Here is a 114,018-nt window from a genome sequence, read left to right on the forward strand (position 1 = left end):
CCGCCGAGGTCGAGCGTGCGGCGGCCCGCGAGGCCGCGGTGGCGGCGCGGACCCAGATCGTCGAGCAGGCCGAGAAGATCGCGGCGACGGACCCGTCCCGCATCCAGTGGCGCCCCGCCGGCGAGCAGCTGCGCACCCTGCTGGACCAGTGGAAGGAGGCGCAGCGCTCGGGGCCGCGCCTCGACCGGCCGACGGAGGAGTCGCTCTGGAAGCGGTTCAGCCACGCCCGCACCACGTTCGACCGCGAGCGTCGCCACTTCTTCGCCGAGCTCGAGACGCGCAACGCATCGGCGAAGAGCGTCAAGGAGAGCCTCGTCGCCGAGGCCGAGCGACTGCAGTCCAGCACCGACTGGGGTGCGACCGCGGGTGTCTTCCGCGACCTCATGGCGCAGTGGAAGGCCGCCGGACGCGCCAGCCGGGCTGACGACGACGCCCTGTGGGTCCGGTTCCGCGCCGCGCAGGACGCGTTCTTCGCGGCCCGCGACGCGCAGTCGGCCGCGACCGACGAGGAGTTCCGGGCGAACCTCGAGGTCAAGGAGGCCCTGCTGGTCGAGGCCGAGGCGCTCGTCCCCGTGACGGACCTGGCCGCGGCCAAGGCGGCGCTGCACAAGATCCAGGACCGGTGGGAGGCAGCCGGCAAGGTGCCTCGCGGCGACGTCCAGCGCGTCGAGGGACGTCTGCGGGCGGTGGAGACCGCCGTGCGTGACTCCGACCAGGCCCAGTGGCGCCGCAGCAACCCCGAGACGCGTGCGCGCGCCGAGGGTGCCGCAGCCCAGCTCGAGCAGGCGATCGCGGGGCTCGAGGCGGACCTCGACCGCGCCAAGTCGGCGGGCGACACGCGCCGGATCGCCGACGCCCAGGCGGCGCTCGACGCCCGCCGCGCGTGGCTCGAGCAGGTGCAGCGCGCCGCGCAGGACGCCCGCGGCTGACCGGTTCCGTCCGGCTCGTCCAGGCCCTCGCCCCTCGGGGCGGGGGCCTGCGTCGTCCACAGATCGGCACGACGCCGACCCGCCGACAGCGCCGCCGTCCATGCTGGCCAAGTGAGCACCGGTCTGGACGCCTATCACGCCACCACGCCGGCGCTCCCCCGGACCGTGAGTCGCGACGACGTCGGCGCGGCCGCGTGGTTCGGCCTGCTGCGCGACGGCGTGGTGCGCATCGTCTGGGGCGAGGTCGCCATCGCTGCCGACCTCGTCGACACCCCGGAGCTGCGCGCCCTCGCGGTGGCGTCCCTGGTGCCCGCGCGCGGCGTGCTCGGCCGGCGGACCGCCACCTGGGTGCACACCGGGTGCTTCCCGCCGGACCGGGTCGAGGTGCTCGTCCGCGCGGGCGGCCGGCGGACGGACCCACACCCGGCCCGGATCGCCGCCGAGGCCGTGCTCGCCCCGGTCGACGTGGTGCGGGTCGGCGGGCTGCGCGCGACGTCGGTCCAGCGCACCGGGATCGACGTCGCCCGGATGCTCCCGCCCGACGACGCCCTGCCTCTGTTGCGCGCGCTGCAGGACGTCGGGCTCGACCCCGAGCGGGCGCGGGAGCACCTCGCCAGCCTGCGGGGGTACCGCGGGATCCGTCAGGCGGACGCCACCCTGCGGTCCCTGGAGCTCAGGCGCGGATGACCGGTTCCTCGGCGGCCTTCGCCCCCGTGATCCGGTAGACGTCGAACACGCCCTCCACCTTGCGGACCGCCGCGAGCACGGACGCGAGGTGGTTCGGCTCGGCCATCTCGAACACGAACCGCGACAACGCGACGCGGTCCCGAGACGTGGAGACCGACGCCGAGAGGATGTTGACGTGCGAGTCGGACAGCACGCGCGTGACGTCGGAAAGGAGGCGGCTGCGGTCCAGCGCCTCGACCTGGATCTGGACGAGGAACAGCGAGGTGCTGTTGTGGCTCCAGGAGACGTCCACCATGCGCTCGGGCTCCGAACGCAGGCTCTGGACGTTGATGCAGTCGCTGCGGTGCACGCTCACGCCGGCGCCGCGGGTCACGAAGCCGACGATGTCGTCGCCCGGCACCGGCGTGCAGCACTTCGCGAGCTTGACCCAGATGTCGTCCACGCCCTTGACCACGACGCCCGGGTCGCCCGTGCGCACCCGGCGCTGGGTCTGACCGGGTCGGGCGACCTCGGCGAGGTCCTCCTCGGCCGCCGGCTCGCCGCCCATCGACTGCACGAGCCGCTGCACGACCGTCGCCGCGGAGACCTGGCCCTCGCCGATCGCGGCGTAGAGCGCGGAGACGTCCGCGTACCGCATCTCGTTGGCCAGGGCTACCAGGGACTCGTGGGACAGCAGGCGCTGGATCGGCAGGTTCTGCTTGCGCATCGCCTTGGCGATGGCGTCCTTGCCGTGCTCGATCGCCTCTTCGCGGCGCTCCTTGGAGAACCACTGGCGGATCTTGTTCCGCGCGCGCGGGCTCTTGACGAAGCCCAGCCAGTCGCGCGACGGGCCCGCGGTCTCGGACTTGGACGTGAAGACGTCGACCACGTCGCCGTTCTCCAGCGACGAGTCGAGGGGCACGAGCCGGCCGTTGACGCGGGCGCCCATGGTCCGGTGCCCGACCTCGGTGTGCACGGCGTACGCGAAGTCGACCGGGGTGGAACCCGACGGCAGCCCGATCACGTCGCCCTTCGGCGTGAACACGTACACCTCGGAGCCGGCGATCTCGAACCGCAGGGAGTCCAGGAACTCGCTCGGGTCGGCCGTCTCCTTCTGCCAGTCGACCAGCTGCCGGAGCCACTGCATGTCGTTGCCGGCAGTGTCCGGGTCGGCCGAGCTGCCGTTCTTCGCGCTCTCCTTGTACTTCCAGTGCGCGGCGACGCCGTACTCCGCCCGACGGTGCATGTCGTGGGTGCGGATCTGGATCTCGACGGGCTTGCCGCCGGGGCCGATCACGGTGGTGTGCAGCGACTGATAGAGGTTGAACTTGGGCATCGCGATGTAGTCCTTGAACCGGCCCGGCACCGGGTTCCACCGCGCGTGCAGCGCACCCAGCGCCGCATAGCAGTCCCGCACCGAGTCGACCAGGACGCGCACCCCGACGAGGTCGTAGATGTCCGCGAAGTCGCGGCCGCGCACGATCATCTTCTGGTAGATCGAGTAGTAGTGCTTCGGCCGGCCGGTCACGGTCGCCCGGATCTTGGCCTTGCCGAGGTCGGTGCCGACCTGCTCGCGCACGGTCGCCAGGTACTCCTCGCGCGCCGGTGCACGCTCGGCCACCAGGTGCACGATCTCGTCGTAGACCTTGGGGTAGAGCGTCGCGAACGAGAGGTCCTCGAGCTCCCACTTGATCGTGTTCATGCCGAGGCGGTGGGCCAGCGGGGCGTAGATCTCGAGCGTCTCGCGGGCCTTCTTCTCGGCCGACGCCGCGGCGACGAACTTCCAGGTCCGGGCGTTGTGCAGCCGGTCCGCGAGCTTGATCACCAGGACGCGGATGTCGCGGGACATCGCGACGACCATCTTGCGCACGGTCTCGGCCTGGGCCGCGTCGCCGTAGGTCACCTTGTCCAGCTTGGTGACGCCGTCGACGAGCATCGCGATCTCGGGGCCGAACTCGCGGCGCAGCTGGTCGAGCGAGTAGTCGGTGTCCTCGACGGTGTCGTGGAGGAGCGCGGCCGCCAGGGTGGACGGCGTCATGCCCAGCTCGGCGAGGATCGTGGCGACCGCGACCGGGTGCGTGATGTACGGGTCGCCGCTCTTGCGCAGCTGGCCGCGGTGCGCCTTCTCGGCGACGACGTACGCCTGCTCGACGACGGCCAGGTCGGCCTTCGGGTGGTTGGTGCGCGCCGCCTGCAGCACCGGCTCGATCGCCGGGAACGCGGCACCGCTGCGCGCGCCGAACCTGCCCAGACGCGAACGCATGCGGCTCGACGGTGAGTCGCTCTGCGTCGCCGGGGCACCGGTCTCGGGCGTGCGGACGTCTTCGCTCATCACACCCCCTCCCACGGTCGAGGCGACAGTCTACGACCGCGCAGGCGGTGGGACGGTCACAGTGCCGCGGCGGCGGCCCTGGTCAGGGCACCGCGACGAGGACGTCGATCGGGTGGCCCGCCAGCTGGTCGCGGCCGCGGAGCGCCTCGAGCTCGACCAGGAACGACAGCCCGACGACCTCGGCACCGCAGCGCTGCAGCAGCGCGACCGTGGCCGCCGCCGTCCCGCCGGTGGCCAGCACGTCGTCGATCACGAGCACGCGCGAGCCCGCCGGGACGGTGTCCGGGTGGATCTCGATCGTCGCCGTGCCGTACTCGAGCTCGTAGGACTGCGCGGCCGTCGGCCCCGGGAGCTTGCCCGCCTTGCGCACGGGGAGAACCCCGGCGCCGAGCGCGACCGCCACGGGGGCGGCCAGCAGGAACCCGCGGGCCTCCATGCCGGCGACGAGGTCGACGGGCCCGTCGACGCGGCCGGCGATCTCGGCGATCACGTCGGCGAAGGCCGCGGCGTCGGCGAGCAGCGGGGTGATGTCGCGGAAGAGCACGCCGGGCTGCGGGTAGTCGGGGACCAGACGCACCAGCTGGTCGATGCGGCGGAGCACGTCCGCACGCGCGGCGGGGACCCCCGTGGGAGTCCCCGCCGCGCCGAACGGATCGGTCATCGCTTGCGCTTCGGCTGCGCCGCGACGCCCTGGTGCGAACCCGGCTTGAGGGCGCCCACCGTCACGTGCACGGGGCCGACGTCCTGGGGCTCGACCTCGCCGCCGGCGACGCGTGCGGCCCGGGCAGCCAGGACCTTGCGGGTGTGGTCGCGCAGCGCGGGCTCGCGGTTGCGGAGCACGACCTCGAACGGCGTGGCGAGGAAGATCGACGAGAAGGTGCCGATCAGCATGCCGACGAAGAGCGCCAGCGCGATGTCGCGCAGCGTCCCCGGGCCGAGGACGAACGTGCCGACGAACAGGATCGCGCTCACGGGCAGCAGGGCGACCACCGAGGTGTTGATCGACCGCACGAGCGTCTGGTTGATCGCGAGGTTGGCCTTCTCGGCGTACGTGAACCGAGACTGGTCCAGCGTGTCCGCGGTGTTCTCGCGCACCTTGTCGAACACCACGACGGTGTCGTAGATCGAGTACCCGAGGATCGTCAGGAAGCCGATGACCGTCGCCGGCGTGACCTCCCAGCCCACCGCCGCGTACACGCCCACCGTGATGATGAGGTCGTGGAAGAGCGCGATCAGCGCGGCCACGGCCATCCGCCAGTTGCGGAAGTAGATCGTCATCACGATGGTCACGAAGACGAGGAACACCAGGATGCCGGTGATGGCCTTCTGCGAGATATCCTTGCCCCACGACGGCCCGATGAACGAGCTGGTGACGTTGGTGCCCTCCGGCACGTCGAAGGCCGTCGCGAGCGACGCCTTGACCTTCTCGACCTGGTCGTTGGTGAGCGTCGAGGTCTGGATGCGCAGCCCGTCGGCGCCGATCGTGGTGACCTTCGGCTGCTCGTCCGGCGCGATCACCAGGACGGTGTCGATCGCGAGCTGCTGGCTGTCGTCGGCCACGCCGGAGACGACGAACTCGGACCCGCCCCGGAACTCGATGCCGGGGTTGAGGCCCGGCTTGATGAGGAAGATCGCCGACAGGATCACGAGGACGGTCGAGATCGTGAACCAGATCTTGCGTCGACCGACGATGTCGTACGACCGCCGGCCCGTGTACAGGTCGTTGCCCCACTGGGCGAATCCGGCGGCCATCAGTGATCGTTCCCCTCGGTGCGCCCGGACTCGGGCTCGGACTCGGTGACCGGTGCGTCGGCGGGAGCGTCGACCACGGCGGCCTTCTGCTCAGCCGCCTTCGCCGCTGCACGGCGCTCGGCGATCGTCTGCCCGCCCGCGCCGCCGCCGACGGCGACCGGCACGCGAGGCGTGGGCTCGGCGTCGACCGGTGCGTCCTCGACGCCGGCGTCCGCGACGTCTGCATCCTCGGAGGTCCGGGGGCCCGTGACGACGCGGCCACGGCCGACGTAGCGCGAGCCCTCGACACCGAGCCGGCGTGGGTCGAGGCCGGACAGCCGGTGACCCTGACCGAAGAACTTGGTGCGCGCGAGCAGCTGCATCACCGGGTGCGTGAACATGAAGACCACGAGCACGTCGATGAGCGTGGTGAGCCCGAGGGTGAACGCGAAACCACGCACGCCACCGACGGCGAGCAGGTAGAGCACGATCGCCGCGAGGAAGTTCACGGCGTCGGACGCCAGGATGGTGCGGCGCGCACGCTCCCAGCCTCGGTCGACGGCCGCGACGAGGGTGCGGCCCTCGCGCAGCTCGTCACGGATGCGCTCGAAGTACACGATGAACGAGTCCGCGGTGATACCGATCGCCACGATGAGTCCCGCGACACCGGGCAGCGAGAGCCGGAAGCCCTGCGTCCAGGAGAGCAGCGTGATCACGCCGTAGACGAGGATGCCCGCGACCACGAGCGACGAGACCGTGACCAGGCCCAGCGCGCGGTACTGGAGCATCGAGTAGAGGACGACCAGGGCCAGGCCGATGAGACCGGCGATGAGGCCCTTCTGCAGCTGCTCGGAACCGAGCGTCGCGGAGATCTGCTCCTCGCTCTGCACCTCGAACGTCAGCGGCAGCGAACCGAAGTTCAGCTGGTTGGCCAGGCTCGCCGCGCTCTCGCGCGTGAACGTGCCCGAGATCTCGGCCTTGCCGTCCGCGATGATGACGCCGGAGGCGAGGCTGGGGGCCGAGATGACGAGACCGTCCAGGACCATCGCGAACTGGTTCTGGGGCGGCGTCGAGGCCAGGCCCTGCAGGCGGGTGGTCACGTCGGTGAACTGCGTCGTGCCCTCGTTGTCGAAGACGATGTTCACGACCCACTCGTTGCCCTGACCGCCGCTGGGCAGCTGGTTCAGGCCCGAGCTCGCCGTGGAGATCCGCGCGCCGGCGATCTCGATCGGACCAAGGATGTACTTCGCGCTGCCGTCCTGGCTGCACGTGACGAAGGCCTTGTCTGGGTCCCCGTTGACCCCACCGGTGAGGTTGTCGGGGTCGGTGCAGTCGAGGGCGTCGAACTCCGCCTGGACCGCCGGGGTGATGTAGTACGCCGCGTCGCTCGGGCTGTCGGGCGCTGCCTTGGTGGGCACGTCCGACGGCGCCTCGGCCGACGCGCTCGGCGTCGGCGTGGGCTCCGCAGCCGCCCCGTCGGTACCTGCCGCCGACGCGGTCGGGGTCGGCGTCGCCGTCGACGTGTCGGTGGGCGTCGGGTTGCCGATGGCGAGCACGGGCCGGAACGACATGACCGCCGACGTCCGGACGAGCTTGAGCGTCTCCTCGCTCGGGTGGCCCGGCAGGGCGACGACGATGTTGCCGCCGCTCTGGCTGGTGATCTCAGCCTCGGCCACGCCCGACGAGTCGACGCGCTGACGGATGACGTCGATCGCCTGCGCGGTCGTCTCCGAGGTGATCTTCTCCCCGTTCTCCGCGACCGGGGTGAGGATGATCTGCGTGCCACCCTCGAGGTCGAGCGCGAGGTTCGGGGTCCACGACGCGGTGGACCACTTGACGCCTGCGGCGATGGCGCCGAAGAGCGCAAGGATGATGACGCCGAGCACGATGAGCGTGCGGACAGGCCTCTGGCGGCGTGTAGGAGGAGCCAACGGAGTTCTTCTCTCGTGCGCGCACCGAACCGCGAAGGCAGCCGGTGGGGTCAAGGTCCGGGCGTCGTCACCCGGACCAAACGGTCTACTTGGTGTCCGGGTCCCCGTCCTTGCGGGCGGGCGGCAGCGAGGACAGGTCGTCCGGGACGTCGATCACGTCGTCGTCCGCGCGGCTGATGCGGTCGGCATCGGACACCGCGACGTCGTCCACCTGGTCGTCGATGTCGCTGTCGTCGTCGGCGTCGTCGATCTCCTGGACGTCGTCGATGACGGGTTCGATCTTCTTGGCGATCGCGGCGCGGATCCAGCGCGTCTGGGTGCCCGGCGCCGACTCCAGCGTGATGACGTCGTCCTCGACGGCCACGACGGTGCCCAGCAGACCCGACGCCGTCATGACCTCGTCACCGGCGACGAGGTTGTTGCGGAACTCCGAAGCCGTGCGCTGCTGCTTGCGCGTGCGGTTCGACATGAGCCACAGGGCGCCGAGGGCGACGGCAAGGATGACGAGGAAGGAAGGATCCACGGCTGAAAGGCTCCGATCGGGGTGGTGTGTCCGCCGCAGTCTAGGCGCAGCGGCTCGCCGCTCCAACGCACGGAGCCCGATGAGGGTTCCGAGATCTGCGCAGTGAGGACCGGCTCAGCCGAACAGTGTGCCCGATCCGTGAGGCATCTCGAGACCGAGGTGCGCCCAGGCGGCCGGCAGCGCCACCCGACCGCGTGCCGTCCGCCCGATCAGACCCTCCCGCACGAGGAACGGCTCGGCCACGGTCTCCACGGTCTCCGCCTCCTCGGCGACGGCGACGGCGAGCGTGGTGAGGCCCACCGGGCCACCCCCGAACCGGGTGCACAGCGCGGTCAGGACCGCACGGTCCAACCGGTCCAGACCGAGCTGGTCGACCTCGTAGACCTCCAGCGCCGCGCGCGCGGCCGCCAGGCTGAGCGTGCCGTCACCGCGCACCTCGGCCCAGTCCCGCACGCGCCGGAGCAGCCGGTTCGCGATGCGCGGCGTGCCCCGCGAGCGGGACGCGATCTCCGCGGCGGCGGTGTGGTCGAGCGGCACGCCGAGCAGCCCGGCGGAGCGGACGAGCACCTGCTCGAGCTCGTCGGCGGAGTAGAAGTCCAGGTGTGCCGTGAAGCCGAACCGGTCGCGCAACGGCGCGGGCAGCAGTCCCGCGCGCGTGGTGGCGCCGACCACCGTGAACGGCGGCAGGGTCAGCGGGATCGCGCTGGCGCCCGCTCCCTTGCCGACGATCACGTCGACCCGGAAGTCCTCCATCGCCATGTAGAGGAGCTCCTCGGCCGGCCGCGCGATCCGGTGGATCTCGTCCAGGAAGAGCACCTCGCCGTCCTCGAGCGAGGACAGGACGGCCGCGAGGTCGCCCGCGTGCTGGATGGCCGGCCCGCTCGTGACCCGCAGCGACGCCCCCATCTCGGCCGCGATGATCATGGCGAGCGTCGTCTTGCCCAGCCCTGGCGGGCCCGACAGCAGCACGTGGTCGGGTGCCCGGCCGCGGCCGCGTGCGGCGTCGAGCACGAGCGACAGCTGGTCGCGCACGACACGCTGCCCGACGAACTCGTCGAGCTTGCGCGGTCGCAGCGCGGCCTCGGCCGCACGTTCGAGGTCGTCGGCGCCGGACCGGACCAGGGACTCCGCGGCGAACCGCTCGGTCACCAGCTCCTCGCGCTCGTCAGCCACGTCCACCACCCAGCGTCCGCAGCGCAGCCCGCAGGACGCCCGCGACCTCGTCGGCGGCGACCGGCCCCTCGGTGCCCTCGAGCACAGTCGACACGGCGTCGCCCGCCGCCCGGGCGTTCCAGCCGAGTCCGACGAGCGCCTCCACCACCTGGTCGCGGCGGTCGCCGCCGAACACGGCGGCGGCGGGGGCGGACACGTTGGCGGGGGCGCCGATGCGGTCCTTGAGCTCGAGGACGATGCGCTGCGCGCCCTTGAGCCCGATGCCGGGCACGCGCTGGAGCGCCTTGACGTCCTCGTCGACCACCGCGCGGCGCAACCCGTCGGGGGTGTGCACGGCCAGCATGGCCAGGGCGAGCCGAGGACCGACGCCGCTCACGGTCTGCACGATCTCGAAGATCTCGCGCTCGTCGGTGTCGGCGAACCCGAACAGGGTCAGCGCGTCCTCGCGGACGAGCAGCGACGTCGCCAGCTGCGCGGTCGACCCGACGCGCAGGCCAGCGAGGGTCGCGGGAGTCGCGTGCACCAGCAGGCCCACTCCCCCGACCTCGACCACCGCCGCGTCGAGCCGGACCGCCTGCACCGTGCCGTGGACCGACGCGATCACCGGTCACCCTCCTTGGGTCGAGAACTGAAGCCGGGAACACTCTGGCACACCGAGGCGAACAGGTGTACGAAGACACGCGGTCAGCCGCGACGACGCGCCGCCTGCTCGGCGGTGGCCCAGGCGCGCTGCGCGGCGGTGAGCGAGCCGGGCGCGCGCTGGGGCGCGCCGAGGGCGCCGGCGGGTCGCCAGAGGTGGCACACGGCCAGGGCGAGCGCGTCGGCGGCGTCGGCAGGTCGGGGCAGCTCCTCGAGCCGCAGGAGCCGCTGCACCATCGTCTGCACCTGGGCCTTGTCCGCCCGCCCGTTGCCGGTGACGGCGGCCTTGACCTCGCTGGGCGTGTGCAGCGCGACGGGGATCCGGCGCCGCGCGGCGGCGACCATCGCGATCCCGGCCACCTGCGCGGTGCCCATCACCGTGCGCAGGTTGTGCTGCGCGAACACGCGCTCCACGGCGACGGCGTCGGGCGCGTGCTCCTCGAGCCACTCCTCGATCTGACGCTCGATCGAGAGCAGGCGCTGGTCCACGTCCCACAGCGCGTCGGACGTCGCCACGCCGACCGCGACCATGGCCAGGCCGCGGGACGGGAGCCCGTCGACGACGCCGAGGCCGCACCTGGTCAGGCCGGGGTCGACTCCGAGGACGCGCACGCCGTCATGGTCGCAGCCGATCGGGGACCAACCTGGGAGGGCGCGCCCGGGACGACGAAGGGGCCCGACCGCAGCGCGGCCGGGCCCCTCCGAGAGTGGTGCTCGGTCGTCTCGTTCGCGGTCGGACCGAACCTGCGCTTCGCTGCGGCCGAGTGACGCTCCGCGCCCCTCGACCTCCGCTGCGCTCCGGCTCAGTCCTCCGGTTCGCGGTCGGACCGAGCCTGCGCTTCGCTGCGGCCGAGTGACGCTCCGCGCCCCTCGACCTCCGCTGCGCTCCGGCTCAGTCCTCCTCGAGCTCCGCCATGACCTCGTCCGAGGCGTCGAAGTTCGCGTAGACGTTCTGCACGTCGTCGGAGTCCTCGAGGGCGTCGATGAGGCGCAGGATCTTGCGCGCACCCTCGGCGTCGACCTCGATCTGCGTGGCGGGCCAGAACACGACGTCCGCGGAGTCGTATTCGATGCCGGCGTTCTGCAGCGCCGTGCGCACGGGCACCAGGTCGGTCGCCTCGGAGAGCACCTCGAAGGCCTCACCGAGGTCGTTGACCTCCTCGCCACCCGCGTCGAGCACGGCCTCCACGACGGCGTCCTCGTCGGTGCCCTCCTTGGGCACGATGACGACGCCCTTGCGCGAGAACAGGTAGGAGACCGAGCCCGGGTCGGCCATCTGGCCGCCGTTGCGCGTGAACGCGACACGCACGTCCGACGCGGCACGGTTGCGGTTGTCGGTGAGGCACTCGACCAGCACCGCGACCCCGCCCGAGCCGTAGCCCTCGTACATGATCGTCGTGTAGTCGGCGCCGCCGGCTTCCTGGCCGGACCCGCGCTTGACCGCACGGTTGATGTTGTCGATCGGGACCGAGTTCTTCTTGGCCTTCTGGACCGCGTCGAAGAGCGTGGGGTTGCCCGCGAGGTCACCGCCGCCGGTGCGCGCGGCGACCTCGATGTTCTTGATGAGCTTCGCGAAGAGCTTGCTCCGCTTGGCGTCGACCACGGCCTTCTTGTGCTTGGTGGTGGCCCACTTGGAGTGACCCGACATCGCTTCGCTACCCCTTCGTCTCCCGCGCGCCCCTGCAGCCGGCTCCGACGCCGGTCGTCACAGGGTGTCGCGGACGATCTCTACGAACAGTTGATGCACCCGGGTGTCTCCGGTGACCTCCGGGTGGAAGGAGGTCACGAGCAACGGCCCCTGGCGCACCGCAACGATCCTACCGGCGGCGGGACCGGACTCCACCCGGCCCAGCACCGTGGCGGCCGGACCGACCTCCTCGACCCACGGCGCCCGGATGAACACGGCATGCACCGGGCCGTCGATGCCGTCGATCGCCAGGTCCGTCTCGAACGACTCCACCTGGCGCCCGAACGCGTTGCGTCGCACGGTGACGTCGACTCCGCCGAGGGTCTGCTGCCCCTCGATCCCACCGAGCACGCGGTCGGCCAGCAGGATCATCCCGGCGCACGACCCGTAGGCCGGCATCCCGGCGCGCAGCCGGTCCTGGACCGGCCCGAACAGTTCGAACGCGCGCAGCAGCTTGTCGATGGTGGTCGACTCGCCGCCGGGGATCACCAGGGCGTCGACCGCGTCGAGCTCACGCTGCCGACGCACCGGCACGGCCTGCGCACCCACGGACGTGAGGGCGCGCACGTGCTCGCGCACGTCTCCCTGCAGGGCGAGGACTCCGACGGTCACGGTCACGACGGGCGAGTCTAGGCGTCGCCCGGGCCGGGCCGACGACGCGCCCGGCTGGCGGATCGCGAGCCGACCGTGCCGTCGTAGGCTCGCGGACCGTGACCTTCGACCAGCTCGACGCCCAGGCCGCGGCCCTCGACGCCGCCCACGCCGCCACGGACCTGCGCGACCGCTTCCTGCTCCCGCCCGGCGTCGTCTACCTCGACGGCAACTCGCTCGGTGCGCTGCCGGTGGGCGTGCCAGAGGCGGTCGCGACGGTGGTGCGGCAGGAGTGGGGCCACGACCTGATCGCGTCCTGGAACGCCCACGGCTGGTGGGACGCACCTGTCCGGGTGGGTGACGCGATCGGGCGGCTGATCGGCGCGGCACCGGGCCAGGTCGTGGTCGGCGACTCCACGAGCGTGCGCCTGCACCAGTCGCTGCACGCCGCCGCGGCGCTGCGCACGGGTCGTTCGGTCGTGCTCACGGAGCCCGGCTCGTTCCCCACCGACCAGTACGTCATCGCCGGCGTCGCGGCGCAGGTCGGGTGGCGGGTCGAGCACGCTGTCCCGGCCGAGATTCCCGGCCGCCTCGGCCCCGACGTCGCGGTCGTCGTCCTGTCCCACGTCGACTACCGGACCGGGGACCTGCTCGACCTGCCCGGCATCACGGCGGCGGCTCATGCGGCTGGTGCGCTGGTGGTGTGGGACCTCTGCCACTCCGCGGGTGCCGTGCCGGTCGGGCTCGACGAGCACGGCGTCGACCTGGCCGTCGGCTGCGGCTACAAGTACCTCAACGGCGGCCCGGGTGCTCCGGCGTTCGGCTACGTCGCCGCGCGGCACCAGGACGCGTTCGTCAACGTGCTGCCCGGCTGGCACGGGCACGCCCAGCCGTTCGCGATGATCGACGAGTACGAGCCCGCCCCCGGGATCGAACGGGCACGGATCGGGACCCCGCCGCTGCTGTCCCTGCTCGCGCTGGAGGCGGCCCTGCACGCGTTCGACGACGTCGCGATCGAGGACGTCCGCGCCCGGTCCTCGTCCCTCACCCGGTTCTTGCGCGACGCGATCACCGCGGTGCTGCCGGACGCCGAGTTCGCGTCGCCCGAGGCCGACGACCGACGCGGCTCCCAGGTCGCGGTCCGGCACCCCGACGCCTACGGCATCGTCCAGGCGCTGGTCGCGCGCGGCGTCGTCGGCGACTTCCGCATGCCCGACATCGTCCGCCTCGGCGTCGCCGCGCCGTACCTCACGCACGCCGACCTCGTCACGGCCGTCCGCGCGCTGCGCGACGTGCTGGACCGCGACGAGCACCTCGACCCGGCCTGGACGACGCGGAACGCCGTCACCTGACCTACTCGCGCGCGAGGCCCAGGTGCCGCGTCACGCCGTCCCACGCGGGCAGCAGGCCGCGCACGAGCTCGACCAGCGACTCGGGGAACACCTCGATCTCGACCCGGTCCAGGTCGTCGAGCGACCACCACCGGAGCTCGTCGATGACGTCGTGCTCCAGCTCGGTCCAACCGGCGCGGTCGACGGCCTCGAACGACGCCGCGGGCACGCGCGCAAGGTAGAGGATCTCGTCCTGCCGGCAGTGCTCGAGGAAGAAGTCGAAGATGGCCGAGCGCGTGAACACCGGGCCTTCCAGCTGCGCGGCATCGAGCACGATGCCGGTCTCCTCGCGCACCTCGCGCAGCGCCGCCGACAGGGCGTCCTCGCCGTCGTCGATGCCGCCGCCCACCGTGAACCACCAGCTGCGCTCGGGCTGGTCGACGTCGTGCCCGCGGATCAGCAGCACGCGGTCGTCCTCGTCGAGCAGGATCACCCGCGCGGCCTCACGGAACAACAGCCCGTCGTCGCCGCGCCGCCACTCGGGACCCAGACCGTGCACCGGTCCGCCCCCGTCCGCACCCGACCGGGGAGAGACGGCGGAGGCCGCGGACTGATCGTCCGCGGCCTCCACCACTGCGTCGTCCTGCGTCACCAGCCGCGCTCGGCCAGGCGGTGCGGCTCCGGGACGTCCTCGACGTTGATGCCGACCATGGCCTCACCGAGGCCGCGCGACACCTTGGCGATGACGTCCGGGTCGTCGAAGAACGTGGTCGCCTTGACGATCGCGGCGGCGCGCTCGGCCGGGTTGCCCGACTTGAAGATGCCGGAGCCGACGAACACGCCCTCGGCACCCAGCTGCATCATCATCGCGGCGTCGGCCGGGGTGGCGATGCCGCCCGCGGTGAACAGCACCACGGGGAGCTTGCCCAGCTGGGCGACCTCCTTGACCAGGTCGTACGGCGCCTGGAGCTCCTTGGCGGCGACGAACAGCTCGTCCTCCGGCAGCGAGGTCAGGCGGCGGATCTGGTCGCGCAGCGTGCGCATGTGGGTGGTCGCGTTGGAGACGTCGCCCGTGCCGGCCTCACCCTTGGAGCGGATCATGGCCGCGCCCTCGGTGATGCGGCGCAGGGCCTCGCCCAGGTTGGTGGCGCCGCAGACGAAGGGAACCGTGAAGCCCCACTTGTCGATGTGGTGCGCGTAGTCCGCGGGGGTGAGCACCTCGGACTCGTCGATGTAGTCGACGCCGAGCGACTGCAGCACCTGCGCCTCGACGAAGTGGCCGATGCGGGCCTTCGCCATGACGGGGATGGAGACGGCCTCGATGATGCCGTCGATGAGGTCGGGGTCGCTCATGCGCGCGACGCCGCCCTGGGCGCGGATGTCGGCGGGGACCCGCTCGAGAGCCATCACGGCGACGGCTCCGGCGTCCTCGGCGATCTTCGCCTGGTCGGCGGTGACGACGTCCATGATGACGCCGCCCTTGAGCATCTCGGCCATCCCCCGCTTCACGCGGGCGGTGCCGATGACGCCGGCGTGCGTCGCGGTGGTGGGCTGGCTGTTCTCGCTGGTCACGTCGAGCCTCGCAGATCGTGGTGCGGTCGGGGTACGGCCGCCACGTGGGGGGTCGGCGGCCTGATCGGGCAATCGTAGTCCGTCGACGACGAGCTCCCTGGCGCGTCTCAGCGGGGCGGCGGGGTCTGGACGGGACCGCTGCGAGCACCGGGCCGACCCAGAGTCTCGGGCCAGGCGTCGTCGAGCTCGAGGCTCTGCGGCTCGGGTGCGTGACCGGAGAGACGCAGCATCCGCACGAGCGGGCCGCGGCGCGCGCGGCGGGTCTGCACGACGGCCTCGTTGAAGAACCGCCGGGCCAGCTGTACCCGGTACCAGGACGACGCGAGGAGGTCCACCAGCTCGTTGCCGGCGGGGTCGGCTCGCAGCGCGGCGACCTCGTCCGGGTCGTCGAGGGCCTCCCGCAGCGTGGCCGACAGCTCGCTCTCGATCCCGCCGCGGTCCACGGCCAGCAGCGCCTCGCCCCCGGGTGGCACGTCGTCGGGACCCACCAGCGCGAGGAGGTCCGCAGGCAGCTCGCTCGTGCCGGTCGACAGCGCCGCCCACGCGGCCTCGCCCACCAGCACGGAGCTCACCGGGTCGAGCAGCCCGGACGTGGCCAGCTCGGCCGCGACGGTCGCCCGCCGGACCAGCTGCGCGTCGAGCACCGCGCGGGACGAGTTGACCTTGCGGTGCAGCCGGTCCAGCCGGGACGCGGCCACCCACACCCACCACAGCGCGAGGGCGACGAGGATCGTCACGTAGACGGTGATCTCGGACCATCTCATCGGGACTCACCCCGCCCGCGACGCAGCTCGAGCAGGCGCGCTCCCCGCACGGAGGAGGGGTCCTCGCCGACGGGAGCATGCCGCCCCGCCACGACCATCTCGTACACCGCGAGCACCTGGTCCGTGACGGTCGCCCAGTCGTACTGGCGGACGACGTCGAGGGCGTGGGCCGATACCCGGGCGCGCAGCTCGGGGTCCCGCAGCACCCGCACGAGCGTCTGTGCGAGGTCCGCGCTGTCGCCGGTGCGGAACAGGACGCCGGCCTCGCCGTCGTCGAGCACGCGCGAGAACGCCCCGAGGTCGCTCGCGACGACCGTGGCGCCTGCGCTCATCGCCTCGACGAGCACGATCCCGAAGCTCTCGCCCCCGGTCTGCGGGCCGCAGTACACGTCGACGGACGCGAGCAGCCCGGCCTTCTCGTCGTCGGTGATGCCGCCGAGGAACTCGACGGCCGCGGCGGCGTCCTCGCCGAGCAGCTCGCGGACCTCGTCGGGACCCGTCTCCCCCCGGCCGGCCACGAGGAAGCGCACGCCAGGGATCTCGGCCAGGACGCGCGGCACGGCCTCGAGCAGCACCGGCAGACCCTTGCGCGCCTCGTCCAGCCGCCCGAGGAAGGCGATCGTGGGCCGCTCGGGCGTCCCGGTCCAGCGCGGGTCGGGCTGCGCCGCCGCGAAGTCGTCGACGTAGACGCCGTTGGGGATCACGACCGCGTCGCCGCCCATGTGCTCGACGAGCGTGCGGCGGGCGTCCTCCGAGACGGCGATCCGGGCCGAGATCTTCTCCAGGGACTGCCGCACCAGCGGGTAGGCCATCTGGAGGGGTCGCGACCGGATCAGGGCCGTGTGGAACGTCGCCACGATGGGCCCGTCGGCGATCCACAGCGCGAGCATTCCCAGGCTCGGCGTGACCGGCTCGTGCAGGTGCAGGACGTCGAACTCCCCCGCGGCGAGCCACCGGCGCACCCGGTTGGCGGTCACCGGCCCGAACGTCATGCGCGCGACGGCCCCGTTGTAGCGGACCGGGATCGCCCGACCGGCGGCCGTCATGTACGGCGGGATCGGCGTGTCGTCGTCGGCGGGGACCAGGACCGACACCTCGTGCCCGCGGGCGATGAGCGCCTCGGCCAGGTCGCGGACGTGGAACTGCACGCCGCCGGGGACGTCGTACGAGTACGGGCAGACGATGCCGACCCGCAGGGTGCGCTCGAGGCGCCGCGGGCTCATCCCCCACCCGCGATCGTCGCGGCGTAGCGCGCCGGGTCCAGGTCCTCGACGAACACCTTCTGCAGCATGTGCCAGTCTTGCGGCCGCTGTCGGACGCCGGCGGCGAACTCGTCGACCCAGGCCTGCGTCATCACCCGCACCTGGTCGGCTCGCGGCACGCCCGCCGGGATCTCGATGGCCTTGTTGAACTGGATGACGATCCCCCACGGGGAGCCTGCGGCACGCCGCGCGGCGCCGCGGAGGCGTTCGTAGTAGATGACGGTCGTCACCAGCGGCGCACCGGTCGAGATCGAGAGGGCGGCCGGGCCGGCGGCGACGCGGGCGCGGTGCCCGAACAGGTCGACCTCGATCCCCTTCGCGGTGAGGTCGCGGTCGGCGAGCAGCGGCAGCAGTCCCGCACCCGCGCGAGCCGCGCGCACGAGGCCGCGAAAGACGTCACCGTCGCCGGTCAGCGCGAAGATCGTGATCCCGATGCTGTTCCGGAACGCGACGAACTCCTGGAACAGCTCCTCGGGCTCGAGCCGCTCCGCCACGGTGGTGACAGGCGCGACCGCGCGGGCCGCCCAGGCTCCCGCGAGGTCCCAGTTGCCGGTGTGCCCGAGAGCCAGCACGACGGCCTGGTCCCGGTCGGTGTGGACACGGAGGTTCTCCGTGCCGACGGCCCGCACGCGGGCGTCGACCGGGTCCAGAGGCATCGTGGCCAGGGCGAACGCCTCACAGAAGTACCGCATGTACGAGCGCATCCCGGCGCGGCTGAGCCGTCGCAGCGCCCGCGCGTCGAGCTCGGGCCGCACGCGCTGCAGGTTGCGCTCGAGCTGACGCACGCCGCCGCCGTGCCGGAGCCAGGCGATGTCGGCCGCGGCGTCGCCGGCCGTCCGCAGCACGGAGCCGGGCAGCCTGCCGGCTACCTTCCACGCGACCGAGTATGCCCGCGCGACGTCCAGCTTCACTCGGTCACCCGCATGGCCTGGGCGTGGACCTTGCTCATCCTCTGCACGATCGTGACGGCCGACGCCAGGGCGAGCAGGCCGAGCACGACCGTGAGCACGACGGTCGGCGCGCCGACGCCGACGGCGAAGGTGGCGACGAGCACGAGCGCGAGCCGGTCCGCGCGCTCGGCGATGCCGCCCGACGCGGTCATGCCGAGGCCCTCTGCCCGGGCGCGGGCGTAGGGCACGATCGAGCCGAGCACGAGGCAGGCGAGCGCGAGCACCGCGGAGAGGCGGTCGTCGCCGCCGGCGGTGAACCAGAGCACTAGCCCGGCAAAGATCGCACCGTCGCCGAAGCGGTCCAGGGTCGAGTCGAGGAACGCGCCCCACGGCCCGGACCGACCGGCCTGGCGTGCCATGACGCCATCGAGCGAGTCCGTGAGCACGAACACCGCGATGACCAGCGTGCCCAGCAGGAGGTGACCGGTGGGGAACGCCCAGAGCGCGGTGACGACCACGACGAGCGTGCCGGCGATGGTGACCGCGTCCGGCGAGACCCCGGCGCGCAGGAGCGCCCGGGCGATGGGCGTGAAGAAGCGCGTCATGGCACCGCGCAGTCCGTTCAGCACGTGCCGATCATCCCTTCGCCGGGGCGGGCCAGGCTGCTGCGAGGCGCGCCCGCGTGTCGCCCAGGAGCTCGGGCAGCGCCCGGCTGCGAGCGATGATCGGCAGGAAGTTCGAGTCCCCGCCCCACCGCGGCACCACGTGCTGGTGCAGGTGCGCCGCGATGCCCGCGCCGGCCACGTCGCCCTGGTTCATGCCCAGGTTGAACCCCTGGGGCGCGGACACCTCCCGCACCACGCGCATCGCCGTGCGCGTGAGCTCGGCAACCTCGGCCACCTCGGGCTCCGTCAGGTCTGTGTAGTCGGCGACGTGCCGGTACGGGCAGACCAGCAGGTGCCCCGAGTTGTAGGGGTAGATGTTGAGCACCACGTAGGCGACCTCGCCGCGCGCGACGATGAGGCCGTCCTCGTCGCTCAGCGTCGGGATCCGGCAGAACGGGCAGCCGTCGCCCGCCTCGCGGTCGACGGGCTTGTCCTGCCCGCCGATGTACGCCATCCGGTGCGGTGTCCAGAGTCGCTCGAAGCCGTCCGGCACGCCGGCGAGCTGGTCAGCGGGTACTACCTCGTCGGTCACCCGTCAGACCTGCACGCGATCGCGCACCGCCGACACGATCCGTTCGATCGCCTCCGCCACGGGGACGCCGTTGTCCTGGCGCCCGTCGCGGTAGCGGAACGACACGGCCCCGGCCTCGGCGTCCTCGCCACCGGCGATGAGCACGAACGGGATCTTCTGCGTGCTCGCGTTGCGGATCTTCTTGCCGAAGCGGTCGTCGGACCGGTCCACCTCCGCGCGGATCCCCTGCGCCCGCAGCTGCGCGACGACGTCGTCGAGGTACCCCTCGAACGGCTCGGCCACCGGCACCGCCAGCACCTGCACGGGCGCGAGCCATGCCGGGAACGCGCCGCCGTAGTGCTCGGTCAGCACGGCGAAGAACCGCTCGACCGAGCCGAACAGCGCGCGGTGGATCATCACCGGGCGCTGACGGCTGCCGTCGGGCGCCGTGTACTCGAGCTCGAACCGCTCGGGCAGGTTGAAGTCGAGCTGGATGGTGGACATCTGCCAGGTGCGACCCAGCGCGTCCTTGACCTGCACCGAGATCTTCGGGCCGTAGAACGCAGCGCCACCGGGGTCGGGCACCAGGTCGAGCCCGGAAGCCTCGGCGACCTGCCGCAGCGTCTCGGTCGCCTCGTCCCAGACCTCGTCGGAACCCACGAACTTGTCCGGGTTCTTGGTCGACAGCTCGAGGTAGTAGTCGTCGAGGCCGTAGTCCTTGAGCAGGTCCAGGACGAACTTCAGCGTCGTGGTGAGCTCGTCCGCCATCTGCTCGCGGGTGCAGTAGATGTGCGCGTCGTCCTGGGTGAAGCCGCGGGCGCGGGTCATGCCGTGCACGACGCCCGACTTCTCGTACCGGTAGACGGTGCCGAACTCGAACAACCGCAGCGGCAGCTCCCGGTACGAGCGCCCGCGCGCCGCGAAGATCAGGTTGTGCATCGGGCAGTTCATCGGCTTCAGGTAGTACTGCTGCCCCGCCTTGCGCACGTGCCCCTCGGCGTCGCGCTCCTCGTCGAGGGTCATCGGGGGGTACATCCCCTCCGAGTACCAGTCGAGGTGCCCCGAGATCTCGTACAGCTTGCTCTTGGTGATGTGCGGGGTGTTGACGAACTCGTACCCGCCCTGCACGTGCCGCAGCCGGCTGTAGTGCTCCATCTCCATGCGGATGACGCCGCCCTTGGGGTGGAACACGGCGAGGCMCGAGCCGATCTCGTCCGGGAAGGAGAAGAGGTCGAGCTCGGTACCGAGCCGCCGGTGGTCGCGACGCTCGGCCTCGGCGATGCGCTCGAGGTAGGCGCGCAGCTCGTCCTTGGTCGGCCACGCGGTGCCGTACACGCGCTGCAGCTGCGGGTTCTTCTCCGACCCGCGCCAGTACGCCGCCGCCGACCGGGTCAGCTGGAAGCCATTGCCCAGCAGGCGAGTGCTCGGGATGTGCGGACCGCGGCACAGGTCTTGCCAGACGACCTGCTCGGTCTCGCGGCCGGCTCCACGGACGTTCTGGTAGATGCTCAGCCCGCCGAGGCCCACCTCGACAGAGGCGCCGTCGGCCGCCGTCGGGTCGCCCTTGAGGCCGATGAGCTCGAGCTTGTACGGCTCGTCGCGCAGCTCCTTGCGGGCCTCCTCCTCGGTGACGTCCCACCGACGGAAGGTCTGGCCCTCCTTGACGATCCGGCCCATGACCTTCTCGATGGCCTTGAGGTCCTCCGGGGTGAACGGGGTGTCGACGTCGAAGTCGTAGTAGAAGCCGTCGGTGATCGGCGGCCCGATGCCCAGCCTCGCGGACGGGTTGACCTCCTGCACCGCCTGAGCCAGCACATGAGCCGCCGAGTGCCGCAGCACCGCCAGACCGTCGGGATCGTCGAGGGTCACGGCCTCGACGACCGCCCCGTCGGCCAGCGGCAGGTGCAGGTCGCGCAGCTCGCCGTCCACGCGGGCGACGACGACGTCTCGCCGGGAGGAGTACAGGTCGGTACCCGTCGTCCCCGGCTCCACCGTGGTCGCGATCCCGTCGACGGTGAGGGTGATGAGCTCGGGCACCGGTACAGCCTCCTTCGTGGCCGCTCGCCCTAGCGGCGAGCCCCTCGATGCTACCGGCGGGCCTACCGCCCCCCGGACCTGAAAAGGAACGGCAGGAGGGGCCGGCCCACTGGGCCGACCCCTCCTGATCGAGTGGGCGATACCGGACTCGAACCGATGACCTCCTCGGTGTGAACGAGGCGCTCTACCAACTGAGCCAATCGCCCGTCGTCCGCCGGTGCCGTCAACCGCGACACGCCGAGGCGTCGAGGATGACGTTCACCCGCGGGTGACATCGAGAGGATGCTACCCGGGTCGACGCGAGAATCCGAAACTGGAGCACTGCAGGTCACCGCGATGGAGTCAAGGGCTGGACCGTCACCAAGTTGGGTGCTGCCACCCGGGCGGGCCCGTTCGGTGGCGCGTCCCTCCGGGTGAACTCGCGCCATCTACCGGTCCAATCGGGCATCTGGCCTGCCATGATGGGACCTCCAGCCCTTGCGAACAGGAGGACCCGATGACCAACTCGACTTACGACGTCGTCGAGGTCGTCGCCATGCAGCTCATCGGATCTGACGCCAGCGTCATCCCGGTGAGCGCCGAGTTCTCCTTCCGGACCTCCGATCCTTACACGGTGCGCGCGGTGTTCACAGGCCCGCACACCATGTCGACGTGGCTGATCGGCCGCGAGCTCCTCTCGCTGGGGATGCACGCGACGGCCGATGCTCCTGCGGGGACCGGTGACGTGCAGGTGTGGCGTGACGAAGACCCCGACTACACCCTGGTGTCTCTCAGTGGAGTCGAGGGCAGCGCGCTCCTCGCCGCGCCCACCGAGCCGATCGAGCGGTTCCTCGCCGGGACCGAGGCGCTCGTGCCCCTGGGCACCGAGAGCGACCGCATGGAGAGCGAGATCACGGCGCTGATCGCCGCGCTCCTCACCGCCTGACCGTTCCTGACCTCGACCGGCCCCGCCCGCTGGCGGGGCCGGTCGTCGCATGTCCGGGCCGGCTCAGGGGTCGAGGTCGTCCGCCAGCCGGGCTTGGAACAGGCGCTGCGCCTCCAGCGAGATCGGCCCGGCCGCGACGGCGGACCCGTCGAGGCTGACCACCGGCGAGACGTTGCGGATCGAGCCGCTCATCATCAGGTGCGTCGTCCCGTCGCCCACCGCGTCGAGGACGTCGTACCGCAGCTCTCCCGGCGCGCCCTCCCGCACCGGCAGGCCGGCGGCCGCCGCCCACTCGAGCAGGAGCTCGCGGGTGATGCCCGCCAGGCAGCCGCTCGACAGCGGCGGCGTCACCAGCTCGCCCGCGCGCTCGACGAAGACGTTGGACGCCGTGCCCTCGCACAGGTCGCCCACCGTGTTGGCGAGCACCGCCTCGTCGGCGCCCTGGCGGTAGGCCTCGGACACGGCGACGACGTTCTCCGCGTACGACGTGGTCTTCAGGCCGGCGACCGACGAGCGCTCGTTGCGGACCCACGGCACGCGGACCACTCGCGAGACCTCCGACCGCACCCCGGGTCCCGCCAGCACCAGGACGGTCTGGTGCTGGTCCTCGGGGGCGAAGCGGTGGGAGCCCAGCGGACCGGCCCCGCCGGTCAAGGTGATGCGCAGGCGTCCCGTGTCGGGACCGGCGGCGGCCAGGACGGCCGCGACGCCGTCCCGGACCAGGTCCAGGTCCGGCTCGCCCAGCCCGATGCCGAGCGCGGACCGCCTCAGCCGGCGCAGGTGGCGGGTGAGCGCGAACGCCGTCCCGTCGTACACCGCGCAGGTCTCGAAGACGCCGTCACCGACGGTCACGCCGTGGTCGACGCCGGACAGGAGGAGGTCGTCCGGGCCGTAGAGACGACCGTTCGACCAGATCACGACACCCATCGGGTCAGTCTGTCATCGCCACGGGACCCCTGCCGGAGGCCAGACCGACGAGTCGGCGAGCCTTGAGCTCGGTCTCGGCCCACTCCCCCTCGGGGTCGCTCCCCCAGGTGATGCCGGCACCGGTGCCGAACCGCAGGACGTCGTCGGACCACCAGAACGTCCGGATGCCGACGGCCAGCTCGGCGCGCACGGAGCCGTCGGTGCCGACCTCGATCCAGCCGACCGCCCCGCAGTACGGCCCGCGTGGGACCGTCTCCAGCGCGGCGATGATCTCCAGCGCCGACGACTTCGGGGCACCCGACACCGAGCCCGGCGGATAGGTGGCGTCGAGCAGCCGCCCCCACAGGTCCTTGGCGTGCGCCACCTCGTCGTCGAGCACGCCCTGCACCGTGCTCACCAGGTGGACCAGCCCGGGGTGATGTTCCTCACCCAGCAGCGTCGTGACCTCGACGGTGCCCGGGACGCAGACCCTCTGGAGGTCGTTGCGGACCAGGTCGGTGATCATGACGTTCTCCGCGCGGTCCTTCTCGGTCAGCTCGTCCGACGTGGCCGCCGTCCCCTTGATCGGCCCCGACGACACCGCGCCGCCCTCGACGCGCAGGAAGAGCTCCGGCGAGGCGGTCACCACCCACACCTCGCCGGGCACCTGCACGCCCCCGGAGAACGGTGCGGGGTTGCCCGCATCGAGCACCGCGCCGAGCGCGCGCGCCACGGGTTCGCCGCCGTGCGCGGGCAGCGGCGCGCTCAGCACCCGGCAGAGATTCGCCTGGTAGACGTCGCCTTCCTCGATGTGGTCACGCACGCGTCCGACCGCCGCGACGTACTCCGCACGGTCCAGGGACGACACCCAGCTCGTCGGGTCCGGGCCAAACCACCCGTGGTCGACAGCGCCCGTGGAACGGCTGATCTCCGCGAAGCGCCAGGCGCGCACCCCGCCCTCGAAGTCCCCCACGACCGCCCACCAACCGGGCCGCGCGAGCCGCTCGGGCTGCGCGCGCACGTCGACGACCTCGACCACGCCGGACGCCTCGACGCCCGCGAACCACGCGACGCCCCGGGGACTGACGGTCGGCTCGGGCACCCGCACACGCTATCCATCGGTGCCCCGACACCCGCCGATCCGCGCGATCATCCGCCTGCCGGGAGCCAGTTGGACTCTCGCCGAGATCGTCAGTTAGAGTTCGGGACGCACACGGAACACCGGTGAAAGCCGGGGGGACGTGCTGTGCGGACGTGGCTCAGTGGTAGAGCATCACCTTGCCAAGGTGAGGGTCGCGGGTTCGAATCCCGTCGTCCGCTCGGAGGCAGACATCCTGATCGGCGTACCGAGCCGCTCTGGACTGCGGTCTCAGGGTGGAGTGGCCGAGAGGCGAGGCAGCGGCCTGCAAAGCCGTATACGTGGGTTCGAATCCCATCTCCACCTCGTAGCACCGAAGTAACACCTCACGCTTGACCCGGCTTCATCACCGGGCGATTGGCGCAGCGGTAGCGCGCTTCCCTGACACGGAAGAGGTCACTGGTTCGATCCCAGTATCGCCCACCACATCACCGCAGATCACAGCCCCGGAAGCCACTCGGCTCCGGGGCTGTTCTGTCGTCGGCATAGTGCGCAACCGCTCACGCCGTACGCGCACCTGCCCGTCAGCCCCCGTACCGGCCGCCGCATGGACGTCGCGCTGTACATCCGCCTGGCCACAGACCTGGTCGGCCTGCATCCAAAAGCCTCCCCCGTGCGGAAGAACTGTGGACGGGTGCTCAAGCACCCACCAACAGAAGGGATGTCCGATGAAGCGCATTCTCGCCGCGGGGGCCATCGCAGCTCTCGCCCTGCTCGGCACCGCAGCCAGCGCCTCCGCCGCTCCCGCCGAGGCCGCCTGCTTCGGCCAGGTACACAAGACCGTCAACACGGTCGGCGTGGCCGGGTTCAACAACGTCGGGGAGCTCGTTCAGGCCGTCGGTGGCGGCACGATGAAGAACGCCACCGCCAAGTCGTTCTGCTAGTCAGTTCGTCCTTCCTCAGCAACACAGGCGGCGGCTCGGATGTCGCATCCKAGCCGCCCAAGGCTCCGTCATGGTCCGACGCCGACCATCGAGCTGATCGCCCGCGGCGCCGGCACAGCTCCGAAGCGTCGTCCGGACATGTGAGGTCCGGTTGGCACCATCTGCTCAACGGAGCAAGGACCGCACCCAGTTGGCTACACCCTCGATCGTCCGCAGCCCCCTCGAGCCCACTGTGGGGCCGTCCCCGTGGCGCTCGAGGCGTTCAGCGAGCCGGTGGGCGAGTGACGCCACGAGAGGCAGCAGGAGCACGCCGACAAGGAAGAGCCTGATTCTGCGGAAGAGGAATATCCACACGGTGACCTCCCACCGCCGGCGCGCGTCTGCGCATCAGACGGATCAGGGGTTCGGCGCCCGCTGCACGACGCCGTGGTCCATCGTGGGCGTCCGCACGCCGCGCCGCACGTCGGCGCGCACCGCCAAAAGCCCACCGCGCGTTCCGCCGCCCGACGAGCGGGTCGATCTGGTCCCGGGCGGGTAGCTCGAGCTCCACCAGGCCTGCACGGCCGAGGTCGAGCGTCCCTTCGTGTGGCCAGCGGGTCCCAGCCGAGTCGCTCGTCGGAGGGCCTGACCGCTGTGGCCGAGCCACTTGGACGCCTGACCTGCACGTTTCGTCCCGTGGAGCCGCGCGATGGCAGACTTGCACCCTTTCCGACGAATAGGCGGAGTGTGAGCGGTCAGCCGGGTGCGTCCAACCCAGTCTTCGTCGACCCCTCCGGACGTCGGGGCCGGACGGTTCGGTGGATCACGTGGGCGCTCGGTTCGCTCGTCGCCGCGTACGCGTTGCTGGTGGTGGTGGCGCTGGTGGTGCCCGTAGGGATGAACCGCCTCGCCGTCCCCGGTCTGGGTCCGCTGCTCCCCGGGCCGGTGGCTCCCGCGCTGGCCGGCCCGACGGACGACGACACCCCTCTCGCACCCGTCACGCCGTCGCCGACAGCCACGGCGAGCCCGTCGKCGGAAGCGTCGGCGTCGGCCCCCGCGCCCCGGGTCGTGGTCGCGACCCCTAGCCCCGCCGCTCCCCCTGCCGCCGTACCGGCAGCCGATCCGGCGCCCGCACCCGCGGCGACACCCACCGTGCCCGACGCTCCCGGCTCGTCGGGCACTGCACCCGGACGGACCGACGACCGGCCGGGCAACGCACCGACCGCGAAGCCTGAGCCCGCGTCGACCCACGCCGCGACGCCGACCGCCCGTCCGACCAAGGGCTGACGCCCGTGCTGGACCAGAGCACGAGCATGTCCTCGTCGCCTGCGCGCCCGCGCCGGCGCCGGGCCCACGTCCAGTACGTGACCCGCCGCCCCGCCGCGGCGCACTGGGTGCTGCTGGTGGCGGTGCTCGCTGCGCTGCTGCTCGCGCTCGGGCTCCAGACGCTCTCCTCGAGCGTCGGGACCGCGGGGACGGCGACGACGGCGCCGCGGGTCGCGGTGCGGACGCCGACCGGCGGTCCGGTTCTCGTCGCCGACGACGCCGGGCTCGTCGGGGTGCCCATGCAGGAGCGGACGGTCGCGCTCACGTTCGACGACGGTCCGGACCGCCGCTGGACACCCCAGATCCTCGACATCCTCGCTCGCGAGCACGTCCCGGCCACGTTCTTCGTCGTCGGGTCGCACGCGGTCGCGGAGCCTGAGCTGCTCCGCCAGGTGGTCGCCGCCGGCCACGAGCTGGGCGAGCACACCTGGTCGCATGCCGACCTCTCGACCGTGCCCGCCTGGCGGGCCAACCTCGAGCTCTCCCTCGGTCAGCTCGGCCTCGCCGGCGAGGCGGGTGTCAGCACCTCGCTCCTGCGCCCGCCCTACTCGTCGTCACCGCAGGACCTCGACGCTGCCGAGCTGCAAGCCGTCCAGCGGGCCGCCGACGCCGGCTACCTCGTGGTGCTCGCCGACCGGGACACCAAGGACTGGAGTCGGCCGGGCGTGGCGCAGATCGTCGCCGACGGCTCCCCCACAGGGACCGAGGGCCAGATCGTCCTGCTGCACGACGGCGGCGGGGACCGGTCCGAGACGGTGGCGGCCCTCCCCGACCTCATCGAGCACTACCGCGCGGCCGGCTACCGCTTCACGACCGTCTCCGACGGGCTCGGCCTCACCGCCGGCGCGACTCGTCCCGCCGAGGCGATCCCCGCGCTGCAGGGGCACGTGCTCGACGTGGCCGTGCGCGCTTCCGGTTGGCTGGTGACAGCGGTGAGCTGGGCGGTGCTCGGGTTCGGGATCCTGTCGCTCCTGCGGACCGTCCTGGTCGTGGGCCTCGCACCCTGGCACGTCCGGGTGTCCGCGCGTCGGGTCGCCGGTGAGCCGTGGCTGCCGCCCGTGTCCGTCCTGGTCCCCGCCTACAACGAGTCCGTCGGGATCGAGCGGGCGGTCCGCTCGCTGGTCGCCTCCGACTACCCCGACCTCGAGGTAGTCGTGATCGACGACGGGTCCACCGACGGCACCGGCGACGTCGTCGAGCGCCTCGGCCTGCCCGGCGTCCGGCTGGTCCGGCAGGCCAACGGCGGCAAGGCCGCGGCCCTGCGGACGGGCACCCGCGAGGCATCGCACGACGTCCTGGTCATGCTCGACGGGGACACCGTGTTCGAGCCCGACACCATCCGCCTGCTCATCCAGCCATTGCGCGACCCCGCGGTCGGCGCGGTCAGCGGCAACACCAAGGTGGGCAACCGGAGCGGCCTGCTGGGACGCTGGCAGCACCTCGAGTACGTCAGCGGCTTCAACCTCGACCGCCGCCTGCAGGACATGCTCGGGTGCATCACCACGGTGCCGGGCGCGGCGGGAGCGTTCCGCCGGCGGGCCGTCGAGGCAGCCGGCGGGCTCAGCTCGGAGACGCTTGCCGAGGACACCGACATCACGATGGGAGTGTTGCGCGCCGGCTACCAGGTGGTGCACGAGGAGCGCGCGCGTGCCTGGACCGAGGCGCCGAGCAGGGTCAACGACCTGTGGCGCCAGCGCTACCGCTGGAGCTACGGGACGATGCAGTGCATCTGGAAGCACCGCGGCGCCGTGCGGGACTCCACCAGCGGCGGGCGGCGGCTGGGGCTCGTCGGTATCCCGTACATGCTGCTCTTCCAGGTGCTCCTGCCGTTGCTGGCACCCGCGATCGACCTGTTCGCGCTCTACGGGCTCTTCACCGGCAACGCCCGCGAGGTGCTGACGGTGTGGGTCGCGTTCGCCCTGCTCCAGCTGGCGACCACCGGCTATGCGCTGCGTCTCGACCGGGAGAGCCTCAAGCCGCTCTGGAGCTTGCCGCTGCAGCAGGTCTTCTACCGCCAGCTGATCTACCTGGTCGTCATCCAGTCCATCGCCAGCGCCATCGCCGGAGCGCGCCTGCCCTGGCACAAGCTGCACCGTTCCGGCGACGTGGTCGTGCGCGCCTGACGCCTCCGGGTCGAGGGGTGTGCTCACGACGTCCGGGCGAACCCTGCCCAGAACCTGACGGAACACGCACCGATGCTCCTGGACCGACGGAGCGGACGCGGTGGCGGAACTACCTCACGTGAGCCCCTCGCGCGCGACGTACCAGGCAGCCACCTGGGAACGCGACCTGAAGCCGAGACGCCACCGGATGCGTTCCACGTGCGACTCGGCGGACCGCTCGGTGATCCCGAGGCGCGACGCCAGCTCGCGGTTCGTGAGGCCCTCGGCCACCAGCGCCGCGACCTCCGTCTGGCGCGGGGTGAGGCCGGTGGGCACGGCGCGCCGTAGCCGGGGTAGGCCGAGGAAACGCCGCACGTGCTCGACCACCGCCTCCGCGTCGCCCAGTGCGGGGAGGTGCGACCTGCCCTCGAGCTCGACCAGCTGGGCGCCCGGGATCGCGTCAGCGAGCGTCCTGCTCTGGCCGACAGGTGCCGCACGGTCTCCCCGCCGGTGCAGCACCAGCGTCGGCGCGGAGATCCGCGGAAGGGCGGGTAGAACGTCCAGGTCGTAGGCCAGGCCGAGGAGGGCGACCGCCGTCTCGGCCGAGGAGGCGGCACGCTGGTACTGGGCCAGCACCCGACGGGTCCCGGCATCGGCGTCAGGAGCGAAGATGTCGGTGAGCAGGTCCGAGCCGAGCCCCCAGTGGGTGGCGAGCAGCCCCAGCACATGGCGCCGGCTGTCGTCGTCCCCGATGGCGGCGCCGGTCGCCCAGCCGCCGTACAGGACGAGCTTGGAGACCGTCTCGGGTCGTTCCGAGGCCCACTGCGCAGCCACCGGCGCTCCCAGCGACCAGCCGAACAGGTCGAACCTCGTGGCGCCGAGGTCCGTGGTCACCGCACGGATCGTGGCCAGCTCGAGCGCCATCGTCCGGGGGCCCTCATAGGGATCGGAGAGCCCACAGCCCGGGCGGTCGTAGCGCACGAGCGTCCGACCCGAGGAGAGTGCCTCGTGGAACATGCGCTCGGCCGGGATCGACCAGCCGAGCTCGAGGTGGCTCAGCCAGCCCGGCACCACCACCAGCAGCGGACCGGTGCCGGTCAGCGCGTAGGCCACCTTTCCGCCATCGTCCAGGTGCGCCGTCCCCCAGCGCTGCTCACGCACAGCCACGACACCAGTGAACAGCAACGCCGGTACGGCCGGTCGTCGGCCTGCATCACGGCGCCTCGATGACCGCCATCGTGCACCGTGAGATGCACACGAGCCTGTCGTTGTCGTCGACGATCCGGACCTCCCAGACCTGGCTGCGACGGCCCAACGCGATCGGCCGGGCAGTGCCGGTGACCCAGCCCGAGGTCACCGGCCGAAGGTGGTTGGCGTTGATCTCCATGCCGACGCACGCCTTGCCGGGGTCGGCGACGAAGGTGGCCGCACAACTGACCAAGGTCTCGGCAAGCAGCACCGATGCGCCGCCGTGCAGGATCCCGAATGGCTGGCGCGTTCGGCTGTCGACCGGCATCCGACCGGTCAGGTAGTTCGCGCCGAGCTCGGTGAGCTCGATGCCGAGGTGGCCTATCGCACTGCCTGCGCTCGTCTCGTTCGCCGTGCTCAGGTCGGGACTTCCGTGCCAGATCGCGGCGCTCGTCGGACGTGCACGTGCGGGAAGGCTTTGGACTCCCGATGCCGGATGGCCGGGGAGCCCGTCGTCCGGGCGAGTGAGCGGCACGTCGAGGTGTGATTCACGGGTTCGGGGCATGCTCTCGATGCTGTCGGCTCCACGGCACCGAGTCAGCCGTAGAACTACCGCATGTGGTGGGGACGTGAGCCGGCCAGCGGGCGACGGGACCCTGCCGTCACGACGGACTCATGTACCCATCGGCGGCCAGCACCGCAACGTCACGATCGATGCGGACGCGGACGGAATGCAATGACCATCGCAGCGCCCAGGAGCAGCGCGGCCACCGCGAGAACACCGACCGCCAGTAAGCCGGCGCCGTTCGCACCGGTCGCCGCCAGCGTCTGCTCGTCGGCCAAGACCGCGCCGCCGGGCACCGGCACGACAGGCCCGACGGGCGACGGAGGCGTCGGTTGCGGCGTCGGCGGCAACGATTCGTACACGTTGGTCACGGTGCAGGTCACGTCGTCGTCGCCCGGCATCGTGAGGACGTCGTCGAGCAGCGTCCCGCCGTCGCACTGCCAGCCCTCGCTGCGGTACCCCGCGGGCCCGATCGACTCCGCCAGCTGGTAGTCGCCCGGCACGACGAACGCCGCGGTGACGGCCGGCGTCCCCGAGATGCCACTGACCCGGGACGCGCTGCCGACGGCCGACAGCGTCCAGTCCGCCCCGGTGGCGGCGCCGCCGTCCACCACTTTCACGAGGGTCAGGAGCGACCCGTGCCACTCGTTGGTAACGGTGCAGGTGAGCTCGTCGTTCGCCGCGACCAAGACCTGGTTGCCGGTGACGGGGTGGCCAGGGCCGCAGTCCCACCTGACCTGCGTGTAGCCCTGGTCGGCGGTCGGGGTGAGGGCGACCTCGTCGAGAGTCACGACGCCGGGGTCGACGACGCCCGTCGCCTCAGGCGTCCCCGAGACGCCCGAGAACTCGCCGAACGACCCGCTGGCCGCGAGCGTCCAGTCGGCCGGGGCGGCCGGTCCCCCGTCGACGACCTTGGCGAGCGTGACCTGGGCGAGGGACCACCGGTTGCGCGCGGTGCAGGTCACGTCGTCGCCGAGGTCCAACACCACTTCCCCGGAGACCGACACGGTGAGCTGCTCCCCCGTGGCCTGGAAGCAGGTCCACCCGTCCATGGCGTAGTTCGGTGGACCGCTCTCGGCCAGCCCGAAGGTTCCGACGTGCACCGGCACGTCCGTCACCGTCGGCGCGCCGCTCCGGCCGACGAGCAGGTCGTCGGTCCCGATCCCGATCAGCTCCCACGCGTCGGGCGTCGCCTGGCCGCCGCCGGAGTTGTCGACGCTCTTGCGCAGCGTGAGGATCGGCGCCTGCGCGGTGTTTCGGATGGTGCACACCACGTCCTCGGAGAACGGGGACCCGTCCGGCGCTGTCTCCGGGATCGTCACCACACCGGGGGCCCGCTGCACGATGGCGCCCCCGGCAAGGCACGTCCACTCCGACGCGTCGTAGCCGGGCGTCCTCGCCGGCGACTCGGTGAGCGCGTATGCGCCGGGCACCACGGGTGCGAGCGTCACCGAGGGGTCGCCCGTCGAACCCGACAGCGAGACCGGACCATCTGCCCGCAGAAGCCACGCCGACGCCGGGACCGTGCCACCGGCCGAGTTGTCGACGATCTTCACGAGTGTCAGGTGCGGTTGCGTCGCGGTGTTCACGATGGTGCACGTGACGTTCTGCCCTTCGGTCACCGTGACGACCGACGAGACCACCGTTGCGGGCCCGCAGTCCCACGCGGAGGGCGAGTACCCCGCGACGACCGACTCCGACAACGAGAAGTCACCCGGCGGCACCGTCACCGACGTCACGTCCGCTGTCCCGCTGCGCCCCTGCACAGTCGCGTCGGCTGACTGCGCCGTGAGGATCCAGGCCGCCGGCGACACCGAGCTGCCCTGGACCTCCTTGACGAGCGTCAGGAACCCACCCGTCCAGTGGTTGGTCACCGTGCAGGTCACATCCGCATCCTCGGGGATCGCCACGACGTCGCCCACGGCCGTCGCCCCCTGGCAGGACCACGACCCCGGCACGTACCCGGCGACCGGACCCTCGGAGAGCGACCACGTCTGACCCGTCTCGATGGGGACCTGCGTCACGCCCGGTGAGCCCGACGTACCGCTGACGACGACCCCATTCGTGCTCTCCGCCCGCAGGGTGAAGTCCGCCGGCTGGGCCGGCCCGCCGTCCACCTGCTTGACCAGCGTGAGGCTGGCCTGGTCGATGGTGTTGGTGACGGTGCAGATGATGTCGGAGCCGGACCCGACCACGACGGAGGCCGGCGCCACGCCACCGGTCGTGCAGCTCCACGTCGACGCGGTGTAGTTGCCCGGTCCCGTCTCTCCCAGCGCGTACGTCCCCGCCGGGACGGCGACGTGCGTGACTGCGGGATCGCCGTGCGGTCCCGACAGCGCTGCCCCTCCGGGTCCCGCAGCAGTCAGGGTCCACGCGGTCGGGGACAACGTGCCTCCGACGACGGTCTTCGCCAGGGTGAGGTACCCGCCGGTCCAGGTGTTCGTGATGCGGCAGGTCGGGTCTCCGTCTCCGTCGGTCAGCGTGAGAACGGCGCCCACGAGGGTGCCCGACGAGCACGTCCAGCTACCGGCGCCGTACCCCGCGTTCGCGGCCGGGTTCAGCGGGCGCTCGGACAGCGTGTAGGCGCCTGGGCCCACGGGCACGGCGGTGACCGTGGGCGAACCGGAAGGCCCGACCACGGTGCCGCCCGGCCCGACGGCGCTCAGCTCGAAGTCCGCTGGCTGCGCTGGCCCGCCGACGACGTCCTTGGCGAGCGTGAGGAGGTGCGGCGCCGCTTGCTCGCGCGTGTTCGTGATGGTGCAGGTGACGTCCTGGCCCAAGGCCACCACGACCGTCGTCCCGGACCCGGACGGCTGCTGTCCGCCGACGCACTTCCACGTGCTCGGCACGTACCCGGCGGGACCGCCGGACTCGGAGAGGGTGTACTGCCCGATCTGCACCTGCCTTCGCACGCCGTCCGTGCCGGAGAAGCTCGTCGGCCCCTGCGCTTGCAGCTGCCAGCTCGATGGCGCCGCCGGTCCGCCCACCACGGTCTTGCGCAGCGTCAGGAACGAACTCTGGGCCCGGTTCTGAACCGTGCACGTCACCGACCCGCCGGCGGGAACAGTCACCACCGGGGTCGGTGAGGTGAACGTCCCTGCCGCGCCGCAGTTCCAGTCGACGAACGCGTAGCCGTCCACCCCGCCCGACTCGCTGATGGTGTAGGCGCCTGCGGGCACGACCCTCTGCTGGACTCCGTTGAGCCCGTTCCCCGTGAATGTGTACTGGGGGTCCTCGGTGTTGACCGCGGTCATGATCCACAGCTCGCGGCGACCCTCGCCCGACCCCGTGTCGAGGTTCTCGATGCGCTTGAAGAGCGACAGCGTGCCCGTCACGTTGGGATCCACCGCGGCCGCCGATGTGGCGCCGACGGCCGCGAGCACCCCAACGACGGCGACGACCAGCCCCACGGCGGCCGGACGCAGGAACTGACGCACGAGTGTTCCGATCATGACCGCCGCCTCGTCGGCACGAAGCAGTCCGTCTCGACATTCCAGGACAAATCACAGGTCAACGCAACCGTAGCGGCGTCGCCGGCCGCCGCGGTGCTGGGCTGGGAGCGCGGGTCGACGGAAAAGTGCGGACTGAATGCAGCACCGCCGCTCCTGGCGGGCCGGGGATGGAAGTCGTCTCCTGTGTTGGTTGAGTGCGTGTGACGACAAACTCTGATCGCGGGGCCCCACCAGCGGCGGGCGGCGGCTCGGACTGGCTTGGCCGCCTACGCGCTGCGCCTCGACCGCAAGAGCCTCAAGCCGCTCTGGAGTCTGCCGCTCCAGCAGGTGTTCTACCGCCAGCTCATCTACCTGGTCGTCATCCAGTCCATCGCCAGCGCCGTCGCCGGAGCGCGTCTGCCCTGGCACAAGCTGCACCGTTCCGGCGACGTGGTCGTGCGCGCCTGATCCCGCTGTCGACTTCCCGCGCTGCCAGGAGCGAGGGGTCTCAGCGGTCGACGGTCGGGACGAACGTGGCGGTGGTGACCATGTGCTGGAGCTCGGCGCGCTCCTGCGGGCTGACGCCCGGCATGGCCCAGGCGTCGAAGACGACGCGCTGCCCGTCGACGTCGACGACCCACAGCATGTCGACCTGCCCGGCACCCTGCTGCCAGCGGCCGGGCCAGCTGAAGAACTTCCCCCCAGGGCAGGCGTCGACGTCGATGTCGTCCGGCACGGAGAGCTCGACATAGAACCCGTCGTAGCCGCCGATGGTCACCGGGACGGGGGTGGTGCCGTCGCGCATCGGCTGTGCGGCCAGGGCGTCGGCGAGGTCGGCCGCCGTGGGTCCGACTTTGAGAGTGCGCCGAATCGCGTCGCACGGGTGGGAGTAGACGCTGTAGATCTCCCAGATCCGCAGCATCCTGCGGTCGGCGTCGTTGCCTGTGCCCACCTCTACTCCGGCGGCGTCCTCCGTGGCGGCGTAGCCCGCGGGCACCGACACCACGGGCAGCGTCGTCGGCCAACGGAGGGTGTCCATCACGGGGAACACATAGGAGCCCGGCTCCAGCGGCGTCTCACCGTCGTCCATCGGCAACGTCCAGAACGTGGTGGTCGGGCTCGGCTCTGCCGGTGCCGTCGCCTTCGGGAAGAGCTGTCCGACGACGACGGCGAGCACGGCGAGGGCGGCCACGCTCCCGACTGCCGCGGCTGCACCCGCCACACGGGCGCGCCGACGACGGCGGATGCGGCTGACGATCTGGTCCGCACGATCGACGAGCGGGTTCGGAGGGACGACGTCCCGCTCCCGGCGCAGCAGCTCCTCGAGGTTCATGTCACTCCTCCTCTCCGACGGGTGTGAGGCTCATGGCGAGCTTCGCGTTGGCGTCGTGCAGGTGACGCTTGACCGCGCCGGGCGAGACGCCGAGGTCCTCGGCGATCTGCGGCACGGTGAGGTCGGCGTAGAAGCGGAGCACCACGCACGCCCGCTGGCGCGGCGGCAGCGCGGCGAGCGCGGAGTCGAGGTCCAGGTGCTCCGGGCTCGCCAGGTCAGGCCCGGCCGCTGAGTCCTGGGCACCCAGGAGGTGTCGCACGGCTGCCCAGCGCCGTCGTCGGCGATACCCGTCGAGGTAGAGGTTGAGGACCGTCCGACGCACGTAAGCCTCGACGTGCTCCAGCGCGGCGAAGTCGCCGGGGCCACTCCCCTGCGGCCGACGCGTCGTCGTGAAGACCCGCACCAGCGCGTCCTGGACGAGGTCCTCGGCCTCGCGCCGGTCCCCGCACAGCAGCGTGGCGTAGTGCACCAGTGCGCCGCCGCGGTTGCGCACCAGGTCCGTGAGGACCGGCTCCCAACGGTTCATCCCGGCCCCCTTTCCGGTGCGTAGGCCGTCACAGAGGTAGACGAACCGCCGCGGGGAAACGTTGAGTGGCCGCCGAGATCTGGTGGTCTTGGTCTACTCCTGTCGGGCGCCAACCGGGATTCCCACGGGGTTCCTCTCTTCCAGGCGGTCACGACGATGACCCCTCGCCTCTGGTGGACTGCGCCCGGGAGACCCGCGCTACCGTGGACGACATGCTTGGGCCCGCCCGGCGCATCCTGATCTCGGGCGCCAGCGTCGCGGGCCCGGTCGCCGCGTACTGGCTCGATCGGCACGGCTTCGATGTGACGGTCGTCGAGCGGATGCCGCTGGCCAGGGTGCGAACCAGCGGCCACGCGGTGGACCTGTTCGGGCCGGCGATGGATGTGGCCGAATGGACGGGCGTGCTCGCCGCGGTGGTCGACGCCCGCACCCGCACCGAGGTCGTGTCGTTCCAGCGTCACGGCGGCCGGGAGCTCGCCATCCCGATGGGCCACCTCGTCGCGGGGATCTCAGGGCGGCATGTCGAGATCATGCGCGGCGAGCTGGCGAGCATCCTGTACGAAGCGACGCGAGAGCGCGTGCACTACCTGTTCGAGGACTCCGTCCGATCGATTCACGAGGATCCCGACGGCGTCGACGTGTGGTTCGAGCACTCGGCCGCCGACCGGTTCGACCTCGTGATCGGCGCCGACGGGCTGCACTCGATCGTCCGCCGCCTCGTGTTCGGGCCCGAGGAGAAGTTCCGTCGATTCCTCGGCGGCTATCTCGCCTTCGCGGCGATGCCCAACTATCTCGACCTGCACGGCCGCATGATCGTCTGGAACGCGCCGGGCCGGGTCGCGGCGATCTACCCGGTCCACGGGACGAAATCGGCCCGAGGGGGGTTCCTGTTCCGGCGGGACGACGAGCTCGAGCTCGATCACCGCGACGTCGACGGGCAGAAGCGGGCGCTGCACCAGATCTATGCCCGCGATGGCTGGGAGGTCCCGCGGATGCTGGCCGAGATGGATGCCGCCGAGGACTTCTACTTCGACTCGATCTCCCAAATCGTGATGGACCGCTGGACGACGGGCCGGGTCGCACTCGTGGGCGACGCCGGMTACTCCCCGGGCCCGGCCGTCGGCGGCGGCACCAGCGTCGCCGTCGTCGGCGCCTACGTCCTCGCCCAGGAGCTGGCCCGAGCCCAGGGAGACGACGAAGCAGGGCTCCGTGCCTACGAGGACCGCGTGCGCGAGCTCGCCGTGAAGGCCCGCGCCATCGGGCCGACGATCATGTCCACCCTGATCCCCCGGACCACCATCGCGGTCCGCCTCCTGCCGGAGCTCATCCGTCTGGTGGCACGGATGCCACCGACCGTGCAGCGCCGGCTGTTCCAGCTGCAGGCGACGCCGGCCCGGGCGCTGGACTCCATCAGCCTCACCCGCTCGACCCCTGTGTAGATCCGGACCTGGCCGACCCTCACAACGTCATTCCCCCGGTGACGTCCAAGGTCGTGCCGGTCACCCACGACGCATCGTCGGACGCGAGGTACGCGATCGCCGCGGCGACGTCGGCCGGCTGCCCGATCCGGCCGAACGGTACCTGCGCCGCGACTCCCGCGAGGGCGTCGGCCGGCATGCGCGAGCGCAGCTTCGCGGTCTCGACGATCGAGGGTGCGACGCAGTTCACCCGGATTCCCGCGGACGCGTACTCCTTGGCGAGGTGCTCGGTGAGCATCACGACGCCGGCATTCGCCGCCGCGTAGGCCGCGTTCGCCCGGGACGGCCGCCGTCCCGCGGTCGACGCCACCGTGACGATGACGCCTCGGCCGGAGGCGAGCATGCCCGGCAGGACCGCGTGCACCGTGAGGAACACCGACGTCAGGTCAGTCTCGATCACCGCACGCCAGCGCGCCGGGTCGAGCTCCGCCGTGGCGGAGGGCGCGCCGTCACCGCCCGCGAGCGGCACCAGGACGTCGACCGAGCCGGGCAGCGCGGCCACGACGTCAGCGAGCATCTCCGCGTCTCGGACGTCGGCCACGTGCGCCTGTGCCGTGCCGCCGGCGGCCTCGATCTCGGCGACGAGCCCGTCGAGCGCCTCCCGGTTGCGGCCGACGACGCCGACCGACGCCCCGCCGGCGGCCAGGACGCGGCTGACCTCCGCGCCGATCGACCCCGACGCACCGGTCACGAGCGCGACCCGACCGCTCCACTCCTTCGTTGACGGCATGGACTCATTCAACGCCGACGATGTCACCGTGACGATGCCGTGGCCCGCGACGTCGCGCCGGCACCTCGTATCGACCGGGGCCTGCGAAGCTGCTCGGGGACCCTCACCCGCTCGCCCGCGGGTGACCTTGTCGCGACGACGAGCCCGATGGCCGCCACCGCCACGACCAGCGCGGCCGGCACGGGCAGCGCTGCGGTCCCCGCCCGGTCGACGACGACGCTGCCGAGCGCGGCCCCCACGGCGATCCCGCCGTTGAAGACCACGGGGATGACAGTGCCGGCGGCGCTCCGGTGCTCGGGCCCGGCGACCCGCATGATGAGGGTCTGGGCGAGCGGTGGCAGCGTGCCGGAGGTGAGGCCCCACACGACGAGCACCACCAGCCCGGCCACCGGGCGACCACCGACGACGACGAGGGCGAGCAGCGACACCGCGACCAGGGCGGTTGCCCCGACGAGCACCGCAGCAGTCCTCCGGTCGCCCACCCGCCCCACGAGCGCGAGCCCGACCGCCGAGGACTCCCCGAACACGAGCAGCGCGCCGCTGACGCCCCCGGGCAGCCCGGCGGCCGCGTCGGCCACGAGCCGGGTGATGAACGTGAACGCGGCGAAGTGTCCGACGAGCACGAGTCCGACGAGACCCGCCACCACGAGCACCGGACGCAGCTGCCCAGGTGCCGCGGCGGGTTCGTCGTGCGACCCTGCCGTCCTCGACACATCCGCCGTGCTCGTCGTGACGACCGTCCGCACGAGGACCGCCGCCACCACACCGAGCAGCGCGAGCACCCCGAACGCCACCCGCCAGTCCCACCCGCGGGCGACGAGGCTGGCCAGCGGCACGCCGACGACGGTGCCGAGGGTCGCCCCGCCGAGCACCACCGACACGGCCGTGCCCAGGTGCCGCGACGGCGCGATGTCGGCGGTGTGCGCGTTGACGGTCGCCCACAGCAGCCCGCACACGGCGGCGCCCAGCAGCCGTCCGGCCACGGCGACCTCGTAGGTGGGGGCAGCGGCCGTGAGCGCGGACGCCGCGGCGAACACCACGAGCGCACCGGCGACGACCGTGCGCCTGTCCCACCGGCGGGTGAGCCGGACCAGCGGGAACGTCGCGAGGACGACGGTCGCGGCCCACAGGGAGACGAGCAGGCCGGTGCGTGCCTGAGTGACGCCGAGGTCGGCACTCATCTGCGGCAGGACCGCCGTGGGAAGCATCTCCCCGGTGACCATGACGAACGTCGCGCCACCGAGGACGACGAGGCTCGGCCACGGCAGCCCGGTGCGGATGCCGGCCGGTGGGGTCCGGGTGAAGTCCATGTCGTCGACGCTAGACTTTGACATCAGTGTGAAGGTCAAGCGGATCGGAGGACCATCGTGAAGATCGGTGAGCTGTCCCGCCGAACGGGCGTCTCCACCCGGCTGCTGCGGTACTACGAGGAGCAGGCGCTCATCGCCCCGGCCCGCACCACCAACACGTACCGGACGTACGACGAGCGCGACGTCGCGCGCGTCGGGCAGGTGGTCGGCCTCGTGCGTGCGGGCGTGCCGACCCGGCTGGCCAAGGTGCTGCTCGACCTCGAGGACACCCAGGCCGAGGACCTCGCCGCCTCCTGCCCCCGGCAGGTCGCCGAGATGCTCGCCGACGAACTGACGGGGCTCGACGAGCGGATCGCCTGCCTGACGAAGAGCCGCCAGACGCTGAGCGACTACCTGCAGCGGACCGAGTACGCGGCGACCATCCTGGAGGCCGCACGCGCGCGTGGCCGGTTCGCGGAGCCTGCCGCCGACCCCGTCTCTTAGGCCGACTCGCGCGACGGGGTCTAGCCCTCCTTCTGCGCCTTGACGTCGTACTTGAAGTGGATCCCAGCGTCCAACGAGCCATCCGGCTTTTGCGGCTTGTACTCGAGGTCGACCTTCACGAAGGTGAGCACGACGGCCTCCATCGTGGTGTCCTCCTCGGCACTGGCGCTCATGGAGACGCTCATCACCCGGACGTCGGTCATCTTGATGATGAGGTACTCCTGCTGGCTGGCGCCCGCCTTGCGGACCGTGATCGTGGCATCCGCGATGTGCTGCCCCGTGGCACACGCCTTCATCAGCAGCGGCGACGCCTTGTCGATGTGATGCGTGAAGGTCACGTCGTGGAAGCTGGCCTTGCCGACGCCGCCGCCTCCTGGGTGGCCCGCGGGTCCCGACTGGGACACGCCCCACGACCACGACAGGACCTCGATCTCGTCCTTGTGCCTGGCATCCCGCGACTCACCCTTGATCGCGCCGATGCGGGCGAACATCGACGTGGCCATGACACCGTCCAAACCTTCGGGTGTGTTCGCGAACGACCCCCAAGGTCGTCCTGTCGGTGGCCGGTGTCAACCATCGTTGAGCTGACTGCGCGAAGGTCGCGATTCACCACGGCCACCTTGTGAGGGGACGCCCGACCAGGCGAGGAGCTCGACGTGGGCGTGATGGCTGACCTGAGATTCAGGGTGGATGTCTCACGGGGACTCGCGCGCTCGTGACCTCGAGCGGTAGGCATGATCGTGCGCGAGAGCTCGGTCCCCGTCGACGGCGGCCGCCTGCACGTCCGGGAGACCGGCAGCGGGCAGCCGGTCGTCCTCGTGCACGGCGGGCCCGACTTCGACGACGAGTACCTGCTCCCGGAGATGTGGCGGCTCGGCGACCGGTTCCGGGTCATCACCTATGCGCAGCGTGGGCGGGGTCGCTCGTTCGACGGCAGCGACCCCGGGCGGGTGACGATGGCGTCGGAGGTCGAGGACCTCGATCGCGTCCGAGCCTCGGCCGGTCTCGCGTCGACGGCCGTCGTCGGACACTCCTGGGGTGGGCTGCTGGCGCTCGAGTACGCGCTCGCGCACCCGGACCGTGTCTCCCATCTCGTACAGATGAACACGGCCCCGGTCTCGCACGAAGACGCCAAGGCTTTCCGGCTCGAGCTGGGTCGGCAGCGCACGGGCGAGCAGCTCCGGCGGATGGCTGAGCTCCGCGCCTCGCCGGCGTTCAGAGCCGGCGACATCGCCACCGAGGCCGAGTACTACCGCCTGCACTTCGCCCCGGCCGTTCGCGACCCCGCGCTGCTCGACACCGTCGTCCGCCGACTCCGGACCACGTTCTCGCCCCACGCCGTGGTCGCGGCGCGCGTGATCGAGGAGCAGCTGTACGCGGACACGTGGTCCCGGCCCGACTACGACCTCGTCCCGCTGCTCGGTGATCTCGACGTCCCCGTGCTCGTCCTCCACGGCGACGACGACTTCGTCCCGCTCGCCGTCGTGCGTCGGATCGCCGACGCGATCCCGCACGCGCGTCTCGCCGTCCTACCGGGCGGCCACTTCACCTACCTCGAGCAGCCCGACCGCGTGCTCGACGAGATCGCCGACTTCCTGACCCTCGGCAGACCCGCCCGGGAGCCTCCCCCGTCGTGACCTGCCGAGGGTCGACGCGACGTCAACGCCAGAGCTCGGCGAGCTGCCCGGCCAGGGCTCGGCCTTGCTCGTACCCGGCTCGCGCGGCGGGCGGCCGCAGCGACGGATCCATCGCACTGGCGCCGAACATGTGCTCGGAGCTGCTGTCCGGGAAGACCGTCTCGACCCTGCAGCCGCCTGCGCGCAGCGCCTCGACCTGCGCCGCGAGATGCACACCCCACTCCGGCGGATACATCGACCTGCCGCCCAGTGGTGACAGCACCAGCACCCGGCCGTATCCGGCTGCCAGGTCAGCGTTCTCGGCGTTGGACCGGTAGCCGCCGTCGATGTACTGGCTGCCGCCGATGCTGTACGTGGAGCCACCGCCGGACGTGCTCGCGGCGACGGCGTCCACCAGGTCGACCCTGCTGTGGCGGTCGAAGACGATCGGTTCACCGGTATGGGCATCGACCGCCGTGATGAGCATCGTTCGTTCCGGCCAGCGCAGAGCGGGGAGCCGGGCGGCGACGACGGCGCGCCACCGTGCCTGCGCGGAGCCGTCCGACGCCGCATCCCTCTCGAGCGCCGCCGCACCCATCCTGCGGCGCATGTCCGCCGCATCCTCGGAGGCGGCGATGATCTGCCTGAACCGCTCCAGGTGGTCGGCCACCGGTCCCGTGGCACGTCCCCTGGCGGGCCCGACCGGAGCGGTCCCGTGCTGGGGGGCCGCGGCAAGGGTGGCGGCGAGGAGCTCGGTCGGGGTCGCGCCGGCCGTCTGGGCGGCGGCCGTCGCGCCGGCTGAGGTGCCGATGGTCAGGTCGGCCGTGGTCACGTCGAGCCCGGCATCGAACAGGCCGGCGATGACGCCGATCAGCCACGCGTTGCCGGTCGATCCACCGCCACCGAGGACCAACGCTCGCTCGCCCGTGGCGGGCACCCGCCCGGTGGCGTCGATCTGCGGCTGATCCTGGTCGGAGGCGGTCGTCGACACGGAGTGTGACGAGGGTGTGGTGTTCATGGGAGTCGCCTTTCGCGAAGTGCCTGGCGGGCGGCTCCCGATGGCGACCAGCTCAGTCGCGCGATCGTGGACCGCAGGGAGCGCCCAGTGCGGATACTGCGTTCACGGGTCTCACCTCCCAACGACGGGTCACGATGGTCGGGACGCTACACAGCAGTGACGAGAGTTCGCAATCGACTTCACGCCCACTGCCGTGAACCCCCGTCGGCTCCCGCGACGGGGCGGGCGCCAGGCTCCGCCCGCCCCACGACGGGACCGCTGTCGAAGGTCGCAGCCTCGTGAACCGGTCACGCGGTCCGGACAAGCTAGCCGTTTACGCGCTCCGGGTGGCCGGGCACCTGGACCGCCGCTGGGAACCGGCGTTCGGCGGTCTCACCCACGAGAGCGACGGGACGACGACCCTGGTCGGCGAAGCGACTCGCGACGTGCTCGGCGATCATGATCGTGGGCACATGGGTGTTGGCCGACGGGATGTCGGGCATCACCGACGCGTCGACCACCCACAGACCGGCCACGCCGTGGACTTGCCCGCTCGCGTCGACGACCGCACCCTGCGCGGCGTCGGGCCCCATCGCGCAGGTGCCGACGGGGTGGTGGTACGTCCAGACGGCCCGCGGGATCCACGACCGCAGCGCAGCTCGATCACCCGGCCGGACGTCGTGGCCGGGCCTCAGCTCGGCCCCGCCGGAGAGGCGGGCGACGGCTCCCTGCCGGCAGGCGTCCCACGCGCGCACGAACCCCTCGGCGAGCCGGTCGAGATCCGTGGGCTCGCGGAAGTACCCGAGGTCGATGAGCGGGGCCGTCGTGGGGTCGTCGTCGACCAGTCGGATGCTGCCCCGCGAGCGCGGCTTGAGCAGTGCGGTCCCGACGAAGAACGCCGCAGCCCCGCCGTCGAGGTAGGGCCCACCGACCATGTGCTGCAGGTCGGGCGGACCGGTCGCGTCCGCGCCGTCGGTCCGGGCCGTGGCGGCGACCTGGAAGACCGGGACCGGGTCGACGGGTCCGGGGTGGCGCAGGTCGACGGAGACGACCGGGTGGTCTGCGAGGTTCGCGCCGACCCCGGGAAGGTCGACCCGCGGCCGGACACCCACAGCCTCGAGCTGCTCAGCCGGACCGATCCCGGACCGTAGGAGCAGCACCGGGCTGCCGTAGGCGCCACCGCAGAGCACGACCCGGTCGGCGTGGACGACCTCCCCCGACAGCAGCCGGACCCCCACGACCCGATCGCCCTCGAGGAGCAGGTCGCGCACCTCGACGCCGCAGGTGACGGTGAGGTTCGCCCGCTCCCCGTCGCGCGGCAGGTACGCGATCGCCGTGCTGACCCGGCTCCCGTCCAGACAGTTCGTCGGAATCCGACCGACGCCGACGGCTCCCGGGGCGTTGAGGTCCGAGACCTGTGCGCAGCCGAGGTCCCGCAGCGCCTCCTCTCCGGCCCTCGCGACGTCGGTCAGCTCGGCGTCGGAGTACCGGCGGATCGGCAGCGGCCCCCTGTCCCCGTGCCAGGACTCCGGGCCGTGGTCCGCGTCGGTCTCCAGCCGGATGAAGTCGGGGAGCACGTCGGCGAACGACCATCCCGGGTTGCCGGCCCGCGCCCAGGCGTCGTAGTCGCCGGGGTGACCCCGCAGGGCGAAGGTGGCGTTGGTCGACGAGCACCCTCCCAGCAGCCGCCCGCGCGGCAGTGGTCGTGCCGCGCCGTCCGGGCCGGGCACCTCGGTGTAGCCCCAGTCGTGCTGCATGGTCGCCCGGCGACCGTCACGGACGTCGTCGGGAGGGTTCACCCGATGGTCGGGGCCGGCCTCGAGCAGCAGCACCCGCCGCGACGGGTCTTCGCTCAGGCGGGCGGCGAGCACGCAGCCGGCAGCGCCGCCACCGACGACGACCACGTCCCAGCCCGCCGACATGACGGCTCACGCCGCTGCCATCGAAGCGGGAAGGACGTTCTGGTTGAACCGGAACATGTTCCCCGGATCGTGCCGGAGCTTGACGTCGGACAGGCGCTCGTAGGTCTGCGGCGGGTAGCAGGCTCGGGCTCGGGCAGGCTCTCCCTCACCGGTGAAGTTGACGTACATCGCCCCACTGCCGAACGGTGCCATCGCGTCGCGCGTCGCCCTGGCCCAGTCCACCAGCGGCGCCGACTCGGCCGCCACCGAGGTCCGTGCGAGGCAGTTGATCACGAACGGTGCGCGCCGTTCGGCGAACGCCGTCGCGTCCGTCGGGACCCGTCCGACCGCTCCGCCGAGCTGGTGGACATGCAGCTCGCAGAGGGCGGGCGGTCCGGCGGCACGCCTGTGCGCGTCCGCGTACAGCTCCACCGCGGCGTCGGGGAGCTCGTCGAGGAACGCGGAGGTGAAGTAGTTCGAGGCGCCTCGGGTCCACAGCGGGTCGACGAGCTGCTGGAGGTCGACGTAGTGGATCGGGCCCAGCAGGTCGGCGATCGGGTCGCCGAGGGTCCGCAGCGGCCGCAGGACCTCCTCACCCACGTCGGCAGCGCCTGTCCAGCACGCGACCACCGCGGCGACCTTGGTGCCGTGGACGTCGGCGGGCAGCATCGGCAGCGGCGGCGCGGAGGTGAGGTTGACCAGGGAGGTGAGGCCGTCCGGCGTCCCGGCGACGGCGTCCCGCCAGCCGGCGAGGACCTGAGCGGCTTGGTCGCCGGGGTAGAAGACGACGCCGCCCAGGACGACGGGCCCGACCGGGTGCATGGCCAGCTCCATCGAGGTGACCACGCCGAAGTTGCCCCCGCCGCCGCGCAGGGCCCAGTAGAGGTCGACGTTCTCCTCCGAGCTGGCCCGCAGCACCCGGCCGTCGGCTGTCACCACCTCCGCGGACACGAGGTTGTCGCAGGTCAGGCCGTACTTGCGGGCCAGGTGTCCGATGCCCCCGCCGAGGGCGAAGCCGCCGACGCCGGTGGACGAGACCAGACCACCGGTCGTTGCCAGTCCGTGCACCTGGCTCTCCCGGTCGACGTGCTTCCACACGGCGCCGCCCTGGACCCGGGCCGTTCGTGACACCGGGTCGACGTGCACCGCGTGCATCGGGCCCAGGTCGAGGACCAGCCCGCCGTCGCACGTGGAGAAGCCGGCCACGCTGTGCCCGCCGGCGCGGACCGCGACGGGCAGCCCCTCGCTGCTGGCGAAGCGCACGGCGGCGACGACGTCCGCGACGCCGGCGCAGCGCACGACGGCGGCCGGGCGCCGGTCGATGATGTGGTTCCAGACGTGTCGCGCCTCGTCGTAGTCGCGATCTGTCGGGGCGACCATCGCGCCCTCGAGGTCGTCGCGGAACTCAGCGAGCGTCGCCTCGCCGATCGACTGGATGCTCATCTCTGCTACCTCCCGGGTCGTCAGGCTGGATCACGGCGATCCTCGCTCGTGCCCCCTGAGCAACGGCTTTGCACGACCGATCCGGCCGCCGAGCCGGCCCACCACGGCGAGTCCGCGCCGCTCGCCGATCTCGTCGAACACGGCGTGCGCGGCGTCGAGCTCGGCCGCGGCGCCCTCGGTGTCGCCGAGGCGAAGTCGCAGTCCGGCCAGGAGTGCGTGCTCCCACCCCACGGAGCGGTACGTGGACGGGACGGCCGCGAGCGACAAGGCCCGCTCGACGGCGTCGGCGGCGCGGTCGAGCTGCCCGGAGAGGACCTCGACCGCGGCGAGGTTGTCCAGTGCTCCGGATCGACCGGGGAGGTCGCCGGATCCCTCCAGCAGCCGCCAGGCCTCGCCGGCCAGGGAGCGCGCTCGCGACGCTCTCCCGAGAGCGGCCTCGGAGACGGCGAGGCCGGTCAGTGCGATCGCGGTGCCGCGCTGGTCCTGGATGCCGGCACGCAGGTCGACCGCGGACGTGAAGCACCCGCGACTCGATTCCGGGTCGCCCATCTCCCGCAGGAGGTGGCCACGCTGGACCTGGACGTGGGCCTGGCCCGCCCTGTCATCGAGAGCACGGAAGGTCCGCCCGGCCCGGTCGAGTGCGGCCGTTGCTGCTGCGTACCGCGCGTCCATGCGCTCGGCCGCTGCCAGCGTGGACCACACGTATCCCGTCGCCTGCGCCACGCCGACTCGTCGCCCGGCGAGCATGGTCTCCTCGAAGACCGGGAAGTGCAGACTCCTCGCGTGCCCCACGGAGAACGCCAACGAGCACACGGGGAAGAACGGCGGGGCGTCGTGGGGCATCCGGTCCAAGAGGGTCACGGCCTGCAGGCCGGTGGCGAGCGCGGCCTCGATGTCGCCCCGGCTGAGGTCGAGCAGGGAGCGCAGGTGATGGTGCGCGGCCGACGCACCGGGAGACGCCGCCACCAGGGGATCCGCTGCTGCGACGACCCGATCGGTGCGCGACCAGTCGCCGGCCAGCATCGTCAGCAGCGCCTCCTGCTGGAAGGTCTCGGCGGCGCGATCCGGATCGGCAAGTCCCCGGCCGATCGCCGCGATCTCGGCGCCGAGGTCGGCGGCGAGCGCCGCGCGCCCGAGCCGGACCTCGAAGACGGCCATCGCGAACAGTCCGCGCGCCCGGAGATCGCCTCGGGTGGTCGACACATCCAGCGCGCGGGACAGCCACCGACGCCCCTCGGCGTGCATGCCGCGCGCCAGCAGGAGGCGCCACGCGGCGAGTACCGCTTCCAGAGCGCCGTCAGGGTTCTCGTGCAGAGCGGTTTCCAGCGCCACGCGCAGGTTCTCCAGCTCGAGCGCGAACCACGCGTCCGGCTCGCGGGCGATCGGCCCGTTGCGCTCGGCGTCCAGCACCGCTGCGCGCCGGACGTACCACAGCGCATGGACGCGCATCAGCTCCGCGGCCTCGCCGGCATCGGCCAGGCGCCGGGCGGCATACTGCCGGACCACCTCGAGGAGCCGGAAGCGAGCCTCGGCTGCGGGACTCGTGTCTGCGACCACGAGCGACTTGTCGACCAAGCCGGCGAGGACGTCGCGGACCTCCCGCGACAGGCCACCGGCACAGGCATCTTCCGCGGCGACGAGGCTGAATCCGCCGGCGAAGACTGACAGCCGGCGCAGGAGGACCTGCTCGTCCGGCTCGAGCAGGTCGTGGCTCCAGTCGAGCGTCGCCTCGAGGGTGACCTGGCGGTCCGGCGCACGTCGTGTCCTGCCGGTGAGGGTCGTCAGGGCGTCGTCGAGCAGCCCGGCGATCTCTGCCGGGGCGAGGTGGGCGGCGCGCGCGGCGGCGAACTCCAACGCCAGCGGGATGCCGTCCAGGCGACGACAGATGCGAGCCACGGCTGTCGCGTTCGACGCGTCCAGACGAAACTGCGGCGCCACCTCGACGGCCCGCCGCACGAAGAGCTGGACCGACTCGTGCTGGGCCGTCGCCGCCGGGTCGACCGCCCGTCCGGCGTCGGGAAGACCCAGCGAAGGGACGCGCCAGACCACCTCGCCGGGGAGGTGCAGAGGCTCGCGGCTCGTCGCCAGGACGAGGAGCCCCGTGCTGCGCGCGAGCATCGCCTCGACCAGCACGGCGGTGGCGTCGAGCACGTGCTCGCAGTTGTCGAGGACCACGGACAGTCGCCGCTCAGCCACGAGGTCGGCGACCGCGGCGGGACGGACGGCCGCGTCGAGCGAGGTCAGTCCGAGAGCGGCCGCGACGGTCGACGTCACGTGGGCGCCGTCCCTCAGGCCGGAGAGGTCGGCGAACCACACGCCGTCCGGGAAGGCCGGCGAGGTCGTCAGCTGGCGGGCCAGCTCGACGGTCAGTCGAGTCTTGCCCACCCCGCCCGGGCCGCTCAGGGTGAGCAGCCGGGTCCGGTCCACCAGCGCGTGCAGCTCGGCCAGCTCCCGGTGGCGACCCACGAACGTGGTCGCGGCGACCGGGAGGTTGGTGGCGGCTCGGTGGGCGAGCGGGACCTGCCCGGCGAGCACCCGCCGCTGCAGCTCGACGGTCGCCGGCTCGGGAGACGATCCGTACCGGTCCTCCAGCGTCGACCGCAGCGACTCGTAGGCCTCGATCGCGTCCCAGTGCCGACCGGTCGCGTCGAGAGCCCGGATCAGGGTCCGCTGACGCCTCTCGTCCGTGGCGTGAGCGGCGGCCGAGGCCTGGAGCAGACGGACCGCCTCCTCTGCCCGGCCCGCGTCGACCAGGGCCTCGGCCAGGACGCCCTCGACTGCTGCGCGGAGCCGGTCGAGCCGGCGTCGGGGCTCGTCGGCCCAGTCCTCGAACCGGTCCTCCGGCAGGAGGTCAGCGCCGAAGCGGTCGAGCACCGCCTGGCAGTCCTCCGCCCGACCGGACTCCAGCGCCGCACGCGCCGCTGCCTCGAAGTCCTGGACGTCGGTCTGCACGGCCCCGACGCGGCCGAGCGTGAGGATGTCGTCGTGCAGGCGCAGCAGCTCGGGGCTGCCCCCGGCCGACCCGAGGGCGCGCCGCGCCGCGTGCAGCGCCTGGTGAAGGTTGTTGGCCGCCGCCGCCCGGTCGAGACCCGGCCAGAGCGTCTCGGTCACCACGTCCCGATGGATCCGGTGCCCCTCGGCGAGCGCCAGCAGCTTGACCAGCGACTTGGCCCGGTGCAACCGCCACGAGTCCAGGACCGGTTGGTCTCCGACGCGGACGTCGAAGCCCCCCAGCAGATTCACCCGGAGGGGCACCGTGCTTCCGGGCGCGTCCGCCCTCATTCGTGCAGTGTGCTGCACGGGATGCGTCGGCAACAGACCTCCGGTGATCACCGACGCCGATCGCCCGAGGAGCGTGCCACGATGCCCCGGTGACACGCAGCCAGAAGCCGAGCGGCCTCACCGACGTCCGCGAGACCCCACGCGCCAGGCACGGCACCCGGACCGCTCTGACGCTCGGGGCGTTGGGGGTGGTCTTCGGGGACATCGGCACGAGCCCGCTGTACGCGCTCCAGACGGTCTTCAGCATCGACCACAACTCTGTCCTGCCGACGCCCGGCGACGTGTACGGCGTGATCTCGATGGTGTTCTGGTCCATCGCCGTCATCGTGTCGGTGAAGTACGTCACGCTGGTCATGCGGGCCGACAACGACGGCGAGGGCGGCATCCTCGCGCTGGTCGCGCTGCTGCGCGAGAAGCTCGCGGACCGGCGTCGGCTCGCGGTGGCCATGGTACTGGGCATGTTCGGTGCGGCGCTGTTCTACGGCGACAGCGTGATCACGCCGGCGATCTCGGTCATGTCGGCGTTCGAGGGCGTCGTTGTCGCCAACCCGTCCTTCGAGCGGCTCGTGCTGCCTGCCTCTGTCGCGGTCCTCACGGTGTTGTTCGTCGTTCAGCGGCACGGCACCGAGGTGGTCGGACGGGCGTTCGGACCCGTGATGGCACTCTGGTTCGTCGTCCTGGCCGCCCTGGGTGTGCCGCACATCGCCCAGAACCCGGCGATCCTGCGCGCACTGTCCCCGACCTACGCGATCACCTTCGTCGTCGAGCACCCGTTCATCGCGTTCATCGCCATGGGCGCCGTCGTGCTGACGATCACCGGAGCGGAGGCGCTCTACGCCGACATGGGCCACTTCGGGGCCGCGCCGATCCGGATGGGCTGGTACGCCGTCGTCTTCCCGGCCCTGACGCTGAACTACCTCGGGCAGGGAGCGATGATCCTGGACGACCCCGGCACGATCGACAACCCGTTCTTCCACCTCGCACCGTCCTGGGCGACCCTGCCGCTGGTCGCGCTGGCGACCCTGGCGACCGTGATCGCGTCGCAGGCCGTCATCTCCGGGGCGTACTCGGTCTCCCGGCAGGCCGTCCGCCTCGGCCTGCTCCCGCGACTGTCGGTACGGCAGACGTCACGCCACGCCGGCGGGCAGATCTACGTCCCGGCGATCAACTGGATCCTGTTCCTCGGCGTGCTCGTCCTGATCCTGGCGTTCCGCAGCTCGAGCCGGCTGGCCACCGCCTACGGCCTGGCCGTCACCGGGACGCTGCTGCTGACCAGCCTGCTGTTCCTGCTGCTCGCGAAGCGGGTGTGGCACTGGGCGATGTGGAAGGTCGTCGCGTACGGGGTCGTCGTCCTCGGCCTGGAGGTCGTCTTCCTCGCGGCCAACATCACCAAGATCGTCAGCGGCGGCTGGCTCCCCCTGCTCATCGCGGCGATCGTGGTGACGCTCATGACGACGTGGCGCGCGGGTGCCGAGCGGCTCCTCGCCCGGCGCAGCGAGCTGGAGGGGCCGCTCGACGGCTTCGTGGCGATGATCCGAGACAGCGGTATCCCGCGGGTGCCCGGACTGGCCGTGTTCCCCCACCCGAACAAGCTGACGGCTCCGCTCGCGCTCCGCTCGCACGTCGCGTTCAACCGCGTCCTGCACGAGCAGGTCGTCATCGTGCAGATCGTCAACGAGAACGTCCCGCACATCCGGCACGTCGACCGCGTCGTCGTCGACGACCTCGGCTACGCCGACGACGGCATCGTGCACGTCTGCGTGCGCGTCGGGTTCAACGACAGCCAGGACATCCCGCGGGGTCTGGCGCTGGCGGTCGGCCAGAGTCCCGAGCTCTCGTTCGACGTCGACGACGCGCACTACTTCCTGTCGGTCCTCACCGTGCACGTCGGCGGAGTCCCCCATCGGCGGGGCTGGCGTGCGCGGCTCTTCGTCTGGATGTCGCGCAACGCGGCGAGCCGCGCCGAGGCGTTCCACCTGCCACCCGAGCGGACCGTGATCATGGGCGCCAACGTCGACCTGTAGCCCGCGAGGCTCCCACCGCCCGACGCCCGGGCGGTGGGACCTCGGCCGGTGGCGTCAGAGAGCGCGCGCCACGCCCCCGCGCCAGACGGTGCGCAGCGCCAACGTGTCGGCGATGTCGGTGGTCGGGTCCCCGTCGACCAGCAGCAGGTCCGCGCGCAGGCCGGGGGCGATCCGGCCGCGGTCGTCGAGCCCGAACCGGCGCGCGGGCACCGAGGTGGCGGCCCGCAGCGCCTCCACCGGGGTGAGGCCGGCGCGGACGAGGAGCTGCAGCTCGTGGTGCACGCTCGCCCCGTGGGCGACGCCCCCCAGGTACGGGACGGGCACGGAGGCGTCCGAGCCGACCAGCAGGTCGACGCCCGCGCGGTGCAGCGCGGCGACGGTGGCGAGGACGTCGTCGAGGTTGCCCGCGGGGTACCGGGCGATGCTCGACCTCAGGGCGGCGAGCCAGGCCGGGTCCAGGCGTGAGGAGACCCGCGGGTCCGCGGCGAACGCCTCGCCGGTGAGCCCCATCATCGACGCGTCGAGCACGATGCAGGGCACGACGAACGCGTTCGCGGCGGCCAGGGCGGCGACGACCTCGGGAGTGTGCGGTCGGTCCATGAACACGTGGGTCAGCCCGTCAACGCCCGCCTGGACGGCGGACATCGTGGCGTCGACAGTCAGCGCGTGCGCGACGACGATCCGGTCGAGGCGGTGCGCCTCGGCGACGGCCGCGTCCACGGTCGCCTGGTCGAGGCACGGGAGGCCGGGGTGCCCTTCGACGGTCCCGTCGTCGATCATCACCTTGATGTAGTCCGATCCGGCCTCGACCAGCCGCGGGATCCAGGCGACGGCTTCCTCGGGTGTCGTCACGAACGGCATGACCGGGGCGGGTCCGTCGCCGCGCGGCGGGCCGCCGGGGCGCTCGCCGGCGGGGAACAGCTCGGACGGGTGCCCGCCCGGGGGCGTGAGGGCGAAGCCCGACGAACGCACGTCGGCGAGGCCGGGGTCGGCCCCGACCCGCCGCTGCGCGTCGCCGGTCATGGCACCCTGCATCTCGAGCTCCGTCGTGACGCCGAACCGCAGGGCCTGGGCGAGCGCCGGTGCGGACGTGTGGACGTGCGCGTCGATGAGGCCGGGCACCAGGGTGGCACCGCGGGCGTCCACCACGTCGGCCTGCGACGGGACGGGGCCGCCGACGTCGACGATGCGGTCGTCCTCGAGGGTGACGGTGGTCGCGTCGAGCACGTGCTGGCCGTCGAAGACCCGGGCGTGGGTGATGCTGGTGATCAAGGAAGCCTCCTCAGTAGATGCATGACGATATGCACATATGTGCGTGAACGCAAGTATCGCGCTATCGTCGTGCCATGGAGACCGACCGAGAAGCCGAGAAGCCGACGGAGCTGGACCTCTGGGACGAGGACCACCTCCTGGACGAGGTGGGAGCCGCGTTCTCCCGGCTGCGCCGACGGACCACCCAGGTCAGCGTCGACCCGGCGCCGAGCCGCAAGGATCTCAACCGCAACCTCGTGCTCAACATCGTCGACGAGGCGTCCGACGAGATGACCGTCGGCGGCCTCGCGGAGCAGCTGGGCATCGACCCCTCGGCCGCCAGCAGGGCCGTCTCCGACTGCATCGCGGCGGGCCTGCTCGAGCGCCGCGCCTCCCAGCTCGACGGCCGGCGCACGGTCCTGTCGATCACCGCCGAGGGCGACGCCCTGCGCGCGCGATTCCGGCGCCAGCAGCGGGCGGCGTTCGTGCAGATCACCGGTGACTGGTCCGACGACGACCGCCTCACGTTCGCCCGACTGCTCGTGCGGTACGACCGGGCGACAGCCCGCCTGACCGACTGACGCACCCCGAGTTCAACCGACGTCGAGCAACTGCTGGCCGATCGGCCACCGATGCATCGCGAGCGGACAGCGCGCCGGCGTGACCCAACGCACAGCGACACACAACTTGCAGTCGTGCAATAATGCAGTCATGCAAACAACCGAGATGGGGCTTCGCGAGCGCAAGCGCGTCGAGACCCGGCACCGCATCGCGGACGCCGCGCTCGACCTGACGCTCGAGCACGGCCTCGAGGGCGCCACCGTCGAGGCCATCAGCGCCGCGGCCGGCGTGTCCCCGCGCACGTTCTTCAACTACTTCGACTCGAAGGACGACGCGGTGCTCAATGCGCCCGACGCGCGGGAGATCGACCGGATGGTCGCTGCCGTCGTGGCGACCGGCGAGAGCCTGAGCCTGCGCGAGGTCGCCGTGCGCTTCTTCGTCGAGCAGATCCGCTCGAGCTTGCAGGCGGGAGCGCATCGCGACGAGCGGCGTGCGCTGCTCCGTCGCCACCCCCACCTGTTCGCCGCGGCGTTCCGCCAGCTCGGGGACACCCAGGAGGCGTTCGCCGCCGCCCTGGTCCAGATCGCCGCCGCCCGCGCGGTCGGCACGGACCAGGACACGGCGTGGGCAGATGTCGCCGTCACCGCCGCGGCCGTCGCCGTGCGTGGCGCCATGAAAGAGGCGGCCGCAGCGCCGGAGCCCGCCACCGCAGACCAGATCGAGGAGCGCGCGAACGCGCTCCTGACCACAGCATGGGAGAACCTCACGTGACCACGACCACCGCGGCAGCCGAACGGGCGCCGCAGACCCCCTCGCAGCCGGCGAGCGGGACGTCCCACAAGGGCGTCCTGCTGGTGTTCGCCGGCCTGCTCATCGCGATGCTGCTGGCGTCGCTCGACCAGATGATCTTCTCGACCGCACTGCCGACGATCGTCGGTGAGCTGCACGGCGTCGAGCACATGGTGTGGATCACGACGGCCTACATCCTGGCCTCCACCATCGTCATGCCCGTCTACGGCAAGCTCGGCGACCTCGTCGGCCGCAAGTGGCTGTTCGTCAGCGCGATCGGCATCTTCCTCGTCGGCTCCGTGATCGGCGGCCTCTCGCACTCCATGGGCAGCCTCATCGTGGGCCGCGCGGTCCAGGGCCTCGGCGGCGGCGGGCTCATGATCCTGGCGCTGGCGATCATCGCCGACGTCGTGCCCGCCCGTGAGCGCGGCCGGTACAGCGGGATCATGGGCGCGGTGTTCGCCGTGTCCTCGGTCGCCGGTCCCCTGCTCGGCGGCTTCTTCACCGAGGGCCCCGGCTGGCGCTGGGCGTTCTGGATGAACGTGCCGCTCGGCATCCTGGCGATCGTCTCGGCCATCAAGTTCATCCACCTGCCGAAGCGCGTCCAGGTCAAGCCTCGCCTGGACTACGCGGGCATGGTCCTCATCGCCATCGCGAGCACCTGCATCGTGCTGACCACCACCTGGGCCGGCTCCACGTACGACTGGGCATCGCCGCAGATCATCGGCCTGATCGCCGGTGCGATCGTGGCCGCAGTCGCCTTCGTGTACGTCGAGAGCCGCGCCGCCGAGCCGATCATGCCGCTCGCCCTGTTCCGCAACCGGAACTTCAACGTCGCCACCCTCGGCGGGCTGCTGACCGGCATCTCGATGTTCGGCGCGATGGCGTTCCTGCCGACGTACCTGCAGATGGTCACCGGTTCGAGCGCCACCGAGGCCGGACTGCTGATGGTCCCGATGATGCTCGGCATGCTGCTGACGTCCGTGATCACCGGCATCGCGATCTCGCGCACCGGGAAGTACAAGTGGTACCCGGTCGTGGGCATGTCGTTCGTCGCCGTGGGCCTGCTGCTGCTCTCCACGATGACTCCCGGCCTGGCCGTCTGGGTCATCTGCGCGTACACCGCGATCATGGGCGTGGGGCTCGGCATGACCATGCAGAACCTCGTGCTCGTCGTGCAGAACTCGTTCTCGATGAAGGTCGTCGGCACGGCGACGTCGTCGAACAACTACTTCCGCCAGATCGGCGCGTCCGTCGGTTCCGCCGTCGTGGGGTCGCTGTTCGCGACGAACCTCGCCCACCTGCTGACCCAGCGCCTCCCAGCCTCCGGGGCGGGCGACACGGGCAGCTTCACGCCGGACCTGGTGCACAACCTGCCCGACCAGGTGCGCGAGATCATCGTCGGCGCCTACAACGACGCCCTCACGCCGGTGTTCCTCTACATGGTTCCGCTCGCGATCCTCGCCGCCGTCGTGCTCGTGTTCATCAAGCACAAGCCGCTGGCCACGTCGATCGACCTCGAGGTCGAGCCGGTGGCCGTCGACGACGCGACGTCCGGTGCACTGGGCACCGATGCTGAGCTCGACGACGAGATCGACGCCCTCACCCGCGAGGCGCGGTACGCCGAGCTGGCGACCACCTCGTCCTGAGTCTGGAGAACGGCCCCGCACCGCCGGCATCGGCGGAGCGGGGCCGTTCGGCTGTCCCCCGGTCGATGATCAGTGCGGGGCCCGGTAGAAGTTCCGCTCCCACCGATGACGCCGGATCACCGCGCGCTGCGTGTCCGTCAGCCGGCGACCGTCGCTCGTGGCGGCGTTGCGCTCGACGTTGCGCACGGTGCGCATGCCCGCGATCACCGTGGACACGGCGGGGTGGTCGAGGACGTAGCGCAGGGCGGTGTCGGGCAGCTCGTCGGCTGCGATGCCCAGGTCGCCGACGAGAGCGGCGACGTGCCGCTCGACCTGCGCCGGTCGGTCCCCTCCGAAGAAGGTGGTGCGGAAGTCGCCCTCGGGGAACGTCGACCCCGCCGTGATGCGCCCGGTCAGTCCGCCCTCGTCGAGGGCGACGCGCACGATGACGCCGACGCCGTGCTCGGCACACGCGGGCAGCAGGTGCGCCTCCGGCTGCTGGTGCCAGGCGTTGTAGATGACCTGCACCGTGTCGACCGTGCCGCTGCGCACGAGCTCGAGCGCGTTCTCGGGCTCGTAGTCGTTGATCGAGACGCCGAAGAAGCGGATCTTGCCCTCCTGGCGCAGGTCGGCGATCGTCTCGAGCCAGTCCCCCTTGCCGACCCACTCGTCGCTCCAGACGTGGAGCTGCAGGACGTCGAACGCCTCGAGGCCGGACGCGGCGAGGCTGGTCTCGAGGCTCCGGCGGATGTGGCCGCCGGGGAACGTCTCGTCCGGGTGCAGGCCGTCGGGTGCCGGCCAGACCCCGTTCTTGGGCGGGACCTTGGTGGCGACGAGCACGTCCGGGTGGTCCCGCAGGACGCTGCCGACGATGCGCTCGCTCTCGCCGTAGCCGCGCGCGGTGTCGACGAAGGTGACGCCGAGCTCGATGGCGCGGTGCAGCGCCGCCACGGACTCGTCCTCGCGTGCGCCGACCCACCCGGTGGCGCCGATCCCCCACGCTCCGTAGCCGATCTCGGACACGGTCAGGCCGGTACGCCCCAGCTGGCGATGCTCCATCTGCGAACTCCTCTGTCTCGTTGTCTCAGGCGTCCCGGGCGAGGTGACGCCGGAGGAAGTCGTCCACGATGCCGAGCACCTCGTCCTGCCAGAACGGCGGGCCGCCGTGGTCGGCACCCCGGAGCTGATACAGCTCGACCGGCCCGCCGGCCTCGACCAGCGCGTCGTGGAGCAGCACGCTCTGGCCGAACGGCACGTACCTGTCCCTGCTGCCGTGCACGATCAGCACGGGAGGCAGGCCCCGCCGAGGTGCCAGGTGGTTCATGAGGATCGTCGGCTCGACCAGATCGGGCCGTCGCAGCACGTCGTGCCCGCCGATGAGCAGGCCCTCGGGGCTGGTCGGCTCGATGTGGTCCTGGACGGACGGCTCCTCGTGCATGCGCGAGATGTCGGTCGGCCCGTAGTAGTCGACGACGCACCGCACGCCCCGCGACTCGTCGTCGACCGGCTCGTCCGAGTACTCCTGCTCCCCGTCCGTCAGGGCGGTGAGCACGGCCGTGTGCGCCCCCGACGAGTCGCCCCACAGAGCCACCCGGTCGGGGTCGACGTGGAACTGCTCCGCGCGCCCGCGCAGGATGCGGAGCGCTGTGCGCGCGTCACGGACCTGGGCCGGGAAGGGTGCCAGCGTGGACGGCCGGTACTCGACGATCGCGACGACGTAGCCGCGCGCGGCGAACGCGGCGAGGGCCGGGAGCGACTGGCCGAGCGCCTGGTCCTTCCAGGCCGACCCCTGCACGAAGACGACCAGCGGGAACCTCGGACCGGGGCCAGCTCCGGTCGGGTCCTCCCGCATCGGCGGCACGACGACCTGCAGGTGCAGCGCACGCCCGGACTTGCGGGCGTACTCCACCCCGAGCACCGCCAAGCCGTGCCTCGGCGTGTGGTCGGCCGCCAGCACAGTCATCCCCTCGCTGCGCCTGGTGCTCTCGGGGAAGTCGGCTGCCCAGACCGACCTCGCCTCCACGAGCGAGGCACCGTCGGGTGCGTTCGTCATGTCTTCTCCGTCTCCCGAGGACCGGGGCTCGCTCAACCGCCCCTGCCGGTCGAGGCCGGCCTTGAGCATGGCAGTGGCGGCCCAGTGGTGCGGCCGGTCGCAGACGGTCGTCGCTCCGTGCGCGGTTCAGTCGTTCCAGGTGAACCGGACGTCGAGGTTCAGGAACGTGGGCGGCCCGTCGCACAGGGCCGCCATCTGAGCCGCGAACGCATCCGTCTCGGGACGGGCCGAGTTCTCCATCGCCGCCTCGTAGGAGTCGAACTCGACGATGTTGAGGTAGCGGCCCGGGTCGTCCCGATCGGCGGTCACCACCGCCCGGACCACCGCCGTGCCGCCCTGCGCCGCCCGGGCTTCCCGGTACGCGTCGCCCAACGCCTGGACCTCGTCGAGCCGCGAGGTCCGGAAGTCGATGATCTGCACGAACCGTGTCATGACGCACCTCCGTTCCTGCACAGAGTCCTCCGGCGCCGAACCCGGCGCCACCCTTGCCCTGGGCTGGTCACGCGTATAGCGTGCTGGTTGTGCGTATAGCGCGGGAGAGCGACCTGACCGCCCGGGCCCGGATCCGGGACGCGGCCATCGAGTGCTTCGCCCAGGAAGGCTTCGGAGCCTCGTTCCGGACGATCTCTGCGCGAGCCGGCGTCTCCCCGGGACTCATCACGCACCACTTCGGGCCCAAGGAGGCCCTGCGCGAGGAGTGCGATGTCGAGGTCCTGCGCCGGTACCTCGAGATCAAGACCGACGCCGTCGACCGCCCGAGCGCCCACCTGCTCGACGGCCTCACCAACCCCGGGGCGTCGCCGACCGTGGTCGTCTACCTGCTGCGCGCCATCCACGCAGGCGGCCCGGCCGCGCGCAAGTTCCTCGACCGCCTCATGGACGACGCGCGCATCGTCATGAAGCAGAGCGTCGAGAGCGGCCTCGCGCGACCGTCACGGGACGAAGAGGCGCGGCTGCGGTACCTGACGTATCAGACGATGGGCGCGATGCTCGTGCGGTTCCTCACGACCGAGCACGCGACGCCGGAGGAGTTCGTCGCGTCGATGCGGGCGGCGGACGACGAGTTCATCCTGCCGATCCTCGAGGTCGGCACCGAGGGCTTCCTCGCGGACCGGTCCCTGCTCGACGACTACCTGCAGTACCTCTGGGAGCCGCCGGACCGTCAGGACGCCACCCCGTCCTGACCCTCCCCGAAGGAAGAAGCACGCTCATGACCAGCATCGACAACGCCATCGAGGTCGAGGGGCTCACCAAGAGCTTCGGCCGGGTGCACGCTCTGCGCGGGCTCGACCTGACCGTCCCGACCGGCCAGGTGACGGGCTTCCTCGGCCCCAACGGCGCCGGCAAGTCGACGACCATCCGCATCCTGCTCGGCCTGCTGCGGGCCGACGGCGGCCGGGCGACCGTCCTCGGGGGCGACCCCTGGGCCGACGCGGTCGGCCTGCACCGGTCCATCGCCTACGTGCCGGGCGACGTGAACCTGTGGCCAAACCTCACCGGCGGTGAGGCGATCGACATCCTGGTGCGGCTCTCGGCACCGCTGGAGCCCGCCCGCAAGCACGCCATGCTCGAGCGCTTCGAGCTCGACCCGACCAAGAAGGCCCGCGCCTACTCCAAGGGCAACCGCCAGAAGGTCGCGCTGGTCGCGGCGCTCGCCTCCCGGGCCGAGCTCCTCGTGCTCGACGAGCCGACGTCCGGCCTGGACCCCCTCATGGAGGCGGCCTTCACCGACTCGATCCGCGAGGTGAAGGCCGAGGGCCGGTCGGTGCTGCTCTCGAGCCACATCTTCGCGGAGGTCGAGAGGCTCGCCGACCGGGTGACGATCATCCGCGACGGCGTGACGGTCGAGGCCGGGACCATCGCCGAGCTGCGGCACCTCACGCGGTCGCAGGTGACCGTCGGCATCGACGGCGGCGCCGACCGGCTCGCCGCGCTGCCGGGGGTGCACGACCTGCAGCAGACCGACGGGCACGTCACCTTCGCGGTCGACGACGCCGAGCTGTCGACCATCCTGGCAACGGTCGCGACCCTGCGACCACGGTCGCTCGTCGCCAACCCACCCTCGCTCGAGGAGCTGTTCCTGCGCCACTACGGGGACGCGATCACCGCGCCGGAGACCGCCGGAGCGGCAGCCGTCGAGGGGGTGCCCTCATGACCGCGACCGCAACCCGCTCCCCCGCACCGGCCGCTGCCAGACTGTCGCGGACGCCCGCGGACGCGTTCGCCGGGCTCGGCACGACTATCMGCCTGGTCGTCCGGCGCAACCGCGTGCGGCTCGTGGTGTGGGTGTACGTGGTGGTCGGCCTGTTCGCGTACGTCGGCGCGTACTACCGGAGCCTCTTCGACACCCAGCAGGCGCTCGACGACTTCGCCGCTCTGTCCAACACCCCGGCGATCCGCGCGCTCACGGGCCTCGCCGCCGCCCCGGACACGCTCGGCGGCGCCGTCTGGACGAAGATCTGGATGACGTGCACCCTCGCCCTGGCGTTCGGCGTCGCATTCCTCGTGACGCGCAGCGGCCGGGCTGACGAGGAGCTCGGCCGCACCGAGCTCCTCCGTGCACGCATGCTCGGCCTGCACGCGTACTCGACCGCGTCGTGGCTGGTCAACGCCGTGCTGTGCCTCGTGTGCGGCATCGGGGTCACCGCCGCGTCGATCCTGCTCGGGCTCGACCCGGCGGGCGCCGGCATCACGGGCTCGCTGGTGGTCGGCGCATCGATCACGGGCGTCGCGGCCGTCGCGCTCGGCGTCGCAGCGGTGGCCAACCAGGTGGCGACGACCTCGCGCGGTGCCAACACGATCGCGTCGGTGGTGCTCGGCATCTTCTACGTGCTGCGCATGCTGGGCGACCTCGGCGACGGGCGGCTGACGTGGCTCTCGCCGATCGGCTGGGGCCAGGAGATGCAGCCCTGGGGCGCGAACCGCTGGTGGGTGCTCGCCCTCCTGCTCGGCGTGGCCGCCGTGCTCTGTCTCGTGGCACTGCGGCTCGAGGCCAGGCGCGATCTCGGCGGCGGGCTCGTCGCCGAGCGCCCGGGACCGGCGGGCGCGCCCGTCCGCTACGCCTCGCCGCTCGGGCTGGCGCTGCGGCTGCAGCGTGGGCCGGTCATCGGCTGGAGCCTGACCGTCGCACTGGCGGCCCTGATGTTCGGGAGCGTCGTCCAGGCGATGACCGACCTGCTCGACGACGCGAACGACCAGACCGCGGCGATCATCGGCGGGACCGGCATCGATCCGTTGCTAGCCCTCCTGGTCGAGCTGGTCGCGTTGATCGTGACCGTCTTCGCGGTCCAGTCGGCCGTGGCCCTGCGCAGCGACGAGGCGGCCGGCATGGCCGAGCTCCAGCTGGCCGGGGCGATGTCGCGCGCACGGTGGGCAGCCGGGCGGCTCGCCATCCCGGTGGTCGGTTCGGCGGTCCTGCTCGTCGTCGGCGGTGCCCTGTTCGGGTCGGCCTACGGCGCGTCCGTCGGCGAATCCGGGCATGCCGGGTCGCTCGCGCTAGCGGCGCTCGCGTACTGGCCGGCGGTCATGGTCCTCGTCGGCGTCGCCGTCGCCCTCTTCGGCTGGGTGCCGCGCGCCGCGATCGCCGGCCCGTGGGCGGTGCTCGGGGCGATGTGGGTGATCGTCATCGCCGGCGACGCGCTGCACCTGCCGAGCTGGCTGCTCAACGCGCTGCCGTTCTCGGCGACGCCGTACCAGCCCGCCGAGCCGTTCACGTGGGCGCCGGTCCTCGCCCTCACGCTCGTCGCGGTCGCGCTGTTCGCGCTGGGGGTGGGTCGCTTCTCGCGGCGGGACACTCAGCCGGCCTGACGTCCCCTCCTCAGGCAGGTTGAGTGGCCGTGACCGCGGGCGTTCCGGCGGTGATCACGCGGGCGATCACCGCGAGGGCCACCGCCACGCCCGCGCCGACGAGGTAGACGCCGGCCAGGCCGATACCGGTGAGGCTTTCCAGCGGCGCGACGCCGAACGCGGCGACGCCGTACCCCACCTGGTAGGCCGCGATGAGCTCGCCCGACGACGTCGCGCCGAGCCGCGGGAACTCCTCGCCGGCGAGGCTCAGGTTGAGCGGGAGCATCGCGGAGCACGCGAACCCGGCGAGCGCGAACGCCAGCACGGCGACCACCGCGCCGTGGGCGGAGGACACCGCGAGGTTGGACCCGGCGATCAGCACCGGAAGGACGACGTACACGACGGTCGGCCGCACGCGCACGGTCAGGGCGGCGACGATGACTCGACCGATCGTCACGCAGGCCCAGAACGCCGCCAGCGCGAGCGACGCGACCTGCGCCGAGAGTGCTCGCTCGCTGGTGAGGTACACGCTCGACCAGTTGCCGAAGAGCGTCTCGCACACGCCGTAGAGCACCGCCGCTGCCGCGTACCACCAGAAACGGCTCGGCAGCTTCTGCCGTCCCCCGGCGGCGCGCTGCGGCGTCGGGCCGGCGTCCAGCGCGGTCCGTACCGCGAGGACCAGGAAGACCGCGAGCCCGAAGGCCGCCAGGACGGGCAGGAGCCACCACGCGCCGAGCGCCAGGAACAGGGCGATGAGCAGCGGAGCTAGCGCCGTCCCGGTGCCCAGCAGCGCGTTGAGCGTGAGGATCGACCGGTCCTGGTTCTCGGGTGTCAGCCGCGCGGCGAACGTGTTCAGCGCCGGGACCGTGGTCCCGAACCCGAATCCCAGCGCGCCGGTCGCGCACAGCAGGACGGGATACGCGGCTGCGGACGTCGAGACCGACTGGCTGAGCACCAGCAGCAGCATCGCCAGGAGGTTCGAGACCAGGCCGGCCTGCAGGACGCGCTGCAACGACCAGCGCGCCGCCAGCAGCGGCGACGTCGCGGCGCCGGTGATGGCCAGGACGACCTGCGGCACGAACATCAGGCCGTACTGGCTGGTGCTCAGGTCGTAGCCCGTCGGGCTGAGGAGGATCGAGCTGGCCGCGGGGAACGAGACGAGCGCCAGCCCCTGGACGAGCCCGGCTCCGTAGACGAGGACGGACCGCGCGCGAGGGACGGCGTCGACGCTCGTCATCCCGCCGCCAGCCCCCACGCCCCGCTCCAGGACTCCCCCGGCCCGAGCGTGACGAGGTCCGCCCCGGACCGGAAGGCGTGCGGCGGGCAGGTCATCGGCTCGACGGCCACCGCCCGCCGTCGCCGCTCGGCCGGGAACACGCCGTCGGCCGTGTAGACCATCAGGTACCCGAACGCGTCATCGACCCAGAGCCGCACGCCGCGGCTGCCGGCCGGGTCGACCAGGTGGACCACCGCCCGACCGTCGTCGCCGCGTGCCAGGTCCCCGAACACGGTGTCGAGGACCTCGGGCCCGATGGCCCGCGCCACGCGGAAGTCGAGGTGCGACCCGGTCACGTCGACGGGCGTCGGCCGCTCGTCGGGGTCGGCCGGCACCGGGGAGTGGCTCTGCGCCGGCATGTGCAGCTCCAGCCCCTCCACAGGCACCCCCAGGCCCAGGTACGGGTGGAACCCGATGCCGAACGGCGCTGGCTCGACGCCCGTGTTGCTCACCGACGAGGCGACCGTGAGCCCGTCGGCGGACAGGTCGTAGCCCACCTGCAGGCTGAGCTCCCCCGCGTATCCCGGCTGCGGGCGCAGGACGCAGGCGAGCACGACGTCCTGCTCGGTGAAGGACACCTCGGTCCAGTCGAGCCACCGGACCATGCCGTGGATGGCGTTGCCACGCTCCGGCTCGTCCATCGCGACCTGGCACGTCCGGCCACCGAAGGTGTACCGGCCGCCGGCCAGCCGGTTGGGAAAGGGCGCGAGCACCTGGCCGCGCCCGTCGGGCGACCGTTCGTCGACGCCGAACCCGTCCAGCACGGGCTGACCGTTCAGCAGGCACTGCCGCAAGGTGGCGCCGACCTGAGTGACGACTGCCTCGTGACCACCCGACCGGAGGCGGTACTGCGTGCCCGAGGGTGGGGTGCCGGTCACGGGGTCGAGCCCCCGGCCGACGCCTCGACCGCGGTGATGGGCTTCGTGATCTCCTCCAGCGACTTCCCCTCGGCATTGATCCCGTAGACGATCTCGACGATTCCACCGATCACCATGATCAGGCCGCCGATCACGTAGCCGACCACGAGTCCGTCGCGGCTCGACCCGTCGCCGATCAGCCAGCCGAAGAAGAACGGCCCGATCGCGCCGAAGACCTGGGCGATGGCGAAGAAGACGGCGATCGCCTCCGCGCGGATCTCGATCGGCCACGTCTCGCTCACGGTCAGATAGGCCGCGCTCGCACCCGCTGACGCGAAGAAGAAGATGACGACCCACACGACCGTCTGCGTCGTGGCGGTGAGCAGGTCCTCGCCGAACAGCCACGCGCTGATGGCCAGGAGCACCCCGGAGACGAGGTACGTGCCCGAGATCATCTTCTTGCGCCCGACCGTGTCGAAGAGCGGGCCGAGGATCAGGGGGCCGAGCAGGTTGCCGACGGAGAAGGCGAGGCCGTAGAGGGGCACGGTGGTCGCTGACACGTCGTAGAACTTGGTCAGGACCAGCGCGTAGGTGAAGAAGATCGCGTTGTAGAGGAACGACTGCGTGATCATCAGGGTCGAGCCGAGGATCGCCCTCCTGGGGTACTCGTGGAACACGAGCCTGAGGAAGACGAGATAGCCGTACTTCTTGTCGGGCACGAGCGAGAGCGCGTGGCTGTCATCCAGCTCCGGGAGCTCCTGGCCGTGCCGGCGCGCGTTGTCCTSGATCTTCGCCAGCTCCGCCTCGGCCGCGTCGACGCGACCGTGGGCCATCAACCATCGAGGGCTCTCCGGCAGGGTCCGGCCGACGACGATCACGACGAGAGCGAGCACGGGCCCCATGAGGAACGCGAGCCGCCAGCCGACGTTGATCGCGAACGCGTTGAGGAAGATCAGCGAGACGAACGAGCCGATGATCGCGCCGGCCCAGTAGGTGCCGTTGATCCAGATGTCGACCCGCCCGMGGTACTTCGACGGCATCATCTCGTCGATCGCGGAGTTGATCGCAGCGTACTGACCGCCGATGCCCATGCCTGCGATGAACCGGGTGGCGTAGAAGAACACCAACCAGCCCTCGTGGTGCCCGGTGACGAACGCGGCCAGGCCGGTGCCCAGCAGATACAGCAGCAGGGTGACGATGAGCAGCCGCTTGCGGCCCAGCTGGTCGGACAGCCGGCCAAAGTACAGGGCTCCGACCATCTCGCCGATCAGGTAGACCGAGGCGATGAGGCCGATCTCCTGGGAGCTCATGCCCAGCGTCTCCGGGCTGCTCAGCACCCCGGTCACCGAGCTGGAGATCGTGATCTGCAGGCCGTCGAGGATCCACGCCGCACCGAGGCCCGCGACCATGCGGGTATGGAACGGGGTCCAGCTGAGCCGGTCCAGCCGGGCCGGGATCGTCGACCTGACCACCGCGCCGGTGGTCACCGGACCGCCCCCTCGGCGGCGACGGTACGGACCCTGGTCGATGCGTCCATGGCGACACACTCCTTCGTCCGCCCCACCTGGACGCCTCAGGTCGTCCTCGGCGGTGAGGTGCACGACGAGTCCAGCACCACCGGAGGCCGCCGTCGTCATCCTCTCGGGATGATGCGCCGGGCCGGTCGGTCGCGAAGACTCGTGCCCTGGCCGCGGCGGTGGACCGCCGATCGAGCTCGCCGGTGAGGTGGACTTCCGTGACGACGCCAACGGATCAGAGCGTGCTCATCAACGGGTTCGGCCTGCTCTTCGTGATCCTGAACTCGTTCGGCCTGGGGCTCCGGCTGACGGTCGGCAAGGTGCTGGCGCAGGCAGTCGCGCACTGGAAGATCAGCGTGTGGGTGCTGGTGATCAACTTCGTCATCATCCCGCTGCTGTTCGTCGGCTATCTGCTGACGATCGCCTCGTCCATCCCGGACGAGATCAAGGTCGGGTTCTGTATCGCAGCGCTGAGCGCGGGCATGCCCTTCGCTCCCATCCTCGCCAAGCTGGCCAAGGCAGATGTCAGCATTGCCACGACTCTGTTGGTGGTCCTGACCCTCGGGACCGTCGTCGCCCTCCCCGTGGGGCTGCCCCTGGCCATCGATGCGGTCGACTCGCAGCTGACAACCACCGCCTGGGATATCGCCTGGCCGCTGCTGCTCTTCCTGCTGCTCCCCATGGTTCTCGGGTGCGCCTTCCGGGTCTGGTGGCCCGACCTCACCGCTTCCCTGACCCGGTGGGTCGTCCGCGTCGCCATCCTGTGCCTTCTCTTCAACCTCAACTTCACGCTCGTGGCGTACTGGAGCCAGTTCGTGCAGAGCTGGGGCACGGAGAGCTACGTCGCCGCCATCGCCGGCCCCTTCATCGGGCTCGGGTGCGGCTACCTCCTTGTCACCGCGCTGCGAGTCAAGGACCTGGGTATCAGGCATGCGAGCGAGGTGACGACCGCGGTCCGCAACATCGCTCCGATGCTCCTCATGATGATCTTCCCCTTCGTCTCCGACCCGTTGGTGACGGTGTCGATCACCATCCTCAACACCATCGGAATCACCGTCGTGGTGCTGTTCGTCCTGATGTGGCGGCGCGCTGCACCGCCCGTTCCGGCGGTCGCCGTCCCGTGAGCCGAGCGCCTTTCATCCCGACGGGATGATGCTCGGTCGTCGGGGCCGGTGCGACGCTCGAACGGGCCGACGCGCCGACAGCGCGCGTCGGCCCACCAAGATCGTCGACCTGGGGAGGGCCGGTGTCCGATCTCGACCTGGCTCGCCTGCAGTTCGCGTCGACGAGCATCTACCACTTCCTCTTCGTCCCGATCACGATCGGGCTGGGGTTCCTCGTCGCCGTTCTGCACACCATGTGGTTCCGGTCGGGCAACCCCGACCACAAGCGGCTGACCAAGTTCTTCGGCACGCTCCTGCTGATCAACGTGGCCGTCGGGGTGGTGACCGGCCTGATCCAGGAGTTCGAGTTCGGCATGAACTGGTCGGCCTACTCCCGGTACGTCGGAGACGTGTTCGGGGCGCCGCTGGCGATGGAGGGGCTCGCGGCCTTCTTCCTCGAGTCGACGTTCATCGGGCTCTGGGTCTTCGGCTGGAACGTGCTCCCCCGCGGCATCCACCTGCTCACCGTCTGGCTCGTGGCGCTGGGGGCCGCGGGCTCGGCGGCGTTCATCATGGCCGCGAACTCGTGGATGCAGCACCCCGTCGGGTACACGGTCGACCAGTCCACGGGCCGGCCCGAGCTCTCGGACATCGGCGCCGTGATGACCAACCCCGTGTTCCTGTGGGGGTACGCGCACGTGCTGACCGCGTCCCTGGTCACCGGGTCGGTCCTCATGCTGGCCGTCTCCGCGTGGTACCTGCGGCGCGGTCAGCACGCGGAGTTGTTCACCCGCACGGCGAAGGTGTCGATCGCCGTACTCCTGCCCTCGATCCTCCTGGCGCTGGGCGTCGGCAGCCACCTCGGCGTGATCGAGGCGACGTACCAGCCGATGAAGATCTCCGCGGCGGAGGGGCAGTGGGAGACGTGCCAACCCTGCTCGTTCTCGGCGTTCCAGATCGGCGGCGGCAACAACGACCAAGACCCCACCAAGATCATCGAGATCCCGCACCTGCTCTCGATCCTCGCCACGGGCACGTGGGACGGCGAGGTGCAGGGGCTGAACGAGCTCAACGCCCAGTACCAGGAGGAGTACGGGCCCGGGAACTACGTGCCGAACGTCTTCGTCCAGTACTGGTCGATGCGCGTGATGGCCTACCTGGGCTCGCTGGCCGCGCTCGTGGCCCTGTGGGGGCTGTGGCTCATCTGGCGACGGCGACTACCGACGGCGCGCGTGTTCCTGTTCGTCGCGACCTGGGCCGTCGCCTTCCCGTTCCTGATGAACACCGCCGGCTGGATGCTCACCGAGAACGGCCGCCAGCCGTGGATCGTCCAGGGCCTGATGAAGACGTCCGACGGGGTCTCGCCATCGGTCGGCACGACCGAGCTGATCACCAGCCTCGTCGTCTTCTACGGCGTCTTCCTCCTCCTCGGCGCGGTCAACCTCTACCTCATGATGCGGTTCGCCCGCCGCGGCCTCGAGCTCGAGGAGCCGGACGAGGCCGAGCACACCGGTGACGGCGGGCAGCCGCGAGTCCCGGCCCTGACCTTCTGAAGGAGGAGTCACGATGACGTTGCCCGACCTGTGGTTCCTCGTCGTCGCGTTCCTCTGGACCGGCTTCTTCGTGCTGGAGGGGTTCGACTTCGGCGTCGGCATGCTGCACAAGGTGGTGGGACGCACCGACACCGAGCAGCGCGTCGCCATCAACGCGATCGGCCCGTTCTGGGACGGCAACGAGGTCTGGCTGATCGTCGGCGCGGCCGCCATCTTCGCCGCGTTCCCCAGCTGGTACGCCACGTGGTTCTCCGCGATGTACCTGCCTCTGGTGCTGCTGCTCGTCGCGCTCATCGCACGCGGCGTCTCGTTCGAGTTCCGCGGCCGCATGGACGCGACCCGGTGGCGGCAGACCTGGTCGTGGAGCCTGACGATCGGCAGCGCGCTGTGCCCGCTGCTGCTGGGCGTGGCGCTCGGCAACCTCCTCGCCGGGATGCCCGTGGACTCCTCCGAGGAGTTCAGCGGCTCCGTCGCCGACTCGATCACGGGGTACGGCCTGCTGGTCGGGCTCACCCTCGTCGCCCTCTGCCTGCTGCACGGCGCCACCTTCCTCGCGTTGCGCACCGAGGGCGACGTGCGTCGTCGCGCCCACCGCGCCGTCGCCGTCACCCACGTGCCGGCCGTCCTGCTGCTGCTCGGGTTGGCCGTGTGGACGCCGTCGGTGTCCGACGCACCTGCTCTTCGCGGCATCGGGCTGCCCGCACTCGCGGTCGTCGCCGTGCTGCTCGCCGGCGCACTGTCCCGTGCGGGCCGGGAGGGCTGGGCCTTCACCGCCACGGCGATCGCCATCGCCCTGACCGTCGTCACCCTTTTCGCCAACCTCTACCCGAACGTGCTGGTCTCCAGCACTGCCGCCTCGGACAGCCTGACCGTCACGAGCACCGCATCCGGGCAGTACGCCCTCCAGGTCATGACCATCGTGGCGCTGGTCCTCGTGCCCGTCGTGCTGCTCTACCAGGCCTGGTCGTACGTCGTCTTCCGTCGGCGGGTCGTCGGCCCGCCCACGACGGATCCATCGGAACCACCGGACCCCACCACGGGTCCGTCCGCACCCCTCGACGAAGGAGCACTCACATGAGCCTGCACGGGAAAGTAGCGGTCGTCACCGGCGGCAACAGCGGCATCGGCAAGGCCGTCGTGCTCGCCCTCGCCGAGGCCGGCGCCAACATCGTCATCGACTTCGTCGCCCACCCCGAGGCGACGGAGGAGCTGGAGAAGCAGGTGCACGCCCTGGGCGACCAGGCGATCGGGGTCGACGCCGACGTCAGCAAGGTGGCCGACCTCGAGAGGCTGGTGGCGCGCACCGTCGAGGCGTTCGGGCGCCTCGACATCATGGTCAACAACGCCGGGATCGAGACGCGCACGTCGGTGCTCGACACCACCGAGGCGCAGTACGAGCGCGTGATGGACATCAACCTCAAGAGCGCGTTCTTCGGCACCCAGATCGCCGCCAAGCAGATGATCAAGCAGGGCACGGGCGGCCGGATCATCAACATGACCTCGGTGCACGAGGACTGGCCCATGCCGGGGAACACCGCGTACTGCCTGTCCAAGGGCGGCATGCGCATGCTCACCAGGACCGCGGGCGTCGAGCTCGGGCCCTACGGCGTGCAGGTGGTCGGGGTCGGGCCCGGCGCGGTGGCCACGCCGATCAACACGGCGACCATGAACGACCCCGAGAAGATGAAGACGCTCGACGCGGCGATCCCGCTGGGCCGCATGGCCGAGCCGGAGGAGATCGCCAGCCTCGTCGCCTTCCTCGCCGGCGACGGCGCGACCTACCTCACCGCCACGACGGTCTTCGCCGACGGCGGCATCATGCACAGCAGCCCGGGTCTGTGAGGCGGACGAGATGACCGAGCACTACGACGTCGTCATCATCGGGTCGGGCGCGGGAGGCGGCACCCTCGCGCACCGCCTCGCCCCGTCGGGGAAGAAGGTCCTCATCCTCGAGCGCGGCGACTGGCTCCCGCGCGAGCCGGAGAACTGGGACGCGACCGAGACGTTCGTCAAGAACCGCTACGTCTCCAAGGACACCTGGTACGACCACGAGGGCAAAGCGTTCCAGCCCCAGGTGCACTACAACGTGGGCGGCGCGACGAAGTTCTACGGAGCCGCGCTCTACCGGCTGCGAGAGCGGGACTTCGGGGAGCTCCAGCACCACGGGGGGATCTCGCCGGCCTGGCCGGTCGCGTACGACGAGTTCGAGCCGTACTACACCCAGGCCGAGGAGCTCTACCAGGTGCACGGCGCGCGCGGCGAGGACCCGACCGAGCCCCCGTCGACCGGCCCCTACCCCTTCCCGGCCGTCTCGCACGAGCCGCGCATCCAGCAGCTCTTCGACGACATGTCGAAGATCGGCCTGCACCCGTTCCACTCCCCCTCGGGCATCATGCTCAACGAGGCGAACCCGGCGTACAGCCCGTGCATCCGGAGCGCGACGTGCGACGGGTTCGCGTGCCTGTTGCACGCCAAGTCCGACGCCGAGGTCATCGCGGTGCGGCCTGCCGTGGAGCACGCCAACGTCACGCTGGTCCGCAACGCGGAGGTGCGCCGGCTCGAGACCGACGACTCGGGGCGCACAGTGACCTCCGTCGTCGCGGACGTCGAGGGCGTCGAGCAGCGGTTCTCCGGCGACGTGGTCGTGGTCTCGGCGGGTGCCGCCAACTCCGCGAAGCTGCTGCTCCAGAGCGCCAACGACCGGCACCCGAACGGCCTGGCCAACGGGTCCGACCACGTCGGCCGGCACTACATGTTCCACAACAGCCGCGCGTTCCTGGCGGTCTCGATCGAGCGCAACGACACGCGCTTCCAGAAGACGTTGGGCGTCAACGACTACTACTTCGGCGACGAGCACTTCGCGTTCCCGATGGGCAACGTGCAGATGGTCGGCAAGTCATCGGCGCCGATGTACCGCGGCGAGAAGCCCATCGCGAAGCTCGCGCCGCTGTTCGCGCTCGGCGAGGTGGCGGAGCACGCGGTCGACTTCTGGCTGTCGGCCGAGGACCTGCCCGACCCCGACAACCGCGTGACCCTCGGCAACCACGGCGACATCGTGCTGACGTACACCCCGAACAACCGGCAGCCGCTCGAGGAGCTCTACAGCCGCGTCAAGGGCAACCTCGGGCACCTCGGCATGCACCCGCACCACCTGGTGCCGCGCGACCTGTACATGAAGAACGACATCCCGGTCGCGGGCTGCGCACACCAGGCCGGCACGGTCCGGTTCGGCGACGACCCCGCGACGTCGGTGCTCGACCGCGACTGCCGCACGCACGAGGTGGACAACCTGTACGTCGTCGACACGAGCTTCTTCCCGAGCATCGGTGCGGTGAACCCGGCGCTGACCGCCATGGCGAACGCCCTGCGCGTCGGCGACCACCTGCTCGCCCGGCTCGGCTGAGACCTACCCGAGGAGACACCCATGGATTCGAACAGCCCCGACTCGCCCTTCCCTCCCATCGCTGAGTACGCCTTCCTGTCCGACTGCCACACCGGGGCGCTCGTGGCGCCGGACGGGTCGATCGACTGGCTGTGCGTGCCCAGGTTCGACAGCCAGAGCGTGTTCGGCAGCCTGCTCGACCGCGGCGCCGGCTACTTCCGGTTCGCGCCGTACGGGATCAACGTGCCGACGTCGCGCGCCTACGACCCCGGCACCAACGTCCTGGTCACCACGTGGCACACCCCGTCGGGGTGGATCGAGATCCGCGACGCGCTCATCATGGGCCGGCGCGAGGGTCCCGACGAGACGACACCGCACACCCGCCCGCCCGCCGACGACGACGCGGAGCACGTGCTGGTGCGGACCGCCACCTGCCTCGAGGGGGCCGTGCGGATCGAGCTCGTCTGCGACCCGGCGTTCGACTACGGCCGGACGCGCGCGCCCTGGGTCCTCGACGCCGCAGGCCACGCCGCCGACATCAGCGGGGCCGGGCTGGCGATGCGGCTGACCACCGACCTCGCGCTGGGCGTCGAGGGCGACGCGCTCCGTGGCCGGCACGAGCTCGTCGCGGGCGAGACCGTGTTCTGCGCGCTGTCGTGGGCCGCCTCGCTGGACGGCCCCACCGATGCGCAGGACGCCGTGGCCCGGATCGCGACGACTCGCGACTTCTGGCGGCGCTGGCTCGGTCGTGCCCTGATGCCCGACCACCGCCTGCGGCCGTACGTCGAGCGCTCCGCCCTCGTCATCAAGGGCCTGACCTACATGCCGACCGGCGCCACGGTCGCGGCCCTCACGACCTCGCTCCCCGAGACTCCGGGCGGCAAGCGCAACTGGGACTACCGGTACACGTGGATGCGCGACTCGACGTTCACGCTGCAGGCGCTGCACTACCTCCGGCTCGACTGGGAGGCCGACGAGTTCATGCAGTTCGTCGCCGACGTCGAGCCCGACTCGGACGGCGCGCTGCAGATCATGTACGGCATCGACGGCCGGCGCGACCTCACCGAGACAACCCGGGACGAGCTGACCGGCTACCAGGGCGCGCGGCCTGTGCGCCTCGGGAACGGCGCCTTCGACCAGAAGCAGAACGACGTCTTCGGCTCCGTGCTGGACTCGATCCTGTTGCACACCCGACGCAGCGAACGCCTGCCGGCGCGGCTGTGGCCGATCGTCAAGGCCCAGGCGGAGTGCGCGGCGGCCGTCTGGCAGCAACCCGACCAGGGCATCTGGGAGGCCCGGGGCAAGCCGCAGCACTACGTCTCGTCGAAGATCATGTGCTGGGTCGCCATGGACCGTGCCTCGCAGCTGGCCGGCATCCGCGGCGAGCCCGACCTGCAGGCGAGCTKGGCCGCGACCGCGGATGAGATCAAGGCCGACATCCTCGAGCACGGTGTGAGCGACCGTGGCGTGCTGCGGCAGCACTACGAGACGGACGCGCTCGACGCCTCCAACCTGCTCGCGGCGCACTTCGGGCTGCTGCCCGGCACCGACAAGCGGTTGCACGCGAGCGTCCTGGCCATCGCCGACGAGCTCTCCGAGAACGGCTTCGTGCTGCGGTACAAGACCGACGAGACCGACGACGGGATGTCCGGCAAGGAGGGCACGTTCGTCATCTGCTCGTTCTGGCTGGTCTCCGCGCTGATGGTCGTCGGCGAGAAGCAGCGCGCGCTCGACCTCATGGAGCGCCTGCTGCGGATCGCCTCCCCGTTCGGGCTGTATGCCGAGGAGTTCGAGGTCGACGCCGCACGGCACCTGGGCAACATCCCGCAGGCGTTCTCGCACCTGGCCCTCATCGAGGCCGCCGCTCGGATCATCCTCGCGGAACGCGTCCAGGAGATGTCGCTGTGACGGACGTCCTCGTCCTCGGCGGTGGCCTGGCGGGCGTCGCCGCCGCCCAGACCCTCGGCGAGGCCGGCGTGCACGTGACGCTGGTGGACCGTGCGGACTACCACCAGTTCCAACCCCTGCTCTACCAGGTGGCCACGTCGCAGCTGCCGGCCGAGGACATCGCGCGACCGCTGCGGACCATCTTCGCCGACGTCCCATCCGTCGACGTGGTCGTCCAGGGCGTCGCGCAGGCCTCGCTCGCGGAACGCACCTTTGTCCTCGACGACGGTCGGTCGCTGTCCGCGGACCACCTCGTGATCGCCGCCGGCGGGCGCCCGAACTTCTTCGGCATCCCCGGCGCACGGGAGCACGCGTTCCCGCTCTACTCGGTGGCCGACGCCGAGCGCCTGCGCCGGCACCACCGCGCGCTCATGGTCGAGGAGAGCGCCCACGCCAGCGGGCCGCACGCGCGCGACGTCGTCGTGGTCGGCGGTGGGCCGACGGGGGTCGAGGTCTCGGGGGCCCTCGCGGAACTCATCGCCGCCCTCAAGACGCAGGGCCGGGTGCCCGACGACGTCCGCGTGCACCTGGTCGACCGCGGGCAGGCGGTGCTCGGTCAGTTCTCCGAGCACGCGCAGAAGTACGCCCACCACCACCTCACCAAGGGCGGGGTCGAGCTCCGGCTGCGCACGGGGGTCGCGGCCGTCCACGCCGACCGCGTCGAGCTCGACGACGGGACCACCCTGCCCACGGCGACGGTCATCTGGGCGGGCGGCGAGTCCGCCTCGCTCATCGCCCAGGACGCCGGCGAGAGCACGGGCCGCGGGGGGCGGATCGACGTCCGGCCGGACCTCGGCGTCGAGGGCTTCCCCGGCGTGTGGGCCGTCGGCGACGTGGCGAACATCCCCTCAGGACCCCAGGCCGGGGCTACGACGCTTCCTCAGCTCGGCTCGGTCGCCCAGCAGTCCGGCCGGTGGGCGGCGCAGAACATCCTGCGCGAGTCGCAGGGCGACAAGCTCGCGCCGTTCCACTACAAGGACAAGGGCATCATGGCGATGATCGGCCGCAACGCCGCGGTCGCCGAGGTCGGCGCTCACCGGCACGAGGTCGACGGTCCCCTCGCCTTCGCCGCCTGGCTCGGGGTCCACGCGATGCTCCTGAGCGGGGTGCACAGCCGCACGGACGCGTTCCTCAGCTGGGCGTGGGACTACTTCGACCGCGACCACGCGGCCACCGTCGAGTCGCACGACGCACCGCGACGGATCGCCTGGGGTGACGACACCGACGACGTCCCGCACATCGTCCTCGACGCCCCGAGGGCGGAGTGAGCCGGCCAGGGGGTTGATCGACGGGCGGAGTCGGGGGGTAGCGTGGCCCGACGTGGGGGAAACACCCGTTAGGTCCTATTCATCCGCATCCGAGCACGAGCTGTCGACAGGCGACGAGGAGGGCCCGGTGAGGGCCCGCACCCCGCGCGTGCGGGCGCGCCTGGTGCCGCGGACCGCGGTGCTGGACGCCATCGACGCCTCGCCCGCCCGGGTGGTCGCCCTGGTCGCAGGGCCGGGCTACGGCAAGACGGCGGTGCTCGCGCAGTGGGCGGACCGCTGGCCCGGGGCGGTCGCGTGGCACACCTGCTCGGAGGTCGACAACGACCCGGTGGGCCTGCTGACCTCGCTCGGCCGCAAGGTCGGCTCCGAGCGGGGTGTGATCACCGTCGCCGGCCTGGTCGCGGCCGCCGCCGACAACGGACCGCGCACGCTGCTTCTCGACGACGTCCACGCCATCACCCGCGCCGGCAGCCTGAACGTGCTCACCGACATCATCCACCGGCTCCCCGAGCCCTGGCGGGTCGTGATGACCTCGCGCGCACGACCGCGACTGCCGCTCGCCCGCCTCCGCGCCGCGGGCGACCTGCTGGAGATCGGGTCGCCCGAGCTCTCGCTGGATCCCGACGAGGCAACGGTGGTCCTCTCGCGTGCGGGCGTCTCGCTCCCTCTCCCGGCGATGACCGACCTGCTCGCCCGGACCGAGGGCTGGCCCGTCGCCGTGTCGCTCGCGGCGATGGCTCTGAGCGCGGGCGGCCAGAACCCGTCCGCCCAACCTCCCTTCACGGGCGACGACCGGTTCATGCGCGAGTACCTGCGCACCGAGGTGCTCGCCGGACTGGGTGGGCGGGACACCAGGCTCCTGGTGCACTGCGCGATCCTCGACGAGCTGTCCGGCCCGCTCTGCGACGCGGTCCTGCGAGGCCGCTCCTCCGGCGCGGCGCTGGAGCACCTGGCAGCGCACGGGGTGATCGAGCCGGTCGACAGGGACGGCGACCGCTTCCGCTGCCACCCCCTCCTGCGCGACCTGCTGAGCGCCGAGCTGCACCGCAAGGAACCCGCGCTGGTGCCCGAGCTCCACCGTCGCGCCGCCTCCTGGTACGACGAGGCCGGCATCCCGGACCAGGCGATCGAGCACTCGCACCGGGCCGGCGACGTCGCGATGTTCACGCGTCTCGTCCTCGGCTGGTCCCAGCAGACCTGGGCCAGCGGCGGCATCGACGCCGTCCACCGGTGGATGTCGTGGCTCGAGGAGGCCGACGACGGCAACGCGTTCCCGGCGATCGCCGCGCACGCGGCGCTCATCTTCGCGCTGGTCGGCGAGCCCGCGCGCGCCGAGCGGTGGTCCGCGATCGCGAAGGGGACACCCGGGTCTGGCACCCTGTCCGACGGCAGCACCGTCGAGGGGACGCTCGCCTACCTGGATGCGATCGAGGCCCGCCAGGGCACGGCGCAGATGCGGACCGACGCACGCGGCGCCTGGACGGGACTGTCACCGGCGAGCCCGCTGCGCGCGACGATGCGCCACACCGAGGCTCTCGCCGACCTGCTCGACGGCGACCTCGACCACGCCGACGACCTCTTCGTCGAGGCTCAGGAGGCCGCCGACCTCGTGGGCATCGGCCCGCTCGTCGCGATGGTCCTGTGCGAGCGGGCGTCGATCGCGGTCGAGCGCGGCGACTGGTCGTCGGCAGAGACGTGGGTCCGCCGCGCGACGTCGATCGTTGTCGACGGCGACTACGGGTCCTACTGGTCCAGTGCGCTGGTGTTCGCCTGGGCAGCTCGCATCGCGCTGCACCTCGGCCTGCGGTCGGAGGCCGTCCAGCACACCCGGCGCGCCCTGGCCCTGCAGCCCCTGCTGACGTACGCGATCCCGGTCGTCTCCACGCAGGCCCTCCTCGCCATCGCGCAGACGTCGCTCGGCCTGGGGGACCACCACGCCGCCGCCTCCGCCGCCCGGCAGGCCGAGGAGATCGTGCGCCGGCGACCCGGGCTCGGTGACCTGCCGGACAAGGTCGCGACCCTGGTCGAGGCCGTGCAGGAGACTGCCCACCGAGGAATGCCCGACTCGCTCACGCCCGCTGAGGTCCGGCTCATGCCGCTCCTCGCCACGCACCTCACGTTCCCCCTGATCGCCGAGCGTCTCGGGGTCTCCCGCAACACGGTGAAGACCCAGGCGATCTCGACGTACCGCAAGCTCGGCGTCTCGTCCCGCAGCGAGGCGGTCGCGCGATGGGAGGTGCTCGACGGGACCACGAGCTCCTAGGTCTCTCCAGGACGAGCTCCCCGGCGAGGAAGGTGGACGCACCGTGAGCGAGGCGAGCGCCGACCGGCGATACGCCCCGCTGGGCGCACGCCTGGCACCCCTGATCGCCGTCGCCGTCGCCGTGCTCGCGCAGGTGCTCATGCGCGACCGGATCGCGCTCGGCCCGCTCCTGCTGGTGCCCGTCATCGAGTTCGTGCTCGTCGTCGCGATCATCCTCGGCGACGAGGCCATGCCGGCACAGCGGCATCGCGTGGACCTCCTGCGGTACGCGCTCGCGCTGGTGCTCGCGGTCTCGGGCACCACCTCGGCCGCGCTCCTCATCTGGGACCTGATCACGGTCCGGCCGGTGAGCGTGCAGCAGCTTCTGGCGGAAGGACTGCAGATCCTCGTGGTCGTGACGGTCGGGTTCGCGCTGCTCTTCTGGCAGCTCGACCGGGGCGGCCCCAACGGGCGCGCGCAACCTGACGTCGAGCGGATGTCGTTCTGGTTCACGCAGGACGCCATCCGCGAGTACTCGGACCAGTTCGACAGCTGGCAGCCGCGCTTCCTCGACTACCTGTACGTCGCGATCACCAACCTCATCGCGTTCTCGCCCACGGACACGATGCCGCTGACCCGCACGGCGAAGATGCTGATGTCCTGGCAGTCGACCGTCGCGCTCGCCACGTTCGCCGTCGTCCTGGCCCGCGCCGTCAACATCCTCAACTGACGGGACCGGCCGGCAGGCCCGTCAGCTCGTCGCGGCGACGGACGAGGAACGCGGTCTCGGCGGCGTTGCCGGGAACGGCGATGGCCCGGTCGTACGCCGCGCGCGCCTGCGCGTCCTCGCCCAGGCGGCGCAGCAGGTGGGCGCGGGTGGCGTGGAAGGCGCGATAGCCCTGCAGCGGCAGGCCGTCGACCTGCGCCAACGCGACCCGCGGACCGTCGAGCTCGGCCACCGCGATTGCCCGGTTGAGCCGCACGATCGGCGAGGGGTCGAGCCGGACCAGCTGGTCGTAGAGCGCGACGACCTGCGACCAGTCGGTGTCGCGGACGTCGCGGGCGTCGGTGTGGACCGCGTTGATCGCGGCGAGCACCTCGTACCGACCCGGCGGCTCGCCGGACGTGAGCCGTGCGCGGACCAGAGCGTGGCCCTCGGCGATCAGCCCGCGGTCCCAGACGGTGCGGTCCTGGTCGTCGAGGGCGACGAGCTCGCCGCTCGCCGATACACGGGCCGCCCGGCGCGCCTCCGTCAGGAGCATCAGAGCCAGAAGGCCGGCGACCTCGCCGTCCGAAGGTAGGAGCTGCCGGACCAGCCGCGTCAGCCGGATCGCCTCGGCGGTGAGGTCGCCACGGACCACGTCGGCGTCGGGCTCCGACGCCAGGTAACCCTCGTTGAAGATGAGGAAGAGCACCGTGAGCACCCCGCTGACCCGCTCCGGGAGGTCCTCCCGGAACGGCACGCCGTACGGGATCCTGGCGGCCGCGATCGTGGCCTTCGCGCGCGTGATCCGCCGGCTCATGGCGGTCTCCTGGACCAGGAACGCGTGGGCGATCTCCGGCACGGTGAGCCCGCCCACCATCCGCAGGGTCAACGCCACCCGCGCCTCCATGGCGAGCGCGGGGTGGCAGCACGTGAACAGGAGCCGGAGGCGGTCGTCGTCGATGGCACCGAGCGGCTCCGGGGCGTCGACGAGCAACATCGCCTCCCGGTGCTTCGACCCCCTCTTGGCCTCGCGGCGGATCCGGTCGATGGCCTTGCGGTGCGCGGTGGTGGTCAGCCACGCTCCCGGATTCGTCGGCACACCGTCGACGGGCCAGCGCTCGACGGCCGTCGCGAACGCCTCGGCGGCCATCTCCTCGGCCAGATCGAGGTCACCGAAGCGCCTGGCCACGGCCGCGACCACCCGGGCCCACTCCTCGCGGTGGACCCGCGTGATCGCCGCGTCGACGTCGGTCATTCGCCGCCCAGGAGCGGCCTGAGCTCGACCCGGCGGTTGCAGGCCTGCGACCCCTGGGCCGCGAGCCGCAGCGCGGCGTCGAGGTGCGGGGCGTCGATGATCCAGAACCCGGCCACGTACTCCTTCGACTCGAGGTACGGCCCGTCGGTGAACACCGCCGCCTCGTCGCGGCCGTCGACGACGGTCGCGGTGTCCGGCGCCCCGAGGCCGCCCGCGAACACCCAGTGGCCGTCGGCCACCAGCTGCTCGTTGAAGACGTCGATGGCCGCCATCTCGTCCGGCGTGGCGGACCCGGACGTGTGGTCGAGCACGGAGATCAGGTACTGCGCCATCGGGACCCCTCCTCATCGGAACGCGACGGCCGCGCACCGCCGAACCTCTTCGAGCATCTTCGTACACCCCGCACCGCGGCAGCGCCCGGACTCGTCGCCAGGAGTGTTCGCGCAGGTCCGACGTGGAGCAGACTGGACGGCGTCCGCGAGTCCGTCGACGCCGGAGCCCCGGCGCCAGCGAGCGAGGTGATCGTTTCGTGCGTCCCGACATGGTGCCCGGCGGAGTCTTCCCCGACTACGAGCTACCGGACCACACAGGCACTGTCCGCACGCTGAGCGAGATCCAGGGCGCCGACCCGATGATCCTCACGCTCGCCCGCGGGCACTACTGCCCGAAGGAGCATCAGCAGCACCTCGAGCTCGCCGCGATGCAGCCCAAGCTCGGCGTGGCGTACACGAAGATCGCCACCATCGCGACGGACGAGCACCACACGCTGCAGGAGTTCCGCGCCTCCGTGGGCGCGCACTGGCCGTTCCTGTCCGACCCGGGTCGTGTCGTGCAGCAGGATCTCGACATCCAGGAGTACACGGACCCGGAGCACGACCCGATGATCCCCCACACGCTCGTGCTCAAGCCGGGGCTGGTGATCCACAGCATCTACAACGGCTACTGGTTCTGGGGCCGACCCTCGACCGACGACCTGTGGCGCGATCTGCGCGCCGCCTCGCGCGAGGTCCGTCCGGACTGGGACCTCAGCGCCCCGGGACTGCGCGAGGCCTGGGATGCCGGCGACGTCGCGAAGTTCCACGGCTGGGAACGGCGGTCGCCCGAGGAGGTCCGGCGAGCCCGCGGCCTGGACTGACGGGCGCGCGCACCATGGCCACGCTCCTGTCGGTGAACGTCGGGCTGCCGACGGACGTGCCCTGGCGCGGCCGGACGGTGCACACGGGCGTCTGGAAGAGCCCGGTGGCGGGGCCGCAGGTGGTCCGCAGGCTCAACATCGACGGCGACGGGCAGGGCGACCTCGCCGGGCACGGCGGCGAGCAGCGCGCGGTCCTCGTCTACCAGATCGAGTCGTACCGGCACTGGCAGGAGCTCTTCGGGCTGGAGGAGCTCGAGCCGGGAGCGTTCGGCGAGAACTTCACGGTCGAGGGGCTCGGCGACGACGAGGTCTGCATCGGCGACCGGTACCGCATCGGCGACGCCGAGCTCGAGGTCACCCAGCCGCGCGTCACCTGCTTCCGCGTGGGGATGCGCATGGGACAGCCGCAGCTCCCGTCGCTCCTGGTCGCCCACCACCGTCCCGGGTTCTACCTGCGCGTCCTCACGGAGGGGCACGTCGCCGCCGGCGACCCGATCGAGCTGACCAGGCGCGGGCCGCACGCGCTGAGCGTCGCCGACGTCGACGCCCTCCTCTACCTGCCAGGTCACGACGAGGCGCGGCTCGAGATCGCCATGGACATCCCAGCGCTCAGCCCCGGCTGGCGCGAGTCGTTCCGGAGCATGCTCGCCGGCGGGACCGTCCAGCCCGCCGGTGTCGCCGTCGCCGCGAAGCCGTCGTGGTCGGGCTTCCGCACGCTCACCGTGACCGACGTGGTCGCCGAGACGGCCGCGGTGACGTCGTTCCGGCTCGCCGGGGACGGCGGGCTGCCGGAGTTCGCGCCGGGCCAGTTCCTCAGCCTGCGCGTGCGCGGTGCCGGCGACCCGGCCCCGGTCCGGACGTACTCGCTCTCGGGCGATCCCGACGGCGGCGACTACCGGGTCAGCGTGAAGAGCGAGTCCGACGGGCTGGTGAGCTCGCGTCTGCGCGCGCTCCTGCATCGAGGGGACCGGATCGAGGTCGCGGCCCCGCGGGGCGGCTTCGTGCTCGACGAAGGCACCGAGCCCGTGCTGCTCATCTCCGCGGGCATCGGCCTGACCCCCGTGCTGGCGATGCTGCACCGGCTCGCGAGCCGGCCCAGCACCCGCGAGGTGTGGTGGATCCACACGACCCACGACGAGCAGAGCCACGCCTTCGCCGCCGAGGCCGCCGAGCTGCTCACCCGCCTCCCGGCAGCACGCTCGCGCGTCTTCTACACGACCCCGAGCGGCCCGCTGCCCGCAGGGGTCCGCGCGGGACGGCTCACCGCCGGTGTGGTCGCAGGCCTTGGCTTGCCGGCCGACGCGCACGCGTACGTCTGCGGCCCCGAGTCGTTCATGGACGACGTCGTCGCCGCCCTCGCCACGGCCGGCCTCGACCCGGCCCGCGTCCACACCGAACGCTTCGGCTCACGCTCCCCGATCAACCCCGGCGTCGTCCGGGCCGACGCGCCGCCGCCCCACCAGCCCCCCGGCCCTCCCGGCACCGGTCCGCAGGTGACCTTCGCGCGCTCCGGCCTCTCCGCCGGCTGGGCGGACGGCTACGACTCCGTGCTCGAGCTCGCCGAGGCGTGCGACGTGCCGACGCAGTGGTCGTGCCGCACGGGCGTGTGCCACACGTGCGTGACCGCGGTGCTGTCCGGGTCGGCGTCGTACGGGACCCCGCCGCTCGAGCCGCCCGGGGCCGACGAGCTGCTCATCTGCTCGTCGCGCCCCACGACGGACCTGGTCCTCGACCTCTGACCGTCAGCGGACGAACTGCTGGCCACCGTCGACGTCGAAGGTCGCGCCGGTCAGCGCGGTGTTGGCCATGACGTGCACCGCCAGCGCCGCGACGTCGTCCGGCCCGACGACCCGGCCGATCGGCAACGTGGCCCGCAGCTCGTCTCGGCGCTCGTCCAGCCTGTCGCCGAGCAGCGACGCCGACAGCGGGGTGTCGACGAACCCGGCCGCGATGAGGTTGACGCGCACCGGGGCGATCTCGAGCGCGAGGTTCGCCGCCAGGACGGGGAGCGCCGCGGTCATCGCCGCGGTGATCCCCAGGCCGACCCCCGGTCGCCGGGCGCCGGTGCCGCCCATGAACAGGAGTGTCCCACCGGGCCGGATCCTGCCGGCGGTGTAGCGGGCCACGCCCAGCATCACCATCGGGTGCTCGGCGATGGCGCGGCGCACGTCTTCGAAGTCCATGTCGACCAACGGCGCGTAGTAGGGAGCGCCGGCCGTCACCATGACGTGGTCGATCGGMCCGTCGAGCCCGTCGAAGAAGCCCTCGAGTGCGGCGAGGTCGTTGGCGTCGAACGCCGCGACGCTCCGCGCACCGACCTCGACGCCGGCGCTCCGGAGCCGGTCGGGATCGCGGGCCGTCAGGATCACGTCGGCCCCCTCGGCGCGTGCCCGCCGGGCCGTCGCGAGCCCGATGCCCGCGCTCCCGCCGACGACGACGACGGTCTGCCCGGCCAGCGCCGGCTCGCGCGTCGAGGGGCTCATCGTGCGATCTCGCCGAGCAGGGACTTCAGCGCCGGGACGTAGATCTCCGAGAAGGTGGGGAACGGCTGGATCGTGTCGGCCAGGACCTTCAGCGGGACGTGCGCCCGGATCGCGAGCGTGGCCTGCTGCAGCCACTCCCCCGCCTCCGGACCGAGCGCGTACGCCCCCGTCAGCCGCTCGCCGTCGCTGACCAGCGTGAGGAAGCCGTTGCTGTCGGCGTAGGCGCGCGTGTAGGTCGACGTCTTCGCCACCCCGGACACCGGGACGGTCGCCTGGAAGCGGTCGACCGCGACGCCCACGGCCGCTGCCTGAGGGTCGGTGTACGTCACCCGCGGGACGGCCTCGTAGTTGGCGGCCCGCTCCTCACCCAGGATGTTCGCCGCGACCACGTCGCCCTGGTACTTGCCGACGTGCGTGAGCGGCCAGAGCCCGGTCACGTCGCCGATCGCCCACAGCCCGTCGGCGACGCGCAGGTGCTCGTCGACCGGCACGCCCTTGTCGTCCGCCACGACGCCGACGGACTCGAGGCCGAGGTCGTGCACGCGCGGGCGCCGTCCCGTGGCGACGAGCAGCCTGTCGCCCCGCAGCTCGCGCCCGTCGTCGAGCTCGAGCACGTAGTCGTCCCCGTCGTGCCGCGCACGGGCCACGCCGGCCGACAGGACGAGCTCGACGCCCTCGCCACGCAGCACGTCGCCGAGCGCCTCGCCGAGCGGCGCGGGCTCCCTCCCGAGCACGTGCGCCGACCGGTCGACCAGGACCACCTCGCCGCCCAGCCGGCGGACGACTTGCGCGATCTCCACCCCGACCGGTCCGCCGCCCATGATGAGCAGGCGGCGCGGTACCGCCGTCATGGAGGTCGCCTCACGGCTGGTCCAGAGGCCGTCCAGCTCACGCAGTCCGGGCACCGGAGGCACGATCGGCGACGCGCCGTTGGCGAGCACCACGTGGTCGGCCGTGTGCCGCACCCCATCGACCTCCACGGCACCGGGTCCGACGAGCCGCCCCTCGCCCCGCAGCAGGTCGATGCCACTGTCGGCGAGCCACGTCACCTGCCCGGCGTCGGAGTAGTCCGAGACCTGGAAGTTGCGCCAGGCGAAGACGGCCTCGAGGTCGACCTCGGCCGTCGCCGCAGCCTCGCGTGCCGCGTGGACAGCCTCGCCCGGCCGCAACAGGGTCTTCGACGGGATGCAGGCCCAGTACGAGCACTCGCCGCCGACGAGCTCCCGCTCGACGACGGCGACGCGGAGCCCACCCTCGGCCAGGGCGCCCGCGCAGTGCTCGCCGGGCGAGCCGCCGCCGAGCACGATCACGTCGTAGTCGGCGGTCACGTCGGCAGCTCCTCGCCGGCGCGCTCGCGGACCATGTACAGCGCGTACCAGTCCGGCCAGTCCGCGTCCGCCTCGCCCGTCCGGGCTTCGTGCTCGCCGTGGGCCGCGGCCGCGCGCCGCAGGGCGTCGGCGAGGTCGCTCACGGACTCGTAGCGCGTGTCCATCGGCTCATCCCCTCATCGGCCGGGCAGTCGCGTCTTGATCTCCTGGAGGAGCCACCCGTTGCCGTCCGGATCGCTGAAGGCGACGAACGAGCCGTAGTCGGCGTGGCCGGGCGCGGGGCCGCTCACCCGGCCCCCGGTGCCGGCGTGGTGGAAGATGCCGGTCTCGTCGTGGAACGGCTCGCTGACCTCGACGCCGCGCTGGACCAGGTCGGCACGCGCCGCGTCGATGTCGTAGACGGACAGCTGCAGGCCCTCGAACGAGCCGGGCGCGGCGTTCGTCAGGCCCGTGCCGAAGATGATCGAGCACGCCGACCCCGGTGGCGTCAGCTGCACCACGCGGTAGCCGTCGTCGATCGTGAGATTGGCGTCGAGCCGCCAGCCCAGCGACTCGTAGAAGCTCTTCGCCCGGTCGACGTCCGAGACCGGGAGAACCACGACCTCGAGCCGGAACTGCCCGGGTTCCACCGGCGGGCTCCCGCCCGTGCTCGCGCTGCTCGCCTCGGTACTGGTCATCTCCGGCTCCCTCGCGTCGGCTCCGTCCGCGCGAGGACCAGCCCCACGTGGGTAGAGAGGTGAGTTGCTCGTGACACACGATGCTCCCGGGCCGCCACGAGCGTCAAGGGTGTCTCTGGGGACTGTCGTGGGTACCCCTCGAGGGTGCATGGTGACGGCATGCCGTGGTTCCCGGAGTTCGTCTCCGCCGCCGAGCTTGCCCGCGAGCAGGCACGAGAGGAAGGGCATGCCGACCCCGTCGCGCAGTACCTCCGGGCCCTGGACACCGGCGACTCCGGAGGCCTGGAGTACGTCTGGCCAGGCGACGTCAGGGTCTACGACCCGCGTGCCGGCGAGGTGCACGGCCACCGTCAGCTCCGGACGTTCGTCCGGCGCAACACGTCGTGGTTGGCGGGCCACCGTGCCCGGGTCGAGACCGTGGCCTCGACGATCGTCGGGCGGCGCGCGGTGGTGGAGCTCCTCGCCCACGTCGAGGACGACGACGGGCGGGCCACCGACTGGCCGGTCGCCGTCGTCGCCGAGTCCCCGGACGACCGCTCGGTGATCTTCCGCACCTACTGCAGCCAGTGGCCGGTCGACGGCCGGCGCCACGTCCGGCCGCCCGTCCTGCCACCCGGCAGCGGCGCCCTCTCCGGCGTGGTCGGCCGCTTCCACACCGCGCTGGCCGGCGGGGACGTCGAGGCCGTGATGACCCTGTTCGCCGACGACGCGTACCTCCGCGAGTCCTTCGGCCCGCACGGCGCCCACCGCGGGGGCGACGAGCTGCGCGCCTACTTCACCACGAGCTTCAGCGCGGGCGGCGGCATCGCTCTCGAGCACTGCAGCGTGACCGAGGACGGCGCGCGGAGCGCCGTCGAGTACAACTGCGTCCGCTGGGGCGACCGCGGCCTCCCACCGCAGGCCGGAGCGGCCGTCTACGAGTGGGGTGCGGACGACCTGCTCACCGCGGTACGCCTCTACGACGACATCGAACCTCTGGTGCAGCGCGGCTGACCGACCCGCCGGTCAGCCGGTCCGAGCTCGAGTCGTTCCGCGGCCGGGGCCCCGCCCGATCTCGTCGGGAGCGGCCTGCACCGGAGCGCCACGGAGCGGTGGGGTCAGGACGACCGGCGCCCCCGGCGGAAGTCGTCGGCGATCTGCTGGGCCTGCGCGCTGATGAGCCGGACGTAGTCGGTCCAGAGCAGCTCGATCCGGGCCGGCGTCGCCCCGCCGGAGGCGGCGAGCTCCCACCGCCGCCGAGCGTCCGCGATGTCCGCGCCTGTCACTTCTACCCGTAGCCCCATGCGTCGAGCCTCTCCCGAGACTCGCGCGTCGACCATCCCGCGCGGGCAGGATCACCCCCTGGTTCCCTCGTCCGAGTGACCGGCCACGTCGTCGGGCGGTGGCGGCGAGAATCGGTACGTGGTCTGGCCATGGCCGTCGCCGAACGCCATGACCTTCGCGGGGGCGACCCGGTAGACCCACGCGCCACCGGAGCCCCCGCCCGAGCTGCTCTTCTCGACGAACACGTCGCCGCGAACCTCCCACAACCAGTCGTCGCCGTACTTGGCGAACCACGCGTCGGCCAGCGCCTGGAGCTCCGCGGGATCGGTGACGCGCACCGCTGCGCCCTCGACCACGAGGTCCTTCCCGCTGTCCCACCCGTCCGCCCCGGTGCTGCCGGTGGTCACCGCCACCTGGGCATGGACGTCGAGGTTTCGTTGCTTCTGCTCCTCGGGGCCGGTGCAGAACGCGAACGCACCGTCGTGCCAGACGCCCACGAGCGGGACGGCGTGCGGGCGCCCGTCGGCTCGGACGGTGATGATCCAGTAGAGCTGCGCCTCGGTCAGGAGGCGCTCGATGACGGACCACGGTGGCGGCGTCGCCGTCGGGTCGCCGTACCTGGGGTCGATCACTCCGGTCGTCATGCGGGGCACCTCGGTTCGAGAGCGAAGGTCGTACGCACGTGGTTCTCCATCCTCCACGGGTTGTGGCTCCGCCGGGAGAGCCGGGCGTATGGTGCCGTCGCTACAGTCGCCAGCATGAGCGTCGTCGACTACCTCGACCCGGTGCTGGGCAGCTGGCAGGGCACAAACCGCCTGCGGCTGATGCCCACCGACGAGTACCAGTCCTCGGCCGCCACCGCCACGGTCGGCGTCACGGCCGTCCGCTTCGTCTCGATCGCCTACACCTGGGCGGACGGCGACGCGCCGCAGGACGGTCTCCTCCTGATCGGAGGGTCCGCCGAGGCGGCCGAGGCCGTGTGGGTGGACTCGTTCCACACGGGACCGACGTGGATGAGCTTCTCGGGCGGCGTCGGCGACGACGGCGAGCTACGGCTGCGCGGGTCGTACGCGGCACCGACCGGACCGGACTGGGGGTGGCACATCCATGTGCGCCCGCAGGACGCCGTCCTCACGATGCACAACGTCGTGCCCGGCTCGGAGCCGTACCAGGTGGTCGAGCTCGCGCTCGAGCGCGCTGGCTGAGGACGTCCGCCGGCGGCTCAACCGCGGCGCCCTCTGTCGTGGGACGGCTCGGGTGAGTTCCGGGTCGGCCCGCGCACCCAGGGTTTCCCCTGAGCAGGTCCAGGGGACGCCTGGAGGTGCGACGTGCGGCCGCGCTGGAGCGTGGTGTGCATGACCACGAGGCCCGCACATGACGACCGTCGCGACGTTCGCGATGGAGCCCGGCGCCGACGAGGTGTGTGCCCCCGCGACGACCTACGGCGCTCCTCGCACGGACCGCACCCGCGTCGCCTACACGCTCGGCGAGGACGTCGGAACTGCGGGCTCCTCATGGTTCGGATCCTTATGACGCGCCGACGCGCCGACGCCGGCGGTGGCCGGCGGCCTCGCCGCGAGCCAGGACTGGCGACCGCGCCCGCGCCGCTGTGGCCGTGACGACGTGCCGCCTCTGGTGCCGCACGGAGCGGGGGCTGGAGGATGGACGCAGGGGAATCGAGGAGTGACTCCATGGCGAGCTACACCGTGAACACGTCCGCGGTCGCCCACGTCCGGTCGATGATCGACGCCCACCAGTACGTGCTCGACAGCGACTGGGGCGAGAGCCAGCCCGACGCCGCCGCGCAGAACGCCTACCTCGAGCGCCACTCGTGGTCCGACTACTCCGACTGGCACCTCGGGCTCACGGACGGCGCGACCGAGCAGACGAAGGCCCGGTACGCGTTCGTCGCCGGCGACTTCCGCCGAGTGCACCGCAGCGCGCTCATCGCGTGCGTGTTCCGGGCCTCGGAATGGCGCCACAAGGACGTCGAGCTCGCCGCGCACGACCTGCTGCAGCACCTGGACACGGTCAGCGGCTGAGCGGTGGCCAGCCGGTAGACATCAGGCCGCGGCCGGGTCGAGGACAACTTTGATGCAGCCGTCCGCCTTCTTCTGGAACATGTCGTAGGCGCCCGGCGCATCCTCGAGCGGGACGCGGTGCGTGCGCAGGTCCAGCACGCCGAGCGGGTCCGCGTCGTCGGACACCAGCGGCAGGAGGTCGTCGATCCAGCGCTTGACGTTGGCCTGCCCCATCCGCAGCGTGAGTCCTTTGTCGAAGAGCTGCATCATCGGGAACGGGTCCACGGCTCCCCCGTACACGCCGACGATCGAGACCGTCCCGGCCCGCCGGACCACGTCGAACGCGGTCTGCAGAGCCGCCAGCCGGTCGAGGCCCGCCTTCTCGACGACCGCGACCGCGACCTTGTCGGGCAGGATCCCGGTCAGCCTCTGGCCACCCGCCGCGATCGGCGATCCGTGTGCCTCCATGCCGACGGCGTCGATCGCGGAGTCCACGCCGCGTCCGTCGGTCAGGTCACGGACCGCTGCGGCGACGTCGTCGACCGCGCCGACGTCGATCACGTCGATGCCGTGCCGGCGGGCCATCGCGAGGCGTTCAGGCACGAGGTCCAGCCCGATCACCCGGGAGGCACCACGGTGGACCGCGATGCGCGTCGCCATCTGCCCGATCGGGCCGAGACCCACCACGGCCACGGTGCCGCCCGCGGGCACGTCCGCGTACTCCACGGCCTGCCATGCGGTGGGCAGGACGTCCGAGAGGTAGAGGTAGCGCTCGTCGGGACGGCCGTCGTCCGGGACCACGACCGGACCGAACTGTGCCTGTGGCACCCGCAGGTACTCCGCCTGCCCGCCGGGCACCTGGCCGTAGAGCTTGCTGAACCCGAACAGCGAGGCGCCCGTGCCCTGCGTGCGCACCTGGGTGGTCTCGCACTGCGCGAACAGCCCGCGCGCACACATCCAGCACGAGCCGCACGAGATGTTGAAGGGGATCACGACCCGATCGCCGACCCGGAGCGCGCCGGCCTCCGCCCCGACCTCCTCGACGACGCCCATCGCCTCGTGGCCCAGCACGTCGCCGGCGTCGAGGTACATGCCGAGCACCGCGTACAGGTGCAGGTCCGATCCGCAGATCGCGGTCGAGGTGACCCGGACGATCGCGTCGGTGGTCCGCTCGATCCGGGGGTCCGGCACCGTCTCGACGCTCACGTTCTCCCGGCCCTGCCACGTCAGTGCTCGCACGTCGGTCCCTCACCCTCGTCAGTGGAGCAGCGGTGCCCCCGGGCCAGGGTGCGCGTGCGCGGCCGGAACCGCGACCGGGCACGGACGGTCCGTCCGGTCGGTCCGCGTCAGCGCCGGTCGGCGCCCGGGTCCAGCAGGGAGTGCATCAGGACGCGGATCGGTCCGACGAGCTCCGCGGAGTCGGCCGACGCGAGGGGCTCGAGCGCAGTCGACGAGCGCAGCACGGCGATCCCCAGCGCCGCGCACAGCGCGAGCTGCGCCCGGACGAGGAGCTGCTCGCCCTCCGGCCCGTCCGGCGCGCCGCCGACGGCCTCCGCGAGGCGCCGGGCGTAGGACTGCAAGGTGTCCCGGCGGATCGCCTCGGCGTTCTCGTCGCCCGAGGTCCGCAGCAGCAGGACCAGCTGGTTCGGGTGCTCGGCGGTGCCCGGGTTCGCGAGCTGCTCCGCGACCGCATCGGCCACCTCCTCGACCGTCGACCGCGGCCCGAGCGAGCCGCCGAGCTCGGCCGAGACCCCCCGCAGGCAGGCCTCGAAGAGCCCTTCCTTGGAGTCGAAGTAGCGACTGATGAGGGCGGCGTTGACCCCGGCATCGTCGGCGATCTCCCGCACGGTCGTCGCCGCGTAGCCCCGCGCGGCGAAGCGCCGTCGGGCCGCGGTGAGCAGGAGCTGCCGGGTGGTGGCTGCGTCACGGCGCCTCGAGGTGGGCGCCGACGACGGAGATGCGGCGACGCGCATGGGACCTCCTTTGGTCCGGAGCAGCGTAGCGAGACGCGTGTCACAAGTAAACATCTGTTGACTTCGATTGCGCGAGGCACTCATACTCGAGTCAACAGGCGTTGACTTCTAGCACCCGAGGACCCCGTGTCACACTCCCCCGCCCTCCCCGACGTCGCCGACGTTGCCGAGCAGCACCGCTCCGGCAGCAAGTTCCTGGTGCTCTACCTGTCTCTCGGCGGCCTCGCGTTCGCCGTCCTCCAGTCCCTCGTCGCACCGGCCCTGCCGATCCTCGCGGAGGACCTCGCCGTCTCGACGGCCGACGCGAGCTGGATCCTCACGGCCTACCTGCTCGCCGCGTCGGTCCTGACCCCGATCCTCGGCCGCCTCGGCGACATGGTCGGCAAGCGCCGCGTCCTCATCGGCGTCCTGGCCGCCCTCGCCGTCGGCACGCTGATCGCGGCGCTCGCGCCGAACCTGGGCGTGCTCGTCGTCGCCCGCGTCCTGCAGGGTTCCGCCGGCGCGATCCTGCCGCTGTCCATCGGGATGGTCCGTGACGAGCTGCCGCGCGAGAAGGTCAGCGTCACGGTCGGGCTCCTGTCGGCGATCTTCGGCGTCGGCGCCGGCATCGGCATCGTCGCGGCCGGGCCGATCGTCGACAACCTGTCGTGGCACTGGCTGTTCTGGCTGCCCCTGGTGCTCGTGGTGATCGCCCTGCTCGGCGCCGTCTTCGGGATGAAGGAGTCGCCGGTGCGGACTCCGGGCCGGCTCGACGTGCTCGGCGCCGGGATCCTCACCGTCGGCCTGGTGTCGCTGCTGCTCGCCATCAGCAAGGGCCAGTCCTGGGGGTGGCTCGAGACGAAGACCGTCAGCCTGTTCCTCCTCGGCGTCGTCGCCCTGGTGGCGTTCGTCCTGGTGGAGCTGCGCGTGAGCCAGCCGCTGATCGACATCCGCCTGATGGCCAACCGTGGCGTGTGGGCAACCGACCTCGTCGCCCTGACGCTCGGCTTCGCGATGTTCGGGACGTTCCTGCTGGTCCCGACCCTGCTCGAGCTGCCCGCGGCCACCGGGATCGGGTTCGGCAAGTCCGTGTCCGAGGCCGGGCTCTTCCTGCTGCCGACGGTCCTGATGATGGTGGTGTTCGGCCCGATCGCCGGCCTGCTGGACCGCCGGTTCGGCCCGAAGCTGCCGATGTTCCTCGGCACGTTCCTCGTGGTCTGCGCGTTCGCGCTGCCCGGCCTCATGCACGACCATCTCTGGCAGGTGCTGGCCTCCGGGCTGCTCACCGGCGCCGGCATCGGCCTGGCCTTCGCGGCCATGTCCAACGCCATCATCGAGAGCGTCCCGGCGGCGCAGACCGGCGAGGCCAGCAGCGTGAACGTCATCTCGCGGACCATCGGCAGCAGCATCGGCACCGCCGTCGTCGCGGCCGTGATCACGTCGCACAGCACGCCGCAGGGGATGCCGACCGACGACGCGTTCACCTACGGGTTCCTCGTGTGCGCCGCGGTGGCGGTCCTCGCGGTCCTCGCCTCGGTCGCCCTGCCGTCGGCCCGTCACCGCCGCGAGCAGGCACTCGCGGCCGGCGTCAGCGACCTCCCGCCCGAGCCCGCCGAGCTCCACCTGCCGCACCCGCACCTGCCGGGCCACCACGACAGCAAGGCAGACACCCGGGCCTGATCCCGACCCGAGAGCCGAGTCCCCCGCAGCGCCTCCGCGCCTCGGGGGGCTCGGCTCTCTCGTGTGCGCCACACGAATAGTTCAGATGTGAGCGTTAACAAATCGTGACCTGAGGGCGCTTGACCGGACGGACCGCCCCGGTGCTTAATCGATGCCAGCGAGTTGGTGTATCGATACACCAACGGTTCGACGGAGAACCTCAAGGAGGTGCGCGATGACGCGACGACCGAGCTCAGCGCGTGCTCTCGCGCAGCACGAGACGCGGCGTGGGCATGACGACCTGCGGCTCCGGAGGCTCCGTCGCACCGATCCGGCGCAGCAGCAGGTCGACGATCGCGTCGGCCATCGCGTCGTTGTCGGGTTCGATGGACGAGAGCCGGGGCACGGAGTACTCACCCTCGTCGACGTTGTCGAATCCCACGACCTGCACGTCGTCGGGGACGGACCGACCGAGGTCCGCCAGGGCGCGGAGCACACCGAAGGCCACGACGTCCGTGATGGCCACGATGCCGTCCACGTCGGGCCGCTCGGACAGCAGCCGGTGGACCACGTCTCGGGCGGCGCCCATGTCGAGCTCCTCCGGCGTGACGACGAGCGTGAGGTCGGCGACCAGGCCGACCGACTCGTGCGCCCGGATCCATCCCTGCGTCCGCAGGCTCACCATGTCGTGCTCGGCGTGGTCCAGCGAGCCGCCGACCATGGCGACGACGCGGGAGCCGGTCGCGAGCAGGTGCCCGGTCGCCAGCTCGGCACCGCCGACGTTGTCCATGACCACGTGGTCGAACGTCCCCGGCACGTCTCGCTCGCCGATGAGCAGCGCGGGGCGGCCCAGCTCGATGCGACGCAGGTCGTCGGGCGTCAGGCCGGTCACGCTGAGCACCACGCCGTCGTAGAGCTGGACGCGCTCCTTGGCCACCGAGCTCAGCTGGCGCTCGCGCACCGCGCCGGTGCGCTCCACGGCGAGGTGCATCCCGTGGCGCTCCACCCGGTCCGCCAGGCGCCGGGCCAGCTGGCTGAAGTACGGCCGCTCGAGCTCCGGCACCAGCAGCCCGATGGCGCCCGTGCGACCCACGCGCAGGTAGCGCGCCGCCAGGTTCACCTCGTAGCCCAGCTCGTCGATCGCCTGCAGCACCCGCAGGCGCGTCGGCTCGCCCACCCGGTTCCTGCCGTTCACGACGTTCGACACGGTGATCTTGGACACGCCTGCGGCTTTGGCGACGTCGTCCATGGTGACCACCCCCCCATCTTGGTGCCCCGCGGCCCCCGCGGTGTGCCAGGCATCGCCCGACTCACCCATCTGACCGAGGAGACCTCCCGATGAAGCGACGCTCCCGGATCGCTACGGCCCTGACGGCCGCCGCGACCCTCGCCCTTGCCGTCACCGCTTGCAGCGGCGGCTCAGCCAGCGACGACGACACCCTCACCTTCCTGTCCTGGAGCGGCGAGGAGGTGATGGCACCGGTGGTGGCGGAGTTCGAGAAGGCGCACCCCGACATCAAGGTCAAGGTGTCCTACGCCCCGCCCGTCGCCGAGTACATCCAGGCGCTGCAGACGCGCGTGCTGTCGAACACGGCGCCGGACGTCTTCCTCATCGCCGCGKAGAACAAGACCAACCTCATCGAGGGCAAGCACGTCGTCGACCTGTCCGGCGAGCCCTGGATGTCGACCATCCCCGAGTTCAACCAGAACACCTACGGCTCGGGCGACGCGGTCTACGGAGCCTCCACCTCCACGTGGGGCGCGGGGATCATGTACAACGAGGAGCTGCTGGCCGAGGTCGGCGCCGACGGCGTGCCGGCGACGTGGGACGAGTTCCTGGCCCTGTGCCAGAAGCTCAAGGACGCGGGCATCACGCCGTACCTCGAGGACCTGTCGCAGATGCCGACGATCGTCTCGTCGTTCGTGGGCGCCCACAACGCCGCGGAGGGCTTCGGCATGGACGCCGCCATCTTCGACGGCACGTCGTCCTTCGAGAAGGAGTGGACCGAGCCGCTCACGCAGTTCAACCGGCTCTACGAGTCGGGGCTGGGCGACCCCAACACCGTCGGCCTGACCGGCGACCAGGTGTTCGACGAGTTCGCCAACGGACGCGTCGCCATGATCACCTCCGGCCCGTGGAACGTCACGCCGCTGAAGGAGGCGGCGCCGGACATGAAGTTCGCGATCGCCCCGATCCCTGCCGCGCCCGACGGTGACCCCTACCTCGCCGGTGCCGCGAGCCCGGGCTACGCCATCAACGCCCAGTCCGACAAGATCGAGCAGGCCAAGACGTTCCTGGAGTGGCTGGTGAGCGCCGAGGGCGTCGAGAAGTTCCAGTCGTTGTCGGCCGACATCACCGTCACGTCGGACTTCCAGCCCACCGTCGACCCGTCGCTCGACGCGATCGTCGAGGACGTGCGCGCCGGCAACGTGTACCTGCCGATGATCGCCTGGACCCGCTCGGAGGACGTACTCAACGTCGAGGCGGTCGCCCAGATCCAGCAGATGGTCCAGGGCACGGTGACGCCGCAGCAGGCCGCCGCCGCGCTCGACCAGAAGCTCGCCAGCTCCTGACGACCCGGCCGGTGGTGCGCGGGCCCGCGCACCACCCGCCCGGTCGCCGGACGCCGCGGCCGCCCGAGGCCCTCCGGCTGGGGCGGACCCCGCGCCAGCCAGCTGTTCCTCGTGCCGATCGTGCTCGTCTTCGTCGTGCTGTTCGTGATCCCGCTCGGTCAGACCGTCTACTGGAGCTTCACGGACTTCACCGGATACTCCGCCGACGTGAACTTCGTCGGCCTGGAGAACTACCGCGTGATCCTGCGTGACCCGTCGATGCTCGCCGGGCTCGGCTTCACGCTGCTGTTCGCCGTCGGCACCACCCTGCTCGTCACCGCGATCGCTATCCCGCTCGCGGTCCTGCTCAACAAGGCGTTCGTCGGGCGCAACTTCGTCCGCTCGGCGCTGTTCTTCCCGGCGATCCCGAGCATGGCCGTCCTCGGCCTGGTCTGGGCCTACATCCTGTCGCCGATCGCGTCGGGAGCCCTGAACACGGTCCTGAACAACCTGTTCGGCCTCGGGCCCGTGCCGTGGCTGTCCGACGCCAGCCTGGCGAGGCTGTCGGTCATCCTCGTCGGCGTCTGGGGCGCGGCGGGCTGGCACGCGGTGCTGTACCTGGCCTACCTGCAGTCGATCCCGGCCGAGCTGTACGAGGTCGCGACGATCGACGGCGCGGGCGCCATCGCGCAGTTCCGGCACATCACGCTCCCGCTGCTCACCCCCGGCATCGTGGTCAGCCAGTTCCTGCTCATGACGGGTGGCCTCAAGGTGTTCGACCTGCCGTACACCCTGACCAACGGCGGCCCAGGGTTCGCGACGTACACGATCACCCAGTCGATCATCACGTCCGGCGTCGGCCAGGGCCGCTACGGCCTGGCCTCCGCGCTCGCCGCCCTGTTCACCCTCGCGGTGGCCGCCCTGTCGATCGGGCAGCTGGTGCTGTCCCGCCGCGTGGAGAGGAACGTGCTGTGATCCGCCTGAAGCGGGCGACGCTGAGCGTCGTCATGATCGCGATCGCCTGCCTGGTCGCCCTGCCGCTGTACTACATCGTCGTCAACACGTTCAAGACGCAGGCCGAGATGGTCGCGTCTCCGATCGCGCTGCCGTCGCAGTTCACGCTGCAGAACTACATCGACGTGTTCCACGACGTCCCGCTCGTCCAGAGCTTCGCCAACACGCTCTACGTCACGGTCGTCGGCGTCCTGATCCAGCTGCTCGTGGGCGCGATGGCCGCCTACGGCATGATCATGCGCGCCTCGCGGTTCAACCGGATCCTCGGGATCGTCCTGGTCCTCGCCTTCGTCGTGCCCGCGCAGTCGACGCTCATCCCGCTGTACCGGATCCTCGTCGGCATCAACCAGGTGGACACCCTCAACGGGCTGGTCATCATGTACGCGGCGGGCGCGGTGTTCTGCTTCTTCCTCATCCAGGGGTACATGCGGACGCTGCCGTTCGAGGTGATCGAGGCGGCGATGCTCGACGGCGCCGGGGCCGTGCAGATCTTCTGGCGCATCGTCCTGCCGCTCATCCGGCCGATCCTGGTGACCGTCGGCGTGTTCCAGACGATGTGGGTGTGGAACGACTTCATCCTGCCGAACGTGTTCATCTCCTCCCCGGAGAAGCGGACGATCGTCCTGCAGGTGTACACGGCGGTCGGGGAGTTCCGGACCGACTGGCCGTCGTTCATGACCCTGAGCGTCATCGCACTGCTGCCCATGGTCGTGTTCTTCGTCGTCACCCAGCGGCACATCGTCTCGGGCCTGCTCGCCGGAAGCCTCAAGGGATGAGCCGCGCGGTTCCTGCCCCGCTGTTCACCGACCCCGTGCACCACGCGCCGACGGACCCGGTGGTCGTCGAGGCACCCGACGGCACGTGGCGGCTGCTGTACACGCAACGCCGTGCGGCCGATCGCTCGGGCAGCGTCGCCTGGATGCACGGCACCGAGATCGGCGTCGCGTCGTCCGACGACGGCGGCCTGACCTGGACGTACGCCGGTGTCGTCGACGGCCTCGACCACCTGCCCGGGCCGAACACGCTGTGGGCTCCGGAGATCGTCCGCATCGGCGCCGAGTACCACATGTTCCTCTCGCACGTGCCCGGCACCCCGGCCTCCTGGGACGCGACGCGCCGCATCACGCACCACACGTCGCCCGACCTGACCACGTGGACGTACCGCGGCACCCTGCCGCTGTCCTCCGACCGGGTCATTGACGCCTGCATCGTCCTGCTGCCGTCCGGCGGCTTCCGCCTCTGGTACAAGGACGAGGTGGCCGGCTCCCAGCAGTGGAGCGTCGACTCCTCCGACCTGGTCACGTGGACCGAGCCGCGGCCGGTCATCACCGAGCCGCCGGGCGAGGGGGCCAACGTCTTCCGCCTCGGCGGGTGGTGGTGGCTGCTGGTGGACGAGTGGCGCGGGCTGGGTGTCTACCGCTCGTCCGACCTCGAGTCGTGGGAGCGCGACGGGCTCGTGCTCGACTCCCCCGGCACCCGGCCGTGGGACGCCGGAACGGGCCGGCACGCCGACGTCGTGGTCGGGCGCACGCGCACCGACGACGAGGTCGCGTGGATCTTCTACTTCACGCACCGCGTCGAGCCCGGACCCGAGAACGTGGGCACGACCGACGAGCTCGACGGCGACGGGATCCCGCTCGCCMACCGCACCGACGTGCAGGTCGCCGCCGCCGTCGTGGTCGACGACCACCTCGTCTGCGACCGCGACGCCGACCCCGACCTCGACCTGCGACGCATCTCGGCCCTCGCCCACCCCTGATAGGAGCCTCGCCCACGATGCACGACACGACGCCCGCGCTCGTCGCGGCCATCGACCTCGATGTCCCCGGCCCGACCATCAACCGCCACCTGTACGGGCAGTTCGCCGAGCACCTCGGCCGCTGCATCTACGACGGCTTCTGGGTGGGCGAGGACGCCGACGTCCCGCACGTGGGCGGGATCCGCGCCGACGTGGTGGACGCGCTGCGCGAGCTCGCCGTGCCCAACCTTCGCTGGCCCGGGGGCTGCTTCGCCGACGAGTACCACTGGCGCGACGGCGTCGGACCCCGCGCGCAGCGGCCGCGCATGGTGAACACCCACTGGGGCGACGTCGAGGAGAACAACCACTTCGGCACCCACGAGTTCATGGCGCTGTGCGAGCTGCTCGGTGCCGAGCCGTACGTGTCGTCCAACGTCGGGTCGGGCTCGGTGCAGGAGATGAGCGAGTGGGTCGAGTACCTCACCCGCTCCGGCGACTCCCCGATGGCACGACTCCGCCGCGAGAACGGGCGCGACGAGCCGTGGGGCGTGCGGTTCTGGGGCATCGGGAACGAGCCGTGGGGCTGCGGCGGCAACCTGCGGGCACCGCAGTTCGCGTCGCTCGCTCGCCAGTACGCGACGTATGCCCGCGACCACGGCGACAACCGGCTGTACCGGGTGGCCGCCGGCGCCGCCGACGACGACTACGCCTGGACCGAGACCCTGATGAAGGAGGTCACGACGGGTCTGGGCGACCGCGCACCGCGCCCGCTGTTCCAGGCGGTCTCGTTCCACTACTACACGATGTCCGGCACGTGGTCGCACAAGGGCTCTGCCACCGCCTTCACCGACGACGAGTACTGGACGACGATCCGCCGCGCCCTGCACGTGCGCGAGCTGATCGCCGGGCACGCCGCCGTGATGGACGCCTACGACCCGACCAAGCAGGTCGGCCTCGCGCTCGACGAGTGGGGCACATGGTGGGACGTCGAGCCGGGCACCAACCCCGGGTTCCTGTTCCAGCAGAACGCTCTGCGCGACGCACTCGTCGCGTCCGTGCACCTCGACGCGTTCCACGACCACGCCGACCGGCTGCGCCTGGCGAACATCGCCCAGACCGTCAACGTGCTGCAGGCGATGGTCCTCACCGACCGCGATCGGCTCGTGCGCACCCCGACGTTCCACGTCTTCGCGATGAGCAAGGGGCACCACGACGCCGAGTCGTTGCCCGTGCGGGTGGTGACCCGGCGGTCGCACCAGGTGGACGACGCCGACGTCCCCACGGTCTCGGCATCGGCGTCGACCAAAGACGGCCGCGTGCTCGTCTCGGTCACGAACCTGGACCCCGACACCGGGGCGACCGTGCGCATCGACCTTCGCGGCCGTGCCGTCTCTGCACCCCGGGGCACGGTGCTCACCGCGGCGTCTGTGCGGGACCACAACACCGCCGACGAGCCCGACGCCGTCGCGCCGCGGCCGTTCGAAGCGTTGCGCCTGACCGGCACGACACTCGAGCTCGACCTCCCGCCGGCCAGCTTCGCCACCGTCGACCTCACGCTGGGCTGACGTCGGTCGCGACGGTGGGACCATGTGCCGTGCCTCCGACGACGACCGCCTTCACCATCGCCACCGACGACCCCCGGGCACCGGACGTGCTGGAGCTCCTGGGTGAGCACCTCGCGGACATGTTCGCGACCTCGCCGGCCGAGTCGGTGCACGCGCTCGACCCGTCGGCGCTCGCGGCGCCGGGCATCACGTTCTGGACGGCGCGCGACAGCCGGGGCGGCCTGCTCGGCTGTGCGGCGCTCAAGCAGCTGAGCGCGACGGTCGGCGAGCTGAAGTCCATGCGCACGTCGACCGCGGCGCGGGGGCGTGGCGTCGCGACGGCGGTGCTCAGGCACGTCCTGGCTGCCGCGACCGACCGCGGCATCCTGACGGTCCACCTCGAGACGGGGACCGAGGACTACTTCGCCCCGGCTCGCCGCCTCTACGAGCGCGCGGGGTTCGTCGAGTGCCCGCCGTTCGGGGACTACGGGCTCGACCCGCACAGCGTGTTCTACCGGCTCGGGCTCCCCGGCGCTGACCCGAGCTGATTCAGGTCGTCCGCAGCACCAGGAGGAACTGGCCGCCACCGGGCTCGGCGGTCGCCGTGACCTTGAGGTCCGGCGCGAACCGCGAGAGCCGGTCGACCAGCCACGCCGCCGCCTCGTCGGCGTCGGATCGTGTGGGGCAGCGGGCCACCACCTCACGCCCGCCCTTGCGGGTCAGCCGCTCGACCGTCGCGACGATGGGCGCCGGCTCCACGACGAACAGGTCCGGCGACCAGGCCACGACAGGCTTGACCGCGCCCTTGCGGGTGTTGCAGGCCCGGTGCGCCAGGCGCTCCGAGCCCGGGGTCGGCTTCTTGCCCTTCGGCGTCGCGCCGCCGTCGATGCTCGGGCCGCGGTCGGCGTTGACCGACGCCTCGGAGTCGACCGGCTCGTCGCACAGCCAGCATCGCCAGCCGTCGCGCTCGCCGACCTCCTGAAGGGTGCTCATGGCCGGAGCCTACGGGTCAGCCGGTGCCCAGCTTCTCGTCGAAGAAGTCGAGCACCCGGGCGACCGCCGTCTCGTCGCGGTGCTCGGTGAGGGTGGCGTGCCGGGAGCCGGGCAGGTCGACGGTGAGGAAGTTGTCGCCCAGCGCCCGGCGCAGCGTCTCGAACCGCGTGCCGACGGCCCGGTCTCCCACGTAGCGGACGCCCAGCACCTGGCAGCCGGCGTCGACCTTGGCCCGCACGGCGGCGACGTCGTCCGGACCGAGGCCCAGGTCGGCCGCGCGGCGACGGCCGATCGGGAACGGGGACGCGGGCTGGGCCAGCACCGGAGCGGCGATCGGCGCGTCGGCGAGCATGGCGAGGGCGAACCCGCCGGCGAAGCACATGCCGACCGCACCCACGCCCGGACCGCCGAGCTCGTCGTGCAGCTCGCGGGCCAGCGACCGGAGCCATCCGGCGACGGGGCTGGTCCGGCCGAGCGCGAAGGCGTGGAACTCCCGGCTCACGCACACGGCCGCGAGCGAGGTCGCGATCGCGCGGGGCGACGCGGGGGCGCCGGGCGTGCCGAAGAGCACCGGCATCACGACGGTGTGGCCCCGCGCGACGATCTCCTCCCCGAACCGGATGCAGTCGGGCGTGAGGCCGGGCAGCTCGTGGATCATGACGACCCCCGGGCCGCTCCCCTTCCGGTGGACGGGGTGCGTGACGCCGTCGGCGGTGTGCTCACCCGCGACCCATCCGTCGAGAAGGCTCATCGGGCGCTCCGTTCCTGAGGTCACCCCAAGTTGGCACGGGACGGCCGGGCACGCCCGTCGGCACGCGCAGGTCTCGCCCGCCGAGACCGACCCGGCCGATTCTTGACGCGGCATCGGCGCCGGTGTTCTGTGGGGCCGACTGTCCGACAGAGAGCGAGGCGACGGTGCGCATCACCACCGTGCTGGCCGCGGCGTCCGGAGCCGGCTCCGGCGTGGGCGGCCGCGCCGCGCTCGTGGCTCTCCTGCTCGCCGTCACGACCGTCGCCTGGCTGCTCGTCCGTCGGCGCACGCAGCACTTCCGACCGGTACACGTCCGACCCGAGGCGAACGCGCAGGTCGGCTCGACACTCACGGCCACCGACCTGGGCGTCGAGCTGGGGTCCCGCGCGACGCTGGTGCAGTTCTCCGCCCAGACCTGCGCGACGTGCCCGCAGGTCCGGCGCGTGCTCGGCGGCATCGCCGCGGCCGAGCCTGGCGTCGTGCACGTCGACCTCGCGTCCGAGGACCACCTCGACCTGGTCCGACGGTTCTCCGTCTTCCGGACCCCCACCGTGCTGCTGCTCGACTCGGCCGGGCACGTGCGCTCCCGGGCGTCCGGCCCGCTCACGGCGGAGCACGCGCAGGCCGCGCTCGGGGACCTCACCGAGCCCGTCGGGAGCGGCGCCACCGACTGACCTCGCGGCTATGGTGTCGGGATCCGGTGGGGACTGGCGAGGGAGCGAACCGTGCCGCGGTTGACGAGTGCCGACGTGGCCCGCGAGAGCGGCGTCTCGCGCACCACCGTCAGTTACGTCCTCAACGGCAAGGACGGCGTCACGATCCCCGAAGCCACCCGTCAGCGCGTCCGGGACGCCGCCGAACGGCTGGGCTACACCCCGTCCGCCGCGGCGAGGGCGCTGCGCTCGGGCAAGAGCGACCTCGTCCTGTGCGTCCTGCCCGACTGGACCATCGGCCCGGTCATCGACACCCTCCTGGACCACCTGACGTCCGAGCTGGCCGACCGGGGTCTGGCCGTCCTCGTGCACCACGCCCGCGGCCCACGACCGCTCTCCGAGCTCTGGCACGCTGTCACCCCCCGCGCCGTGCTCGGGCTCGGCCCCTTCGCCGAGGCCGACGAGCGCGCGATGCGCCTCGCCGGCATCAAGGTGGTGGGCAGCGCCCTCGACGTGGACTCGCACCCGGGGACGTTCTCCGCCCCGCAGACCGAGATCGGGCGGCTGCAGGTCGAGCACCTGGCCGACCGGGGCCACCGGGTCCTCGCCTACGCCTCGCCGAGCGACGCCCGTCTGACGGCGTTCGCAGAGCGTCGGCTCGCGGGGGTCACCCTGGAGTGCGAGCGGCGGGGGCTCCCTGCTCCCAGGGTTCACGAGGTGGACCTCGACACCGCGTCCGCCGCGTCCGCGGTTCGGTCGTGGCGGGCGGGTGAGTCGCCGGCGACCGCGGTCGCGGCCTACAACGACGAGGTGGCGCTGGCCGTCCTGTCCGGGCTGCGCGCCGAGGGTCTGCGCGTCCCCGCCGACGTGGCGGTCATCGGCGTCGACGACATCCCGGCGGCGCGCCTGGCCGCCCCCGCGCTGAGCACCGTGTGGCAGGCGCTCGACGCGCAGGCGGGCTACCTGGCCGCCGCCGTCATCGCGGCCCTCGACGAGCTCGAGCCACCCCCGCACCCGGGCGACGTCTTCCACGTCATCGCCCGGGACTCGACGGCCACGACGCCTAGCTGAACGTGAACCAGTTGACGTTGACGTAGTCCGCCGGCTGGCCGGAGTCGAACGTCAGGTACACGGTGTGCGTCCCGGTCGTGGGCACGATGTTGCCCGGGACCGTCCGCCACACCTGCCACCCGCCCGTGCTGCTGAGGGCGACGCTGCCGATGGACGGCCCGGTCAGGCTGTCGAGCCGGACGTTGACCAGGCCGCTGATGCCGCCCGCCGCGCCGGAGGCGACCCGCACGCTGAACGTCGACCGCGGCGTCGAGCCGAAGCTCACGTTGTCGAAGCGCACGTGGTCGCCGTTCGCGATCCAGCCGATGTCCTGGCCGCCGCCGACATCCTGCGTCGTCTCGGTGGCCACCCCGGACATCGCGGAGTACGCCTCGGCCTGGAGGCGCGCGGTGGCGTCGACGCCCGTGGACGTGCCGGACGTCGTGGTGACCGCGACGGCGTTGCTCACGGCGGACTGGTTGCCCGCCGCGTCGTGGGCCCGCACGGTGAACGTGTAGGCGGTCGAGGCCGCCAGGCCTGTGGCCGTGTACGTCCGGCTCGCAGTGGACCCCACGACGGTGCCGTCGCGCAGGACGTCGTAGCCCGTCACGCCGACGGCGTCGGTCGAGGCCGACCACGTCAGGGTCGTCGCGGACGACGTGGTGCCCGAGGCTGCCAGCCCGGTGGGCACGGAGGGTGCCGTCGTGTCGCCTCCGCCGGCCGACGTGGTCACCGACACCGCGCCGCTGCTCGCGGACCTGTTCCCGGCCGCGTCCAGCGCGCGGACGGTGAACGAGGAGGTGGTCGCGGACGGAAGGCCGGTCGCCGCGTAGGTGGTCCCCGACGCGGTTCCGACGACCGTGCCGTTGCGGAGCACCTCGTAGCCCGTGACTCCGACGTTGTCCGTCGCGCCGGTCCAGCCCAGGTTCGTCGAGGTCGACGTCGTGCCGGACGCCGCGAGGTCGGTCGGGACCGACGGCGCCGACGTGTCCGTCGGTGCCGTGCTGTTCGAGCTGGCCACGGAGCGGGCCGGGACGGTCAGCGTGACGCCGGTGGAGAAGGTCACGGTGATGGCGGACCCGGTCATGTTCGCGGCCTGGTAGGTGCGCGTGCCGTTCTTGACGAAGACCGCGGCCAACGGGTTGTTCGCCGTGACGGACAGGTCGACCGTGCCCAGACCGGCCAGGCTCTTCAGCCAGTAGAACGTGTGCGCCTTCGACTCGCCCTCCTCGACGGCGTAGCTGTCCGCCTGGGCGCGGAACTGGGCGAGCGCGGTCGGTGCGTCGGCCAGCGCCTGGTAGTCCCAGAGGATGTCCTTCCAGACCGTCGCGGGACCGCCGTTGTTGCGCTCGAGCTCGGCGAGGTTGCGGCCGATGTACGCCGGGTCGTAGCCGAGGTACAGGTGCCCCGCGGTGCTGGGCAGCAGGTTGATGCCTTGGATCATCTCCGGCTCGGCACTGAACCACGTCGAGTACGAGCCGCCGTCGCCCCACACCATGCCGACCGCGGAGTGACCGAACGCGGCCGGGAACGCCTCCTCGTCGGTGTCGAACCAGTAGTTCTCGATGGCCGACGCCTGCGTCGTGTACAGGTAGATGCCGAGGTCACGAACGGTCTTGTTGCCCGTCGCCTGGCCCCACTGGATGAGCCCGCTGGCGAAGTTCATGCCCTCCGACGACGATTCCTGGTTGTTCCCGGCGGCGAAGGCGCCGTGCCCGGCGGCCCAGTCGTGCCCGGCGAAGATGTCGAAGTCACGCAGGAACGGGAAGCGCGTGTCGGTGCGGTCCCAGTTGGCCGCGTCCTTGATGACGGTGTTGACCATGCCGCCGTACGCGGAGTCCGCGGCCCACGCGGGGTCGAACTCGGCGACGTTCGCCGCCCCGACGACGAAGTAGCCGTAGTGGAAGTGGTGGTCGTTGAGGTCGGTGTCCGAGCCGTACGAGGCGGGGTAGCCGATGAGCGTGCCCCACGACGGGTTGTACCAGAACGACCGTGTCGTCTCCCCCGACGAGGCCGTGAGCCAGTCCGTCAGGCGCGTCTTCATTGCGCCGAGCAGCCGGTCGCGTGCGCTCGTGCTGCCCGTGAGGTTGGCGATCTGGGCGACCTGCGAGATCCGCCCGAACGCCTTGCCGGTCCAGTAGGTGTCGTCGCCGAAGCCCGCGAACGGGTCGCCCGTCGCCACCTGCTCGACGTACCCGTTCAACTGGGTGGCGTCGGCCGAGCCCGCCGCGAAGCCCGTCGTGGCCACCTGCGGCAGCACGCCATGGAACGGCGTGACCGTCTGGAACTGCGAGCTGCCGACCACCACGCGCATCGGGCCGCGCGGCGAGACGTAGGAGTAGCCGCTGGGCGTCGCGCCGGCGAGGTGGTCGCGCTGGTGCGGGTACAGCGCGTAGACCGTGCCGGTGGCGGAGCCCTGGCGCGCGGTCGTGGTGAACGCGTACGTCGCGGTCATCTTCGCCGTGGCCTCGTCGTACGACCACGAGACCGTGGTGCCGGTCACGTGGTTGTGCGCGTACGGCGCGTAGGCGGCCAGCGCGGCGAGCCGGTCCGCGGTGGTGCTGCTCGGCGACGTCGGCAGGACCGCCACGGAGAAGAAGCTCTTGCCGCCCAGCGAGGAGCTGATCGTGCTGCCGGACACCGTCCACGTCGAGCCTGTCGGCGCGAAGGCCGCGTAGTCGTGACCGTTGATCGTGTACCCGATCGCCGCGTCGGCGTTGCTCCACACGGACGGCGCGGCGGCGCCGGTGAGGGTCGCGTCGCCTCCGGTCTTGGTCGCGTAGACGAACGGGAGGCCGTGACCGAACGTGGTCCGCAGGCTGCTGGTGCCGTCGGTCCACAGCTCGCTCACGGTCCAGTCGGAGTAGCCGTCGACCTTGCCGTCCGCGTCCAGGCCCGCGACGCCGAGCCGGAAGTCCTCGGTGTACGGGTAGTGGTACTCCCCCACGCCCGTCGCCGTACCCGAGATCGTCGCCGTCGTCGGGTAGCTCACCCCGAGCCCGTCGGTGAAGGCGTGGTACGCGAGAGGGTGCGCCATGAGGTTCTCGGAGACCGACGCGCAGCTGAACTTGCGCCAGACCAGGGACGTCCACCAGTCGTTGGTCGGGATGGCGCCCGCCGGGAAGTTCGCCGTCACGTGCGCCCGCGGGTCGGTGACCGGGGTGTTGTCGCACTCGGTGGGCACCGCCCCGCCGGTCGGGGTGCCTTCGGCGTAGCTGCCCTGCCCCACCGACTCCGCCGCGGCGCGCGCGACCGGGAGGAGGAGCACCTGCACGAGGTACACCAGCATCGCGCCGATCACGACCATCACGACGATCCTGCGACGGTCCCCCCGGTCCACAGCACGGGTTGCGGTCGTTGCTCGAGCAGACATCGTCGTCTCCTTCTGACCTGCGACCGGCGACGGGCTCGTCGACCGCTGCCGCACCGGGCGGGCGCGACGCCTTGCAGCCCGCCGACCTCCCGACAGGCAGGCCCGTGGGCGCCGCTCAGGGCGCGCTCGGACCGGGTGTGCCGGGGTGGGACCGACTCCTCCGCGTTGAGGTGTCCCACGCAGTGACTCGTGTCACCGGGCTCAGCACCAGGCTCGATCCGGGCGCGCGTGTTGTCAAGTGCTGGGGCCCCGGGCAGGCCGACGCCCGCCCCCGCAGGCAGCGGGAGCGGGCGTCGGGTGCGGTCAGCCCTCGGTCGGGTGCGCCTGGGCCGACGCGATGAACGCGAGCATGGCGGAGCGTGAGCTGCCGTCGTCGATCGACGTGTCCGGCAGGCTCGACGCCTCCGTCCACGCCGCCGCCGCGTCGTCCGCACCGGCCAGGGCGGCGTACATGAGCAGGTAGTCCCCGAACTGCACCCCGTACCCGCCGGGTGTGGCCTCCGCGACCGACGCCCGGATCTGCTCCGGGTCCACGCCGGCCGCCAGGTACGTCTGCACGGGGCCCATCGGGATGAGCTGGATGCCGAGGATCGCGTTCGGCTCCGGGCTGAACCACGTGGCGTAGTCCCGCTTGCCGCCCCAGTTGAGCGAGACCATGGTGTGGTCGAAGCCCTCGAACTGCTCGAGGTCCGGMGCCGTCCAGTAGGTCCGGGCGGTCGAGGCCTCCGTCGACGCGAGCCAGGTGGCCTCGGTCGCGAGGGCCGACTGGTCGGACGCGCCCGCCCACAGGCCCAGACCGTTCCAGGCGTTGACGGCCTCCGACGACGACTCCTGGTTGTTGCCGTCCGCGAACGGCGACGTGCCCGAGGCCCACGAGTGCCCGGCGTACGGGTCGAACGACCGCAGCTGCGGCAGCTCGGCGGAGGGCTTCGCCGCGGCGATGTCCTGCGCCAGCAGGTTCATGACCGGGGCGAGCTTCGTGGCCAGCGCCGGGTCGTCCTGGGCCAGCAAGCCCGCGGCGGCCAGCAGGTAGCCGTAGTGGAAGTGGTGGTCGTTGAGCTCATCCGACCCGAAGGACGGCGTGAGCCCGATGGCCGAGCGAGCGCCCTCGTCGTAGACGACGCACCGGGCGTCCCGACGCGTGCACCCGTCGGGCTCGGCCCACTCCTCGAGCGCGGCGACCGTCGTGGCCTTGAGGTCCGCCACGACGTCCGGCTCCCCCAGCTGCTCGCCGAGCACGACGAGCGACGCGGCGCGGTTCAGCGCCTTGCCGCCGAAGTACGTGTCCGACGGGAACGCAGGGGTGCCGGCGACGTCGGCCTGCAGCGCCGCGACGATCGCGGTGCGCTGCTCGTCGGAGATGCCGTCCAGGTCCAGCGAGCCGCTGGCCGGCAGCGCCGGCGCGTAGGACGTCAGCTGGGAGCCGGCGCACAGCTCGAGGTCGCCGTACACGCTCGGGTAGGTGCCCAGGCCGCAGTCCGCGCGCGTCGGCTGCTCACCGGTCCGGTGGTGCGGCATGAGCACGTACGCGCTGGGCGAACCCCCGGCCGTGCGGTACGTGAGCGTGGTGCGGGCGATGCTGTCGTCGACGCCGTAGCTCACGTCGACGCCCGTCACAGGATCCACCGCGGCCGCGGCGAGCGCGGACGACGCGGCGGCACTGGCGTCCGGAGGCAGCGCGTACCAGGTGGCTGTGCTGCCCTTCGCCACCGTCGTGGACGCGCCGTCGGACTCGCCGCCGACGAGGCCCCACTGGGAGGTCCCCGCGTCGGCGACGGACGCTCCGTCGTCGCCCGGCGCGAACGCACCGCCGGTGACCGTCGAGCTCAGCGTCACGTCCTGCGCGGCGGTGAAGCTGACGAAGGGCGAGCCCTCCGCGAGCACCACGTGGCCGAGCACGGCGCCCGACCCGTCGAGCAGGTCGACCGTCACGCTCACCGGGTCCGCGGCGCTGACCTGCGCCGACGCCGCCCCGACGTCCACCGTCACAGCCGGCACGTGCGGCGCGATGATCACGTTCGCGTCCGCGGTCGGTGCGGGGAGGCCGAGCGTGAACCCCGAGGCCGTCAGCGCGAACGACAGCGGCTCGGCGAACACGGGCTGCGGCTCCGCGCCGAACACCAGGCCGCTGTACCAGCGGTTGCTGGGCGGGACCACGCCGTCGGCCAGGCGCACCGGGTCGATCTTCGCCACGGACTCCTGCGGCACTGCCGCGACGAGCGCCGCGGAGTCGACCGTCGGAGGCGTCGCGTCCTGCGGCCCGCCCACGTCCGCGACCGGCGCGGGGGCCCCGCCGTCGTCGCCGGAGGGCGGGCTCGTGCCCGACCACGGCGCGACGACCGCGAGCACGGCGACCACCGCGATCGCGACGGCCGCGCCGATCCCGACCAGGACCCACCGCCTCCTGCTCGGTGCGGGCGGCGGGCGGACCTCGGGCGTCGTCTCTGTCACGCGTGTGGTCATCGGAAGAGTCCCCCTACGTAGGCCTTCACGGAGGTCGCCGTGCGCGTCACCACTCCGTCGTTGTCCAGCTCCAGCTCGGCGGTCACCGGCGTCCCGGCGGACACCAGCCCGTTCTGCGCGCCGTCCACGAGCGCGGCACCGCTGACGGTCATGACCGCCTGGGCGGCGCCCGACACCGTCTCGACGCGGACATCGGTCACGTGACCCGAGACCGTGCTCTGGTTCGGCAGCACCACCGACACGGAGGCGCCGTCCCCCACCCGCGAGTACTCCTTCGGCGTGAGCGTGAACTCGGCCTGCACGTACAGCGTTCCGGCGCGCTGCACGACCGCCAGCTCGGCCGCGGACGACACCGAGGTGCCGCGTTCGGCCAGGATGTCGGTGACGACACCGTCGCCGGTGGCGAGGACGACGAGCCGTCCCTCGGCGTCCACCTGCGTGGCCTCCGTCATGGTGCCGGCGAAGCCGGTCTCCACGTCGTGCCGCAGCGTGGCCGAGTCGATGACGAACAGCTGCTGGCCTGTCGTGACGGTGTCCCCGACGTCGACCAGCTGGCCGACGACGAGGCCCGAGTACGGCGAGGCGACGCTGTACGACTTGGCAAGGATCTGGGCGGAGTCGCTCACGGCGACCCCGCGTGTCTCGTTGAGCTGGTAGGTCGCCAGGGCGGCGATGACGAGCACGAGCATCGTGCCCACAAGCAGTCTCAGACGGCTGGACCAGGTCATGCGACACCTCCGGTAGGTGCAGTCGGTGCGGTCGCAGGGACGGTCGCGACGCGGCGTGGCGGGCGAGCCGCCTTGGCCGCGGCGCGCGCGTGGTGGCCTTCCTTCCAGGCGGTCAGGACGAAGCCTCCGAGGATGAGGGTGTTGGTGGCGTTCCACGCGACGGCGAGGCTCGGGTAGCCGTTGCCCATGTCCTTCCAGACACCGACGACCGTCGTGACGAGCAGGAACTCGAAGAACAGGACCTGCGGCATCATGAACGCGAACGGCGACCGGTAGGCACCCTTCTGGCCGGTCACGTGCCACTTCTGGTCCCGGCGGAAGATCGCGTTGACCAGCGCCCGGGTGTAGATCGGGAAGGACACCGCCGCGAGCAGGAGCACCTGCCAGCGGAACGAGCCGAGCGTGAAGAACGCCACGAGGATCTGCATCACGTAGAAGCCCGAGTAGTACAGGAGCCACGTGAGCGGCGTGATCGTGAGGTTCATCGGCGTGAGGTTGAAGTAGATCTGCAGCGGCGGCACCAGGATCAGCAGCAGGGGTGCGATGCCGGTGAGGTAGTGGGTCGACGTCACCAGGTACTGCAGGCGCTGGTCCATGGTGAGCCGGCGCTTCGGGGACAGCGGGTTGTGGGTGAGCATGATCTCGAACCCGCCGGTCGCCCACCGCAGCTGCTGCTTGGTGTACGACTCGACCGTCTCCGGGGTGTCGCCGACGGCGAGCTCGGTCGGGATGTAGACGGTCCGCCAGCCGCCCTCGTGGAGCATGAGGGACGTCCAGACGTCCTCCGACTTGGAGTCGGAGTAGATGCCGCCGATCGAGTCCGCCGCGGCACGTCGGTAGATGACGTTGGTGCCGACGGAGAACGCGGCGTTGAACCGGTTCCGGCCGGGCTGGATGAACTTGTAGAACACCGACTGCATGTAGCCGGCGCCCTTCGAGATGACGGTGTGCAGGTTGCCGTACGCCTGGGGCGTCTGCACGAACGCCACGTCGTCGGTGGCGAAGAACGGCACGGTCTCGTGCAGGAACTGCGGCAGCGGCACGAAGTCGGCGTCGAAGATGACGAAGAAGTCACCCTTCGCGAGGGACAGGGCGTGGTTGATGTTCCCCGCCTTGGCACCGTTGCTGGACAGGCGCCGGACGTACCGCGCACCCAGCTCGGCCGCGAGCCCACGGACCTCGTCCGAGCGCCCGTCGTCCAGCACCCACGTGTCGTGCCGGCCCTGCATCGCCACAGCGGCGGAGACCGTGCGCCGGATCGTGTCCAGGCTCTCGCCGTACGTCGTGATGAAGACGTCGACGCTGATCGGCCACTCCTGCAGGTACATGCGCCAGGCGGTCGGGTTCTGCTCCGCGCCGTCCCGGATGATCTCGCCGACGTCGTAGAGCCGGTCCTGCGCGTGGTGGAACGCGAAGTCGCGCGGGTTGTGCCCGCTCGACAGCACCGTCCACATCGCCAGCAGCGCGTGCGCCACGAGGACCGACTCGGCGACGATCACCAGCGAGTACGGGAGCCAGTCGCCCCGGTTGGCCGGGTTGAGCAGGAACACCGCGTAGATGATGACGCCGGCACAGGCCAGCAGGACCAGCAGCATGAGAGACGGGCTCTGCGCCGCCTCGTTCTCGGGCGTCCTGGTCGGTGTGATCGCGATCTGCTCGGTACGTCGCGGTTCCATGACGAGCTTGTCGAACGTTGTAGCCACAGCTCGCACCTTTCGGTCGTCCGGTCGGACGGCCGGGTGGGCTGATGGGCCCACCTGACCGGTGCGACGGCGACGCTGGCGCCAGAACTACGAAAGGCAACGGCCGCAAGAGTTCCGGTGTGAAAACCGGACCGCTCGACAGGCGCCGCCGCCTTCGTTGATGAGACGAACGTACGTGCGGTGCCCCAGCCCGTCCACCGCAGCGCGTTGTGCGTCAGGTCACAGGATCCCGCGGACGTCCGGCATCGACCGCTCGACCTCGCGCCGCCCGTCGGCACCGTTCCCCCGGGATCTGTCGGCTCCAGGTCCTCGACGCCACGCCCGGGCAACAACGGGTTCGACCGCCTCGCCGTTGGCGACGGGGACCCGTGCGGCTGGGCGGACGGGCGCCTCCGCCGGCGGTCGGCGGTCGCCGAGCGGCAGGGCGATGCCCCTGGTCAGCGAGACGGGCGCGGCCCGCCGGGCGCTGGCTCCGAAGCACGGGCCACGGGCCCGCCGCCGACGACCGAGCCCTGGCGGCGCGCCCGGGGCACAACGCCCGGATCGCCCAGATCCGCCGACGAGTCCCGATCGGCAGGGCCACCACTCCGGACAGCTCAGGCCGGCGCGCCACGCGAACCGCGGGGGCGCCTGGCGTCGCCTCACCCGTCTCGACATTCGGGCACTTCACCCGCCCCGTCCCAGCGCGCGGACACACCGCGGCCGGTTGCTCCGCGCACCCGAGAGGCAAGGCGCCGCGGACTCAAAGCCTGCTCCCAGGCTGAGGACCTACCGTTCGCTCACCCAGCCTCGCAACCCGGAGGACATCATGTCGGCACAGTCGAACCCCCCTGGCCCGGACCCCGCACCCGTGCCTGCTCCGGCGCCCGCTCCTTGGCCCGCCGCGACGACGCCCGTACCCCCGGCCCCGCCGATCCCGGCCGCCCCCGTCGGCTGGGTCATCGCCGCCATGATCCTGTTCTGGCCCACCGGCATCCCCGCGCTGCTCGCCTCGCACCGTGCGGCGCGAGCCGCCGGCGCCGCAGACGTCGGGACGGCAGCGCGGGAGTCCGCGAACGCCCGGCGCTGGGGAATCATCAGCGTGATCGTCGGGGCGGCGCTGATCCTCCTGTCGATCCTCGTCTCGATCGCGTGGGCCGTCCTCGCCGTCGTCGCCGTCCACGAGCACCGCGGCGGCCTGGACTGGGAGCAGCGTGGGCCCGGCTGGCACAACGAGCTCCCGTTCGACCAGCCCGACCGCCCCGACTCCGGCCGCTGACCTCGTCCACCATCCGGGAAAAAAGCGCGGGATCCTTGACCGCGCGGCTCGACGGATGCTTCGTTGTGCCCGCCATGGCCGGGTCGGTGCCAGCCGCACCGGCGCGACCACCTCTCGAGGACGACGAAGGGAGCTCCCGATGACCGCCTTCCGCGTCTCGTCGCCCTCCCTGCGTGCCTGCCTGCACCTCTGTACCGCCTGCTGTCAGCTGCACTGACGCACCCCCGGCTCCGCGCCGGGAGCAGGCCCATCCGACCGCGCCGCCGCCGTCGGTCGCAGACGCACCCGAGAGGCACCACCATGACCGTCGACCTGTCCCACCGCCCCGACACCGTCCTCGGCGTCGAGGAGCTGAGCGCGCTGACCCGCTCCATCGCCGCTCGTCCCGAGCTCTGGCAGCCCCTGGTCCGGTTCCAGGAGGCAGGCCGCTGGTGGACCCGCCTGGACGCCCCCGCAGGCGTGGACGTGTGGCTGATCTCGTGGCTGCCGTCGCAGGGCACCGAGCTGCACGACCACGGCGTCTCGTCGGCCGCGTTCACCATCGTGGCCGGCACGCTGACGGAGATCCGGCCCGACCGCGCCGGCCGGCTCGTGCCGCAGGAGTTCCGCGCCGGGCTGACCCAGACCGTCGACCCCGGCGACCTGCACGACGTGCTCAACGCCGGGACCGAGCCGGCCGTCAGCATCCACGCCTACTCGGCACCGCTGACGCGGATGACCTACTGGGCGCAGGACGCCGAGGGCACCCTGGTCCCCACGCGCACGGTCGAGACGGACGAGCCGGAGACCGAGGCGTGAGCCCGTCGAGCGCCGTGAGGCCGGCAGGTCGCCGGACCATCGACGACGTGCTGGCCGAGGCCCGCGCCCGCCTGGTGCGGCTGTCGCCGCAGGAGACCTGGGACGCGCTGGCGCACGGCGCGCTGCTGGTCGACATCCGCCCGGCCGCCCAGCGGGCAGCCGAGGGCGAGGTGCCGCAGGCCGTCGTGATCGAGCGCAACGTGCTCGAGTGGCGGCTCGACCCGGCCAGCGCCCACCGGATCCCGGCGGCGACCGGGTACGACCTGCAGGTCGTCGTGCTGTGCTCGGAGGGCTACACGTCGAGCCTCGCCGCGGCCGCGCTGGCCGACCTCGGCCTGCACCGTGCGACGGACGTCGTCGGCGGCTTCCACGCCTGGTCCGCGGCCGGCCTGCCCGTCACCGCCGAGGCGCGCGAGCTGGTCGGGGCCGGACCCGCGCACTGATCGCACGACAACATCCCGAGGCCCAGGAGCGATGCTCGAACCGGGACCTCGGGATGCGCGTCGAGAGTGCCACAGGAGTCGTTTCCGCGGCGTTTCGCGGACCCGGAGGCAGGGACGTGAGGGGACGGTCGTCATGGCCGGGCGATCACGTGGGCGGGCGGAGCACGATGGTCGGGTCCCCCGCTCGCCGACCCCAGGAGCCACCATGACCCGACAGAGCGTGCACACCGACGAGGCGCCCGCTGCGCTCGGCCCGTACAGCCAGGCCATCGTCGCGGGCGGGTTCGTCTTCTGCTCGGGCACCGCGGGGATCGACCCGGCGACCGGGGAGATCCCCGACGGCATCGAGGCCCAGACCGAGCTGGCCCTGCGCAACCTCGCCGCGACGCTCGACGCCGCCGGTTCGTCGATGGACGACCTGGTCAAGACGACGATCTTCTACGCCGACGTGGCTGACTTCGGCTCCCTCAACGCCGTCTACGCCCGGCACATGCCGGATCCGCCACCGGCGCGCTCGGCGCCGGCCAACGTCGTCCTGCCGCGAGGTCTGCTGGTCTCGATCGAGGCCATCGCGACACTCTCCGCCTAGGCCCCCGGCAGGATCTGCTCGAGCAGCTGCGGCAGGTCAACCAGCGCGACCCTGACGGCGGCGTCGCTGCACCCGTACGGGAGGACGAGCGTGTCGCCGTGCAGCAGCGACCCGCACGAGTAGACGACGTTCGGCACGTACCCGTCGCGCTCGTCGGCGGCCGGCGTCAGCAGCGGCGTCGCCAGGCTGCCCAGCACGCGACGCGGGTCGTCGAGGTCGAGGAGCATGGCGCCGATGCCGTACTGCCGCATCGGGCCGACGCCGTGGGTGAGGACCAGCCAGCCGGCGCGCGTCTCGATCGGCGAGCCGCAGTTCCCGGCCTGGACGATCTCCCAGGCGTGCACCGGCGTGCTCAGCGTGCCGAGGTCGTCCCAGTGCTGCAGGTCCGTCGACCCGGCCAGGGAGTTGTTCTCGCGGTCCCAGCGCGACAGCGCGAGGTACTGGCCGCCGACCCGTCGCGGGAACAGCGCCATGCCCTTGTTCTTCGCTCCGGCGCCGCTGAGCCTGCTCATCCGGAACGAGCCGAAGTCGTCGGTGGCCACCAGGTGCGGCGCGACCGTCTCGCCGTCGAACGCCGTGTACGTGCCCAGGTAGGTGCGCCGACCGTCGGCGTACTCGACCTCGACCAGGCGGAGGTCCTCGATGCCGTTGCGCTCGGCCGGGCTCCCCGGCAGCAGGACGCGGGAGTCGACGCGGCTGTCCGCCGGGAACGTGACGTCGTACGTGCAGGCGACCAGCCACTCCAGCCGCGGGATCCCGCGGACGGCCTCCGCCGCGAACAGCTCCGGGAGGGAGCGAAGCAGTGCGTCGGCTTCCTCGCGCTCACCCTCCAGCTCGTCGTTCTGGCGGCGCAGGTCGGCGCGTGAGTGCGCCGTCGCGTCCCGGGTCGGCACGGTCGTCGTCGGCCCCGGGGTGTCGAACGTCAGCTCGTCGTCGACGTCGACGACGCCCGTCCGCAGCTCGACGCAGGACACGTGACCCTCCCCCACGCCGCGGACGCTCATGACGAACCGCGTGCTCCCGGGCGGCAGGCCGCCCTGGTCGGGGTGCGCGACCATCGACGGGTTGAACAGTGCCGCGGACTCGATCGCGTACTCCTGGCTCATGCACGCGCCGATGAGCCGGCGCCGCTCGAGCGACAGCGACCCGGCGTGGTCGAGAAGGCCGGCGACCAGCGCGAAGCGCGAGTCGAGCAGACCGACGAGGTCGTCGTGCCTGGCGCTGAACCGTGTCAGGACGTCGATGAGCGCGGCGTCCACCTCGGCGTCGGGCAGCGCCAGGAGGCGCGCGAGGACCGCGGCCCGGCGCGAGACGCCGGCGCCGAAGATCTCCTCGCCGGGCAGGAACGGCGTGCTGACCACCCTCGTCGCGTCCGGCCGCAGCACGTGATCGGTGCGCCGGACGAGCGGGCTCGCGTCGACGAGCGTCACGCGACCGCCTGCACCAGCGCGAGCCGCCCGAGCTGGAGGGTCGACAACGCGGCGAGCGTCGACTCGGCCCCCTGGTTCTGGTTGACCCCGTGCGCGTGCAGGCCGTCGTACCCGCCGCCCGAGACGTCGTCGTAGAGCACCATGCCGGTGTCGTTGTCGCCGAGGAACCACCCGACGCAGCGGTCGAGGTAGGCGAGCCAGATCTCCTGCCGCGTCGCCCGGAACGCCCGCCAGCACGCCTCGGCCAGGGCCGCGACCTCGATGGGCTGCTGGTCGAACCCGGGGCGGGCGTCGCCGTCCTGCCGCCCGCCGACCGGGGTCATCGAGAGGTGCCCGTCGTGCGTCTCCTGGTCGACGAGCCAGTGCAGCAGGTCGAGGCCGGCCTGCAGGGTGTCGGCGTCGCCGAGTGCGGAACCGATGGCGACCAGCGCCTCGGGCAGCACC

The 114,018-nt window shown here is 71.9% G+C and carries 104 protein-coding genes and 4 tRNA genes (1 of these 108 only partly in view); 49 read left to right on the forward strand and 59 right to left on the reverse strand.

Annotated elements, in window-relative coordinates:
- Both ACXJKA_RS13535 and ACXJKA_RS13540 read left to right on the forward strand, forming a co-directional pair.
- Nucleotides 1-929: DUF349 domain-containing protein (locus tag ACXJKA_RS13535; protein ID WP_456825730.1), on the forward strand; the 929-nt coding region annotated here is incomplete at its 5' end.
- A 111-nt stretch (nucleotides 930-1,040) separates the two neighbouring features.
- Complete coding sequence (locus ACXJKA_RS13540; RefSeq protein WP_456825731.1) at nucleotides 1,041-1,616, forward strand: hypothetical protein; 576 nt, start codon at nucleotides 1,041-1,043, stop codon at nucleotides 1,614-1,616.
- Here ACXJKA_RS13540 and ACXJKA_RS13545 read toward each other — a convergent pair.
- From ACXJKA_RS13545 to pdxT, 10 genes are all read right to left on the reverse strand, one after another.
- Entirely contained in the window at nucleotides 1,603-3,927 is a 2,325-nt protein-coding gene (locus ACXJKA_RS13545; protein ID WP_456825732.1) for a RelA/SpoT family protein, read from the reverse strand. The genes ACXJKA_RS13540 and ACXJKA_RS13545 overlap by 14 nt on opposite strands.
- A gap of 82 nt (nucleotides 3,928-4,009) precedes the next feature.
- Nucleotides 4,010-4,588, reverse strand: coding sequence for an adenine phosphoribosyltransferase (locus ACXJKA_RS13550; RefSeq protein WP_456825733.1), 579 nt, complete (start codon nucleotides 4,586-4,588; stop codon nucleotides 4,010-4,012).
- Nucleotides 4,585-5,679, reverse strand: coding sequence for a protein translocase subunit SecF (secF, locus tag ACXJKA_RS13555; RefSeq protein ID WP_456825734.1), 1,095 nt, complete (start codon nucleotides 5,677-5,679; stop codon nucleotides 4,585-4,587). The genes ACXJKA_RS13550 and secF overlap by 4 nt, the downstream gene beginning before the upstream one ends.
- Nucleotides 5,679-7,589 (reverse strand): protein translocase subunit SecD, encoded by a 1,911-nt coding sequence (gene secD, locus ACXJKA_RS13560; RefSeq protein WP_456825735.1) that lies wholly within the window; start codon nucleotides 7,587-7,589, stop codon nucleotides 5,679-5,681. The genes secF and secD overlap by 1 nt, the downstream gene beginning before the upstream one ends.
- Nucleotides 7,590-7,674: 85 nt before the next feature.
- On the reverse strand, nucleotides 7,675-8,112 hold the full coding sequence (gene yajC, locus ACXJKA_RS13565; RefSeq protein WP_456825736.1) for a preprotein translocase subunit YajC: 438 nt from the start codon (nucleotides 8,110-8,112) through the stop codon (nucleotides 7,675-7,677).
- A 114-nt stretch (nucleotides 8,113-8,226) separates the two neighbouring features.
- Complete coding sequence (ruvB, locus tag ACXJKA_RS13570) at nucleotides 8,227-9,285, reverse strand: Holliday junction branch migration DNA helicase RuvB (protein ID WP_456825737.1); 1,059 nt, start codon at nucleotides 9,283-9,285, stop codon at nucleotides 8,227-8,229.
- The gene (gene ruvA, locus ACXJKA_RS13575; protein ID WP_456825738.1) at nucleotides 9,278-9,889 is read right to left on the reverse strand and encodes a Holliday junction branch migration protein RuvA; all 612 of its coding nucleotides are present in this window, start codon (nucleotides 9,887-9,889) and stop codon (nucleotides 9,278-9,280) included. Before ruvA ends, ruvB begins: the two co-directional genes overlap by 8 nt.
- Before the next feature lie 80 nt (nucleotides 9,890-9,969).
- On the reverse strand, nucleotides 9,970-10,536 hold the full coding sequence (gene ruvC / locus ACXJKA_RS13580) for a crossover junction endodeoxyribonuclease RuvC (protein WP_456825739.1): 567 nt from the start codon (nucleotides 10,534-10,536) through the stop codon (nucleotides 9,970-9,972).
- Nucleotides 10,537-10,816: 280 nt separating this feature from the next.
- On the reverse strand, nucleotides 10,817-11,572 hold the full coding sequence (locus ACXJKA_RS13585; RefSeq protein ID WP_456825740.1) for a YebC/PmpR family DNA-binding transcriptional regulator: 756 nt from the start codon (nucleotides 11,570-11,572) through the stop codon (nucleotides 10,817-10,819).
- A gap of 57 nt (nucleotides 11,573-11,629) precedes the next feature.
- The gene (pdxT, locus tag ACXJKA_RS13590; RefSeq protein ID WP_456825741.1) at nucleotides 11,630-12,229 is read right to left on the reverse strand and encodes a pyridoxal 5'-phosphate synthase glutaminase subunit PdxT; all 600 of its coding nucleotides are present in this window, start codon (nucleotides 12,227-12,229) and stop codon (nucleotides 11,630-11,632) included.
- A gap of 92 nt (nucleotides 12,230-12,321) precedes the next feature.
- On the opposite strand from pdxT, the gene kynU reads away from it, so the two are divergent.
- Nucleotides 12,322-13,554 carry a kynureninase gene (gene kynU / locus ACXJKA_RS13595; RefSeq protein WP_456825742.1) on the forward strand — a complete coding sequence of 411 codons (1,233 nt, stop codon included), beginning with the start codon at nucleotides 12,322-12,324 and terminating at the stop codon, nucleotides 13,552-13,554.
- Between the two features lies 1 nt (nucleotide 13,555).
- On the opposite strand, the gene ACXJKA_RS13600 is transcribed toward kynU, so the two are convergent.
- The 9 genes from ACXJKA_RS13600 to ACXJKA_RS13640 form a co-directional block, all read right to left on the reverse strand.
- Nucleotides 13,556-14,185 carry an NUDIX hydrolase gene (locus tag ACXJKA_RS13600; RefSeq protein ID WP_456825743.1) on the reverse strand — a complete coding sequence of 210 codons (630 nt, stop codon included), beginning with the start codon at nucleotides 14,183-14,185 and terminating at the stop codon, nucleotides 13,556-13,558.
- Complete coding sequence (gene pdxS / locus ACXJKA_RS13605) at nucleotides 14,182-15,105, reverse strand: pyridoxal 5'-phosphate synthase lyase subunit PdxS (protein ID WP_370503673.1); 924 nt, start codon at nucleotides 15,103-15,105, stop codon at nucleotides 14,182-14,184. Before pdxS ends, ACXJKA_RS13600 begins: the two co-directional genes overlap by 4 nt.
- 107 nt (nucleotides 15,106-15,212) lie before the next feature.
- Nucleotides 15,213-15,869, reverse strand: a complete 657-nt coding sequence (locus ACXJKA_RS13610) for a hypothetical protein (RefSeq protein ID WP_456825744.1) — start codon at nucleotides 15,867-15,869, stop codon at nucleotides 15,213-15,215.
- Nucleotides 15,866-17,065, reverse strand: a complete 1,200-nt coding sequence (locus tag ACXJKA_RS13615; protein WP_456825832.1) for a glycosyltransferase family 4 protein — start codon at nucleotides 17,063-17,065, stop codon at nucleotides 15,866-15,868. Before ACXJKA_RS13615 ends, ACXJKA_RS13610 begins: the two co-directional genes overlap by 4 nt.
- A 23-nt stretch (nucleotides 17,066-17,088) precedes the next feature.
- Nucleotides 17,089-18,042 carry a phosphatidylinositol mannoside acyltransferase gene (locus ACXJKA_RS13620; RefSeq protein ID WP_456825745.1) on the reverse strand — a complete coding sequence of 318 codons (954 nt, stop codon included), beginning with the start codon at nucleotides 18,040-18,042 and terminating at the stop codon, nucleotides 17,089-17,091.
- Nucleotides 18,039-18,650 (reverse strand): phosphatidylinositol phosphate synthase, encoded by a 612-nt coding sequence (gene pgsA / locus ACXJKA_RS13625; RefSeq protein ID WP_456825746.1) that lies wholly within the window; start codon nucleotides 18,648-18,650, stop codon nucleotides 18,039-18,041. Before pgsA ends, ACXJKA_RS13620 begins: the two co-directional genes overlap by 4 nt.
- Nucleotides 18,651-18,657: 7 nt before the next feature.
- Nucleotides 18,658-19,218 (reverse strand): HIT family protein, encoded by a 561-nt coding sequence (locus tag ACXJKA_RS13630; RefSeq protein ID WP_456825747.1) that lies wholly within the window; start codon nucleotides 19,216-19,218, stop codon nucleotides 18,658-18,660.
- A gap of 3 nt (nucleotides 19,219-19,221) precedes the next feature.
- A complete protein-coding gene (thrS, locus tag ACXJKA_RS13635; RefSeq protein ID WP_456825748.1) occupies nucleotides 19,222-21,234 on the reverse strand; it encodes a threonine--tRNA ligase in 2,013 nt (670 codons plus the stop codon).
- A gap of 133 nt (nucleotides 21,235-21,367) precedes the next feature.
- Nucleotides 21,368-21,440, reverse strand: a tRNA-Val gene (locus ACXJKA_RS13640).
- 290 nt (nucleotides 21,441-21,730) lie between these two features.
- Between ACXJKA_RS13640 and ACXJKA_RS13645 the strand changes: the two genes are divergently transcribed.
- On the forward strand, nucleotides 21,731-22,159 hold the full coding sequence (locus ACXJKA_RS13645) for an SsgA family sporulation/cell division regulator (RefSeq protein ID WP_456825749.1): 429 nt from the start codon (nucleotides 21,731-21,733) through the stop codon (nucleotides 22,157-22,159).
- 63 nt (nucleotides 22,160-22,222) lie between these two features.
- Here ACXJKA_RS13645 and ACXJKA_RS13650 read toward each other — a convergent pair whose 3' ends face one another.
- Both ACXJKA_RS13650 and ACXJKA_RS13655 read right to left on the reverse strand, forming a co-directional pair.
- Nucleotides 22,223-23,086, reverse strand: a complete 864-nt coding sequence (locus ACXJKA_RS13650) for an aminotransferase class IV (RefSeq protein WP_456825750.1) — start codon at nucleotides 23,084-23,086, stop codon at nucleotides 22,223-22,225.
- A gap of 4 nt (nucleotides 23,087-23,090) precedes the next feature.
- Nucleotides 23,091-24,167, reverse strand: coding sequence for a chorismate-binding protein (locus ACXJKA_RS13655; RefSeq protein WP_456825751.1), 1,077 nt, complete (start codon nucleotides 24,165-24,167; stop codon nucleotides 23,091-23,093).
- A 146-nt stretch (nucleotides 24,168-24,313) separates the two neighbouring features.
- Here ACXJKA_RS13655 and ACXJKA_RS13660 point away from each other — a divergent pair.
- The 6 genes from ACXJKA_RS13660 to ACXJKA_RS13685 all read left to right on the forward strand — a co-directional run bounded on the left by ACXJKA_RS13660 (nucleotide 24,314) and on the right by ACXJKA_RS13685 (nucleotide 28,515).
- Nucleotides 24,314-24,385: transfer RNA gene (locus ACXJKA_RS13660), tRNA-Gly, on the forward strand.
- Nucleotides 24,386-24,438: 53 nt separating this feature from the next.
- Nucleotides 24,439-24,509 (forward strand) — tRNA-Cys (locus ACXJKA_RS13665).
- Nucleotides 24,510-24,554: 45 nt separating this feature from the next.
- Nucleotides 24,555-24,629: transfer RNA gene (locus tag ACXJKA_RS13670), tRNA-Val, on the forward strand.
- Nucleotides 24,630-24,871: 242 nt separating this feature from the next.
- Nucleotides 24,872-25,087: a hypothetical protein gene (locus ACXJKA_RS13675; protein ID WP_456825752.1), complete on the forward strand. Its 216-nt coding sequence runs from the start codon at nucleotides 24,872-24,874 to the stop codon at nucleotides 25,085-25,087.
- A gap of 726 nt (nucleotides 25,088-25,813) precedes the next feature.
- Nucleotides 25,814-26,353: a hypothetical protein gene (locus tag ACXJKA_RS13680; protein ID WP_456825753.1), complete on the forward strand. Its 540-nt coding sequence runs from the start codon at nucleotides 25,814-25,816 to the stop codon at nucleotides 26,351-26,353.
- A gap of 26 nt (nucleotides 26,354-26,379) precedes the next feature.
- Entirely contained in the window at nucleotides 26,380-28,515 is a 2,136-nt protein-coding gene (locus tag ACXJKA_RS13685; protein ID WP_456825754.1) for a glycosyltransferase, read from the forward strand.
- A 114-nt stretch (nucleotides 28,516-28,629) separates the two neighbouring features.
- On the opposite strand, the gene ACXJKA_RS13690 is transcribed toward ACXJKA_RS13685, so the two are convergent.
- The 3 genes from ACXJKA_RS13690 to ACXJKA_RS13700 form a co-directional block, all read right to left on the reverse strand.
- The gene (locus ACXJKA_RS13690; protein ID WP_456825755.1) at nucleotides 28,630-29,661 is read right to left on the reverse strand and encodes an alpha/beta fold hydrolase; all 1,032 of its coding nucleotides are present in this window, start codon (nucleotides 29,659-29,661) and stop codon (nucleotides 28,630-28,632) included.
- 46 nt (nucleotides 29,662-29,707) lie between these two features.
- The gene (locus ACXJKA_RS13695; protein ID WP_456825756.1) at nucleotides 29,708-30,247 is read right to left on the reverse strand and encodes a hotdog fold thioesterase; all 540 of its coding nucleotides are present in this window, start codon (nucleotides 30,245-30,247) and stop codon (nucleotides 29,708-29,710) included.
- A 140-nt stretch (nucleotides 30,248-30,387) separates the two neighbouring features.
- Entirely contained in the window at nucleotides 30,388-33,699 is a 3,312-nt protein-coding gene (locus ACXJKA_RS13700; protein ID WP_456825757.1) for a hypothetical protein, read from the reverse strand.
- Between the two features lie 258 nt (nucleotides 33,700-33,957).
- On the opposite strand from ACXJKA_RS13700, the gene ACXJKA_RS13705 reads away from it, so the two are divergent.
- On the forward strand, nucleotides 33,958-34,146 hold the full coding sequence (locus ACXJKA_RS13705) for a hypothetical protein (protein WP_456825758.1): 189 nt from the start codon (nucleotides 33,958-33,960) through the stop codon (nucleotides 34,144-34,146).
- 40 nt (nucleotides 34,147-34,186) lie between these two features.
- On the opposite strand, the gene ACXJKA_RS13710 is transcribed toward ACXJKA_RS13705, so the two are convergent.
- Complete coding sequence (locus tag ACXJKA_RS13710) at nucleotides 34,187-35,011, reverse strand: hypothetical protein (protein ID WP_456825759.1); 825 nt, start codon at nucleotides 35,009-35,011, stop codon at nucleotides 34,187-34,189.
- A 1-nt stretch (nucleotide 35,012) separates the two neighbouring features.
- Nucleotides 35,013-35,537: an RNA polymerase sigma factor gene (locus tag ACXJKA_RS13715; protein ID WP_456825760.1), complete on the reverse strand. Its 525-nt coding sequence runs from the start codon at nucleotides 35,535-35,537 to the stop codon at nucleotides 35,013-35,015.
- A 212-nt stretch (nucleotides 35,538-35,749) separates the two neighbouring features.
- Between ACXJKA_RS13715 and ACXJKA_RS13720 the strand changes: the two genes are divergently transcribed.
- Nucleotides 35,750-36,976 carry an FAD-dependent monooxygenase gene (locus ACXJKA_RS13720; protein ID WP_456825761.1) on the forward strand — a complete coding sequence of 409 codons (1,227 nt, stop codon included), beginning with the start codon at nucleotides 35,750-35,752 and terminating at the stop codon, nucleotides 36,974-36,976.
- A 19-nt stretch (nucleotides 36,977-36,995) separates the two neighbouring features.
- Here ACXJKA_RS13720 and ACXJKA_RS13725 read toward each other — a convergent pair whose 3' ends face one another.
- Together ACXJKA_RS13725 and ACXJKA_RS13730 are read right to left on the reverse strand one after the other, a co-directional pair.
- Nucleotides 36,996-37,745, reverse strand: coding sequence for an SDR family NAD(P)-dependent oxidoreductase (locus ACXJKA_RS13725; protein ID WP_456825762.1), 750 nt, complete (start codon nucleotides 37,743-37,745; stop codon nucleotides 36,996-36,998).
- A 23-nt stretch (nucleotides 37,746-37,768) separates the two neighbouring features.
- On the reverse strand, nucleotides 37,769-39,055 hold the full coding sequence (locus ACXJKA_RS13730; protein ID WP_456825763.1) for an MFS transporter: 1,287 nt from the start codon (nucleotides 39,053-39,055) through the stop codon (nucleotides 37,769-37,771).
- 57 nt (nucleotides 39,056-39,112) lie between these two features.
- Here ACXJKA_RS13730 and ACXJKA_RS13735 point away from each other — a divergent pair, with 57 nt between their 5' ends.
- A complete protein-coding gene (locus tag ACXJKA_RS13735) occupies nucleotides 39,113-39,538 on the forward strand; it encodes a MerR family transcriptional regulator (protein ID WP_456825764.1) in 426 nt (141 codons plus the stop codon).
- Between the two features lie 20 nt (nucleotides 39,539-39,558).
- On the opposite strand, the gene ACXJKA_RS13740 is transcribed toward ACXJKA_RS13735, so the two are convergent.
- Nucleotides 39,559-40,041: an Hcp family type VI secretion system effector gene (locus ACXJKA_RS13740; RefSeq protein WP_456825765.1), complete on the reverse strand. Its 483-nt coding sequence runs from the start codon at nucleotides 40,039-40,041 to the stop codon at nucleotides 39,559-39,561.
- A 231-nt stretch (nucleotides 40,042-40,272) separates the two neighbouring features.
- On the opposite strand from ACXJKA_RS13740, the gene ACXJKA_RS13745 reads away from it, so the two are divergent.
- Entirely contained in the window at nucleotides 40,273-41,175 is a 903-nt protein-coding gene (locus tag ACXJKA_RS13745) for an alpha/beta fold hydrolase (protein ID WP_456825766.1), read from the forward strand.
- 22 nt (nucleotides 41,176-41,197) lie between these two features.
- On the opposite strand, the gene ACXJKA_RS13750 is transcribed toward ACXJKA_RS13745, so the two are convergent.
- The 4 genes from ACXJKA_RS13750 to ACXJKA_RS13765 form a co-directional block, all read right to left on the reverse strand.
- Nucleotides 41,198-42,172: a patatin-like phospholipase family protein gene (locus tag ACXJKA_RS13750; RefSeq protein WP_456825767.1), complete on the reverse strand. Its 975-nt coding sequence runs from the start codon at nucleotides 42,170-42,172 to the stop codon at nucleotides 41,198-41,200.
- Between the two features lie 305 nt (nucleotides 42,173-42,477).
- Nucleotides 42,478-44,073 (reverse strand): GMC family oxidoreductase, encoded by a 1,596-nt coding sequence (locus ACXJKA_RS13755; protein WP_456825768.1) that lies wholly within the window; start codon nucleotides 44,071-44,073, stop codon nucleotides 42,478-42,480.
- A 6-nt stretch (nucleotides 44,074-44,079) separates the two neighbouring features.
- The gene (locus tag ACXJKA_RS13760; protein WP_456825769.1) at nucleotides 44,080-45,495 is read right to left on the reverse strand and encodes an FAD-binding oxidoreductase; all 1,416 of its coding nucleotides are present in this window, start codon (nucleotides 45,493-45,495) and stop codon (nucleotides 44,080-44,082) included.
- Nucleotides 45,496-45,525: 30 nt separating this feature from the next.
- On the reverse strand, nucleotides 45,526-48,738 hold the full coding sequence (locus ACXJKA_RS13765; protein ID WP_456825770.1) for a BTAD domain-containing putative transcriptional regulator: 3,213 nt from the start codon (nucleotides 48,736-48,738) through the stop codon (nucleotides 45,526-45,528).
- 128 nt (nucleotides 48,739-48,866) lie between these two features.
- Here ACXJKA_RS13765 and ACXJKA_RS13770 point away from each other — a divergent pair, with 128 nt between their 5' ends.
- Entirely contained in the window at nucleotides 48,867-50,801 is a 1,935-nt protein-coding gene (locus ACXJKA_RS13770; RefSeq protein ID WP_456825771.1) for a potassium transporter Kup, read from the forward strand.
- Nucleotides 50,802-50,855: 54 nt separating this feature from the next.
- Here the strand turns inward: ACXJKA_RS13770 and ACXJKA_RS13775 are convergent, their stop codons facing one another.
- On the reverse strand, nucleotides 50,856-52,073 hold the full coding sequence (locus ACXJKA_RS13775) for an amidohydrolase family protein (protein ID WP_456825772.1): 1,218 nt from the start codon (nucleotides 52,071-52,073) through the stop codon (nucleotides 50,856-50,858).
- Between the two features lie 74 nt (nucleotides 52,074-52,147).
- Between ACXJKA_RS13775 and ACXJKA_RS13780 the strand changes: the two genes are divergently transcribed.
- From ACXJKA_RS13780 to ACXJKA_RS13790, 3 genes are all read left to right on the forward strand, one after another.
- The gene (locus ACXJKA_RS13780) at nucleotides 52,148-52,633 is read left to right on the forward strand and encodes a MarR family winged helix-turn-helix transcriptional regulator (RefSeq protein WP_456825773.1); all 486 of its coding nucleotides are present in this window, start codon (nucleotides 52,148-52,150) and stop codon (nucleotides 52,631-52,633) included.
- A 130-nt stretch (nucleotides 52,634-52,763) separates the two neighbouring features.
- Nucleotides 52,764-53,384, forward strand: a complete 621-nt coding sequence (locus tag ACXJKA_RS13785) for a TetR/AcrR family transcriptional regulator (RefSeq protein ID WP_456825774.1) — start codon at nucleotides 52,764-52,766, stop codon at nucleotides 53,382-53,384.
- A complete protein-coding gene (locus tag ACXJKA_RS13790) occupies nucleotides 53,381-55,051 on the forward strand; it encodes an MDR family MFS transporter (RefSeq protein ID WP_456825775.1) in 1,671 nt (556 codons plus the stop codon). The genes ACXJKA_RS13785 and ACXJKA_RS13790 overlap by 4 nt, the downstream gene beginning before the upstream one ends.
- Nucleotides 55,052-55,120: 69 nt before the next feature.
- Here the strand turns inward: ACXJKA_RS13790 and ACXJKA_RS13795 are convergent, their stop codons facing one another.
- The 3 genes from ACXJKA_RS13795 to ACXJKA_RS13805 form a co-directional block, all read right to left on the reverse strand.
- On the reverse strand, nucleotides 55,121-56,089 hold the full coding sequence (locus tag ACXJKA_RS13795; RefSeq protein WP_456825776.1) for an aldo/keto reductase: 969 nt from the start codon (nucleotides 56,087-56,089) through the stop codon (nucleotides 55,121-55,123).
- Between the two features lie 25 nt (nucleotides 56,090-56,114).
- On the reverse strand, nucleotides 56,115-57,083 hold the full coding sequence (locus tag ACXJKA_RS13800) for an alpha/beta hydrolase fold domain-containing protein (RefSeq protein ID WP_456825777.1): 969 nt from the start codon (nucleotides 57,081-57,083) through the stop codon (nucleotides 56,115-56,117).
- Between the two features lie 126 nt (nucleotides 57,084-57,209).
- Nucleotides 57,210-57,515 carry a putative quinol monooxygenase gene (locus tag ACXJKA_RS13805; RefSeq protein WP_456825778.1) on the reverse strand — a complete coding sequence of 102 codons (306 nt, stop codon included), beginning with the start codon at nucleotides 57,513-57,515 and terminating at the stop codon, nucleotides 57,210-57,212.
- A gap of 89 nt (nucleotides 57,516-57,604) precedes the next feature.
- Here ACXJKA_RS13805 and ACXJKA_RS13810 point away from each other — a divergent pair, with 89 nt between their 5' ends.
- The 3 genes from ACXJKA_RS13810 to ACXJKA_RS13820 are packed head-to-tail and all read left to right on the forward strand — an operon-like array spanning nucleotide 57,605 to nucleotide 60,890.
- Nucleotides 57,605-58,267 (forward strand): TetR family transcriptional regulator, encoded by a 663-nt coding sequence (locus ACXJKA_RS13810; protein ID WP_456825779.1) that lies wholly within the window; start codon nucleotides 57,605-57,607, stop codon nucleotides 58,265-58,267.
- A gap of 26 nt (nucleotides 58,268-58,293) precedes the next feature.
- Nucleotides 58,294-59,238 (forward strand): ABC transporter ATP-binding protein, encoded by a 945-nt coding sequence (locus ACXJKA_RS13815; protein ID WP_456825780.1) that lies wholly within the window; start codon nucleotides 58,294-58,296, stop codon nucleotides 59,236-59,238.
- Nucleotides 59,235-60,890, forward strand: a complete 1,656-nt coding sequence (locus ACXJKA_RS13820; protein ID WP_456825781.1) for an ABC transporter permease — start codon at nucleotides 59,235-59,237, stop codon at nucleotides 60,888-60,890. Before ACXJKA_RS13815 ends, ACXJKA_RS13820 begins: the two co-directional genes overlap by 4 nt.
- A 10-nt stretch (nucleotides 60,891-60,900) precedes the next feature.
- On the opposite strand, the gene ACXJKA_RS13825 is transcribed toward ACXJKA_RS13820, so the two are convergent.
- The 3 genes from ACXJKA_RS13825 to ACXJKA_RS13835 are packed head-to-tail and all read right to left on the reverse strand — an operon-like array spanning nucleotide 60,901 to nucleotide 64,489.
- Entirely contained in the window at nucleotides 60,901-62,106 is a 1,206-nt protein-coding gene (locus ACXJKA_RS13825) for an MFS transporter (RefSeq protein WP_456825782.1), read from the reverse strand.
- Nucleotides 62,103-63,023 (reverse strand): aldose 1-epimerase family protein, encoded by a 921-nt coding sequence (locus ACXJKA_RS13830; protein ID WP_456825783.1) that lies wholly within the window; start codon nucleotides 63,021-63,023, stop codon nucleotides 62,103-62,105. The genes ACXJKA_RS13825 and ACXJKA_RS13830 overlap by 4 nt, the downstream gene beginning before the upstream one ends.
- A complete protein-coding gene (locus ACXJKA_RS13835; RefSeq protein WP_456825784.1) occupies nucleotides 63,020-64,489 on the reverse strand; it encodes an MFS transporter in 1,470 nt (489 codons plus the stop codon). Before ACXJKA_RS13835 ends, ACXJKA_RS13830 begins: the two co-directional genes overlap by 4 nt.
- Nucleotides 64,490-64,737: 248 nt before the next feature.
- Between ACXJKA_RS13835 and ACXJKA_RS13840 the strand changes: the two genes are divergently transcribed.
- The 9 genes from ACXJKA_RS13840 (at nucleotide 64,738) to ACXJKA_RS13880 (ending at nucleotide 76,744) form a co-directional block, all read left to right on the forward strand.
- Nucleotides 64,738-65,643: a bile acid:sodium symporter family protein gene (locus ACXJKA_RS13840; RefSeq protein ID WP_456825785.1), complete on the forward strand. Its 906-nt coding sequence runs from the start codon at nucleotides 64,738-64,740 to the stop codon at nucleotides 65,641-65,643.
- 122 nt (nucleotides 65,644-65,765) lie between these two features.
- Nucleotides 65,766-67,175 carry a cytochrome ubiquinol oxidase subunit I gene (locus ACXJKA_RS13845; RefSeq protein ID WP_456825786.1) on the forward strand — a complete coding sequence of 470 codons (1,410 nt, stop codon included), beginning with the start codon at nucleotides 65,766-65,768 and terminating at the stop codon, nucleotides 67,173-67,175.
- Nucleotides 67,176-67,188: 13 nt separating this feature from the next.
- Nucleotides 67,189-68,253: a cytochrome d ubiquinol oxidase subunit II gene (gene cydB, locus ACXJKA_RS13850; RefSeq protein ID WP_456825787.1), complete on the forward strand. Its 1,065-nt coding sequence runs from the start codon at nucleotides 67,189-67,191 to the stop codon at nucleotides 68,251-68,253.
- Nucleotides 68,250-69,017 (forward strand): glucose 1-dehydrogenase, encoded by a 768-nt coding sequence (locus ACXJKA_RS13855; protein ID WP_456825788.1) that lies wholly within the window; start codon nucleotides 68,250-68,252, stop codon nucleotides 69,015-69,017. Before cydB ends, ACXJKA_RS13855 begins: the two co-directional genes overlap by 4 nt.
- A 10-nt stretch (nucleotides 69,018-69,027) precedes the next feature.
- On the forward strand, nucleotides 69,028-70,578 hold the full coding sequence (locus ACXJKA_RS13860; RefSeq protein ID WP_456825789.1) for a GMC family oxidoreductase: 1,551 nt from the start codon (nucleotides 69,028-69,030) through the stop codon (nucleotides 70,576-70,578).
- A gap of 21 nt (nucleotides 70,579-70,599) precedes the next feature.
- Nucleotides 70,600-72,465 carry a glycoside hydrolase family 15 protein gene (locus ACXJKA_RS13865; RefSeq protein ID WP_456825790.1) on the forward strand — a complete coding sequence of 622 codons (1,866 nt, stop codon included), beginning with the start codon at nucleotides 70,600-70,602 and terminating at the stop codon, nucleotides 72,463-72,465.
- A complete protein-coding gene (locus ACXJKA_RS13870; protein WP_456825791.1) occupies nucleotides 72,462-73,772 on the forward strand; it encodes an NAD(P)/FAD-dependent oxidoreductase in 1,311 nt (436 codons plus the stop codon). Before ACXJKA_RS13865 ends, ACXJKA_RS13870 begins: the two co-directional genes overlap by 4 nt.
- A 127-nt stretch (nucleotides 73,773-73,899) precedes the next feature.
- Nucleotides 73,900-76,035 carry a LuxR C-terminal-related transcriptional regulator gene (locus tag ACXJKA_RS13875; RefSeq protein WP_456825792.1) on the forward strand — a complete coding sequence of 712 codons (2,136 nt, stop codon included), beginning with the start codon at nucleotides 73,900-73,902 and terminating at the stop codon, nucleotides 76,033-76,035.
- A gap of 43 nt (nucleotides 76,036-76,078) precedes the next feature.
- Nucleotides 76,079-76,744, forward strand: a complete 666-nt coding sequence (locus tag ACXJKA_RS13880; RefSeq protein ID WP_456825793.1) for a hypothetical protein — start codon at nucleotides 76,079-76,081, stop codon at nucleotides 76,742-76,744.
- On the opposite strand, the gene ACXJKA_RS13885 is transcribed toward ACXJKA_RS13880, so the two are convergent.
- Complete coding sequence (locus ACXJKA_RS13885; RefSeq protein ID WP_456825794.1) at nucleotides 76,737-77,975, reverse strand: RNA polymerase sigma factor; 1,239 nt, start codon at nucleotides 77,973-77,975, stop codon at nucleotides 76,737-76,739. The two genes, ACXJKA_RS13880 and ACXJKA_RS13885, sit on opposite strands and share 8 nt — an antisense overlap.
- Nucleotides 77,972-78,307, reverse strand: coding sequence for a YciI family protein (locus ACXJKA_RS13890; protein WP_456825795.1), 336 nt, complete (start codon nucleotides 78,305-78,307; stop codon nucleotides 77,972-77,974). The genes ACXJKA_RS13885 and ACXJKA_RS13890 overlap by 4 nt, the downstream gene beginning before the upstream one ends.
- Nucleotides 78,308-78,504: 197 nt before the next feature.
- Between ACXJKA_RS13890 and ACXJKA_RS13895 the strand changes: the two genes are divergently transcribed.
- Together ACXJKA_RS13895 and ACXJKA_RS13900 are read left to right on the forward strand one after the other, a co-directional pair.
- Complete coding sequence (locus ACXJKA_RS13895) at nucleotides 78,505-79,110, forward strand: redoxin domain-containing protein (RefSeq protein ID WP_456825796.1); 606 nt, start codon at nucleotides 78,505-78,507, stop codon at nucleotides 79,108-79,110.
- A 14-nt stretch (nucleotides 79,111-79,124) separates the two neighbouring features.
- Nucleotides 79,125-80,849: an MOSC domain-containing protein gene (locus ACXJKA_RS13900; RefSeq protein WP_456825797.1), complete on the forward strand. Its 1,725-nt coding sequence runs from the start codon at nucleotides 79,125-79,127 to the stop codon at nucleotides 80,847-80,849.
- Nucleotides 80,850-80,852: 3 nt separating this feature from the next.
- On the opposite strand, the gene ACXJKA_RS13905 is transcribed toward ACXJKA_RS13900, so the two are convergent.
- The 4 genes from ACXJKA_RS13905 to ACXJKA_RS13920 are packed head-to-tail and all read right to left on the reverse strand — an operon-like array spanning nucleotide 80,853 to nucleotide 83,598.
- A complete protein-coding gene (locus ACXJKA_RS13905) occupies nucleotides 80,853-81,593 on the reverse strand; it encodes an SDR family oxidoreductase (RefSeq protein WP_456825798.1) in 741 nt (246 codons plus the stop codon).
- A complete protein-coding gene (locus ACXJKA_RS13910) occupies nucleotides 81,590-82,921 on the reverse strand; it encodes a dihydrolipoyl dehydrogenase family protein (protein WP_456825799.1) in 1,332 nt (443 codons plus the stop codon). The genes ACXJKA_RS13905 and ACXJKA_RS13910 overlap by 4 nt, the downstream gene beginning before the upstream one ends.
- On the reverse strand, nucleotides 82,918-83,085 hold the full coding sequence (locus tag ACXJKA_RS13915) for a hypothetical protein (protein WP_456825800.1): 168 nt from the start codon (nucleotides 83,083-83,085) through the stop codon (nucleotides 82,918-82,920). The genes ACXJKA_RS13910 and ACXJKA_RS13915 overlap by 4 nt, the downstream gene beginning before the upstream one ends.
- A gap of 12 nt (nucleotides 83,086-83,097) precedes the next feature.
- Nucleotides 83,098-83,598, reverse strand: a complete 501-nt coding sequence (locus ACXJKA_RS13920) for a VOC family protein (protein ID WP_456825801.1) — start codon at nucleotides 83,596-83,598, stop codon at nucleotides 83,098-83,100.
- 159 nt (nucleotides 83,599-83,757) lie between these two features.
- Here ACXJKA_RS13920 and ACXJKA_RS13925 point away from each other — a divergent pair, with 159 nt between their 5' ends.
- Nucleotides 83,758-84,591: a nuclear transport factor 2 family protein gene (locus ACXJKA_RS13925; RefSeq protein WP_456825802.1), complete on the forward strand. Its 834-nt coding sequence runs from the start codon at nucleotides 83,758-83,760 to the stop codon at nucleotides 84,589-84,591.
- A gap of 104 nt (nucleotides 84,592-84,695) precedes the next feature.
- Here the strand turns inward: ACXJKA_RS13925 and ACXJKA_RS13930 are convergent, their stop codons facing one another.
- Both ACXJKA_RS13930 and ACXJKA_RS13935 read right to left on the reverse strand, forming a co-directional pair.
- Nucleotides 84,696-84,863, reverse strand: a complete 168-nt coding sequence (locus ACXJKA_RS13930) for a hypothetical protein (RefSeq protein ID WP_456825803.1) — start codon at nucleotides 84,861-84,863, stop codon at nucleotides 84,696-84,698.
- 69 nt (nucleotides 84,864-84,932) lie between these two features.
- Nucleotides 84,933-85,505 carry a pyridoxamine 5'-phosphate oxidase family protein gene (locus tag ACXJKA_RS13935; protein WP_456825804.1) on the reverse strand — a complete coding sequence of 191 codons (573 nt, stop codon included), beginning with the start codon at nucleotides 85,503-85,505 and terminating at the stop codon, nucleotides 84,933-84,935.
- 114 nt (nucleotides 85,506-85,619) lie between these two features.
- Here ACXJKA_RS13935 and ACXJKA_RS13940 point away from each other — a divergent pair, with 114 nt between their 5' ends.
- The 3 genes from ACXJKA_RS13940 (at nucleotide 85,620) to ACXJKA_RS13950 (ending at nucleotide 86,903) form a co-directional block, all read left to right on the forward strand.
- Entirely contained in the window at nucleotides 85,620-86,066 is a 447-nt protein-coding gene (locus ACXJKA_RS13940) for a DUF1579 family protein (protein ID WP_456825805.1), read from the forward strand.
- Nucleotides 86,067-86,235: 169 nt separating this feature from the next.
- Complete coding sequence (locus tag ACXJKA_RS13945; RefSeq protein ID WP_456825806.1) at nucleotides 86,236-86,394, forward strand: hypothetical protein; 159 nt, start codon at nucleotides 86,236-86,238, stop codon at nucleotides 86,392-86,394.
- Nucleotides 86,395-86,552: 158 nt separating this feature from the next.
- Complete coding sequence (locus tag ACXJKA_RS13950) at nucleotides 86,553-86,903, forward strand: hypothetical protein (protein ID WP_456825807.1); 351 nt, start codon at nucleotides 86,553-86,555, stop codon at nucleotides 86,901-86,903.
- A 21-nt stretch (nucleotides 86,904-86,924) separates the two neighbouring features.
- Here ACXJKA_RS13950 and ACXJKA_RS13955 read toward each other — a convergent pair whose 3' ends face one another.
- Nucleotides 86,925-88,121 carry a zinc-dependent alcohol dehydrogenase gene (locus ACXJKA_RS13955; RefSeq protein WP_456825808.1) on the reverse strand — a complete coding sequence of 399 codons (1,197 nt, stop codon included), beginning with the start codon at nucleotides 88,119-88,121 and terminating at the stop codon, nucleotides 86,925-86,927.
- Between the two features lie 107 nt (nucleotides 88,122-88,228).
- Complete coding sequence (locus ACXJKA_RS13960; protein WP_456825809.1) at nucleotides 88,229-88,855, reverse strand: TetR/AcrR family transcriptional regulator; 627 nt, start codon at nucleotides 88,853-88,855, stop codon at nucleotides 88,229-88,231.
- A 126-nt stretch (nucleotides 88,856-88,981) separates the two neighbouring features.
- On the opposite strand from ACXJKA_RS13960, the gene ACXJKA_RS13965 reads away from it, so the two are divergent.
- A complete protein-coding gene (locus tag ACXJKA_RS13965) occupies nucleotides 88,982-90,514 on the forward strand; it encodes an MFS transporter (RefSeq protein ID WP_456825810.1) in 1,533 nt (510 codons plus the stop codon).
- Nucleotides 90,515-90,746: 232 nt separating this feature from the next.
- On the opposite strand, the gene ACXJKA_RS13970 is transcribed toward ACXJKA_RS13965, so the two are convergent.
- Entirely contained in the window at nucleotides 90,747-91,742 is a 996-nt protein-coding gene (locus tag ACXJKA_RS13970) for a LacI family DNA-binding transcriptional regulator (RefSeq protein ID WP_456825811.1), read from the reverse strand.
- An 89-nt stretch (nucleotides 91,743-91,831) separates the two neighbouring features.
- On the opposite strand from ACXJKA_RS13970, the gene ACXJKA_RS13975 reads away from it, so the two are divergent.
- From ACXJKA_RS13975 to ACXJKA_RS14000, 6 genes are all read left to right on the forward strand, one after another.
- On the forward strand, nucleotides 91,832-93,067 hold the full coding sequence (locus ACXJKA_RS13975; protein WP_456825812.1) for an ABC transporter substrate-binding protein: 1,236 nt from the start codon (nucleotides 91,832-91,834) through the stop codon (nucleotides 93,065-93,067).
- A 111-nt stretch (nucleotides 93,068-93,178) separates the two neighbouring features.
- Nucleotides 93,179-94,021 (forward strand): carbohydrate ABC transporter permease, encoded by an 843-nt coding sequence (locus tag ACXJKA_RS13980; RefSeq protein ID WP_456825813.1) that lies wholly within the window; start codon nucleotides 93,179-93,181, stop codon nucleotides 94,019-94,021.
- On the forward strand, nucleotides 94,018-94,836 hold the full coding sequence (locus ACXJKA_RS13985) for a carbohydrate ABC transporter permease (protein WP_456825814.1): 819 nt from the start codon (nucleotides 94,018-94,020) through the stop codon (nucleotides 94,834-94,836). Before ACXJKA_RS13980 ends, ACXJKA_RS13985 begins: the two co-directional genes overlap by 4 nt.
- Nucleotides 94,833-95,819 carry a family 43 glycosylhydrolase gene (locus tag ACXJKA_RS13990; RefSeq protein WP_456825815.1) on the forward strand — a complete coding sequence of 329 codons (987 nt, stop codon included), beginning with the start codon at nucleotides 94,833-94,835 and terminating at the stop codon, nucleotides 95,817-95,819. The genes ACXJKA_RS13985 and ACXJKA_RS13990 overlap by 4 nt, the downstream gene beginning before the upstream one ends.
- A 17-nt stretch (nucleotides 95,820-95,836) precedes the next feature.
- Entirely contained in the window at nucleotides 95,837-97,363 is a 1,527-nt protein-coding gene (locus tag ACXJKA_RS13995; RefSeq protein ID WP_456825816.1) for an alpha-N-arabinofuranosidase, read from the forward strand.
- Between the two features lie 29 nt (nucleotides 97,364-97,392).
- Nucleotides 97,393-97,890, forward strand: coding sequence for a GNAT family N-acetyltransferase (locus ACXJKA_RS14000; RefSeq protein ID WP_456825817.1), 498 nt, complete (start codon nucleotides 97,393-97,395; stop codon nucleotides 97,888-97,890).
- A 1-nt stretch (nucleotide 97,891) separates the two neighbouring features.
- Here the strand turns inward: ACXJKA_RS14000 and ACXJKA_RS14005 are convergent, their stop codons facing one another.
- Entirely contained in the window at nucleotides 97,892-98,335 is a 444-nt protein-coding gene (locus ACXJKA_RS14005; RefSeq protein ID WP_456825818.1) for a hypothetical protein, read from the reverse strand.
- A 16-nt stretch (nucleotides 98,336-98,351) separates the two neighbouring features.
- Complete coding sequence (locus tag ACXJKA_RS14010; RefSeq protein ID WP_456825819.1) at nucleotides 98,352-99,086, reverse strand: dienelactone hydrolase family protein; 735 nt, start codon at nucleotides 99,084-99,086, stop codon at nucleotides 98,352-98,354.
- Between the two features lie 164 nt (nucleotides 99,087-99,250).
- On the opposite strand from ACXJKA_RS14010, the gene ACXJKA_RS14015 reads away from it, so the two are divergent.
- Entirely contained in the window at nucleotides 99,251-99,760 is a 510-nt protein-coding gene (locus ACXJKA_RS14015) for a TlpA family protein disulfide reductase (RefSeq protein ID WP_456825820.1), read from the forward strand.
- A gap of 51 nt (nucleotides 99,761-99,811) precedes the next feature.
- Nucleotides 99,812-100,810: a LacI family DNA-binding transcriptional regulator gene (locus tag ACXJKA_RS14020; protein WP_456825821.1), complete on the forward strand. Its 999-nt coding sequence runs from the start codon at nucleotides 99,812-99,814 to the stop codon at nucleotides 100,808-100,810.
- Here the strand turns inward: ACXJKA_RS14020 and ACXJKA_RS14025 are convergent.
- The 4 genes from ACXJKA_RS14025 to ACXJKA_RS14040 form a co-directional block, all read right to left on the reverse strand.
- Nucleotides 100,803-104,096 carry a glycosyl hydrolase gene (locus ACXJKA_RS14025; protein WP_456825822.1) on the reverse strand — a complete coding sequence of 1,098 codons (3,294 nt, stop codon included), beginning with the start codon at nucleotides 104,094-104,096 and terminating at the stop codon, nucleotides 100,803-100,805. The two genes, ACXJKA_RS14020 and ACXJKA_RS14025, sit on opposite strands and share 8 nt — an antisense overlap.
- 369 nt (nucleotides 104,097-104,465) lie before the next feature.
- Entirely contained in the window at nucleotides 104,466-106,625 is a 2,160-nt protein-coding gene (locus ACXJKA_RS14030) for a glycosyl hydrolase (protein ID WP_456825823.1), read from the reverse strand.
- The gene (locus ACXJKA_RS14035; protein WP_456825824.1) at nucleotides 106,622-107,353 is read right to left on the reverse strand and encodes an HlyD family efflux transporter periplasmic adaptor subunit; all 732 of its coding nucleotides are present in this window, start codon (nucleotides 107,351-107,353) and stop codon (nucleotides 106,622-106,624) included. The genes ACXJKA_RS14030 and ACXJKA_RS14035 overlap by 4 nt, the downstream gene beginning before the upstream one ends.
- Nucleotides 107,350-109,056, reverse strand: coding sequence for a glycosyltransferase family 2 protein (locus tag ACXJKA_RS14040; RefSeq protein WP_456825825.1), 1,707 nt, complete (start codon nucleotides 109,054-109,056; stop codon nucleotides 107,350-107,352). The genes ACXJKA_RS14035 and ACXJKA_RS14040 overlap by 4 nt, the downstream gene beginning before the upstream one ends.
- 808 nt (nucleotides 109,057-109,864) lie before the next feature.
- Here ACXJKA_RS14040 and ACXJKA_RS14045 point away from each other — a divergent pair.
- From ACXJKA_RS14045 to ACXJKA_RS14060, 4 genes are all read left to right on the forward strand, one after another.
- Complete coding sequence (locus tag ACXJKA_RS14045) at nucleotides 109,865-110,314, forward strand: CD225/dispanin family protein (protein ID WP_456825826.1); 450 nt, start codon at nucleotides 109,865-109,867, stop codon at nucleotides 110,312-110,314.
- Nucleotides 110,315-110,614: 300 nt separating this feature from the next.
- Nucleotides 110,615-111,112, forward strand: a complete 498-nt coding sequence (locus ACXJKA_RS14050; RefSeq protein ID WP_456825827.1) for a cysteine dioxygenase — start codon at nucleotides 110,615-110,617, stop codon at nucleotides 111,110-111,112.
- A complete protein-coding gene (locus tag ACXJKA_RS14055) occupies nucleotides 111,109-111,555 on the forward strand; it encodes a rhodanese-like domain-containing protein (protein WP_456825828.1) in 447 nt (148 codons plus the stop codon). Before ACXJKA_RS14050 ends, ACXJKA_RS14055 begins: the two co-directional genes overlap by 4 nt.
- A 205-nt stretch (nucleotides 111,556-111,760) precedes the next feature.
- Entirely contained in the window at nucleotides 111,761-112,144 is a 384-nt protein-coding gene (locus tag ACXJKA_RS14060) for a RidA family protein (RefSeq protein ID WP_456825829.1), read from the forward strand.
- On the opposite strand, the gene ACXJKA_RS14065 is transcribed toward ACXJKA_RS14060, so the two are convergent.
- Complete coding sequence (locus ACXJKA_RS14065) at nucleotides 112,141-113,574, reverse strand: glycoside hydrolase family 130 protein (RefSeq protein WP_456825830.1); 1,434 nt, start codon at nucleotides 113,572-113,574, stop codon at nucleotides 112,141-112,143. The genes ACXJKA_RS14060 and ACXJKA_RS14065 overlap by 4 nt on opposite strands.
- On the reverse strand, nucleotides 113,571-114,018 hold the end of the coding sequence (locus tag ACXJKA_RS14070; RefSeq protein WP_456825831.1) for a glycosyltransferase. Its footprint extends 566 nt past the window's final position; the window shows 448 of its 1,014 coding nt (coding positions 567-1,014); its start codon lies off the right edge, out of view; it ends in the stop codon at nucleotides 113,571-113,573. The genes ACXJKA_RS14065 and ACXJKA_RS14070 overlap by 4 nt, the downstream gene beginning before the upstream one ends.

Source organism: Cellulomonas sp. P5_E12, assembly GCF_054049315.1.

What these genes read in the sequence shown, in the direction of transcription:
- ACXJKA_RS13750 (WP_456825767.1), bottom strand. Translation starts at nt 42,172, where the DNA reads ATGAACACCACACCCTCGTCACACTCCGTGTCGACGACCGCCTCCGAC.
- ACXJKA_RS13920 (WP_456825801.1), bottom strand. Translation starts at nt 83,598, where the DNA reads ATGACCAGTACCGAGGCGAGCAGCGCGAGCACGGGCGGGAGCCCGCCG.
- cydB (WP_456825787.1), top strand. Translation starts at nt 67,189, where the DNA reads ATGACGTTGCCCGACCTGTGGTTCCTCGTCGTCGCGTTCCTCTGGACC.
- ACXJKA_RS13675 (WP_456825752.1), top strand. Translation starts at nt 24,872, where the DNA reads ATGAAGCGCATTCTCGCCGCGGGGGCCATCGCAGCTCTCGCCCTGCTC.
- ACXJKA_RS13545 (WP_456825732.1), bottom strand. Translation starts at nt 3,927, where the DNA reads ATGAGCGAAGACGTCCGCACGCCCGAGACCGGTGCCCCGGCGACGCAG.
- ACXJKA_RS14045 (WP_456825826.1), top strand. Translation starts at nt 109,865, where the DNA reads ATGTCGGCACAGTCGAACCCCCCTGGCCCGGACCCCGCACCCGTGCCT.
- ACXJKA_RS14010 (WP_456825819.1), bottom strand. Translation starts at nt 99,086, where the DNA reads ATGAGCCTTCTCGACGGATGGGTCGCGGGTGAGCACACCGCCGACGGC.
- ACXJKA_RS13610 (WP_456825744.1), bottom strand. Translation starts at nt 15,869, where the DNA reads ATGAGATGGTCCGAGATCACCGTCTACGTGACGATCCTCGTCGCCCTC.
- ACXJKA_RS13900 (WP_456825797.1), top strand. Translation starts at nt 79,125, where the DNA reads ATGGCCACGCTCCTGTCGGTGAACGTCGGGCTGCCGACGGACGTGCCC.
- ACXJKA_RS13800 (WP_456825777.1), bottom strand. Translation starts at nt 57,083, where the DNA reads ATGACGAACGCACCCGACGGTGCCTCGCTCGTGGAGGCGAGGTCGGTC.
- ACXJKA_RS14035 (WP_456825824.1), bottom strand. Translation starts at nt 107,353, where the DNA reads ATGACCTGGTCCAGCCGTCTGAGACTGCTTGTGGGCACGATGCTCGTG.
- ACXJKA_RS13685 (WP_456825754.1), top strand. Translation starts at nt 26,380, where the DNA reads ATGTCCTCGTCGCCTGCGCGCCCGCGCCGGCGCCGGGCCCACGTCCAG.
- ACXJKA_RS13825 (WP_456825782.1), bottom strand. Translation starts at nt 62,106, where the DNA reads ATGACGAGCGTCGACGCCGTCCCTCGCGCGCGGTCCGTCCTCGTCTAC.
- ACXJKA_RS13995 (WP_456825816.1), top strand. Translation starts at nt 95,837, where the DNA reads ATGCACGACACGACGCCCGCGCTCGTCGCGGCCATCGACCTCGATGTC.
- ACXJKA_RS13710 (WP_456825759.1), bottom strand. Translation starts at nt 35,011, where the DNA reads ATGAACCTCGAGGAGCTGCTGCGCCGGGAGCGGGACGTCGTCCCTCCG.
- ACXJKA_RS13785 (WP_456825774.1), top strand. Translation starts at nt 52,764, where the DNA reads ATGCAAACAACCGAGATGGGGCTTCGCGAGCGCAAGCGCGTCGAGACC.
- ACXJKA_RS13935 (WP_456825804.1), bottom strand. Translation starts at nt 85,505, where the DNA reads ATGACGACCGGAGTGATCGACCCCAGGTACGGCGACCCGACGGCGACG.
- ACXJKA_RS14005 (WP_456825818.1), bottom strand. Translation starts at nt 98,335, where the DNA reads ATGAGCACCCTTCAGGAGGTCGGCGAGCGCGACGGCTGGCGATGCTGG.
- ACXJKA_RS13755 (WP_456825768.1), bottom strand. Translation starts at nt 44,073, where the DNA reads ATGTCGGCGGGCTGGGACGTGGTCGTCGTCGGTGGCGGCGCTGCCGGC.
- ACXJKA_RS13700 (WP_456825757.1), bottom strand. Translation starts at nt 33,699, where the DNA reads ATGATCGGAACACTCGTGCGTCAGTTCCTGCGTCCGGCCGCCGTGGGG.
- ACXJKA_RS13950 (WP_456825807.1), top strand. Translation starts at nt 86,553, where the DNA reads ATGGCGAGCTACACCGTGAACACGTCCGCGGTCGCCCACGTCCGGTCG.
- ACXJKA_RS13550 (WP_456825733.1), bottom strand. Translation starts at nt 4,588, where the DNA reads ATGACCGATCCGTTCGGCGCGGCGGGGACTCCCACGGGGGTCCCCGCC.
- ACXJKA_RS13805 (WP_456825778.1), bottom strand. Translation starts at nt 57,515, where the DNA reads ATGACACGGTTCGTGCAGATCATCGACTTCCGGACCTCGCGGCTCGAC.
- ACXJKA_RS14060 (WP_456825829.1), top strand. Translation starts at nt 111,761, where the DNA reads ATGACCCGACAGAGCGTGCACACCGACGAGGCGCCCGCTGCGCTCGGC.
- ACXJKA_RS13740 (WP_456825765.1), bottom strand. Translation starts at nt 40,041, where the DNA reads ATGGCCACGTCGATGTTCGCCCGCATCGGCGCGATCAAGGGTGAGTCG.
- ACXJKA_RS13715 (WP_456825760.1), bottom strand. Translation starts at nt 35,537, where the DNA reads ATGAACCGTTGGGAGCCGGTCCTCACGGACCTGGTGCGCAACCGCGGC.
- ACXJKA_RS14025 (WP_456825822.1), bottom strand. Translation starts at nt 104,096, where the DNA reads ATGGTCGTGATCGGCGCGATGCTGGTGTACCTCGTGCAGGTGCTCCTC.
- ACXJKA_RS13885 (WP_456825794.1), bottom strand. Translation starts at nt 77,975, where the DNA reads ATGACCGACGTCGACGCGGCGATCACGCGGGTCCACCGCGAGGAGTGG.
- ACXJKA_RS13760 (WP_456825769.1), bottom strand. Translation starts at nt 45,495, where the DNA reads ATGAGCATCCAGTCGATCGGCGAGGCGACGCTCGCTGAGTTCCGCGAC.
- ACXJKA_RS13645 (WP_456825749.1), top strand. Translation starts at nt 21,731, where the DNA reads ATGACCAACTCGACTTACGACGTCGTCGAGGTCGTCGCCATGCAGCTC.
- ACXJKA_RS13915 (WP_456825800.1), bottom strand. Translation starts at nt 83,085, where the DNA reads ATGGACACGCGCTACGAGTCCGTGAGCGACCTCGCCGACGCCCTGCGG.
- ACXJKA_RS13925 (WP_456825802.1), top strand. Translation starts at nt 83,758, where the DNA reads ATGCCGTGGTTCCCGGAGTTCGTCTCCGCCGCCGAGCTTGCCCGCGAG.
- ACXJKA_RS13940 (WP_456825805.1), top strand. Translation starts at nt 85,620, where the DNA reads ATGAGCGTCGTCGACTACCTCGACCCGGTGCTGGGCAGCTGGCAGGGC.
- ACXJKA_RS13795 (WP_456825776.1), bottom strand. Translation starts at nt 56,089, where the DNA reads ATGGAGCATCGCCAGCTGGGGCGTACCGGCCTGACCGTGTCCGAGATC.
- ACXJKA_RS13855 (WP_456825788.1), top strand. Translation starts at nt 68,250, where the DNA reads ATGAGCCTGCACGGGAAAGTAGCGGTCGTCACCGGCGGCAACAGCGGC.
- ACXJKA_RS13945 (WP_456825806.1), top strand. Translation starts at nt 86,236, where the DNA reads ATGACGACCGTCGCGACGTTCGCGATGGAGCCCGGCGCCGACGAGGTG.
- ACXJKA_RS13650 (WP_456825750.1), bottom strand. Translation starts at nt 23,086, where the DNA reads ATGGGTGTCGTGATCTGGTCGAACGGTCGTCTCTACGGCCCGGACGAC.
- ACXJKA_RS13815 (WP_456825780.1), top strand. Translation starts at nt 58,294, where the DNA reads ATGACCAGCATCGACAACGCCATCGAGGTCGAGGGGCTCACCAAGAGC.
- ACXJKA_RS13725 (WP_456825762.1), bottom strand. Translation starts at nt 37,745, where the DNA reads ATGCCGTCAACGAAGGAGTGGAGCGGTCGGGTCGCGCTCGTGACCGGT.
- ACXJKA_RS13585 (WP_456825740.1), bottom strand. Translation starts at nt 11,572, where the DNA reads ATGTCGGGTCACTCCAAGTGGGCCACCACCAAGCACAAGAAGGCCGTG.
- ACXJKA_RS13890 (WP_456825795.1), bottom strand. Translation starts at nt 78,307, where the DNA reads ATGGCGCAGTACCTGATCTCCGTGCTCGACCACACGTCCGGGTCCGCC.
- secF (WP_456825734.1), bottom strand. Translation starts at nt 5,679, where the DNA reads ATGGCCGCCGGATTCGCCCAGTGGGGCAACGACCTGTACACGGGCCGG.
- ACXJKA_RS13970 (WP_456825811.1), bottom strand. Translation starts at nt 91,742, where the DNA reads ATGGACGACGTCGCCAAAGCCGCAGGCGTGTCCAAGATCACCGTGTCG.
- ACXJKA_RS13730 (WP_456825763.1), bottom strand. Translation starts at nt 39,055, where the DNA reads ATGGACTTCACCCGGACCCCACCGGCCGGCATCCGCACCGGGCTGCCG.
- ACXJKA_RS13860 (WP_456825789.1), top strand. Translation starts at nt 69,028, where the DNA reads ATGACCGAGCACTACGACGTCGTCATCATCGGGTCGGGCGCGGGAGGC.
- ACXJKA_RS13745 (WP_456825766.1), top strand. Translation starts at nt 40,273, where the DNA reads ATGATCGTGCGCGAGAGCTCGGTCCCCGTCGACGGCGGCCGCCTGCAC.
- ACXJKA_RS13960 (WP_456825809.1), bottom strand. Translation starts at nt 88,855, where the DNA reads ATGCGCGTCGCCGCATCTCCGTCGTCGGCGCCCACCTCGAGGCGCCGT.
- ACXJKA_RS13780 (WP_456825773.1), top strand. Translation starts at nt 52,148, where the DNA reads ATGGAGACCGACCGAGAAGCCGAGAAGCCGACGGAGCTGGACCTCTGG.
- ACXJKA_RS14050 (WP_456825827.1), top strand. Translation starts at nt 110,615, where the DNA reads ATGACCGTCGACCTGTCCCACCGCCCCGACACCGTCCTCGGCGTCGAG.
- ACXJKA_RS13695 (WP_456825756.1), bottom strand. Translation starts at nt 30,247, where the DNA reads ATGCCCCGAACCCGTGAATCACACCTCGACGTGCCGCTCACTCGCCCG.